The 109,605-nt window shown below is 70.0% G+C and carries 108 protein-coding genes, 1 tRNA gene and 3 pseudogenes; 55 read left to right on the top strand and 57 right to left on the bottom strand.

Going from position 1 to position 109,605, the window contains the following annotated elements; translation table 11 throughout:
• Nucleotides 1-434 (bottom strand): annotated as a pseudogene (locus VET29_RS34935) (hypothetical protein); the annotation flags it as partial.
• A 92-nt stretch (nucleotides 435-526) separates the two neighbouring features.
• A tRNA-Arg gene (locus VET29_RS34930) sits at nucleotides 527-599 on the bottom strand.
• A 57-nt stretch (nucleotides 600-656) separates the two neighbouring features.
• Here VET29_RS34930 and VET29_RS34925 point away from each other — a divergent pair.
• Nucleotides 657-2,312: an SDR family oxidoreductase gene (locus tag VET29_RS34925; RefSeq protein ID WP_324928836.1), complete on the top strand. Its 1,656-nt coding sequence runs from the start codon at nucleotides 657-659 to the stop codon at nucleotides 2,310-2,312.
• A 49-nt stretch (nucleotides 2,313-2,361) separates the two neighbouring features.
• Here the strand turns inward: VET29_RS34925 and VET29_RS34920 are convergent, their stop codons facing one another.
• The 4 genes from VET29_RS34920 to VET29_RS34905 all read right to left on the bottom strand — a co-directional run bounded on the left by VET29_RS34920 (nucleotide 2,362) and on the right by VET29_RS34905 (nucleotide 6,157).
• Nucleotides 2,362-3,804 carry an aldehyde dehydrogenase family protein gene (locus VET29_RS34920; RefSeq protein ID WP_324928833.1) on the bottom strand — a complete coding sequence of 481 codons (1,443 nt, stop codon included), beginning with the start codon at nucleotides 3,802-3,804 and terminating at the stop codon, nucleotides 2,362-2,364.
• 288 nt (nucleotides 3,805-4,092) lie between these two features.
• Entirely contained in the window at nucleotides 4,093-4,692 is a 600-nt protein-coding gene (locus VET29_RS34915; protein ID WP_324928831.1) for a hypothetical protein, read from the bottom strand.
• A gap of 27 nt (nucleotides 4,693-4,719) precedes the next feature.
• On the bottom strand, nucleotides 4,720-5,139 hold the full coding sequence (locus VET29_RS34910) for a YchJ family protein (RefSeq protein WP_324928828.1): 420 nt from the start codon (nucleotides 5,137-5,139) through the stop codon (nucleotides 4,720-4,722).
• Nucleotides 5,117-6,157, bottom strand: a complete 1,041-nt coding sequence (locus VET29_RS34905) for an NAD(P)/FAD-dependent oxidoreductase (RefSeq protein ID WP_324928826.1) — start codon at nucleotides 6,155-6,157, stop codon at nucleotides 5,117-5,119. The genes VET29_RS34910 and VET29_RS34905 overlap by 23 nt, the downstream gene beginning before the upstream one ends.
• 150 nt (nucleotides 6,158-6,307) lie before the next feature.
• Between VET29_RS34905 and VET29_RS34900 the strand changes: the two genes are divergently transcribed.
• From VET29_RS34900 to VET29_RS34885, 4 genes are all read left to right on the top strand, one after another.
• A complete protein-coding gene (locus VET29_RS34900; RefSeq protein ID WP_324928824.1) occupies nucleotides 6,308-6,448 on the top strand; it encodes a hypothetical protein in 141 nt (46 codons plus the stop codon).
• A 117-nt stretch (nucleotides 6,449-6,565) separates the two neighbouring features.
• Nucleotides 6,566-7,996 carry an NADP-dependent phosphogluconate dehydrogenase gene (gene gndA, locus VET29_RS34895; RefSeq protein WP_324928822.1) on the top strand — a complete coding sequence of 477 codons (1,431 nt, stop codon included), beginning with the start codon at nucleotides 6,566-6,568 and terminating at the stop codon, nucleotides 7,994-7,996.
• A complete protein-coding gene (locus VET29_RS34890; protein WP_324928820.1) occupies nucleotides 7,993-9,117 on the top strand; it encodes an AAA family ATPase in 1,125 nt (374 codons plus the stop codon). Before gndA ends, VET29_RS34890 begins: the two co-directional genes overlap by 4 nt.
• A 255-nt stretch (nucleotides 9,118-9,372) precedes the next feature.
• The gene (locus VET29_RS34885; RefSeq protein ID WP_324928818.1) at nucleotides 9,373-10,281 is read left to right on the top strand and encodes a cation diffusion facilitator family transporter; all 909 of its coding nucleotides are present in this window, start codon (nucleotides 9,373-9,375) and stop codon (nucleotides 10,279-10,281) included.
• A 1-nt stretch (nucleotide 10,282) separates the two neighbouring features.
• Here the strand turns inward: VET29_RS34885 and VET29_RS34880 are convergent, their stop codons facing one another.
• The 3 genes and pseudogenes from VET29_RS34880 to VET29_RS34870 all read right to left on the bottom strand — a co-directional run.
• On the bottom strand, nucleotides 10,283-10,918 hold the full coding sequence (locus tag VET29_RS34880; RefSeq protein WP_324928815.1) for a DUF305 domain-containing protein: 636 nt from the start codon (nucleotides 10,916-10,918) through the stop codon (nucleotides 10,283-10,285).
• 47 nt (nucleotides 10,919-10,965) lie between these two features.
• Nucleotides 10,966-11,865 carry a DUF3105 domain-containing protein gene (locus tag VET29_RS34875; protein WP_324928813.1) on the bottom strand — a complete coding sequence of 300 codons (900 nt, stop codon included), beginning with the start codon at nucleotides 11,863-11,865 and terminating at the stop codon, nucleotides 10,966-10,968.
• 87 nt (nucleotides 11,866-11,952) lie between these two features.
• Nucleotides 11,953-12,516: pseudogene (locus tag VET29_RS34870) on the bottom strand (DUF3105 domain-containing protein); the annotation flags it as partial.
• A 215-nt stretch (nucleotides 12,517-12,731) separates the two neighbouring features.
• Between VET29_RS34870 and argS the strand changes: the two are divergent.
• The 9 genes from argS (at nucleotide 12,732) to prmC (ending at nucleotide 24,211) form a co-directional block, all read left to right on the top strand.
• Nucleotides 12,732-14,402: an arginine--tRNA ligase gene (gene argS, locus VET29_RS34865; RefSeq protein ID WP_324928811.1), complete on the top strand. Its 1,671-nt coding sequence runs from the start codon at nucleotides 12,732-12,734 to the stop codon at nucleotides 14,400-14,402.
• 5 nt (nucleotides 14,403-14,407) lie between these two features.
• Complete coding sequence (gene lysA / locus VET29_RS34860) at nucleotides 14,408-15,847, top strand: diaminopimelate decarboxylase (protein ID WP_324928809.1); 1,440 nt, start codon at nucleotides 14,408-14,410, stop codon at nucleotides 15,845-15,847.
• Nucleotides 15,844-17,142: a homoserine dehydrogenase gene (locus tag VET29_RS34855; protein WP_324928807.1), complete on the top strand. Its 1,299-nt coding sequence runs from the start codon at nucleotides 15,844-15,846 to the stop codon at nucleotides 17,140-17,142. Before lysA ends, VET29_RS34855 begins: the two co-directional genes overlap by 4 nt.
• A 93-nt stretch (nucleotides 17,143-17,235) precedes the next feature.
• The gene (thrC, locus tag VET29_RS34850; RefSeq protein ID WP_324928805.1) at nucleotides 17,236-18,339 is read left to right on the top strand and encodes a threonine synthase; all 1,104 of its coding nucleotides are present in this window, start codon (nucleotides 17,236-17,238) and stop codon (nucleotides 18,337-18,339) included.
• Entirely contained in the window at nucleotides 18,336-19,220 is an 885-nt protein-coding gene (gene thrB, locus VET29_RS34845; protein ID WP_324928803.1) for a homoserine kinase, read from the top strand. Before thrC ends, thrB begins: the two co-directional genes overlap by 4 nt.
• A gap of 343 nt (nucleotides 19,221-19,563) precedes the next feature.
• Nucleotides 19,564-21,591, top strand: coding sequence for a transcription termination factor Rho (gene rho / locus VET29_RS34840; RefSeq protein ID WP_324928801.1), 2,028 nt, complete (start codon nucleotides 19,564-19,566; stop codon nucleotides 21,589-21,591).
• 229 nt (nucleotides 21,592-21,820) lie between these two features.
• Nucleotides 21,821-22,042, top strand: coding sequence for a 50S ribosomal protein L31 (rpmE, locus tag VET29_RS34835; protein WP_324928799.1), 222 nt, complete (start codon nucleotides 21,821-21,823; stop codon nucleotides 22,040-22,042).
• Nucleotides 22,043-22,105: 63 nt separating this feature from the next.
• On the top strand, nucleotides 22,106-23,182 hold the full coding sequence (gene prfA / locus VET29_RS34830; protein ID WP_324928796.1) for a peptide chain release factor 1: 1,077 nt from the start codon (nucleotides 22,106-22,108) through the stop codon (nucleotides 23,180-23,182).
• Nucleotides 23,183-23,365: 183 nt separating this feature from the next.
• Complete coding sequence (prmC, locus tag VET29_RS34825; protein ID WP_324928848.1) at nucleotides 23,366-24,211, top strand: peptide chain release factor N(5)-glutamine methyltransferase; 846 nt, start codon at nucleotides 23,366-23,368, stop codon at nucleotides 24,209-24,211.
• Nucleotides 24,212-24,231: 20 nt separating this feature from the next.
• On the opposite strand, the gene VET29_RS34820 is transcribed toward prmC, so the two are convergent.
• Together VET29_RS34820 and VET29_RS34815 are read right to left on the bottom strand one after the other, a co-directional pair.
• Nucleotides 24,232-24,879: an L-threonylcarbamoyladenylate synthase gene (locus tag VET29_RS34820; RefSeq protein WP_324928794.1), complete on the bottom strand. Its 648-nt coding sequence runs from the start codon at nucleotides 24,877-24,879 to the stop codon at nucleotides 24,232-24,234.
• Between the two features lie 75 nt (nucleotides 24,880-24,954).
• Entirely contained in the window at nucleotides 24,955-25,776 is an 822-nt protein-coding gene (locus VET29_RS34815) for a hypothetical protein (RefSeq protein WP_324928792.1), read from the bottom strand.
• A gap of 66 nt (nucleotides 25,777-25,842) precedes the next feature.
• Here VET29_RS34815 and VET29_RS34810 point away from each other — a divergent pair, with 66 nt between their 5' ends.
• On the top strand, nucleotides 25,843-26,460 hold the full coding sequence (locus VET29_RS34810; RefSeq protein ID WP_324928790.1) for a hypothetical protein: 618 nt from the start codon (nucleotides 25,843-25,845) through the stop codon (nucleotides 26,458-26,460).
• A gap of 7 nt (nucleotides 26,461-26,467) precedes the next feature.
• Here VET29_RS34810 and ppk2 read toward each other — a convergent pair whose 3' ends face one another.
• Nucleotides 26,468-27,250: a polyphosphate kinase 2 gene (gene ppk2 / locus VET29_RS34805; protein WP_324928788.1), complete on the bottom strand. Its 783-nt coding sequence runs from the start codon at nucleotides 27,248-27,250 to the stop codon at nucleotides 26,468-26,470.
• A 104-nt stretch (nucleotides 27,251-27,354) separates the two neighbouring features.
• Here ppk2 and glyA point away from each other — a divergent pair, with 104 nt between their 5' ends.
• From glyA to VET29_RS34745, 12 genes are all read left to right on the top strand, one after another.
• Nucleotides 27,355-28,614 carry a serine hydroxymethyltransferase gene (gene glyA / locus VET29_RS34800; protein ID WP_324928786.1) on the top strand — a complete coding sequence of 420 codons (1,260 nt, stop codon included), beginning with the start codon at nucleotides 27,355-27,357 and terminating at the stop codon, nucleotides 28,612-28,614.
• A 3-nt stretch (nucleotides 28,615-28,617) separates the two neighbouring features.
• Nucleotides 28,618-29,763: an MraY family glycosyltransferase gene (locus VET29_RS34795; RefSeq protein ID WP_324928784.1), complete on the top strand. Its 1,146-nt coding sequence runs from the start codon at nucleotides 28,618-28,620 to the stop codon at nucleotides 29,761-29,763.
• Between the two features lie 102 nt (nucleotides 29,764-29,865).
• Entirely contained in the window at nucleotides 29,866-30,273 is a 408-nt protein-coding gene (locus VET29_RS34790; RefSeq protein ID WP_324928782.1) for a hypothetical protein, read from the top strand.
• A gap of 208 nt (nucleotides 30,274-30,481) precedes the next feature.
• Nucleotides 30,482-31,264: a F0F1 ATP synthase subunit A gene (atpB, locus tag VET29_RS34785; RefSeq protein WP_324928780.1), complete on the top strand. Its 783-nt coding sequence runs from the start codon at nucleotides 30,482-30,484 to the stop codon at nucleotides 31,262-31,264.
• Between the two features lie 76 nt (nucleotides 31,265-31,340).
• The gene (locus VET29_RS34780) at nucleotides 31,341-31,586 is read left to right on the top strand and encodes an ATP F0F1 synthase subunit C (RefSeq protein WP_324928778.1); all 246 of its coding nucleotides are present in this window, start codon (nucleotides 31,341-31,343) and stop codon (nucleotides 31,584-31,586) included.
• Between the two features lie 31 nt (nucleotides 31,587-31,617).
• Nucleotides 31,618-32,163 (top strand): F0F1 ATP synthase subunit B, encoded by a 546-nt coding sequence (locus VET29_RS34775; RefSeq protein WP_324928776.1) that lies wholly within the window; start codon nucleotides 31,618-31,620, stop codon nucleotides 32,161-32,163.
• A 28-nt stretch (nucleotides 32,164-32,191) separates the two neighbouring features.
• Nucleotides 32,192-33,049 carry a F0F1 ATP synthase subunit delta gene (locus VET29_RS34770; protein WP_324928774.1) on the top strand — a complete coding sequence of 286 codons (858 nt, stop codon included), beginning with the start codon at nucleotides 32,192-32,194 and terminating at the stop codon, nucleotides 33,047-33,049.
• Between the two features lie 51 nt (nucleotides 33,050-33,100).
• On the top strand, nucleotides 33,101-34,744 hold the full coding sequence (gene atpA / locus VET29_RS34765) for a F0F1 ATP synthase subunit alpha (protein ID WP_324928772.1): 1,644 nt from the start codon (nucleotides 33,101-33,103) through the stop codon (nucleotides 34,742-34,744).
• Between the two features lie 11 nt (nucleotides 34,745-34,755).
• Nucleotides 34,756-35,709 (top strand): F0F1 ATP synthase subunit gamma, encoded by a 954-nt coding sequence (locus VET29_RS34760; RefSeq protein WP_324928770.1) that lies wholly within the window; start codon nucleotides 34,756-34,758, stop codon nucleotides 35,707-35,709.
• Entirely contained in the window at nucleotides 35,709-37,133 is a 1,425-nt protein-coding gene (atpD, locus tag VET29_RS34755) for a F0F1 ATP synthase subunit beta (protein WP_324928768.1), read from the top strand. Before VET29_RS34760 ends, atpD begins: the two co-directional genes overlap by 1 nt.
• A gap of 300 nt (nucleotides 37,134-37,433) precedes the next feature.
• Nucleotides 37,434-37,799, top strand: coding sequence for a F0F1 ATP synthase subunit epsilon (locus VET29_RS34750; RefSeq protein ID WP_324928766.1), 366 nt, complete (start codon nucleotides 37,434-37,436; stop codon nucleotides 37,797-37,799).
• Nucleotides 37,800-37,824: 25 nt separating this feature from the next.
• Nucleotides 37,825-38,262 (top strand): DUF2550 domain-containing protein, encoded by a 438-nt coding sequence (locus VET29_RS34745; protein ID WP_324928764.1) that lies wholly within the window; start codon nucleotides 37,825-37,827, stop codon nucleotides 38,260-38,262.
• On the opposite strand, the gene VET29_RS34740 is transcribed toward VET29_RS34745, so the two are convergent.
• The 11 genes from VET29_RS34740 to VET29_RS34690 all read right to left on the bottom strand — a co-directional run bounded on the left by VET29_RS34740 (nucleotide 38,259) and on the right by VET29_RS34690 (nucleotide 45,959).
• Entirely contained in the window at nucleotides 38,259-39,074 is an 816-nt protein-coding gene (locus VET29_RS34740; protein ID WP_324928762.1) for a DUF1206 domain-containing protein, read from the bottom strand. The genes VET29_RS34745 and VET29_RS34740 overlap by 4 nt on opposite strands.
• Before the next feature lie 53 nt (nucleotides 39,075-39,127).
• Entirely contained in the window at nucleotides 39,128-39,700 is a 573-nt protein-coding gene (locus tag VET29_RS34735) for a cob(I)yrinic acid a,c-diamide adenosyltransferase (protein ID WP_324928760.1), read from the bottom strand.
• Between the two features lie 10 nt (nucleotides 39,701-39,710).
• Entirely contained in the window at nucleotides 39,711-40,493 is a 783-nt protein-coding gene (locus VET29_RS34730) for an ESX secretion-associated protein EspG (RefSeq protein WP_324928758.1), read from the bottom strand.
• A 3-nt stretch (nucleotides 40,494-40,496) separates the two neighbouring features.
• Nucleotides 40,497-41,711 (bottom strand): PPE domain-containing protein, encoded by a 1,215-nt coding sequence (locus VET29_RS34725; RefSeq protein ID WP_324928756.1) that lies wholly within the window; start codon nucleotides 41,709-41,711, stop codon nucleotides 40,497-40,499.
• Nucleotides 41,712-41,736: 25 nt separating this feature from the next.
• Nucleotides 41,737-42,324, bottom strand: a complete 588-nt coding sequence (locus VET29_RS34720; protein ID WP_324928754.1) for a DUF3558 domain-containing protein — start codon at nucleotides 42,322-42,324, stop codon at nucleotides 41,737-41,739.
• Nucleotides 42,321-42,668 (bottom strand): PE domain-containing protein, encoded by a 348-nt coding sequence (locus tag VET29_RS34715; RefSeq protein ID WP_324928752.1) that lies wholly within the window; start codon nucleotides 42,666-42,668, stop codon nucleotides 42,321-42,323. Before VET29_RS34715 ends, VET29_RS34720 begins: the two co-directional genes overlap by 4 nt.
• 481 nt (nucleotides 42,669-43,149) lie before the next feature.
• On the bottom strand, nucleotides 43,150-43,323 hold the full coding sequence (locus tag VET29_RS34710; RefSeq protein WP_324928750.1) for a hypothetical protein: 174 nt from the start codon (nucleotides 43,321-43,323) through the stop codon (nucleotides 43,150-43,152).
• Between the two features lie 126 nt (nucleotides 43,324-43,449).
• Nucleotides 43,450-43,839, bottom strand: coding sequence for a hypothetical protein (locus tag VET29_RS34705; protein WP_324928748.1), 390 nt, complete (start codon nucleotides 43,837-43,839; stop codon nucleotides 43,450-43,452).
• A gap of 3 nt (nucleotides 43,840-43,842) precedes the next feature.
• Nucleotides 43,843-44,160: a hypothetical protein gene (locus VET29_RS34700; protein WP_324928746.1), complete on the bottom strand. Its 318-nt coding sequence runs from the start codon at nucleotides 44,158-44,160 to the stop codon at nucleotides 43,843-43,845.
• A 348-nt stretch (nucleotides 44,161-44,508) separates the two neighbouring features.
• Nucleotides 44,509-44,862 (bottom strand): transposase, encoded by a 354-nt coding sequence (locus tag VET29_RS34695; protein WP_324928744.1) that lies wholly within the window; start codon nucleotides 44,860-44,862, stop codon nucleotides 44,509-44,511.
• 770 nt (nucleotides 44,863-45,632) lie between these two features.
• On the bottom strand, nucleotides 45,633-45,959 hold the full coding sequence (locus VET29_RS34690; protein ID WP_324928742.1) for a transposase: 327 nt from the start codon (nucleotides 45,957-45,959) through the stop codon (nucleotides 45,633-45,635).
• Nucleotides 45,960-46,127: 168 nt separating this feature from the next.
• On the opposite strand from VET29_RS34690, the gene VET29_RS44225 reads away from it, so the two are divergent.
• On the top strand, nucleotides 46,128-46,430 hold the full coding sequence (locus VET29_RS44225; protein ID WP_414636695.1) for a transposase: 303 nt from the start codon (nucleotides 46,128-46,130) through the stop codon (nucleotides 46,428-46,430).
• Between the two features lie 154 nt (nucleotides 46,431-46,584).
• Here VET29_RS44225 and VET29_RS34685 read toward each other — a convergent pair whose 3' ends face one another.
• Nucleotides 46,585-47,265, bottom strand: coding sequence for a hypothetical protein (locus VET29_RS34685; protein WP_324928740.1), 681 nt, complete (start codon nucleotides 47,263-47,265; stop codon nucleotides 46,585-46,587).
• Nucleotides 47,266-47,367: 102 nt separating this feature from the next.
• Between VET29_RS34685 and murA the strand changes: the two genes are divergently transcribed.
• Nucleotides 47,368-48,642 carry a UDP-N-acetylglucosamine 1-carboxyvinyltransferase gene (murA, locus tag VET29_RS34680; protein ID WP_324928738.1) on the top strand — a complete coding sequence of 425 codons (1,275 nt, stop codon included), beginning with the start codon at nucleotides 47,368-47,370 and terminating at the stop codon, nucleotides 48,640-48,642.
• Between the two features lies 1 nt (nucleotide 48,643).
• Here the strand turns inward: murA and VET29_RS34675 are convergent, their stop codons facing one another.
• Complete coding sequence (locus VET29_RS34675; protein WP_324928736.1) at nucleotides 48,644-49,297, bottom strand: DedA family protein; 654 nt, start codon at nucleotides 49,295-49,297, stop codon at nucleotides 48,644-48,646.
• Nucleotides 49,298-49,456: 159 nt separating this feature from the next.
• Between VET29_RS34675 and VET29_RS34670 the strand changes: the two genes are divergently transcribed.
• The 3 genes from VET29_RS34670 to ggt all read left to right on the top strand — a co-directional run bounded on the left by VET29_RS34670 (nucleotide 49,457) and on the right by ggt (nucleotide 53,424).
• On the top strand, nucleotides 49,457-50,644 hold the full coding sequence (locus VET29_RS34670) for a sensor histidine kinase (protein WP_324928734.1): 1,188 nt from the start codon (nucleotides 49,457-49,459) through the stop codon (nucleotides 50,642-50,644).
• Between the two features lie 258 nt (nucleotides 50,645-50,902).
• Nucleotides 50,903-51,547, top strand: coding sequence for a response regulator transcription factor (locus tag VET29_RS34665; RefSeq protein WP_324928732.1), 645 nt, complete (start codon nucleotides 50,903-50,905; stop codon nucleotides 51,545-51,547).
• 59 nt (nucleotides 51,548-51,606) lie between these two features.
• Nucleotides 51,607-53,424, top strand: coding sequence for a gamma-glutamyltransferase (gene ggt / locus VET29_RS34660; RefSeq protein WP_324928730.1), 1,818 nt, complete (start codon nucleotides 51,607-51,609; stop codon nucleotides 53,422-53,424).
• 152 nt (nucleotides 53,425-53,576) lie between these two features.
• Here the strand turns inward: ggt and VET29_RS34655 are convergent, their stop codons facing one another.
• On the bottom strand, nucleotides 53,577-53,861 hold the full coding sequence (locus VET29_RS34655; protein WP_324928728.1) for a hypothetical protein: 285 nt from the start codon (nucleotides 53,859-53,861) through the stop codon (nucleotides 53,577-53,579).
• 131 nt (nucleotides 53,862-53,992) lie between these two features.
• Between VET29_RS34655 and VET29_RS34650 the strand changes: the two genes are divergently transcribed.
• Complete coding sequence (locus VET29_RS34650; protein WP_324928726.1) at nucleotides 53,993-56,014, top strand: protein meaA; 2,022 nt, start codon at nucleotides 53,993-53,995, stop codon at nucleotides 56,012-56,014.
• 88 nt (nucleotides 56,015-56,102) lie between these two features.
• Nucleotides 56,103-56,867 carry an enoyl-CoA hydratase-related protein gene (locus tag VET29_RS34645; protein WP_324928724.1) on the top strand — a complete coding sequence of 255 codons (765 nt, stop codon included), beginning with the start codon at nucleotides 56,103-56,105 and terminating at the stop codon, nucleotides 56,865-56,867.
• Here the strand turns inward: VET29_RS34645 and VET29_RS34640 are convergent.
• On the bottom strand, nucleotides 56,782-57,996 hold the full coding sequence (locus VET29_RS34640; protein WP_324928721.1) for an MFS transporter: 1,215 nt from the start codon (nucleotides 57,994-57,996) through the stop codon (nucleotides 56,782-56,784). The genes VET29_RS34645 and VET29_RS34640 overlap by 86 nt on opposite strands.
• A 14-nt stretch (nucleotides 57,997-58,010) precedes the next feature.
• The gene (locus VET29_RS34635) at nucleotides 58,011-58,217 is read right to left on the bottom strand and encodes a hypothetical protein (RefSeq protein ID WP_324928719.1); all 207 of its coding nucleotides are present in this window, start codon (nucleotides 58,215-58,217) and stop codon (nucleotides 58,011-58,013) included.
• 119 nt (nucleotides 58,218-58,336) lie between these two features.
• On the opposite strand from VET29_RS34635, the gene VET29_RS34630 reads away from it, so the two are divergent.
• From VET29_RS34630 to VET29_RS34610, 5 genes are all read left to right on the top strand, one after another.
• Entirely contained in the window at nucleotides 58,337-59,536 is a 1,200-nt protein-coding gene (locus tag VET29_RS34630) for a sensor histidine kinase (protein ID WP_324928717.1), read from the top strand.
• The gene (locus tag VET29_RS34625) at nucleotides 59,533-60,192 is read left to right on the top strand and encodes a response regulator transcription factor (RefSeq protein ID WP_324928715.1); all 660 of its coding nucleotides are present in this window, start codon (nucleotides 59,533-59,535) and stop codon (nucleotides 60,190-60,192) included. The genes VET29_RS34630 and VET29_RS34625 overlap by 4 nt, the downstream gene beginning before the upstream one ends.
• Before the next feature lie 78 nt (nucleotides 60,193-60,270).
• The gene (gene nucS / locus VET29_RS34620) at nucleotides 60,271-60,930 is read left to right on the top strand and encodes an endonuclease NucS (protein WP_324928713.1); all 660 of its coding nucleotides are present in this window, start codon (nucleotides 60,271-60,273) and stop codon (nucleotides 60,928-60,930) included.
• A 75-nt stretch (nucleotides 60,931-61,005) separates the two neighbouring features.
• Nucleotides 61,006-61,998 (top strand): DUF3558 family protein, encoded by a 993-nt coding sequence (locus VET29_RS34615; RefSeq protein ID WP_324928711.1) that lies wholly within the window; start codon nucleotides 61,006-61,008, stop codon nucleotides 61,996-61,998.
• 156 nt (nucleotides 61,999-62,154) lie between these two features.
• The gene (locus VET29_RS34610) at nucleotides 62,155-63,921 is read left to right on the top strand and encodes a 3-hydroxybutyryl-CoA dehydrogenase (RefSeq protein WP_324928709.1); all 1,767 of its coding nucleotides are present in this window, start codon (nucleotides 62,155-62,157) and stop codon (nucleotides 63,919-63,921) included.
• On the opposite strand, the gene VET29_RS34605 is transcribed toward VET29_RS34610, so the two are convergent.
• A complete protein-coding gene (locus VET29_RS34605; RefSeq protein WP_324928706.1) occupies nucleotides 63,918-64,130 on the bottom strand; it encodes a zinc ribbon domain-containing protein in 213 nt (70 codons plus the stop codon). The two genes, VET29_RS34610 and VET29_RS34605, sit on opposite strands and share 4 nt — an antisense overlap.
• A 35-nt stretch (nucleotides 64,131-64,165) precedes the next feature.
• Here VET29_RS34605 and VET29_RS34600 point away from each other — a divergent pair, with 35 nt between their 5' ends.
• Together VET29_RS34600 and VET29_RS34595 are read left to right on the top strand one after the other, a co-directional pair.
• Nucleotides 64,166-64,453: a hypothetical protein gene (locus VET29_RS34600; protein ID WP_324928704.1), complete on the top strand. Its 288-nt coding sequence runs from the start codon at nucleotides 64,166-64,168 to the stop codon at nucleotides 64,451-64,453.
• Between the two features lie 104 nt (nucleotides 64,454-64,557).
• Entirely contained in the window at nucleotides 64,558-64,824 is a 267-nt protein-coding gene (locus VET29_RS34595; protein WP_324928702.1) for a hypothetical protein, read from the top strand.
• Nucleotides 64,825-64,908: 84 nt separating this feature from the next.
• Here VET29_RS34595 and VET29_RS34590 read toward each other — a convergent pair whose 3' ends face one another.
• Genes VET29_RS34590 through VET29_RS34570 form a run of 5 tightly spaced genes read right to left on the bottom strand, consistent with a single transcriptional unit; the run spans nucleotide 64,909 to nucleotide 68,826 of the window.
• Nucleotides 64,909-65,955: a histidinol-phosphate transaminase gene (locus VET29_RS34590; protein WP_324928700.1), complete on the bottom strand. Its 1,047-nt coding sequence runs from the start codon at nucleotides 65,953-65,955 to the stop codon at nucleotides 64,909-64,911.
• Between the two features lie 12 nt (nucleotides 65,956-65,967).
• Nucleotides 65,968-66,498 carry a GNAT family N-acetyltransferase gene (locus tag VET29_RS34585; protein WP_324928698.1) on the bottom strand — a complete coding sequence of 177 codons (531 nt, stop codon included), beginning with the start codon at nucleotides 66,496-66,498 and terminating at the stop codon, nucleotides 65,968-65,970.
• A 29-nt stretch (nucleotides 66,499-66,527) separates the two neighbouring features.
• The gene (locus tag VET29_RS34580; protein ID WP_324928697.1) at nucleotides 66,528-67,262 is read right to left on the bottom strand and encodes an alpha/beta fold hydrolase; all 735 of its coding nucleotides are present in this window, start codon (nucleotides 67,260-67,262) and stop codon (nucleotides 66,528-66,530) included.
• Nucleotides 67,263-67,279: 17 nt separating this feature from the next.
• Complete coding sequence (locus tag VET29_RS34575; RefSeq protein ID WP_324928695.1) at nucleotides 67,280-68,377, bottom strand: adenylate/guanylate cyclase domain-containing protein; 1,098 nt, start codon at nucleotides 68,375-68,377, stop codon at nucleotides 67,280-67,282.
• Nucleotides 68,374-68,826, bottom strand: coding sequence for a universal stress protein (locus VET29_RS34570; protein ID WP_324928693.1), 453 nt, complete (start codon nucleotides 68,824-68,826; stop codon nucleotides 68,374-68,376). The genes VET29_RS34575 and VET29_RS34570 overlap by 4 nt, the downstream gene beginning before the upstream one ends.
• Before the next feature lie 117 nt (nucleotides 68,827-68,943).
• On the opposite strand from VET29_RS34570, the gene VET29_RS34565 reads away from it, so the two are divergent.
• Nucleotides 68,944-69,372 (top strand): DUF1203 domain-containing protein, encoded by a 429-nt coding sequence (locus tag VET29_RS34565; RefSeq protein WP_324928691.1) that lies wholly within the window; start codon nucleotides 68,944-68,946, stop codon nucleotides 69,370-69,372.
• 12 nt (nucleotides 69,373-69,384) lie between these two features.
• Here the strand turns inward: VET29_RS34565 and VET29_RS34560 are convergent, their stop codons facing one another.
• The 3 genes from VET29_RS34560 to ccrA form a co-directional block, all read right to left on the bottom strand.
• Nucleotides 69,385-69,810 carry a nucleoside deaminase gene (locus VET29_RS34560; protein ID WP_324928846.1) on the bottom strand — a complete coding sequence of 142 codons (426 nt, stop codon included), beginning with the start codon at nucleotides 69,808-69,810 and terminating at the stop codon, nucleotides 69,385-69,387.
• Between the two features lie 67 nt (nucleotides 69,811-69,877).
• A complete protein-coding gene (locus tag VET29_RS34555; protein WP_324928689.1) occupies nucleotides 69,878-70,900 on the bottom strand; it encodes a chromosome segregation protein in 1,023 nt (340 codons plus the stop codon).
• Between the two features lie 123 nt (nucleotides 70,901-71,023).
• Nucleotides 71,024-72,355 (bottom strand): crotonyl-CoA carboxylase/reductase, encoded by a 1,332-nt coding sequence (gene ccrA / locus VET29_RS34550; protein WP_414636694.1) that lies wholly within the window; start codon nucleotides 72,353-72,355, stop codon nucleotides 71,024-71,026.
• Between the two features lie 156 nt (nucleotides 72,356-72,511).
• On the opposite strand from ccrA, the gene VET29_RS34545 reads away from it, so the two are divergent.
• On the top strand, nucleotides 72,512-72,886 hold the full coding sequence (locus VET29_RS34545) for an SPW repeat protein (RefSeq protein WP_324928687.1): 375 nt from the start codon (nucleotides 72,512-72,514) through the stop codon (nucleotides 72,884-72,886).
• Nucleotides 72,887-72,967: 81 nt separating this feature from the next.
• A complete protein-coding gene (locus VET29_RS34540; RefSeq protein ID WP_324928842.1) occupies nucleotides 72,968-73,540 on the top strand; it encodes a TetR/AcrR family transcriptional regulator in 573 nt (190 codons plus the stop codon).
• A 62-nt stretch (nucleotides 73,541-73,602) separates the two neighbouring features.
• On the opposite strand, the gene mce is transcribed toward VET29_RS34540, so the two are convergent.
• Nucleotides 73,603-74,046: a methylmalonyl-CoA epimerase gene (gene mce / locus VET29_RS34535; RefSeq protein ID WP_324928685.1), complete on the bottom strand. Its 444-nt coding sequence runs from the start codon at nucleotides 74,044-74,046 to the stop codon at nucleotides 73,603-73,605.
• Between the two features lie 129 nt (nucleotides 74,047-74,175).
• On the opposite strand from mce, the gene VET29_RS34530 reads away from it, so the two are divergent.
• The 3 genes from VET29_RS34530 to VET29_RS34520 all read left to right on the top strand — a co-directional run bounded on the left by VET29_RS34530 (nucleotide 74,176) and on the right by VET29_RS34520 (nucleotide 77,560).
• Nucleotides 74,176-75,351 (top strand): acetyl-CoA C-acetyltransferase, encoded by a 1,176-nt coding sequence (locus tag VET29_RS34530; protein ID WP_324928683.1) that lies wholly within the window; start codon nucleotides 74,176-74,178, stop codon nucleotides 75,349-75,351.
• 11 nt (nucleotides 75,352-75,362) lie between these two features.
• On the top strand, nucleotides 75,363-76,310 hold the full coding sequence (gene meaB / locus VET29_RS34525; RefSeq protein ID WP_324928681.1) for a methylmalonyl Co-A mutase-associated GTPase MeaB: 948 nt from the start codon (nucleotides 75,363-75,365) through the stop codon (nucleotides 76,308-76,310).
• A 596-nt stretch (nucleotides 76,311-76,906) separates the two neighbouring features.
• On the top strand, nucleotides 76,907-77,560 hold the full coding sequence (locus tag VET29_RS34520; protein WP_324928679.1) for a hypothetical protein: 654 nt from the start codon (nucleotides 76,907-76,909) through the stop codon (nucleotides 77,558-77,560).
• Here VET29_RS34520 and VET29_RS34515 read toward each other — a convergent pair.
• The 3 genes and pseudogenes from VET29_RS34515 to VET29_RS34505 form a co-directional block, all read right to left on the bottom strand.
• On the bottom strand, nucleotides 77,553-78,539 hold the full coding sequence (locus VET29_RS34515) for a class I mannose-6-phosphate isomerase (protein ID WP_324928677.1): 987 nt from the start codon (nucleotides 78,537-78,539) through the stop codon (nucleotides 77,553-77,555). The genes VET29_RS34520 and VET29_RS34515 overlap by 8 nt on opposite strands.
• Nucleotides 78,536-79,492: a LacI family DNA-binding transcriptional regulator gene (locus VET29_RS34510; RefSeq protein ID WP_324928840.1), complete on the bottom strand. Its 957-nt coding sequence runs from the start codon at nucleotides 79,490-79,492 to the stop codon at nucleotides 78,536-78,538. Before VET29_RS34510 ends, VET29_RS34515 begins: the two co-directional genes overlap by 4 nt.
• A gap of 420 nt (nucleotides 79,493-79,912) precedes the next feature.
• Nucleotides 79,913-80,866: pseudogene (locus tag VET29_RS34505) on the bottom strand (SCO0930 family lipoprotein); the annotation flags it as partial.
• Nucleotides 80,867-81,033: 167 nt separating this feature from the next.
• On the opposite strand from VET29_RS34505, the gene VET29_RS34500 reads away from it, so the two are divergent.
• Both VET29_RS34500 and VET29_RS34495 read left to right on the top strand, forming a co-directional pair.
• Nucleotides 81,034-81,939: an ABC transporter ATP-binding protein gene (locus VET29_RS34500; protein ID WP_324928675.1), complete on the top strand. Its 906-nt coding sequence runs from the start codon at nucleotides 81,034-81,036 to the stop codon at nucleotides 81,937-81,939.
• 88 nt (nucleotides 81,940-82,027) lie between these two features.
• Nucleotides 82,028-83,074, top strand: a complete 1,047-nt coding sequence (locus tag VET29_RS34495) for an ABC transporter permease (RefSeq protein WP_324928674.1) — start codon at nucleotides 82,028-82,030, stop codon at nucleotides 83,072-83,074.
• Nucleotides 83,075-83,120: 46 nt separating this feature from the next.
• Here VET29_RS34495 and VET29_RS34490 read toward each other — a convergent pair whose 3' ends face one another.
• Nucleotides 83,121-83,624, bottom strand: coding sequence for a MarR family transcriptional regulator (locus VET29_RS34490; protein ID WP_324928672.1), 504 nt, complete (start codon nucleotides 83,622-83,624; stop codon nucleotides 83,121-83,123).
• A 70-nt stretch (nucleotides 83,625-83,694) separates the two neighbouring features.
• Here VET29_RS34490 and VET29_RS34485 point away from each other — a divergent pair, with 70 nt between their 5' ends.
• Together VET29_RS34485 and trxA are read left to right on the top strand one after the other, a co-directional pair.
• On the top strand, nucleotides 83,695-84,003 hold the full coding sequence (locus VET29_RS34485) for an MTH1187 family thiamine-binding protein (protein ID WP_324928670.1): 309 nt from the start codon (nucleotides 83,695-83,697) through the stop codon (nucleotides 84,001-84,003).
• Nucleotides 84,004-84,082: 79 nt separating this feature from the next.
• Complete coding sequence (trxA, locus tag VET29_RS34480; protein WP_324928668.1) at nucleotides 84,083-85,054, top strand: thioredoxin; 972 nt, start codon at nucleotides 84,083-84,085, stop codon at nucleotides 85,052-85,054.
• A gap of 51 nt (nucleotides 85,055-85,105) precedes the next feature.
• On the opposite strand, the gene VET29_RS34475 is transcribed toward trxA, so the two are convergent.
• The 9 genes from VET29_RS34475 to VET29_RS34435 all read right to left on the bottom strand — a co-directional run bounded on the left by VET29_RS34475 (nucleotide 85,106) and on the right by VET29_RS34435 (nucleotide 98,718).
• Nucleotides 85,106-86,584 (bottom strand): aminopeptidase, encoded by a 1,479-nt coding sequence (locus VET29_RS34475; protein ID WP_324928667.1) that lies wholly within the window; start codon nucleotides 86,582-86,584, stop codon nucleotides 85,106-85,108.
• 85 nt (nucleotides 86,585-86,669) lie between these two features.
• Nucleotides 86,670-88,061, bottom strand: coding sequence for a neutral zinc metallopeptidase (locus tag VET29_RS34470; RefSeq protein ID WP_324928665.1), 1,392 nt, complete (start codon nucleotides 88,059-88,061; stop codon nucleotides 86,670-86,672).
• 65 nt (nucleotides 88,062-88,126) lie between these two features.
• Nucleotides 88,127-89,284 (bottom strand): MFS transporter, encoded by a 1,158-nt coding sequence (locus VET29_RS34465; protein WP_324928663.1) that lies wholly within the window; start codon nucleotides 89,282-89,284, stop codon nucleotides 88,127-88,129.
• Between the two features lie 99 nt (nucleotides 89,285-89,383).
• Nucleotides 89,384-91,567 (bottom strand): 1,4-alpha-glucan branching protein GlgB, encoded by a 2,184-nt coding sequence (gene glgB, locus VET29_RS34460; RefSeq protein ID WP_324928661.1) that lies wholly within the window; start codon nucleotides 91,565-91,567, stop codon nucleotides 89,384-89,386.
• A gap of 34 nt (nucleotides 91,568-91,601) precedes the next feature.
• Nucleotides 91,602-92,036, bottom strand: a complete 435-nt coding sequence (locus VET29_RS34455) for a CBS domain-containing protein (RefSeq protein ID WP_324928659.1) — start codon at nucleotides 92,034-92,036, stop codon at nucleotides 91,602-91,604.
• A 117-nt stretch (nucleotides 92,037-92,153) separates the two neighbouring features.
• Nucleotides 92,154-93,515, bottom strand: a complete 1,362-nt coding sequence (locus tag VET29_RS34450; RefSeq protein ID WP_324928657.1) for a maltokinase N-terminal cap-like domain-containing protein — start codon at nucleotides 93,513-93,515, stop codon at nucleotides 92,154-92,156.
• Entirely contained in the window at nucleotides 93,512-95,341 is a 1,830-nt protein-coding gene (gene treS, locus VET29_RS34445; RefSeq protein ID WP_324928655.1) for a maltose alpha-D-glucosyltransferase, read from the bottom strand. Before treS ends, VET29_RS34450 begins: the two co-directional genes overlap by 4 nt.
• Before the next feature lie 171 nt (nucleotides 95,342-95,512).
• Complete coding sequence (locus tag VET29_RS34440; protein ID WP_324928653.1) at nucleotides 95,513-96,460, bottom strand: zinc metalloprotease; 948 nt, start codon at nucleotides 96,458-96,460, stop codon at nucleotides 95,513-95,515.
• A 290-nt stretch (nucleotides 96,461-96,750) separates the two neighbouring features.
• On the bottom strand, nucleotides 96,751-98,718 hold the full coding sequence (locus VET29_RS34435) for an alpha-1,4-glucan--maltose-1-phosphate maltosyltransferase (RefSeq protein WP_324928651.1): 1,968 nt from the start codon (nucleotides 98,716-98,718) through the stop codon (nucleotides 96,751-96,753).
• Nucleotides 98,719-98,841: 123 nt separating this feature from the next.
• Here VET29_RS34435 and glgP point away from each other — a divergent pair, with 123 nt between their 5' ends.
• Both glgP and VET29_RS34425 read left to right on the top strand, forming a co-directional pair.
• Entirely contained in the window at nucleotides 98,842-101,340 is a 2,499-nt protein-coding gene (gene glgP, locus VET29_RS34430; protein ID WP_324928649.1) for an alpha-glucan family phosphorylase, read from the top strand.
• Between the two features lie 315 nt (nucleotides 101,341-101,655).
• A complete protein-coding gene (locus VET29_RS34425; RefSeq protein WP_324928647.1) occupies nucleotides 101,656-102,750 on the top strand; it encodes a hypothetical protein in 1,095 nt (364 codons plus the stop codon).
• Between the two features lie 198 nt (nucleotides 102,751-102,948).
• Here the strand turns inward: VET29_RS34425 and VET29_RS34420 are convergent, their stop codons facing one another.
• The 6 genes from VET29_RS34420 to VET29_RS34395 form a co-directional block, all read right to left on the bottom strand.
• Nucleotides 102,949-103,341, bottom strand: coding sequence for a rhodanese-like domain-containing protein (locus VET29_RS34420; protein WP_324928645.1), 393 nt, complete (start codon nucleotides 103,339-103,341; stop codon nucleotides 102,949-102,951).
• Complete coding sequence (locus tag VET29_RS34415) at nucleotides 103,338-103,880, bottom strand: cysteine dioxygenase family protein (RefSeq protein WP_324928643.1); 543 nt, start codon at nucleotides 103,878-103,880, stop codon at nucleotides 103,338-103,340. Before VET29_RS34415 ends, VET29_RS34420 begins: the two co-directional genes overlap by 4 nt.
• Nucleotides 103,881-104,042: 162 nt before the next feature.
• Nucleotides 104,043-106,157, bottom strand: a complete 2,115-nt coding sequence (glgX, locus tag VET29_RS34410; RefSeq protein ID WP_324928641.1) for a glycogen debranching protein GlgX — start codon at nucleotides 106,155-106,157, stop codon at nucleotides 104,043-104,045.
• A 32-nt stretch (nucleotides 106,158-106,189) separates the two neighbouring features.
• Nucleotides 106,190-106,816, bottom strand: coding sequence for a hypothetical protein (locus VET29_RS34405; RefSeq protein WP_324928639.1), 627 nt, complete (start codon nucleotides 106,814-106,816; stop codon nucleotides 106,190-106,192).
• Nucleotides 106,813-108,039 (bottom strand): hypothetical protein, encoded by a 1,227-nt coding sequence (locus VET29_RS34400; protein WP_324928637.1) that lies wholly within the window; start codon nucleotides 108,037-108,039, stop codon nucleotides 106,813-106,815. Before VET29_RS34400 ends, VET29_RS34405 begins: the two co-directional genes overlap by 4 nt.
• Nucleotides 108,036-108,374 (bottom strand): hypothetical protein, encoded by a 339-nt coding sequence (locus VET29_RS34395; RefSeq protein ID WP_324928635.1) that lies wholly within the window; start codon nucleotides 108,372-108,374, stop codon nucleotides 108,036-108,038. Before VET29_RS34395 ends, VET29_RS34400 begins: the two co-directional genes overlap by 4 nt.
• A gap of 137 nt (nucleotides 108,375-108,511) precedes the next feature.
• Here VET29_RS34395 and VET29_RS34390 point away from each other — a divergent pair, with 137 nt between their 5' ends.
• Both VET29_RS34390 and VET29_RS34385 read left to right on the top strand, forming a co-directional pair.
• Nucleotides 108,512-109,285: an ABC transporter ATP-binding protein gene (locus tag VET29_RS34390; protein ID WP_324928838.1), complete on the top strand. Its 774-nt coding sequence runs from the start codon at nucleotides 108,512-108,514 to the stop codon at nucleotides 109,283-109,285.
• Nucleotides 109,286-109,317: 32 nt separating this feature from the next.
• On the top strand, nucleotides 109,318-109,605 hold a 288-nt coding region (locus VET29_RS34385), incomplete at its 3' end, for an enoyl-CoA hydratase-related protein (protein WP_324928633.1).

Raw genomic sequence — 109,605 nt, 5'->3', positions numbered from 1 at the left:
AGTTCGGCCTTGAACCTCTCGATCGTGTGCGTGGTGACCTCTGCCGCTGGCCCTGACCGGAACTGCGGTGCGATGTGCTTGCGCAGATTGGCGCGGTAGGAGTCCTTGCTGCTCTCCTCGAGTTCGGCGTGCGTGAGGTGCTCTTCGATGATCTGCACCAACGAGGCGGTGGTCCTGACGTGGCGTCCGGCCTGGACGTCCTCCGTCCAGCGCCGTTTCGCGTCCTCGGCCAGGTCCTGGGCGTGCGGTCCGGGCTTGATGACCTCGCCGACGTAGTACTCCTTGCCGGTCAGGACGTCCTTGCCGGCGTAGACACGCACCCGCAGCGAGCCGCTGGGCAGCGTGTCGATGCTTCCCCTGGGCCTCGCGCGAGTCTGCGCTTCCTGTGTGTGTGGACGCGAAGGCGCCCGATCCCCCGATCGTCTTCCCCCCATAGATCGAGAGTAACCCCGGTCCATGTCATGAACCATGTCACGCGATCCTTTCAAGATCGCTGACAGATGGCGTTTGACCAGATCAGGAGGGGCGCCCACGGCAGGATTTGAACCTGCGACACCTGCCTCCGGAGGGCAGTGCTCTATCCCCTGAGCTACGTGGGCTCGTGTGGCTGTGAGCTTAGCGCATGCGGTTTGGGGGCTGACGGCTACCGTGGGGTTATGGGTCGACGGTGGGTGGACGTGGGTGGGGTGCGGCTGGCGGTTTACGACGATGGGCCTGGTGACGGGGCTCCTGTGCTGCTTGTTCACGGGTATCCGGACAACGCGTCCGTTTGGGATGGGGTTGTTCGGGTGCTTCGGCGACGGTTCCGGGTTGTGCGGTACGACGTGCGAGGGTGTGGGGAGTCCTCCGCCCCCGATGGTCGGGAGGGGTATCGGGTCCCTGCGCTGGTGGAAGACCTTGTGGCCGTCGTGAGGAGTCTTGGGGGGCGGGCGGTGCATCTTGTTGGTCATGACTGGGGGTCTATTCAGGCTTGGGCCGCCGTGGCTGCTTATCCTGAGCTTTTTGTTTCTTTTACCTCGATCTCTGGGCCTGATCTTGGGCAGATCGGGGACTGGATGACGCATGCGCGGCGGCGGGACGTTGTTCGACAACTGTTTCGTTCCTGGTATATTGGGGCGTTTCAGGTGCCGGTTCTGCCTGAGCTTGTTTGGCGGGTTCCCTTGCTTTTGCGCAAATTCCAAGCCCTGTACCGAGATGCTCGGAATGGGGTTGAGCTTTATCGGGCCAATATGGTGGGGCAGCGGCCTGAGGCTCGGCGGGTTTCCGTTCCTGTTCAGCAGATCGCTCTTACTCGGGATCCGTTTGTTACTTCTGCACTTCTTTCCTCCGCCGACCCGTGGTGTGCGCGGCTTTGGCGGCGGCCGCTTGTTGGTGAGCACTGGGCTGTTCGGCATCAACCTGCGAATGTTGCTCGGTTTGTCCTTGAGTTCATCGATCATCTTGACGGGGAACCCGCTTCTCGGGAGTTGTCGCGGGCTCGGGTCGGCGACTCTTCTCTTCCCATGGGTGGGCGGCTCGCCCTCGTCACCGGTGCTGGCAGCGGGATTGGGCGGGCCACCGCCTTCGCCCTCGCTCGGCAGGGTGTTGAGGTGCTTTGTGTTGATGTCGACTTCGGCTCCGCTGAGCGGACGGCCGTCGAAATCGGCGGTAGTGCATTTCAGCTTGACGTTGCCGACGGCACCGACATGCAGCGGCTTGCGGATCATATCCTTGCCGTACACGGGGTGCCGGATCTTGTCATGGCCAACGCCGGGGTTGGTGTTGCCGGGTCCTTTCTCGACACCACCGAACGCGACTGGCGGCGTGTTATCGACGTCAATCTCTGGGGGGTTGTCAACACCCTTCGCGCGTTTGTTCCTTCGCTTGTCGCGCGTGGGGAGGGTGGGCACATTGTCGTGACCGCCTCCGCTGCTGGGTTTCTTCCACTCCCATCCCTGCCTGCCTACAGCACAACCAAGGCCGCCGTGCTCATGTTGGCTCAATGCCTCGCCGGTGAGCTTGCTCGTGACGGAATTGGGGTCAGTGCCGTCTGCCCGGGTTTTGTGCACACCAACATCACGGCCACCACTCGGTTTGCCGGGACGGCGCCGGATGAGGAACGGCCTCGGCGTGTGCGGGCGACCAAGCTGTACCGGCGGCGTGGGTTCGGGCCGGACAGGGTCGCCGCCGAGATCGTCGCGGCTGTTCGGGACGGGCGTGTGTTCGTGCCCGTTACCCCTGAGGCCAAGGCTGGGGCCATCGCGAATCGGCTGGCGCCGGGGGCTACCCGGGCGTTGCTCGGGTGGGTTGACGGGCTTGCCAACCGTCGATGAACGCCCGTGTGTGGTGGGTGATCCACCGCACACGGGCGTCCATGGGCAATCAGTATGGGAACTGTCGGCGGCCGCGGTGGACCGAGATCCACTTCAGCGTCGTGAACTCGTTCAGGCTCCACTCGCCGTTGAGGCGGCCGAAGCCGGAGTGCTTGTCACCGCCGAACGCGACGATCGGCTCGTCGTGGATTGTCGTGTCGTTGATGTGGATCATGCCGGTGTTGATGCGTTTCGCCAGTTCGACGCCGTGGTCGAGGTTCCTCGTGTGGACGGCGCCGCTCAGGCCGAAGGGGGTGTCGTTCGCGATCTCGACCGCCTCGTCCTCGGTGTCGAACGGCATCAGGCACACCACCGGGCCGAACAGTTCCTGCTGCGACACCGACATCGCCGTGGTCACGTCGGCCAGCACGGTCGGGTGGAACAGGGTGCCGTCGACCTCGCCGCGCAGCATCACGCGGGCGCCCTCGGTGATCCCCTCCTCCACCTGGGCGGCCAGCGTGTCGGCCTGCCGCTGGTTGATCAGCGGGCCCACGATCGTCTCCGGGTCGCGTGGGTCGCCGACCGGCAGGGACGCGGCCTTGGCCACGTACCGCTCCGCGAACTCGTCGTACACACCGCGGTGGATGAGCACCCGGTTGGCTGACATGCAGATTTGGCCCTGGTGGGTGAACCGCGAGAACACGGCCGCGTCCACCGCGAGGTCCAGGTCGGCGTCCTCGAGCACGATCAGCGCCGAGTTGCCGCCCAGTTCCAGGAGTGGCTTCTTGAAGTTGCGGGCGGCCACCGACGCGACGTGCCGGCCCACGGCGGCCGAGCCGGTGAACGCGATCACTCTCGGCACCGGGTGTTCCACGAACGCGTCCCCGATCGCGGAGATCTCGGTGACCACGACGTTCAGCAGGCCGGGTGGCAGCCCGGCCGCCTCGAAGATCTCGCCGAACAGGGTGCCGCCGGTGATGGGGGTGTCCTCGTGCGGCTTCAGCACCACGCCGTTGCCCGTGGCGATCGCGGGGGCGACGCACTTCATGCCGAGGAAGAACGGGAAGTTGAAGGGGCTGATCACCCCGACCACCCCGACCGGCTCCCGGTACAGCCGGTTCTCCTTGTCGTCGATGGGTGAGGGCAGGATGCGGCCCTCCATGCGCAGCGGGAAGGTCGCCGCTTCCTTCAGCATGTCCAGCACCAGGCCGATCTCGAAACCGGCCTTCAAGCGGGTGCCGCCGAGCTCATCGATAATGATCTCGGCGATGTCCGCCATGTGGTCTTCCACATAGCGAACCGCCCGCTCGAACACGGCTCGCTTGGCATAGGGGTTCACCCGATCCCATTCGAGCTTCGCGCGCTCCGCCGCCCGGTACGCGTCGTCGATGTCCGAGACGCTGGCGATATTGAACTCCGCGACGGTCGAACCGTCGTACGGGTTCTGGTCGACCAGTACCTTGTCCATCGAACCGTTACGCCACTCGCCGGCGATGAATTGCTTGCTGTGCATGGCCATCATGGTGACGTTAATGCCGTTCGATGTACATGCGTTCCGCGTGTTCGTAACCTACGAGAGGCGTTATCGAGCCGATATCGCTCTCGCCGACGGTTGTGCCGGGGATCAAAATGTAGTAGCGGCTTCCAGCAGGTCAGCGGCACCGGGGACTGGCAATTGCCAGCGAGGTGGCGCGATTGACGCTCGTCTCGACCAAATAGACGAAGTGTGCTGCTTTATCGATAGGGCTGGTTTCCATTTCCCGGGTGGACCCAGGCGTGGCAATTGCCGGGAGTGCGGGGTTTACCCCGGTTGGCTCGCCGGATGTTCGGTCAGCCAGCGGGTTCCCGCCCTTGCCGTGCGCCGCAGTGCCGCGCGTTCGCCCAGATAGTCGCCTGCCATTCCCACGATCGGCAGCATCCCCAGCACTCGGTGGTAGAAACGGCCCTTCGGCCGCTTCTCCAGCTCGTCCGACATCGCCATCAACAGCCTGCCCTGGCGCCACAGCCACCTCGCGGTCGGTTTCACGCCGACGCGGCGGGCGGGTGGCTCGGCCGGGTCGCTGGGTTCCGCCGGCGGGGCCACCTCGCGGTCGAACAGGACCGCGGCCAGCAGGCGGACCTTGGTGTCCACATCCGTCACGCCGTGGGCCTGGGCCACGGCGCACAGCAACAGGCCCTCGCCCGCGGCGCCCAGCGCGTCCTGTAGCGGCAACAGGTCGCCGACGGCCCCCGCCAGGCCCGTCACCGACGCCGCGAGTGCCGTCAGCCGGCCGGGGCGGTCCAGCCACCACCGCACGCGCTCCTCCGCGGCGCCTGGCCGGCTGGGGAGCACCGTGTTGCAGGCTCGGACGAAGGTACGCAGTACCGACGTCACACGTTCGTCCGTCAGGGAGGCCGCCATGCCTGCGGGGTACCCCGTTCGGGCCCGCTAACTCCCCCGCGTCGTGTCGCCGTCCAGGTACACCCAGTGGCCGTCCACGCGGGTGAAGCGGCTGTTCTCGTACAGGACGCCGTTGTGGCTGCTGTGCCGGTAGTGCGCACGGAACTCGACCGTGCCCTCGCGGTGCAGCAGCCCGCCGCCGGTGGTGGTCAGGATCTCCAGGCGCTCCCAGCGCTGTGCCGGGTCGAGCGTGAGCCTGCTCGGCCGGGTGTCGGGATGCCAGCTGCGCAGCAGGTACTCGGCGTCGCCGGTCGCGAAGGCGCTGTAGCGGGAACGCATCAGTGCCTCGGCCGTCGGGGCCGATGTGGCACCCGAGTGCACGCGACCACAGCATTCGTCGTAGGTGAGCGGTGTTCCGCACGGACAGGTTCGCACGGTCCCATTGTCACGCGACCGCCGGCTCCGCATCGAGCAGCCGCCGGATCTCGCGCACCGCCGTCCGGCCGGCCCGGTTCGCGCCCACCGTGCTCGCGGATGGCCCGTACCCCACCAGGTGCACCCGCGGCTGCGCCACGACCCGGGTGCCGTCCATCACGATCCCGCCGCCCGGACCTCGCAAACCCAGTGGCGCCAGGTGATCCAGGGCCGCGCGCCAGCCCGTGCACCACAGGATCACGTCCACGTCCAGTGTGGTGCCGTCCGCCCAGGCGACACCCGTCTCGACGAGACGGTCGAACATGGGACGGCGGGCCAGCAGTCCCTTCCGCCGGGCCTCGACGATCTCGGGTGTCAGCATCAACTCCGTTGCGCGAACCACACTTTCGGGTGGCAGTCCGGCGCGGACACGCTCGTCCACCCGCGCGATGATCTCGCGGCCGTACTCGTGGTCGAACGGTTCCGTCCGGAACACCGGCGGGCGACGGGTCACCCAGAACGTCTCCGCCACCTCGGCGATCTCCAGGTGCAGCTGGACCGCGGACGTGCCGCCGCCGACCACCAGCACCCGCTTGCCGGCGAACTCGGCGGGACCCTGGTAGTCGGCCGTGTGCAGCTGCCGTCCGGCGAAGCCGCCCGGGTAGTGCGGCCAGAACGGACGGGTCCACGTGCCGGTCGCGTTGATCACCGCTCGGGCGGCCAGGGTGCCGGCCGAGGTGTCCACCAGCAGCCGCGGCCCGGGGCGGACCGCCGAGACCTCGGTCGGCCGCCGTACGTCCAGGCCGAACTCCCGCTCGTACGCGGCGAAGTACGCCGGCACGGCCGTCGCGGCGGGCTCGTCGGGAGACGGTGGGGTGAACCTCATGCCTGGCAGGTCGAAGATGCCGTGCACGGTCGCCATCCGCAGGGTCGGCCAGCGGTGCTGCCACGCGCCGCCGGGACCCGGGTTCGCGTCCAGCACGGTGAAGTCGAGGTTCGCGCGGCTCAGGAAGTACGCGCTCGACAGTCCCGCCTGCCCGGCGCCGATCACCACCACGTCCGTCTCCTGCACGCTCCTTTACAACGATCGGGACGTCACGGGCATTTCACTCGTGTGGACCGTCACGCCAATCAGTGCGTCGCGACGGCGATCCCAGTTAGGATGCCCATGCCTGGGGGTGGGCCAGTCGCCGAACCAGCACAACGGAACGGGCCTCGAACAATGGTCGCCCTGACGATCACCATCGGCGGTGCGGTACTCGTCGTCCTCGTCATCGCCGCCGCGCGATCGCTCCGGCGGGCTTCCCACCGGATCGACGACATCCTCCGCGACGAGCTGGACAGGCCGGACGACGAGGACTGAATCGTCGGTCCGCGCAACGACATTGGCAAGCCGGGTGGTCATACCAGTGTAGGAGCTCACCGACCGGCGCGGGATCTGCTGAGTGCGCCGGGCGCGTTCCTCGGGCAGAGTGGGCACATGGCAAATCAGGCACAGATCGGTGTCACCGGGCTGGCGGTCATGGGCCGCAACCTTGCCCGTAACCTCGCGCGCAACGGCTTCTCCGTCGCACTGCACAACCGCACCTCGGCCCGCACCCGTTCCCTCGTCGAGGAGCACGGTGACGAGGGCGTGTTCGTGCCGACCGAGTCGATTGAGGACTTCGTCGTCGCCCTCGAGCGGCCGCGGCGGGTCGTGATCATGGTGAAGGCCGGCGCCCCCACTGACGCGGTGATCGAGGAGCTCGTCCCGCACCTGGACGAGGGTGACATCGTCATCGACTGCGGCAACGCGCACTTCGCCGACACCCGGCGGCGCGAGGCCGAGCTGCGTGAGCGCGGCCTGCACTTCGTCGGCGCCGGCGTCTCCGGCGGCGAGGAGGGCGCGCTGCTCGGGCCGAGCATCATGCCCGGCGGCTCCAAGGAGTCCTACGCGACGCTGGGCCCCATGTTCGAGAAGATCGCCGCCCAGGTCGACGGCACCCCGTGCTGCACGCACGTCGGCCCCGACGGCGCGGGCCACTTCGTCAAGATGGTCCACAACGGCATCGAGTACGCCGACATGCAGCTCATCGCCGAGGCGTACGACCTGCTGCGCGACGGGCTCGGCGCGTCGCCCAAGGAGCTGGCGGAGATCTTCGCCGAGTGGAACTCCGGTGACCTCGAGTCGTTCCTCATCGAGATCACCGCCGAGGTGCTCGGGCACGTCGACGCCGCCACCGGCAACGCCTTCGTGGACGTCGTGGTCGACCAGGCCGAGCAGAAGGGCACCGGCCGCTGGACCGTGCAGACCGCCCTCGACCTGGGCGTCCCGGTGACGGGCATCGCCGAGGCCACCTTCGCGCGGGCCCTGTCGGCACACCCCGAGCAGCGCGTCGCGGCCCAGCGGGCACTGCCGGGGCCGGGCACGGTGGCACCGGTCGACCGTGACACGTTCGTCGACGACGTGCGCAAGGCGCTGTACGCGTCCAAGGTCGTCGCCTACGCCCAGGGCTACGACCAGATGGCGGCCGCGAGCGCGGAGTACGGCTGGGACATCGACCTCGGCGCCATGGCCACCATCTGGCGCGGTGGCTGCATCATCCGCGCCCGGTTCCTCGACCGGATCAAGGAGTCCTACGCCACCGAGCGGCCCGCGTCGCTGTTGGTCGCGCCGTACTTCCGGGACGCCGTCGCGGACGGTCAGGAGTCGTGGCGGCGGATCGTGTCGCACGCGGCCCAGGCCGGCATCCCGACGCCCGCCTTCTCCTCGTCGCTCGCGTACTACGACGGCCTGCGCGCCGAGCGCCTGCCGGCCTCCCTCATCCAGGGCCTGCGGGACTTCTTCGGCGCGCACACCTACCGGCGGGTCGACCGCGACGGCACCTTCCACACCATGTGGGGCGACGACAGGCGCGAAGTCGAGGCGTGATCCAGACCCTCGCGGTCGAGAACTACCGCTCGCTGCGGAAACTCGTGCTGCCCCTGTCGCCGCTGACCGTGGTGACAGGGGCGAACGGCACGGGCAAGTCCAGCCTGTACCGCGCGTTGCGGCTGCTGGCGGACGCGTCCCGCAACGGCGCCATCGCCGCGCTGGCCAGGGAAGGCGGGGTCGGCTCGACGCTGTGGGCCGGTCCGGAGCATGGCGCGCGGAAGGGCCGGCCGGTGCAGGGCACCGTGCGCACCGGGCCGGTCGGGCTGCGGCTGGGTTTCGGCGGCGACGAGTACGGCTACGCGCTCGATCTCGGCCTGCCGCGGCCCGGCACGACGATGTTCAACCTGGATCCGGAGTTCAAGCGCGAGGCGCTGTGGAACGGGCCGGTGCTGCGGCCGGCGATGCTGGTGGCCGACCGTGCCGGGCACGTCGTCCGCGCGCGTAACGCCGACGGCGGGTGGGAGTCGGCCGACATCCGGCTCACCGACTCGATGCTGAGCGAGCTGGCCGAGCCCGAGATCCTGCTGCTGCGCGACCGGATCCGGTCGTGGCGGTTCTACGACCAGTTCCGCACCGACCGGGACGCGCCCGCGCGGCGGTCCCGCATCGGCACCCGCACACCCGTGCTCGACCACGACGGCGCCGACCTGCCCGCCGCACTGCAGACGATCCGCGAGGTCGGCGCCGCCGGCGAACTGGACGACGCGATCGCCGACGCCTTCCCCGGCTCCCGGATCGACGTCGTCAACCACGACGGCCGGTTCGGGCTGCGGTTCCACCAGCACGGCCTGTTGCGTGCGCTGGACGCGGCGGAGCTGTCCGACGGGACGCTGCGGTACCTGCTCTGGGTGGCGGCGCTGCTGACGCCACGGCCGCCTGAGCTGCTGGTGCTGAACGAGCCGGAGACCAGCCTGCATCCGGACCTGCTCGCGCCGCTCGGGCACCTGGTCACCGACGCGGCCGCCCGCAGCCAGGTCGTCGTGGTCACCCACTCGAAGACCCTGGTCGAGGCGCTAACAAAGGCCACCGTGCTGACGCTCGTGAAGGAGTCGAGCACGACGGTGCTCGACGGCCAGGGCCTGCTCGACCAGCCGTCGTGGCACTGGCCGGATCGCTAGTGTCCCGCGCCGGAAATCAGGCAACTAATTCGGCGGCCCAGCTTCCTGCTGGCGGCGTTGCCGGTTCGCCCAGGTACGACCCAGTACGAGGGCGAACCGGCGTCTTGCCAGCAGAAACCTGGATCCACCGACTTGATCACCGCATTTCCGGCGCGGGACACTAGCGCACGGTCGTGACATCCGTCGCGCATGAGCGCCGGTGGAGCCTTGCTCGTAGCTGTTGCACTCATGCGCATGTGACTATATGTTCGGGCCATGGGACACGGACACGGGCACGGCATTTCGCCCAGTGCCTCCGGGCGGCACGTCGGCCGCCTGGCCGCCGCCTTCGCCGTCACCGCGGTGTTCATGGTCGTGGAGATCGCCACGGGCCTGGCGACCCGCTCGCTGGCCCTGCTTTCCGACGGCGCCCACATGGTCACCGACGTCCTTGGCGTGGGCCTCGCGCTCGCCGCGATCCTCGCCGCCCGCCGGGCCCGGCGCCAGCCGGGGCGGACGTTCGGCCTCTACCGCGCCGAGGTCCTCGCGGCGCTGGCCAACGCGGTGCTGCTGTTCGGCGTGGCCGGCTATGTCCTGTACGAGGCGATCACCCGTTTCGCCGCGCCGCCGGACGTTCCCGGCCTGCCGGTCGTGGTCGTGTCGCTGCTCGGCCTCGGTGCGAACGTCGTCGCGTTCCTGCTGCTCCGGAGGGGCCAGTCCGAGAGCCTGAACCTGCGCGGCGCCTACCTGGAGGTCGTCGCCGACATGATCGGCTCGGTCGGCGTGCTGGTGTCCGGCCTGGTCACGCTGCTCTTCGGCTGGCGGTACGCGGACCCGGTCATCGGTGTCGCGATCGGGGTGTTCGTCCTGCCCAGGACGTGGACCCTGGCCAAACGCTCGCTGCGCATCCTGTTCCAGCACGCCCCGGAACGCGTCGACATCGCCGAGCTGACCGGTGCGCTGGGCAGGCTGCCGGGCGTCGGAGAGGTGCACGACGTGCACGTCTGGACCCTGACGTCGGGCATGGAGGTCGCGTCGGCCCATCTGACGGTCGGCCCGGACTGCGACCAGTCGGCCATCCTGGCCGCGGCCCAGCGGCTACTGGCGGCCGAGTACCAGCTGGATCACGCCACCCTGCAGGTCGAGTCCGGCAAGGCCGCCGCCTGCGAGGAGATGCACTGGTAGCTCAGGACGCGGGCAGGGGCTTCGCGCCGCGCTGGGCCAGGAGCGTCTTCATCTGGTTGCTCTCGTTCGTCTGGCTCGTGACGACCTTCTCCGCCAGGTTGCGGACGTAGCCCTTCCCAGCGTGCTCCGCCGCATACTCGGCCATCTCCTTGCCGCCCTCGTGGTGGCGCAGCATCAGCTGCAGGAAGTAGGTGTCCAGCTCGGCGCCGGACAGCTTCCGCAGCTTGTTCAGCTCGTCGGTCGACGCCATGCCGGGCATCCGCTGCACGGGCCCGGTCGTCCGGCCGCCCTCGCCGTTGCTGTGCGTGTGCGTCCCGCCCTCGCTCATCCACTTCATGTACCCGGCGCCTGCGGTGGGCAGGCTCGGCTGCTCCCAGACCGTCAGCCACCCGGACATCTCGCTGGCCTGTGACAGCTGAGTCGACTCGATGTCGAACGCGATGCCGCGCAGGGTCAGGTCCGACGTGCGGTCCCGCTCGATGCCGGCCATCGTCACGGCCTGCAGGTGGTGCACCCGCATGTCCTGCGCGAACCCGACGTCCACCGACTCCGCACTGGGCGCGTCGTCCGTCCCGGCGCCGGTGGCGGTGCTGATCAGCATCCCCACGGCCGCGCCGACCAGCAACATCGCCGCCATGGCGGCGAACATGACGGCCGTGCGGTTCGAGCGCCGGCTTGAGTCGGTCACTGGCTGGGCGGGGTGGACCCACCGGTGGCGGGCGGCGTGGAGGCACCGGTCGCCGGCGGGGTCTCCGTGCCGGTGGCCGGCGGGGTGGTGGTGCCCGACTGCATGCCGTTCTCGTCAGTGGCGGTCTTCGCGCCCTTGCCGTCCATCGTGACCGTGTTCGGGTCCTTCGGGTCCGGCTTGCCGCTCACGAACGGCGGCGGGTTGGTCACGTCGAACCCGGTTTCCTGGGAGTCGCAGCGGCCACCCGGCTCGGGGTTCTGGTACTGGTTCTCCCGCAGCGACTTGATGAACTCGTCGAGGCGCCCGTCGTCGGCGCTCGTGAGCTTCAGCTGGTGGCCCCAGGACTGCAGCGAGATCGGCTTGTCGAGCCCGGGGTAGGGCGACATCACCATGTACGGCTGGCCCTCGACCTTGGACTTCAGCGTGTTGAGCGCCTTGCCCTTGATCTTGTCGGGGTTGTACGCGATCCACACGGCGCCGTGCTCCAGCGTGTGCACCATGTTCTCGGTGCGCACGGCCTTCGGGTAGACCGTGCCGTTGCAGTCGGCCCAGGTCCCGTCGTGCGGGCCGCCGAAGGGCGGGCTCTGGTCGTAGGCCACGCGCTGGGTGGCCTCGACGTGCTGGGCGGACTCGTACTTCTTGTGGACGACGCCCTCGATGTTGTCCGACGGGTCCTGGTTGTCCGCGGAGACGACCCACTTCTCCTTGTCGTGAACGGTGACGAGCGCGTAGCCGATGACGCCGCCGGCGAGGGCGACGACCGCGACGACGGCCATGATCATGCCCCAGGGTTTAGGCTTGCGTGCGGTGCCTACTACCGAACGCCGGGCCTTGTTGACGCTGCCGCTCTTGCCCTTGGGGTTGCTCGGGCCCTTGCTCTTCGTTCCGCTGGCCATGCCGCTGCCGGTCCTCGTCTCACTACAGGGAGTCTCCGACCGCCCAGTGTAAGGACCCGATGTCAGATAGGCGTCAACGGATGCCGTTCACGGCCCGACGGGCGCCGCGTCGGGTCCGGGCGGCCCCGGTTCGAAGGGGGGCGGGTTGGTCGGGTCGAAGCCCGTGCCCTGGGAGTCGCAGCGGGCCCCGGGCTCCGGCGCGGTGTACTCGTTCTCCCGCAGGGCCTCGATGAACTGGTCGATCCGCCTGTCGTCCGGGTCGGTCAGCTTGAGCTGGTGGCCCCAGGACTGCAGCGAGACCGGCACGTCGAGGGCGGGGTAGGGCGACAGCATCATGTACGGGACGCCGTCGACCCGCTCGGCCAGCTTCGTGAGGTCGTCCACCTCGACCTTGTCGGGGTTGTACGCGATCCACACCGCGCCGTGCTCCAGCGCGTGCACCATGTGCTCGTTGCGGACCGGCATCGCGTAGACCACGCCGCCGCAGTCGGCCCAGACCGGGTCGTGCCGGCCACCGTCCGGTGGGGCCTTCGTGTACGCGACCCGCTGGCCGGGCAGGGCGTGGACCGCGCCGGTGTAGTCGGTGACGACGACGCCCTCGATGTCCTTCGACGGGTCCTCGTTGTCCTCGCCGGGGGCGAACTCCGCCGAGCCGCTGGTCGAGGTGGGCCGTGGCGTGCTGGACCCGCCATCGGCGTCCTGCCCGCGGGACACGGTGCAGCCCGCGAGCGCGGCCAGCAGGAGCAGGGAGGCGGCGAGCCGGCCAGCGTGGAATTCGATGGCGTCCTCCAGGTGGGGCAGGGACCCTCAGCAGTATGGCCGAGGCGACTCTATCGGGTGCACACCCGCTACCTAGACTTCCCGGGGTGACTCCCGCAGCACTTGCCGACCTGGTCCGCGCCGTCGCAGTCGACGTGCTGACCAGCCGAGACCTGGACACCTCCGCCCTGCCCCCGGCCGCGAGCATCGAGCGCCCGAGAAACCCCGAGCACGGCGACTACGCGACGAACCTCGCGCTGCAGGTCGCGAAGAAGGTCGGTGTGCCCCCGCGGGAGCTGGCCGGCTGGCTGGCGGAGGCACTGAGCACCCGGGACGGCATCGCGGCCGCGGAGATCGCCGGTCCCGGTTTCATCAACCTGCGGATCGCCGCGGACGCGCAGGGCGACATCGTCCGGCAGGTGCTCACCCAGGGTGAGTCCTACGGCCACGGCGACCTCATGGCCGGCCGCAAGATCAACCTGGAGTTCGTGTCCGCCAACCCGACCGGCCCGCTGCATCTGGGCGGCACCCGCTGGGCGGCGGTCGGCGACGCGTTGGGTCGCGTGCTGTCCGCGCAGGGCGGCGAGGTCACCCGGGAGTACTACTTCAACGACGCGGGCGCCCAGATCGACCGGTTCGTGCACTCGTTGATCGCCGCGGCGAAGGGGGAGCCGCCGCCCGAGGACGGCTACGCGGGCACCTACCTGTCGGACGTCGCCGCGGAGGTGCTGCGCCGGGAGCCGAGCGCGCTCTCGCTGCCGGACGACGAGCGCGCCGAGGTGTTCCGCAAGATCGGCGTCAACCTGATGTTCGACGAGATCAAGGCCGACCTGCACAACTTCCGCACCGACTTCGACGTGTACTTCCACGAGGACTCGCTGCACCGCTCGGGCGCGGTCGCGGAGCTGGTCGAGCAGCTCAAGGAGAAGGGCCACCTCTACTTCGCCGACCACGCGTGGTGGCTGCGCACCACCGAGTTCGGCGACGACAAGGACCGCGTGGTCATCAAGAGCGACGGCGCGCCCGCGTACGTCGCCGGTGACATCGCCTACTTCGCCGACAAGCGTGCCCGCGGCTTCGACCTGTGCATCTACATGCTCGGCGCGGACCACCACGGCTACATCGCCCGGCTCAAGGCAGCGGCCGCGGCGCTCGAGGACGACCCGGACACCGTCGAGGTCCTGATCGGGCAGATGGTCAACCTGGTACGGGACGGCAAGCCGCTCAGGATGAGCAAGCGCGCCGGCACGCTCGTGACGATGAACGACCTCGTCGACGCCGTGGGCGTGGACGCGGCCAGGTACGCGCTGTGCCGGTCCTCGGCGGACTCCACGATCGACATCGACCTCGATCTCTGGACCAGCCACACCAACGAGAACCCGGTGCACTACGTCCGGTACGCGCACGCCAGGGTGTCCTCGGTCGCGCGCAACGCCGTCGACCTGGGCCTGGCCATGCCGACCGGGGACAGCGAGGTCAACCTCGGCCTGCTGGTCCATCCGCGGGAGGGCGACCTCATCCGCACGATCGGCCAGTACCCGGAGGTCCTCACCAAGGCGGCCGAGCTGCGTGAGCCGCACCGGGTCGCGCGTTACCTGGAGGAGCTGGCCACCGCGTTCCACAAGTTCTACGACACCGACGAGTGCCGGGTGCTGCCGAAGGGCGACGAGGCGCCCACCGAGCTGACCACGGCCCGGCTCGCGCTGTGCGCGGCGACGCGCCGGCTGCTCGCCAACGGCCTCGCCATGCTCGCCGTCGACGCCCCGGAACGGATGTGAGCTGAGTGCGCGCGCATCCCGCCGGACCACGGCACGCGGAAGTCCTTCTACCGAACAACACCGCGGGCGCCCAACCGTCCACACCGGACGAGCTGGACCGGCTCGCGCCGGAGATCTGGCCCCGCAACGTCTCACGGGGAGAGGACGGCGTGGTCCGGCTCGCCGGCGTCGACGTCCGGGAGCTGGCCCGCGAGTTCGGCACGCCGCTGTTCGTGGTGGACGAGGACGACTTCCGGTCCCGCTGCCGCGACCACGCCCGCGCGTTCGGCGACCCGGCGCTCGTGCACTACGCGGCCAAGGCGTTCCTGTCCGTCCAGATCGCGAAGTGGGTGGCCGAGGAGGGCCTCTCGCTCGACGTGTGCAGTGGCGGCGAGCTGTCCATCGCGTTGCGTGCGGACTTTCCGCCGGAGCGGATCACGTTGCACGGCAACAACAAGTCCGTCGACGAGCTGACCGCGGCCGTCGAGGCCGGCGTCGGCGCGGTGGTGCTCGACTCGTTCTTCGAGATCAGCCGGCTCGACCGGATCGCCCGCGACCGCGGGGTCGTCCAGAACGTGCTGGTACGCGTGACGGTCGGCGTCGAGGCACACACGCACGAGTACATCGCGACCGCGCACGAGGACCAGAAGTTCGGCTTCTCACTGGCCGGCGGCGCCGCGGCCGAGGCGGTGCGCCGGGTGCTGCGCCTGCCGGGCCTGCGGCTGGTCGGCCTGCACAGCCACATCGGCTCGCAGATCTTCGACGCCAACGCGTTCGAGCTGTCCGCGCACCGGGTCATCGGGCTGCTCGCCGAGCTGCACAAGGAACACGGCGACGACGCCATGGCCACGGTGTCCACCGTGGACCTCGGTGGCGGCCTCGGCATCGCGTACACGGCCGACGACGACCCGCCGCCGCCCGCCTGGCTGGCCGAGCAGCTGCGGACCATCGTGGCCAAGGAGACCGAGCACGAGGGCCTGGCCATGCCGAAGATCGCGGTCGAGCCGGGCCGCGCGATCGTCGGTCCCGGCACGGTGACGCTGTACGAGGTGGGCACGACCAAGGACGTCGAGCTCGGCCACGGGCACTCGCGGCGGTACGTGAGCGTGGACGGCGGCATGAGCGACAACATCCGCACCGCGCTGTACGACGCGCTGTACGACTGCCGGCTCGTGTCGCGAGGCAGCGGCGAGGGGGAGCGGGGCACGGCGGCCACCCTGTCCAGGGTGGTCGGCAAGCACTGCGAGTCCGGCGACGTGGTCGTGCGGGACTGCTGGCTGCCGGAGAACCTGGGGCCGGGCGACCTCATCGCGGTCGCTGCCACGGGCGCCTACTGCTACGCGATGGCCAGCTCCTACAACAGGTTGGCGCGTCCGGCCGTCGTCGCGGTCCGCGACGGCGAGGCGCGGCTGTTGCTGCGCAGGGAGACCCTGGACGACCTGCTGCGGCTGGAGGTCTCATCGTGACCGGCGCGCCGGAGGGGCGAAAGCCTGTCCGGGTGGCCATGCTGGGCTGTGGAACCGTTGGCGCGCAAGTACTCCGGATCCTCGACGAGCAGGGCGGCGACCTGGCCGCACGCATCGGCGCGCCGATCGAGCTGGCCGGGGTCGCGGTCCGCCGGCCCCACCGCCACCCGGACGTCCCGCAGCACCTGCTGACCACCGACGCCGAGGCACTCGTGCGGTCCGACGTGGACATCGTGGTCGAGGTCGTCGGCGGCATCGAGCCCGTCCGGGGACTGCTGCTCACCGCGCTGCGCAACGGGAAGTCGGTCGTCTCGGCCAACAAGGCACTGCTCGCCGAGCACGCGGCCGACCTGTTCGCCGCCGCCGACTCCGCCGGTGCCGACCTCTACTTCGAGGCCGCCGTCGCCGGCGCCATCCCGCTGGTGCGCCCACTGCGGGAGTCGCTCGCCGGCGACCGCATCAACCGCGTGATGGGCATCGTCAACGGCACCACCAACTTCATCCTCTCCGCCATGGACTCGACCGGCGCGAGCTACGCGGAGACCCTCGACGAGGCGTCCCGGCTCGGCTACGCGGAGGCCGACCCGACGGCCGACGTGGACGGTTACGACGCCGCGTCCAAGGCCGCCATCCTCGCCTCGATCGCCTTCCACACCAGGGTCACCGCCGCCGACGTGTACCGCGAGGGCATCGCCGCGGTCACCCCCGCCGACGTCGCCGCCGCGAAAACCCTTGGCAGGACGATAAAGCTCCTCGCCATCTGCGAGCGCATCGACGGCAGCGTCGCGGTCCGCGTGCACCCGGCCATGATCCCGCGCGGCCACCCGCTGGCGAGTGTCGGCGGCGCGTACAACGCGGTGTTCGTCGAGGCCGACGCGGCCGGCTCGCTCATGTTCTACGGCCAGGGCGCCGGCGGCGCGCCGACCGCGAGCGCCGTACTCGGCGACCTCGTCGCCGTGGCACGCAACAAGCTCAGCGGCGGCCGCGGGCCGGGGGAGTCCTCCTACGCCGCGTTGCCCGTCGTGCCGATCGCGCAGGTGAACACCCGCTACCACGTCAGCCTCGACGTGGCCGACCGCGCGGGCGTCCTCTCGGCCGTCGCGGCGGTGTTCGCCGAGCACGACGTGAGCATCGCCGCCGTCCGCCAGTCCGGGCGCGGCACCGACGCGAGCCTGGTCATCGTCACGCACTACGCGCCGGACGAGGCGCTGAGGTCCACAGTGGAGAAGGTGGCCGGCCTACCGTCGGTCCGGGAGGTGGCCAGTGTGATGCGTGTCGAAGGAGAAGAGTCATGAGCTTGCCCGAGCCACGCGGTTCTCGACCGCACCCGGGGGAGCGGGACGCGACCCAGCCACCGGCGGACGCCGAACTGGAGGTGTTGACCCACCGTGACCACAAGGGTTGATTTAGGGGAGGCGGAGCCGTCGTCCCAGGCCCGGCCCGGCTGGCCCGGCGTCATCGCGGCCTACGCGGACCGGATCGAGCTGCCGCCCGGCGCGTCCCCGGTGACGCTGCACGAGGGCGGCACGCCGCTGGTCGAGGCGCCGCACCTGTCGGAGCTGTCGGGATGCCGCGTGTACCTCAAGGTCGAGGGCGCGAACCCGACCGGCTCGTTCAAGGACCGCGGCATGACCGTGGCCATGACCTACGCGCTCGCTTCCGGTGTCGCCGGGGTGATCTGCGCCTCCACCGGCAACACCTCCGCGTCGGCCGCCGCCTATGCCGCGCGGGCCGGCCTGAACTGCGCGGTGCTCATCCCGCGCGGCAAGATCGCCAAGGGCAAGCTGGCGCAGGCCGTCGTGTACGGCGCCAGGATCCTGCAGCTCGACGGCAACTTCGACGACTGCCTCGAGCTCGCCCGCAAGACCGCGGCGGAGTACCCCATCGAGCTGGTCAACTCGGTCAACCCGGTGCGTCTCGTCGGTCAGCAGAGCGCCGCGTGGGAGGTCTGCGACGTGCTCGGGCGCACGCCGGACATCCACTGCCTGCCGGTCGGCAACGCCGGCAACATCACCGCGTACTGGAGCGGCTACCGGGCGTACGCGCGGGACGGTGTCGTCGAGACGCTCCCCAGGATGTTCGGCTTCCAGGCCGCCGGCGCCGCGCCGCTCGTGCACGGCCGGCCGGTCAGCGAGCCGGACACGATCGCGACCGCCATCCGCATCGGCAACCCCGCGTCCTGGACCGGGGCGATCGCCGCCCGCGACGAGTCCGACGGTCTCATCGACGCGGTCACCGACGAGAAGATCCTGGCCGCCTACCACCTACTCGCCCGTAGGGAAGGCGTTTTCGTCGAGCCGGCGTCCGCGACGAGCGTCGCCGGTCTGCTCGCGACCGCCGCCGACGGCCGACTTCCGGCCGGCTCGCTCGTCGTGTGCACGGTCACCGGCCACGGCCTGAAGGACCCGGACACCGTGCTGGCCGAAATGCCCGAGGTCCAGGCCATCCCGGTCGAGCCGCACGCGGTCGCGGCCGCACTCGAACTGGCATGAGCCTGCTGGTACGGGTACCGGCGTCCACCGCCAACCTCGGGCCCGGCTTCGACGCGCTGGGCATGGCGCTGGGCCTGTACGACACCGTCGAGGTGGCCGTGACCGGCGGCGCGACGAAGGTGGAGGTCACCGGCGAGGGCGCGGACGCGGTGCCCACCGACGAGTCACACCTGGTGGTTCGCGCGTTGCGGACCGCGGCGGACGCCCTGGGACTCGAGCTGCCCGGTGTGGCGCTGAGCTGCCACAACGAGATCCCGCACGCCCGAGGGCTCGGCTCATCGGCCGCGGCGGTCGTCGCGGGCGTCGCCGCCGCCTACGGGCTCGCGGGCAAGGCACTCGACGACGACGCGTTGCAGCTCGCGGCCGAGTTCGAGGGCCACGCCGACAACGCGGCCGCCTCGCTGTACGGCGGCCTGGTCCTGGCCTGGTCGGAGGGACCTCGGTACCGCGCGGTACGCCTCGAACCGCACCCGGCCGTCACCCCTGTCGTGCTCGTGCCCGACGTCCGTTCGGCGACGTCGGTCACGCGTGGATTGCTTCCCGACAACATTCCGCACAAGGACGCCGCATTCGTCGCCGGTCGATGCGCGCTCGCGGTACACGCGCTCACCACCCGACCCGATCTGCTGCTGCCCGCGACCGAGGACCGGCTGCACCAGGACTACCGCGAGCGCGCCTGGCCGGACACCATGCGAATGGTGCGTGAACTTCGCGCGAACGGCGTCCCCGCAACGGTTTCCGGCGCCGGACCAACGGTTCTCACGCTCCCGCCGGACGGCGCTCTGCCGGCCGGGGTCGACACGGCCGGCTTCACCGTGCGGGTACTGCCGGTCGCCAGGACCGGCGTGATCATCGAGGCGAACGGAACAAACAGCAGGTAGTGAACGTTCTCGCGATTAGCCACGCCGACACCCCGGTTGTTGCACCCGGACAGGTGTGCGTCTACCCTCAGGGGCGTTCAGTCACCGCGCGTACGGGCGCCCGGTGTCGTTCCCGAGGTCTCTTGCCTCGGGTCGCATCTTCCGTTCAGTCGGCGGCTCGTCCTTTCCGAAGGTCGGAGTCGACGTTGTCGGATACCGAAAGCCGTCCGAACCCTGCGGGGAAAGAGAACTACTCCGCGTTGGCGAGGCCGCGGAGTACGCCGTCCCGGTAAGTCGACGAACGGCGGTCCGCTGGTTCACGGGTCCACCTCAGGAGGCGGGGACCTGGTCAGGAAGGACATGAGTGAGCAACACTGATCTGCTGGGCAGTGAAACTGCCAACGGCACGGTCGCCAACGCCAATGCGGCCGAAAGCACAGCGCGCGGGAGCGCGAACGGGGGAACCAAGCGACGCGCCGGTCTTACCGGCATGGTGTTGGCGGAGCTGCGGGAGCTCGCCGGCCAGCTCGGCATCACCGGCACGGCCGGGATGCGCAAGGGCGATCTCATCGCCGCTATCAAGGAGCGGCAGTCCGGAGGATCGGCCAAGTCCGCGAACACGGCCTCCGACACCCTGCCTCTCGGCATCGACGACGCGCCGGTGAAGAAGAAGGCCGGCTCGAGGGCTTCTTCGGACGCGGCCGCCACACCGGTCGCCGAGCCCAAGGCCGAACAGCCGGAGCAGTCCGACTCGTCGGACGAGGGCGGTCGCCGGGACAACAACCGTCGCCGCCGCAGTGCGAGCCGTGCGGCCGGGGCGCCGGAGCAGGAGGCCAAGCGCCCTGAGGAGCGTCCGGCCGCCGCTGCCGTCGAGGACAAGCCGCAGGCCGAGAAGCGCGAGGAGCGCACCGGTCGTGGCGGCAACGACCGCGCGAACGACCGAGCCAACGATCGGGGCGACCGGAGCGATCGCGGTGACCGCAACGACCGTGGTGACCGTGGCAACGACCGCGGCGACCGTGGCGACCGTGGCAACGACCGCCGCAACAGCCGTAACTCCGACCGCAACCAGGACAGCCGGGGCGACCGCAACACGGGTCGCGACAACATCGCCGCGTCGGACGATGACGACGACGAGGACGGCGGTCGCCGTCGCGGTCGCCGGTTCCGTGACCGTCGTCGCCGCACCGGCACCGGTGGCGGCGGTGGCGGCGGCCGTGGGGACAACCCGGACACCGAGGTGCGTGACGACGACGTCCTGCTGCCGGTCGCCGGCGTGCTGGACGTGCTGGAGAACTACGCGTTCGTGCGTACCTCCGGCTACCTCGCCGGCCCGAACGACGTGTACGTGTCGCTGTCGCTGGTCCGCAAGTACAACCTGCGGCGCGGTGACGCGATCACCGGCATGGTGCGCCAGCCACGCGAGGGCGAGCAGCAGCGGCAGAAGTTCAACCCGCTGGTGCGTGTCGAGACGATCAACGGGCTGGACCCGGACCAGGCCAAGAACCGGTCCGAGTTCACGAAGCTGACGCCGCTGTACCCGAACGAGCGGCTGCGCCTCGAGACCGAGTCGCACATCCTCACGACCCGCGTCATCGACCTGGTGATGCCGGTCGGCAAGGGTCAGCGTGCGCTGATCGTGTCGCCGCCGAAGGCTGGTAAGACGTCGGTCCTGCAGGCCATCGCGAACGCGATCACGACGAACAACCCCGAGTGCTACCTGATGGTCGTGCTCGTGGACGAGCGTCCGGAAGAGGTCACCGACATGCAGCGGTCGGTGAAGGGAGAGGTCATCGCCTCGACCTTCGACCGCCCGCCGGGCGACCACACCACGGTCGCCGAGCTGTCGATCGAGCGGGCCAAGCGCCTGGTCGAGATGGGCCACGACGTGGTCGTGCTGCTCGACTCGATCACCCGCCTCGGCCGCGCCTACAACCTGGCGGCCCCGGCGTCCGGCCGGATCCTGTCCGGTGGTGTCGACTCGACGGCCCTGTACCCGCCGAAGCGCTTCCTCGGCGCCGCGCGCAACATCGAGGACGGCGGCTCACTGACCATCTTCGCCACCGCGCTCGTCGAGACCGGTTCCGCGGGTGACACGGTGATCTTCGAGGAGTTCAAGGGCACGGGTAACGCCGAGCTCGTCCTCGACCGCAAGATCGCCGACAAGCGCACCTTCCCGGCGGTCAACGTGGACGCGTCCAGCACTCGTAAGGAAGAGCTGCTGCTCTCGCCGGACGAGCTGGCGGTCACGGTCAAGCTGCGCCGCGTGCTGCACGCGCTTGACAACCAGCAGGCCATCGACCTGCTGCTGACCCAGCTGCGCAAGACTCGGACGAACATCGAGTTCCTGATGCAGGTGGCGAAGAACACACCGTCGGTCAACGACGACTGAGATAGCTCGGCTGTTCCTGCCGGCACGGGCCACCGATGGTGACCGGTGCCGGCAGGCCACCCGGGAAGCGGTCGAGGCCCCGGTCCGGAGCCGGACGAGTCCGGAATACTCGCTGGCCGGGGCATGTTGAAGTGGCTGTCAGGCCATCTGGCAAACTGTTAGGTCGAGTCCGGCTCCGGTTCACCTCGTTCGCCGAGGACCCGGCGGCCAACGAGAAAGGGCAAGATCTGTGAAGACCGGTATCCACCCCGAGTACGTCACCACCGAGGTCCACTGCGGCTGCGGCAACACGTTCACCACGCGCAGCACCAAGAAGTCGGGCAGCATTCACGTTGAGGTCTGCTCGAACTGCCACCCGTTCTACACGGGCAAGCAGAAGATCCTCGACACCGGCGGCCGGGTCGCGCGCTTCGAGGCCCGCTACGGCAAGCGGGAGAAGAAGGCCAAGTAGCTTCGTTCACGGCGTCCATCCTCGTGGGTGGGCGCCGTTTTCATGTCTTCTGGAAGGACCACCTTGGACGCGTCATCGCTCGGCGAGCTGCTCGGTGAGTACGACGAGCTGGAGTCCTCGCTCGCCGACCCCGCCGTGCACGGTGACCAGGCCCGTGCGCGCAAGTTGGGCAGGCGCTACGCCGAGCTGACCCCGATCGTCCGCACGTTCCGTGAGCTGGAGAGCGCCCGCGAGGACCTCGCGGCCGCCCGTGAGCTGTCCGAGGACGCGTCCTTCGCCGAGGAGGCCGCGGCGCTGGAGGAGCGCATCCCGGCGATCGAGACCAAGCTGACCGAGCTGCTGCTGCCCCGCGACCCGCACGACGGCGACGACCTCATCATGGAGATCAAGTCCGGCGAGGGCGGCGACGAGTCGGCCCTGTTCGCCGGCGACCTGCTGACCATGTACCTGCGTTACGCGGAGAAGCACGGCTGGCAGGCGGAGGTCCTCGATGGCACGAAGACCGAGCTGGGTGGCTACAAGGACGCGACGGTCACGATCCGCTCGAAGACGCCGACGGCCGACGGCGTGTGGTCCCGACTGAAGTTCGAGGGCGGCGTGCACCGGGTGCAGCGGGTGCCGGCCACGGAGTCCCAGGGCCGCATCCACACGTCGGCGGCAGGCGTGCTGGTGTACCCGGACGTGCACGATTTGGTCGAGGACGTGGAGATCCCGGAGAAGGACCTGCGAATCGACGTGTTCCGGTCCTCGGGCAAGGGCGGGCAGAGCGTCAACACGACGGACTCGGCCGTGCGGATCACCCACCTGCCGACGGGCATCGTGGTGTCCTGCCAGAACGAGCGCAGCCAGTTGCAGAACAAGACCCGCGCGATGCAGGTGCTTCGCGCCCGCCTGGCGGCGCTGGCCGAGGAGGAGGCCGCGAAGCAGGCCGCGGACGCCCGCCGCAGCCAGGTGCGGACGGTGGACCGCTCGGAGCGGATCCGGACGTACAACTTCCCCGAGAACCGCATCTCCGACCACCGGGTGAACTACAAGTCGTACAACCTGGACCAGGTCCTGAACGGCGACCTGGACGGCGTCCTGGACGCCCTGGCCACCGCCGACCGGGACGAACGACTCGCCGCCCACCAGTCGGCGTGACAGGCTCCCTCGGGTGAGCAGAGCGAACGCCGTCGAGATCCCAGTCGCACGAATGGGACTTTCGTGCAGGGCGCGGGAGCAAGATGAGCGGTTCGCTCGTTGCCATGAAATGAGCGTCGGGCAGGGCGGGGACACAGGGCGGAACTCCTGCTCGCGGAACTCGTGCTCGTGGAAGACGCCCTGATGCTGCGCCAACCGCTCCGCCTGGCCATCACGGAGGCGACCCGCATCCTTGGCGAGGCCGGCGTGCCGTCCCCGCACGTCGACGCCGAGCTGATCGCCGCACACGTGCTGGACGTGCCGCGCGGGAAGCTGGTGCTGACGCCGCTGGTGGACCGCCAGGTGGTGGAGGCCATCGCACGGCTGGTGCGGGAACGGGCGAAGCGGGTGCCGCTGCAGCATCTCGTCGGCTGGGCGGCGCTGGGTCCGGTGACGGTGTCGGTCGGCCCGGGGGTGTTCGTGCCGCGGCCGGAGACGGAACTGCTGCTGGAATGGGGGCTGTCGGTCCTGGCCGATCGCGCCGCCCCGGTGGTGGTCGACCTGTGCACGGGGTCGGGGGCGCTGGCGCTGGCGGTGTCCGTGGCCCACCCGGACGCGGTGGTGCACGCGGTCGAGATGGACTCGACGGCGCTGGCGTGGGCGCGCAAGAACCTGGGCGACTCGGGCGTCCACCTGCACGCTGGGGACGTGACGGGCTCGTCGCTGCTCGCCGACCTGGACGGTCAGGCGGATCTGGTGCTGTGCAACCCGCCGTACGTGCCCGTGGGGACCGAGGTGCCGCCGGAGGTGAGCGAACACGACCCCGCCGAGGCGGTCTTCGCCGGTCCCGACGGCCTGGCGGTGATCCGGCACGTCGTCACCCTGGCGGCCCGCCTGCTCCGTCCGGGCGGCGCGGTGGGCATCGAACACGACGACACCCAGGGCGAGGCGGTTCCCGCGCTGCTGGCGGCCCGCACGGTGCTCACGAGGGTCGCGGACCACGACGACCTCGCCGGCCGGCCACGCTTCGCCACCGCGTACCGCACCTGAGCGCGGTTCGGCTCGGCGTCTCAGCTGCTGCGGACCTCTTCGCCAAGGGCCTCGGAGATCGCGGCCGTGGGGACCGCGCCTTCGCGGAGCACCACCGGCTCGTCGCCGGACAGGTCGACGATCGTCGAGGGGACCGGGTCGCCGGAGGGGCCGCCGTCCAGGTAGATCGAGACGGACTCGCCCAGCTGGTCTCGGGCGGCCTCGGCGGTGGACGCCGGCGGCTGGCCGGACACGTTGGCCGACGACACCGCCATCGGGCCCACCTCGCGGAGCAGCTCGATCGCGACCGGGTGCAGGGGCATGCGGAGCATGACCGTGCCGCTGGTGTTGCCGAGGTCCCAGGCCAGCGACGGCGCGTGCGGCAGGACGATCGACACGTCGCCCGGCCAGAAGGCCTCGATGAGCAGCCGAGCGGGCCGGGGCACGGACAGGACCAGGCCGTCGATCGTCGACCACGAGCCGACCAGGACGCCCACCGGCATGTCCGGGCCGCGGTTCTTCGCCGCCAGCAGGGCGCGTATCGCCGAGGACGAGAACGCGTCGGCGCCGATGCCGTAGACCGTGTCGGTCGGGAGCACCACCAGCCGCCCGGCTCGGACCGCACTCGCCGCGGCGGCGAGGCCGTCCTCACGGTCCTGGGGGCGTCCGCAGTCGTAGACCACACTCACGGGGCCGAACTCTAGCCAGTGGCGTGACCGGCCATGTTCACCGGCTTGCCCGTGCGGCCAGCCACGCGAAAGAAACTAGACACCCTGCTTGACGATGTGCGGGGCCATCTCCGTCGCTCTCCGGTACCAGGTCTGGCGGCGGAAGCGGTGGACGATGCCGTACAGCAGCGCCGCGCCGGCCGTCACGCCGATGAACACCAGGACGATGTTGTCCAGCAGGCCGCCCGCCACCACGGTGATCATGCCCAGCGCCACCGTCAGCACGGCGAGGCTCACGGCGATGCCCTCCGGTGACCAGGTCCAGCGGCGGCCGGCGTCCACCTCCGCCAGCAGCTGGGTCGCACCGCGATGGAGCTCTTCATCGCCGGTCTTCAGTGCCAGGATGCGGGTCGCCGCGTCGGCGCAGATCCGTAGCTGCGCCTCGCTGGTGATCACCAGCACGTCGTCGGCCGTGCGGGACCGGCACTGCTCGGCCGCCGAGAACCAGGCGCTCGCCAGGTAGTAGCGCAGGGTCTGGTCTTCGGGACGGTCCGCCACCAGCAGCTCCAGGTCGGCCACCGCGCCGGCCGCGTTGCCCTTGCCGATCTGGACCAGTGCCAGGCCGACCTGGGCCAGCAGTGCTCCCACTCCGCCACCGAGCAGTGCCACACGGTAGTTCTCCTCGGCCATGCGCCAGGCCCCGCGGGCGAGGAACACGTCACCCACCCCCACCCGGTTGAGGGGATCGGGGCGCATACTGGCGGCTGCCTCGAACTCGGCCAGGGCCTCGTCGAGCCGGCCGTCGACCAGGGCTGACCGGCCGCGATTCGTGTGCTGCAGGGCGTCTCGCGGGTCGATGGTCAGGTCGTCCGGCAGGAGTCGCCACTTGACGATCACGTCCTGCCACGTCCGAAGCATTGGATCACCTCGGCGGGCACGTTACTCTCAGTAGGCCCGTGTCGGGGGGTTACAGAGGTGAAACTGGTGGTGAGCATCCGGTCGCTCAGCTCACGCTGGGTCGCGTGGGCGTTCGCTGCTGCCTATCTGGCGGTGAGCGCCGTCGTCGGCACGGTGCTGCTCACGATGCCGAAAACGGACGTCACGGACGCGGGCCGCCAGACCTACCTCTCCGAGGACCAGCCGGAGATCCTGAACAGCCCCGCTCCCACCGGCTTCCAGTGGGTCCGCGGCCCCGCGGGGATGGAGACGGTCATCCCGTACGGGTGGCAGTCCGTGGCCGCCGGGCAGCCGGGCGCGATACGGGCCGTCGACCCGTCCGACCCCGGCCGGATCGTGGGCTTCGGCGGCGCCAGGGCGCTGTCGGACGACATCGTCGAGACCCACATCGCCTACGAGGAGAGCTTCGCCGGCCGCACCAGGGCCTACCACCGGGTCGACCTGAACAGCGCCACGTACGGCGGCCACGAGGCCGTCGAGTGGCAGTTCACGCACCAGGACGGGGGAGGGCTGCAGCGGGTGCGGGCCCTGTACTGGCTCGTCGACGGGGTCGAGTACTTCGTGTTCGTCTCGGGTCCCGACCAGCAGTGGTCCGCCCGGATGAAGCCCGTCTACGACGCCATGGTGGCCAACTCCAGGCCGTAGGGCGCGCTCAGAACCGGTCGGGGACGTAGCGCATCGAGTCCTTGGGCGGGCGCTGGTAGTCCGGGTCCGCCGGGTCGCGGGGTGGCAGCTTCAGCTGCGGTGGATCCACGTCCTCGTAAGGAATCCGCGACAGCAGGTGGGAGATGCAGTTCAGCCGCGCGCTCTTCTTCGAGTCCGCCTCCACCACCCACCACGGCGAGTCCTCGACGTCCGTGTGCGCGAACATCACGTCCTTGGCCTTGGAGTAGTCGAACCAGCGCTTGCGGGCCTCCACGTCCATCGGGGAGATCTTCCAGCGCTTCGTGCGGTCCTTCATGCGTTCCTGGAAGCGTTTCTCCTGCTCCTCGTCGGACACCGAGAACCAGTACTTCACCAGGACCAGCCCCGACCGGATCAGCATCCGCTCGAACTCCGGCGCCGAGCGCAGGAAGTCGTGGTACTCGAGGTCCGTGCAGAAGCCCATCACGTGCTCGACGCCGGCACGGTTGTACCAGGAGCGGTCGAACAGGACGATCTCCCCGGCGGCCGGCAGGTGCGCGACGTAACGCTGGAAGTACCACTGGGACTTCTCCCGCTCGGTCGGCGTGCCCAGCGCGGCGACCTTGCACACGCGGGGGTTGAGCGGTTCCGTGATCCGCTTGATCGCCCCGCCCTTGCCCGCCGCGTCGCGGCCCTCGAACAGCACGGCCACCCGCAGCCCTTTGGCCTTGACCCAGTCCTGCAGCTTCACCAGTTCGAGGTGCAGCTTGGCCAGCGCCGTCTCGTAGTCCGCCTTGTTCAGCTTGGTCACCACGGAACCGTAACGCCGGTCGCGGTAGCCTGGCGCGGCGTAGTTGTGGCAGTACCGACAAGCGAACACTACGAGGGATCCGCACAAAGAGGGATGCAGCAGGGGTGAACACGCCGTTCTGGGGCCCGGACTTCGATTCGCTGGCCAGCACGGATCCCGAGATCGCCGACGTGGTGCTCGGTGAGCTGGACCGCCTGCGCGGCGGTATCCAGCTGATCGCCAGCGAGAACCTCGCCAGCCCCGCGGTCCTGGCCGCGCTCGGCTCCACACTGTCCAACAAGTACGCCGAGGGCTATCCGGGCAGGCGCTACTACGGCGGCTGCGAGCAGGTCGACGTCGCCGAGGAGATCGCGATCGCGCGGGCGAAGGAGCTGTTCGGCGCCGAGCACGCCAACGTGCAGCCGCACTCCGGCGCGTCCGCCAACCTCGCCGCCTACGCGGCGTTCTGCGCGCCCGGCGACGTCGTCCTGGCGATGGACCTCAAACAGGGTGGCCACCTCACGCACGGTTCGCGCGTGAACTTCTCCGGCCGCTGGTTCTCCCCGGTCGGGTACGGCGTGCGGCAGGACACCGAGCTGATCGACTACGACCGGGTCCGCGACCTGGCGCTGGAGCACCGGCCCCGCATGATCATCGCCGGCGCGACGGCCTACCCGAGGCTGATCGACTTCGCCGCGTTCCGCGCCATCGCCGACGAGGTCGGCGCGATCCTGATGGTCGACGCCGCCCACTTCATCGGCCTGGTCGCGGGCAGGGTCATCCCGTCGCCGGTGCCGTTCGCCGACATCGTCACGTTCACCACGCACAAGGTCCTGCGCGGCCCGCGCGGCGGCATGATCGTGTGCCGCGCCGAGCACGCGAAGGCCGTCGACAAGGCCGTGTTCCCGTTCAGCCAGGGCGGCCCGCTCATGCACTCGGTCGCGGCGAAGGCCGTCGCGCTGAAGGAGGCCGCGACGCCGGAGTACCGCGACTACGCCGCCCAGGTCGTCGCCAACGCCGCCGCGCTCGCCATGGGCCTGGCGGCCGAGGGCATGCGGGTGGTCTCCGGCGGCACCGACACCCACCTCGCGCTGCTCGACGTCCGGCCGCTGAACGTCACCGGCGCCGAGGCCGAGGGCCGCTGCGACGCCGTGACCATCACGCTCAACAAGAACGCGATCCCGTTCGACCCGGCCCCGCCGGCCGTCGCGTCCGGGATCCGCATCGGCACACCGAGCGTGACGACGCAGGGCATGGCCGAGGCGGAGATGGCCGAGGTCGCCAGGTTGATCGGCCGCGCGGTCCGCGAACCGGACGACGCGGGCGAGATCACCGCGTCCGTGCGCCGGCTCACCGCCGCGAACCCCGCCTACGGCAGGGACTGACCCGTGGACCTGGCACAGAACTTCCAGCCCGCAGGCCTCCCGATCCGGGAGTACCTGCTGGTCGGGCTGACCACGGCGGTGCTGACGTTCCTGGCCACCGGCCTCGTGCGGCGGCTCGCGATCCGCTGGGGCGCGGTCGCCAACCCACGCGCACGCGACGTGCACACCGTGCCCATCCCGCGGATGGGCGGCATGGCGATGTACATCGGCGTGTGCGGCGGCATGCTGCTCGCCCACCAGCTGCCGGTCTTGCGCCGCGCGTTCGAGTACTCGCTGGACCCGGTCGCGATCCTGCTCGGCGGCGGTCTGATCATGGTCATCGGCATGCTCGACGACCGGTACGAGCTGGACTCGCTCACCAAGTTCGCGGGCCAGACCACGTGCGCCGGCATCCTGGTGCTGCTCGGTCTGCAGTGGATCATCGTGTGGGTGCCGTGGGGCGGCGACGGTTCCGGCGGGTCGTTCCTGATCCTCGACCAGAACCAGGGCGCGATCCTCACCGTGCTGCTCGTGGTCACGATGGTCAACGCGATGAACTTCGTCGACGGGCTCGACGGGCTCGCGTCCGGTGTCGGGTTCATCTCCGCAGTCGCGACCTGCGCGTTCTCGCTCCACCTGCTCGACCAGTCCGGTGGCGACGTCACCTTCTACCCGCCGGCGCTGATCGCCGCGACGCTCGCCGGCGCCTGTCTTGGCTTCCTGCCGCACAACTTCCAGCCGGCCAAGATCTTCATGGGCGACTCGGGCTCGATGCTGATCGGCCTGATGATGGCGGGCGCGAGCACCTCGGCGTCCGGCAAGGTGCAGAGCCCGAACGGTGCGGAGACCATCGCGTTGCTCTCGCCGCTGCTGGTGGTCGCCGCTGTGCTGTTCCTGCCGGTCCTCGACCTGCTGATGGCCGTGATCCGGCGCACCCGCAAGGGCCTCTCGCCGTTCCACGCGGACAAGATGCACCTGCACCACCGGCTGCTGGAGATCGGCCACTCCCAACGCAGGGCCGTGCTGCTGATCTACCTGTGGGCCGCGGTGCTGGCGTTCGGCACGGTCGCGTTGAGCCTGTTCGACGCGTTCGCGGTGGTGTGGGGGATCGGGATCGGCCTCCTGATCGCACTGGTTATCTCGGTCGTACCTAGACTGAGGGCACGATGACTTCTGAGCGCGGCGTGCGGAGCGATCATTTCTGAGAAGGCGGAGCCGACGGCAGCGGACCTCGGCATAAGGACGGATGCGCCGCGGACCCACGGCGAGGCCGTGACGCGGCTGGCGGACTCGATGCTCCGCCACGCGCTGTGGCCGGCGGTGGCCACGGCGGTGGCCGGGATCGTGCTCGCCAGTGTGCTGTTCGGGGTCCGGGGTGGCGTGTCCGCCCTGGTCGGCGCCGCCGTGGCGTTCGCGTCGTCGCTGGCCACGTGGTGGCTGATGCGCAGGACGGCCGCGCTGAACCCGGTGATGGTGATGGCGGGCGCGCTCGGCGGGTTCGTCGGCAAGATGATCCTGCTGCTGCTGGTGCTCATGGTCCTGCGCGAGATCTCGTGGTTCCACATCCGGTCGCTGGCCTACACCATGCTGGCGGTGGTGATCGTCTGGGCGGTCATGGACACCGTCGCGTTCCGTCGCACAAAGCTGCCGACCTTGATCATCAACACCGATGACCAGTAGATCTGTTCGCTAAGTAGTACGCGCGTCCTTCTTGCCCGAGAGCGGCTGATATGGTGCGCGCAGAGTACTTCAGGACTCTGGGGCACCCCTTCGGGAGCAAGGGGTGCCGATGCCAGGTGCCCAGGGTTGCTGATGTACGTTAAGTCCTGATCGTGACGATTCCCCCGGCGGTGCGTCTGCCGGACCGGGAGAACCGGAAGGAGCCCAGTTGCGGGCGCTGTGGCTAGCCGAAGGTGGCGAGTTCGTTCCGCCGACCGCGCGTGACTTCGACCTCGGACCCCTTTTCCTGGGCATCACCAAGCCGATGCTGCTGGTGGTGCTCTCTGTCGTCATCATCGCCGGGTTCTTCCTGATGGCGTCGCGGCGACTCTCGATAGTCCCGAGCAAGTTCACGTTCGTCGCCGAGTCGGTCTACGACTTCGGCCGGAACAACATCGCGCGTGAACTGATCGGTTCCAAGGAGTTCACGCCTTTCGTGCCGTTGATTGTCTCTCTGTTCACCTTCGTGCTGGTGAACAACATCTTCGGTCTCATTCCGCTCATCCAGTTCCCGACGATGGCCCACATCGGGTTCCCGTTGGCACTGTCCGTCCTCATCGTCTATCCCTTGTGGCACTACATCGGGATCCGCAAGTTCGGGTTCGCCGGGCACATCAAGCACCAGCTCGTGCCGCCGGGCGTGCCGAAGCCCGTGCTCGTGCTGCTCGTGCCGGTAGAGGCGTTCGTGAAGTTCTTCATGAACCCGATCACGCACGCGATCCGGGTCTTCGCCGCGATGTTCGCCGGGCACCTGATCCTGATCGTGTTCACCCTCGCCGGTGAATACCTGTTGCTCGAGGCGGGCGGGCTGCTGAAGCCGGTCTCGGTCGTCTCATGGCTCTTCGCCATCGCGATGACGTTCGTCGAGGCGTTGATCCAGGTTCTTCAGGCATACATCTTCGCGCTGCTCGCGGCGAACTACATCGCGGCCGCGATCAACGACGAACACTGAGTTTCAGATAACCGACAAGGCATGCACCCGATCCGCGAGAACCTTCGCGGACCGAGTTGGAAGGAAACGGAAGCAAGTGAGCGCTATTCAAATTGCCCAGGACGCCGTCAACCTGAACAAGGGCCTTTCGCTCATCGGTTACGGTCTTGGCGCGATCGGCCCGGGCGTCGGCGTGGGCCTGATCTTCGCGGCCGTCATCAACGGCACCGCCCGTCAGCCGGAGGCCCAGAGCAAGCTGATGGCCATCGCATGGCAGACCTTCGTGCTGGTCGAGGTGCTCGCCTTGATCGGCCTGGTGCTCTTCTTCATCGCCTCCGCCTGAGCAGGCCACACCCGTAGCTCCGGGAGACATCATGATGAACACCGCGATCGTGCTGGCGGCAGAAGACGCGCCGAACCCGATCATTCCGCACCCGTCGGAGATCATCCTCGGGCTCATCGCGTTCCTCCTGCTGCTGTGGGTACTGCAGAAGTACGCGTTCCCCCGGTTCGAGGCGCTCTACAAGGAGCGCAGCGAGAAGATCGAGGGCGGCATCCAGAAGGCCGAGGAGGCACAGGCCAAGGCCCAGGAGGCGCTGGAGACCTACCAGGCGCAGCTGGCCGAGGCCCGTGCCGAGTCCGCGCGCATCCGCGACGACGCCCGGCTGGAGGCGGAGCGGATCAAGGCGGAGCTGCGCACCCAGGCCCAGGAGGAAGCCGCACGTATCGTGGCTCAGGGGCGCGCGCAGCTGGAGGCCCAGCGTGCCCAGATCGTCGCGGAGCTGCGGGCCGACCTCGGTCGCACCGCGGTCGAGCTGGCGAGCCGGGTCGTCGGCGAGTCCCTCGAGGACGAGGCGCGTCGCCGGGGCACCGTGGACCGGTTCCTCGACGACCTCGACTCCGTCTCGGCGCGGAACTAAGGCCCCCTGCGAACAGAGGACCCAGTAGATGACGCAATTCCACGCCGCCAGCCGTGACGCGCTCGCCGCGTCCGAGCAGAAGCTGCTCGACGTGGTCGGCGGTGCCGCCAAGCCGGCCGTCCGGGGCAAGGCCGCCGCCGGCCCCTCGGCGCGCGAGCTCGGCGCGGAGCTGTTCTCCGTGGTGCGGCTGCTCGACCAGGAGCCCGGCCTGCGGCGCACCCTCGGCGACTCGTCGGCGGAGCCCTCGCGCCGGGCGGACCTGCTCACCCGGCTGCTTTCCGGCAAGGTCTCCGACCAGGCGCTCCAGGTGCTGGTCGCGGCCGTCGGCGACCGGTGGTCGACGCCACGTGAGCTGGTCGACGGGCTCGACGAGCTCGGCCGCACCGCGCTGCTCGTGCACGCGGAGCGGGAGAACCGGCTGGACGCGGTGGAGGACGAGCTGTTCCGGTTCGGCCGGATCGTCGCCGCCGACAGCGAGCTGGAGCGGGCGCTGACCGACCGGACCGCGCCCGCCGACGCCAAGCGCTCGCTGCTCCAGACCCTGCTCGGGGACAAAGTCGACGCCGTGACCGTTGAACTGGTCGAACAGCTGGTGACCACGCCACGCGGCCGGTCGGTCATCAGCGGGCTCGACGAGCTGGCCGCGGCGGCGGCCCAGCGGCGTGAGCGGTCGGTGGCCTACGTGGTCGCCCCGGTGCCGCTGACCGACCAGCAGGAGGAGCGGCTGGCGGACACGCTGACGCGCATCTACTCGCGGCCCATCGCGCTGCACGTCGAGGTTGACCCCGACGTGCAGGGCGGCCTGGTGATCAAGGTGGGCGACGAGGTCATCGACGGCAGCGTCACCGGCCGGCTCGACGAGCTGCGCCGACGCCTCGCGGGCTGACCCCGCGGAACTTCGAGAAGACTTATCAAGACGGTAGGAGCGGGAAACGACATGGCGGAGCTGACGATCTCGTCGGACGAGATTCGCAGTGCGATCGACAACTACGTGTCCAGTTACTCGCCTGACGTCAACCGGGAGGAGGTCGGCCTCGTCGTCGACACCGGTGACGGCGTGGCGCATGTCGAGGGCCTGCCCTCGACCATGGCCAACGAGCTGCTGGAGTTCCCTGGCGGGATCCTCGGGGTCGCGCAGAACCTGGAGCCGCGCCAGATCGGTGTGGTCATCCTGGGCAACTACGAGCAGATCGAGGAGGGCCAGGAGGTCAAGCGGACCGGCCGCATCCTCTCGGTCCCGGTCGGCGACGCGTTCCTCGGCCGCGTCATCGACCCGCTCGGCAAGCCGCTCGACGGCCTCGGCGACATCGACGCCGACCAGACCCGCGCCCTGGAGCTGCAGGCCGCGTCCGTGGTGCAGCGCCAGCCGGTCAAGGAGCCCCTCCAGACCGGCATCACCGCCATCGACGCGATGACCCCGATCGGCCGCGGCCAGCGCCAGCTGATCATCGGCGACCGCAAGACCGGCAAGACCGCGGTCATCGTGGACACGATCCTCAACCAGCGTGCGAACTGGGAGTCCGGCGACCCGGCGAAGCAGGTCCGCTGCATCTACGTCGCGGTCGGCCAGAAGGGCTCCACGATCGCCGCGGTGCGCCAGGCGCTGGAGGAGCGCGGCGCGCTGGAGTACACCACGATCGTCGCCGCCCCGGCCTCCGACTCCGCCGGCTTCAAGTGGCTGGCCCCCTACACCGGCTCGGCACTCGGCCAGCACTGGATGTACCAGGGCAAGCACGTCCTGATCGCGTTCGACGACCTGACCAAGCAGGCCGAGGCCTACCGCGCGATCTCCCTGCTGCTGCGCCGCCCGCCGGGCCGCGAGGCCTTCCCCGGCGACGTCTTCTACCTGCACTCCCGCCTGCTGGAGCGCTGCGCGAAGCTGAACGACGAGCTGGGCGCCGGCTCGCTGACCGGTCTGCCGGTCATCGAGACCAAGGCCAACGACATCTCGGCGTACATCCCGACGAACGTCATCTCGATCACCGACGGGCAGTGCTTCTTCCAGTCCGACCTGTTCAACTCGGGCCAGCGCCCGGCGGTCGACGTGACCACCTCGGTGTCCCGGGTCGGCGGTGACGCGCAGATCAAGGCGATGAAGACGGTCTCCGGCTCGCTGCGCATCGACCTGTCGCAGTACGAGGAGCTCAAGTCGTTCGCGGCGTTCGCGTCCGACCTCGACGCGACCTCCCGAGCCCAGCTGGACCGCGGCGCCCGCCTGTACGAGCTGCTCAAGCAGCCGCAGTACTCGCCGGTGCCGGTCGAGCAGCAGGTCGTCACCGTCTACCTCGGCACCAACGGCGCCTACGACGAGGTGCCGGTCGAGGACGTGGGCCGGTTCAACAAGGAGTTCCAGGAGAACCTGCGCCACAAGCACGAGGGCATCCTCGCCGAGATCCGGGACAGCGGTAAGTGGTCCGACGATCTCGCCGAGCGCGTCGTCAACGCGGTGAACGAGTTCAAGAAGGGCTTCACGACCTCCGAGGGCAAGCCGCTCAACGAGGCCGAGGCAGAGGCCATGAACGAGGACGAGGTCGGGCAGGAGACCGTGAAGGTCAACCGGCCCGCCCCCTCGACGAGCTGACGGGGACGTAGATGGCCGCACAACTTCGCGAGCTCCGGTCCAAGATCCGGGCGACCAAGTCCATCGGCAAGATCACCAAGGCGATGGAGCTCATCGCCACGTCCCGCATCAGCAAGGCGCAGGCCCGGGTGGACGCGTCCCGGCCGTACTCGGAGGAGATCACCAAGGTCCTCTCCGCGCTGGCCACGGCGGCGTCCACGCTGGACGTGCCGCTGCTGTCCCTGCGGCCGAACCCGAAGCGGGTCGGCGTGCTGGTGATCACCAGTGACAAGGGCCTGTCCGGCGCCTACAACAGCAACGCGCTGCGTGCGGCGGAGGAGCTGTTCTCGCTGCTGCGTGACCAGGGCAAGAACCCGGTGCTGTACGTCATCGGCGCCAAGGGCGTCGGGTACTACAACTTCCGCGGCCGCAAGGTGGTCGACAGCTGGACCGGGTTCTCGCAGGTGCCCCGGTACGAGAACGCGCAGGTGGTCGGCCGGACCCTGGTCGAGGCGTTCAACTCGGGCGCCGACGATGACGGCGACGAGCCGGGCGCCGACGGCATCCTCGGCGTCGACGAGCTGCACATCGTGTACACGGAGTTCCGTTCGATGCTGTCGCAGGTGCCCGTCGCCAAGCGCATCGCGCCGCTGGAGGTCGAGTACGCCTCGGCCGACGAGCCCGCCGCGCCGAAGAGCGACGTCATCCCGTCGGCGTACTCGTTCGAGCCCAGTGCCGACGTGCTGCTCGAGGCGCTGCTGCCGAAGTACGTCAACACCCGGATCTACGCCGCGCTGCTCGAGTCGGCGGCGTCGCAGCTGGCCGCCCAGCGCAACGCGATGAAGTCGGCGTCGGACAACGCCAGTGACCTGGTGAAGACGTACACCCGGTTGGCCAACCAGGCGCGTCAGGCCCAGATCACCCAGGAGATCTCAGAAATCGTCGGCGGTGCGGACGCACTGGCCGCGGTAGGAAGTGAAGACTGATGACGACAACCGAGAACGCCGCCAAGGGCCGCATCGTGCGGGTGACCGGTCCTGTGGTCGACGTCGAGTTCCCCCGCGACGCTGTGCCGGACCTGTACAACGCGCTCAAGGTCGAGATCGACTTCGAGGAGCTGAAGAAGACGGTGACCCTCGAGGTCGCCCAGCACCTCGGCGACAACATCGTCCGCACCATCTCCCTCCAGCCGCAGGACGGCCTGGTTCGTGGCTCCACGGTGTACGACACCGGCGCCGCGATCTCCGTGCCCGTCGGTGACGCGGTCAAGGGCCACGTCTACAACGCCCTCGGCGAGTGCCTCGACGAGCCGGGCTACGGCGCGGACCTCGAGCGCTGGGAGATCCACCGCAAGCCGCCGCCGTTCGACCAGCTCGAGGGCCGCACCCAGATGCTGGAGACCGGCCTCAAGGTCATCGACCTGCTGACCCCGTACGTGACCGGTGGCAAGATCGGCCTGTTCGGTGGCGCCGGCGTGGGCAAGACGGTGCTCATCAAGGAGATGATCACCCGTGTGGCCCGCAACTTCGGTGGCACCTCGGTGTTCGCCGGTGTCGGCGAGCGCACCCGTGAGGGCACCGACCTGTTCCTGGAGATGAGCGAGGACGGCGTCATCAACGACACCGCGCTCGTGTTCGGTCAGATGGACGAGCCGCCGGGTACCCGTATGCGGGTCGCCCTGTCGGCGTTGACCATGGCGGAGTACTTCCGCGACGTCCAGAACCAGGACGTGCTGCTGTTCATCGACAACATCTTCCGGTTCACCCAGGCGGGTTCCGAGGTGTCGACCCTGCTCGGCCGGATGCCCTCCGCCGTGGGCTACCAGCCGACGCTGGCCGACGAGATGGGCGAGCTGCAGGAGCGGATCACCTCGACCAAGGGCCGTTCGATCACCTCGATGCAGGCGATCTACGTGCCGGCGGACGACTACACCGACCCGGCCCCGGCCACGACGTTCGCACACCTGGACGCGACCACCGAGCTCTCCCGTGGCGTGTTCCAGAAGGGCATCTTCCCGGCGGTGGACCCGCTGGCGTCGACGTCGACGATCCTCGACCCGGCCATCGTGGGCGACAAGCACTACGCGGTCGCGTCCGAGGTCATCCGGATCCTGCAGAAGTACAAGGAGCTGCAGGACATCATCGCGATCCTCGGTATGGACGAGCTGTCCGAAGAGGACAAGCTGACGGTGAACCGGGCCCGCCGCATCGAGCGTTACCTGTCGCAGAACATGCTGGTCGCCGAGCAGTTCACCGGCCAGCCGGGCTCGACGGTGCCGCGCGACGAGACGGTCGAGGCCTTCGACAAGATCACCAAGGGCGACTTCGACCACTACCCGGAGCAGGCGTTCCTGGGCATCGGTGGCCTCGAGGACCTGGAGAAGAAGTACAAGGAGATCACCAGCCGGTAGGTCTTTCTTCGCGAACGCCGCGCCACCCGTTCCCCGGGAGGCGCGGCGTTCGCCGTTTCCTGGGCCTTCATCGACGATCCGTTGCGCTGGCCCCGGTCGGGTGGACTCTGGCGCGTGGTCCGGCAGCACCTCGGCCACCCTGCGTGGCCGGCGGTTCGCACGTCGGCGAACCAGACCTCGCCCGGCGGCCCCGGACGGTCGGTGATCCGTCTCACCCCAACGGACACCCGGCCTGGCTGGGGAGGTTTGGAAGGGACCAACTAGACTTTGAGGTGAACACCCAAATCAGGGAGGTACCGCGTGGCCGAGATGTCCGTCCAGCTGGTCGCCGTGGAACGACGCCTGTGGTCGGGTACCGGCACGTTCGTCTCCGCACAGACCACCGAGGGTGAGATCGGCATTCTGCCAGGTCACGAGCCCGTGCTCGGCCAGCTGGTCGAGGGTGGCGTGGTCAAGATCCGCACGACCGACGGTGACACGGTGACCGCCGCCGTCCAGGGCGGGTTCCTGTCGGTGACGGGTGACGCGGTGAGCATCCTCGCCGAGTCCGCCGACCTCGCGGGCGAGATCGACGTAGAGGCGGCCAGGTCCGACCTCACCTCGGAGGACCCGGAGGCGCGGGTCAGAGCACAGGGCCGACTCCGCGCCGCTGGCCAGCGGGACTGAGGCCGGGCGAAACGGGGGCGGGGCCGTGGACATCACAGTGGTGGTCGGAGCGGTCCTCCTGCTGGTGGCAGCGGTCCTGGTGTGGCTGGCGGTACGCCGGCTGCGAGCCCTGCGTTCCGGCGGTGTCCATGCGGCCCTACGTACCCGGCTGGACGACTCGGGCAAGGGCTGGCATCTCGGGGTGGGCAGGTACCAGGGCGACGAGTTCGTCTGGTTCCGCGTACTGAGCCTCCGGCCCGGCCCCGACCGGATCATCAGCCGGAGCGCGCTGGAGATAGCCGACCGGCGCGACCCGTCCAGCCCGGAGCTGTACACCATGCCCCCGTCGTCGCGGGTACTCCGCTTCCGCGGTTCGGGGCCCGACGAGGCCGAGATCGAGATCGCGATGAGCCCGGACACGCTGACCGGGTTCCTCTCGTGGCTGGAGTCCGCCCCGCCGGGCCGGCTGCCCTGGGCTTCCTAGGACTTGTGCGCCCGAGCGGCGGCGAAGCAGTAGACGCCGAACGCGGCCAGCCCAACGGCGACGAGCACGAGGGCGATGGTCCCGAACGGTTGCGCGGCAAGGGTCTTGAGCGCCCGGTCAAGCCCACCAGCCTCCTTCGCATCGGACTGGAAGGCCGCGATCCCCAGCAGGATCCCGACAATCCCGAGCACGACGCCCTTGGCGATGTACCCGAAGAACCCGAGACGCCGGACCCACCGCTGCGTGCCGGCGGGCAGCTCGTCGAGGTTCAGGTCCTGCAGGAACGACCGCTTGACGCCACGCACGATCTCGCCAACGGCGACCCCGATCACGATCGCCGCGACGATCGCGACGAGGACGCGCCCGGCGGGCAGGGAGAGCAGCTTCCCCGTCCACTCCTGCTGCCCCTGGTTGCCGGACTGCCCGCCCCCGCTCCCGGTCACGAGGCGGACGGCGTAGACCCCGAGCGAGATGCCGATGATCCCCCGCGCGACGGACCCGATCCGCTTCCGCGTGCGCTTGCCCTTCTTCTGCACCCACTGGAAGCCGATGGCGGCCATCATGAACTGCCACAGGCCGTAGGCGAAGAGACCGATGGCCAGCACCCAGAGCACGATGGCCCCGAACGAGGTCGCGCCGACCTCCTGGAGTGCCCCCTTCTGGTCGGCCTGCTCGCCGGAGTCTCCGAAGGCGACCCGAAGCGCCAGGTAGGCGACGATGAGGTGGACGACTCCGTAGCAACCCATGCCAATACGACCGAGAACCTGCACGGCTCCGTTGTTCTTGGCACGCTGAGCGGATATGGCAACCATGCCGCGGGGGCTACCCACTGTAGGGGTAGCTCGAACGTGCCACGGGGAGTAATTCAGCGCCCGCCACCGGGCTGCCACAGAACGTCACCATCGGGGTTGGCGACGCGCGAGAGCACGAACAGCAGGTCGGAAAGCCGGTTGAGGTACTTGGCGGCGAGGACGTTGGTCCGCTCGGCATCGACCTCGACGAGCCGCCAGGCCCCCCGCTCGGCCCGCCGGGTGACGGTCCGCGCGACGTGCAGCAAGGCGGCGCCGGCGGTGCCGCCGGGCAGGATGAACGAGTTGAGCCTCGTCAGGCGCCCGTTGAACTCGTCGCACCACGTCTCCAGCCGCTCGATGTACGGCTCGGTGATCCGCAGGGGCGGGTACTTGGGATCGGGCACCACGGGCGCACAGAGGTCGGCGCCGACATCGAAGAGATCGTTCTGGACGGCCTGCAGGACGCCGGCCACCTCGGCAGCCAACCCACCCATGGCCACCGCGACCCCGATGGCGGAGTTGGCCTCGTCGACGTCCGCGTAGGCGGCGAGGCGAGGGTCGGTCTTGGGCACGCGCTGCCCGTCCCCGAGCGCGGTGGTGCCGTCGTCGCCGACCCTGGTGTAAACCCGGGTAATGTGAACCGCCATGCCCCGCACACTACCGGCGGACCCGCGCGAGTCCGTCCAGTAGCTCCTCGACCTGCCTGGTGATGGCGGCCGGGCTGCCCGGGCTGAGCGTCACCCAGACCGCGCCCCCGCTGGGCCGGCGGGTGAAGAGGTACCTGCCCTGGGGGTTGTCGTAGAAGCTGACGACATGATCGGCCCTCCGGCGGTCGCCGTGCCGAGGGGTGTACGCCGCGCCGATGTGCCCGAACCGGACGACCTGGCCGGTGACCTCCACGATCTTGCGCGCCTCATCCTTGCCGAGCCCGGCGGACACCAGAGCGCGCCGAAGCGCGTCCGGGTCGCTGCCGGCCCGCGCCGCACACCTGTCGAGCGTCTCGGCCGGCAGCGTGATCGACATCCCGGTCCCCGCCGGATGGTCCGGCAGCCGGGCGACGATGGCCCGCGCGAGCCCGGTGGCAGCGGTCGGCCACACGGTGAGGTGGTCGGCATCCAGGACCCCGACGGCGGCCCTAGCGCCGTGCGAGCAGATGAGAACCGAGGTCCGCCGCCCGTCCGACGACAGGTGAAGGCGGCCGTCGACCTCCCACTCAGGCCGGGCGAGCACCCGCAGGCAGGCCCTCAGCTTGGGGTCGACGTTGCCGGGGTTGCCCAATCCCTTGCAGGCCAACGACTTCCACGCCGCGGCACGCAGCTCGTCCCGCTCCTCGAAGGTACGGCCGTGGGAGTTGACATCCAGGATGGGCGGACGCCGACCAAGCTCGAGGTGCTCCCACAGGAAGTCGTACTCGAGCCAGGACAGCGTGAATCTGCCCATCGGTCAGTGGTCGTCTTCCTCGTCACCGATCACCGAGGGCGCGACCGGCGGGCTGTCGTCCCAGAACTCGTCGTGGAAGTCGACCAGGTACCCCGCGGACTTGTGCTCCTTGTCCTCGTCGCCCTCGGCACGATTTCCCGCCGACGCCATACCCATGCCGTTGGTTCCTCGAGCGCCGGCCGCACCGCCACGCCCGACGAGCGTTTCCCCGCCCAGTACGCCGCCGCCCGGAGCGGCGCCGCGCAGACCACCAGGCCCCCGCTCGGTGACGCCCCCACCACCGGCAAGACCGCGCCCACCGAAGGGTCCACGTTCCGTGCTTCCCCCGCCAGGCCCACCGCTCGGGCCGAAGCCCGCGAACGGAACCGCCGGCGAACCGGCCCGGATCGAGTCAGAGCCGAGGCCCGTGGTGACCGGGTTACCAGGAGACGACACCGACGACGAGGGATCCGTAGTGCCGAAACTCGGGGTGGTGGCGCCGGAAGGTGCGCTCCCGGGCGGAGCAGACCAACCCCCGGGAGGTGGGGTCGAGCCCGGACCACGGGTGTCGCCGGGCGACCGGGTGCCATCGTCGATCGTCTGGCCGTGCCGTGGCTCACTGGCCCCGACCAGAATGACATCCCCACCTCGCGGCTGGGTCGGCGCCACATCCACGGTGACGGACGGCGGCGGCACGAACTGCCCGACATTGGCCTGCGCGGCGTTGGACTCGCTCTCGTAGCCGGACATGATCCGGACCGCCTCGGATTTGGCCTCCTGCTCCGTGGCCTCCTGCTTGTCCTGGTCGGTCTGCCCACCGAACAGATGCGTGAACCCCGCGGGAATGCCACCCAAGTCGCTGTTGGCGGTCGAGGTGACTGGTACCGGCTCGGGCATCTTGTTCTTCGCCGCAGAGTAGGAGTTGACGTGGGCATCCACGCTGCCCTGGCTCGCAGTACTGGCAGTGTGTGCGTCGTCGGCCCACTGAGCGAGCGGCGTAATGCCGGATCGCATCGCGTTGGCGGCGTCGCCCTCCCACACCGCGCCCGCCCTGGCAAGCGCTGTCTCGGTCCGTTCACGGGCGCTCGCCATCAGCGATGCCAGCCTGCCCCATCCCACCTGCCCATTGGTCGCTCCGGAGGCTCCTGCGCCATCCGGAAGGAACAATCCACCCTTCCCGTGAATTCGATCGTACAACTCCTGGTGGGAGTAGCCGTCCCAGTTGTGGCGAGAGTTCATCGCCCTCTCCTGTGCCTCACGATGGTCATGATGCCACCAACGTCTTCATCGCCGACTCCGCCAGCTGGTATGCGAGATCGCATTTCTCTGGCTTGCTCGGGTCGTTAGGATTTGGTGTCGCTGTGGTCAGAAGATATTGGCCGTCTGCCACGTCCACTGCCGTGAAACAGGCCCGCCCTCCAGCCTCGTTTGTCATGGTTATCGTGGGGAATCCCTCGATGGGTTTGGTGTCCTCGACCTTGAGGTTCCGATTTCCTTCGGTCCATGCCTCAATGCCCTCAGTCATGACAAGCGTGACATTCCCTACGTCGGAGTAGTAGCACTGAGGTGACTTCAAGGTGGGTTCCTCGGATTGTTCACCGCGTCCTTTGATATCAAGCTTCGGCCAGTCGGCCTCCGGAATCAGTCCGCACGGATCCTTGTCGTCCAGAGTGATCTCCCGAGGTCTGTCACTGGACGATTCAGTGCTTGTTGTCTTGGTGTTGTCTGGTTCGCCGCCGGTGGTCACGGCGTCGTTGGGCATGGGTGTGCCGGGGGATGTATGCGTGCAGCCAGGCAGTGTCAGCATCGCTGACAGGGCGGCGGCGAGACGCAACCAACGGATCGGGGTCACTGGACGCCCTGTCGAAAGGTCTGCGTGTTGCTGTCCTCGACGAGGTTGTATGTCTTGGCTGCTTGGTCGAGTGCAGCTAGCACGGCCTTGAGTTCGTCCAGATAACCATATGCGGCATCGAACGCCGTCGAAGCGTTCTCGTTGAATGCGGTGGCGGTCTCGCGACTCACAGGATCGGCGCCGAGCGGGCGCACCCCCCATGCGAGTTCATTTGCTAACAGAAATTGTTCGACCTCGTCGTGAACGGGTTGGAGTTCAGCTTTGAGCTGGAGTACCCGGGCGGGGTCGACCCGCAGGGTGCTTGTGCTCGAGCCGGTGTCCGTTCCGTCCTTCCAGAATGGCATCGCGGCTCCTCCTCTCGGCGCCCCCCAAACGGCGCGCTCACCCACCACGCAGCATATCGGCCGGCGGCGACAGAGGGTGTTGAACCGGTTACATCACTCGGTTGGATGAATGACGGTCTCCCGCCAGTTCGGTTGCTGGTCGTCGAGGTGGTCAAACAGGTTCTTGGCGATCTGCCGGGCGATCGGGCAGACCTTACGCAGTGACGAACCGAGGTCGGACTCGGTCGACTCACCGATCGCGGGGATCGATCCGGTACACCGTCACGGACACGGTGGCGGGGAGGACTCGTAGAGTGTCAGCCAGCAGCCCTTGCCCGGGTCGAACTCGAGGATGCGTTTGATCACGTAGTGCCGTCGACACGGAGTCACGCGAGGTGGGCGAGGGGATCGGATCCGCCGTACGCCATGGCGAGGTGTGACTCGATCTCCTTGGCCATCGACTCGGGCAGTGCGCCGAGTCCAGACCGAGGTCGAGCCCCCGTCAGACGCACTCGTCACTCGACACAGGCGCCACGGCGCCGGCCGGAGCGACCAAGTCAGCCGGCACGTTGGTGCACGCGTCCGTGCCGGTGAGGGGGAACGGTTCGGCGGCGGACAGTTCGGTGACCGGAATCGCCACGATCACCTTGATGCCGGGGGCCAGGTCGGCGCCCATCGGGTAGTCCGGGTCGACGGTGCCCAACTTTGTGCGGGCGGCGGGATGACTGGCGGCGCCATGCCGCCCGCCAGGGCGGACGGGGCGGCAATCGGTGCGGTGAGACTATTGCGAGACAAGGATTTTCTACTCGAAGCTGGCGACGATCTCGGTGAGGGCACTGGTGAGCCGGCGCAGTTGGTCGTCGCGGTAGATGATGAAGATTTCGTCGCCGGGCAGGATTAGGTACAGCTCCATGGGTGGCGACGGGTCGGTGCTTGCCTGGTACGGGTGCAGACCGAATAGTCGCCGGCCGTAGGTGGCGTGCTCGACCGGGACCGCGCAGGCGGTGCGGGAGTTCGCGGTGTCGGCGAGCATGCGTATGCCGGAGGCCGCGACGGTGACCGCGTAGATGTCCACTGTGGCCGGATAGGCGATGACGTACCGGTAGTCGTGCTGCAGGTCGAAGATGGTGGTCGCCCTGTCGCCGTTGGGTTTGGTGCCCTGTACGGCCCACCGGCGCAGGTAGGGGAGCACCGGTTACCCCGCCTTGGCCAGTTGTGTGCGTGGCTCCAGGTTCGCGACGGTTTCGGCCGTGATCGCCAGGCGTTCCTCGGCCAGGTCGGGCCGTCGCGCCGACAGCGGAACGCACGGGCCGGGGTCCTCGCCTCGCGCGAAGGCCGCGCTCCGCCGGCACGAGTAGGCCATGCTCTCGGTCCATTCGGCCGCGAGGTACCGTTTGACGCGGTCGGTGGCCAGTTCGCCGGCCCGTCGTGCGAGCCGCCACTCGTAGAAGTCGGCCCACTCCTCGTATGCCGCTGCGCGTTCGGCCGGGTCGAGGCGGTCCTCGGTGCGCAAGAAAGTCAGATAGTCGCCGTCAACCGTACCGGTCGGGTTGTCTATGTGCAGGAACCGCCGAATACGCGGCCATTGGCTCGTGAATTGTGCACTCATATTTCATGTCTTTCACGTTTGCGTGTATGGGCTTTGCGATTGCTGCCCCTGCTGTATGTCGAGCACATTGACATGTCCCTTCTTCGGCGGCAATGCACAATCGGGTGATTCCCGTCGCGACTCGCTTTAGGTTGCGTCGCTGGTGCACAAATTGTGCGTAACGTGGTCAGGAAAGCGAAACAACTCGGCGGGGTTCCAGAGAATCGCGAGGGCCTGAGCTTGACTCTGTCGGTGATCTTGCTCGCGTCGAAATCAGCTGCTGACGGCGCGCCAGGACTTCAGTCGAGGAATCTCGTGTTGGTCCAGGAAATCCTGGAAGGCGGTTGGTGGTTGGGCCGGGATGGTCTCGCCGGATGGTGGTAGGCCGCTGAGGCGTTCGATGTTCACGGCGATCGCGGTGAAGACATGTTGCAGATGAGCCTTGGGTTGTCCCCGGTAGCGGCATCGACGCATGCCGTGTCCGTGGGCGAACTCGTTCACGGTGCCCTCCACTCTGGAACGGACCGCATACCGGGCTGCCAGTCGGGGGTCTGTTGCTCGGCGCGGACGCGGAGTTGCAGGTCGCGGAGTTCTCGCGGGGGGAGCCCACGTTCCGGGCGCCGTCACGAGAAGTGGTGCACTGGCTGCGGGCCGGACAGGGCTGGCACTGGCTTTTGGTGAATCGCGCGACGATCAGCGGGGCGGCGGTGGGTGAGGAGGTTGGGTAGGGGCCGTGCCAGCCCTTGCTGACTTGTCCTTGGGGGCAGGTGACTTGCTGGCGGTCGAAGTCGATGTGGAAGTCGATGTGGAAGTCGTCTCGGTCGAAGCCTTCGTTGCGGCGGTGCTGGCGGGTGGTCTGTCCCCGGCGTGCGTAGCGGGCGGTGGGGTCGTAGGGAGAGACGATCGCGCGGGATGAGGGCGGTAGTCCGCCCTCGTCGTCGGTGCGCCAGCGCAGGCGGCCCGCCGCGTCGCGGTAGTAGTTCTGCACGACTATCTGCCGCAGCGTCTGGACACGAGGCCCGAACGCGTGGCCCGTTCCGTGTGTGTGGAGATGTTCCAGTAGCCGGAAGGCGTCCTCGCCGGCAGTGTTGATCCTGGTCTTGGGCTTGGTGGGGTTGCGGCCCAGCCGGACCGGCCGGCCGTAGCGGCGTCCCCACTGTTCAGCCACCAGACCGGCCAGCAGATGCGGGGCGGCGGTTGCGATCTCTTCCAACGCAGCGCGCATCGCTTCGGTGATCAGTTCCAGCCGGGTCAGATCGCGCACCGCGGCCAGCACATGGGTGGACTCGGTGCGCTGGGTGCCGCGTTCGCGCACCAGCCCTGCCTCTTTGAGGCGGACCAGTGCGAGGTCAAGTAGGCGGTCAGCGCGATCCCCCTGGACGAGACGGTCACGGAAGTCAGTCAGGACACTGTGATGGAAGCCCTGGATCGTCCAGGTCCATCGCCAGGGCGTACTTGAAATCGATGCGGCAGCGCACCGTCTCGGCGGCCTGCCGGTCGGACAGGTCGAGCAGAAACTGCAACACGCAGACAGTGGCCAGCAGGGCGGGCGAAAGACCAGGACGCCCATCACGCGGATACCAACCGAGGAAGTCCTCGTCGCTCCATAGCCCGTTGAGCCGGTCCTTGACCCACATCGCAGTCGTGCCGCCCGGATTGCTCGCCCGCGCGACCCGCGCGGTCAGGGACGGGACTTGCTCGGCGGAACGGGGATGGACGGACAACAGGCACCTCGGCAGCAGCATCGACCTTGAACAAGATTGATCATGCTACTGATCAGGCGCCACGCCGTGGAACCAAGATCACCGACAGAGTCAAGCTGAGAGCGTGTTTGAGATCTTGGTCGGGGTGTCTGGCCGATCTTGCTGGATGGTTGGGTCAAGGTGTGGTGGATGAGTCGTGTGCAGCGGGGTTCGCCGGCAGCTCGTCGACTGGGCCCACGCGCTGCTCAAGACCACGATCGAGATCGTGCGCAAACCAGCAAACCAGAAGGGCTCGCGGTGATCCCTAGACGGTGGGCGGTCGAGCGAACGTTGGCGTGGCTGGCCAGCTACCGACGACTGGCCCGCGACTATGAACGCCCCATCACCTCAGAAGCCATCATCCGCTGGGCAGCCATCACCACTATGACCGGCCGCATCGCACGCAGAAAGCCAGCAAACCGACCCGGACCACTCCAATTCACCACGGCATGAAGGTCTCAAACACGTTCCGAGAGAGCTGCGGGCGCTCATGAGCTTCGCTCGACGCCATGACCTGCGCTGGGACACCGATCCTGAAAGCTCCACGCTCGGTAGCGCCACGAGGGGATCGGGGATGGCAGGTCTCGACCACTGTCGAGGGTCAGGGTCACGCGTTCGGCGGTGGTTGTGCCCGTCCGGTGGCGTCACTCACCTCGAAGGTCAGAGCGTCGAGGCCGCCCTCGTCGCCCGCCTCCTGGGATCTGGCTGCGCGCAGTCGGTCGCCGAACAGGCCGAGGGTTCCGCTCGTGACTGTGATCAGCGCGAGCAGTACGACCATTAACCAGAACCCGACCTCTGTGTGCGTCAGCTTGTCTGCGGCGTCCGTGAATCGCTGCATGTCGTCGTCCTTGGCCACGCCGGAGTGGGTCACCGCGTCGAGCATCGCGGACTCGATGTTCGACTGGGCGACCGCCATGGTGACCACGGTCACGACCAGCGTGCCGGCAGCCGCCACCGCCCTACCGAGGAGTCGTGCCTTGAGCTGCGGAACCAGGAGCGTCAGCACGCCGGCCGCCGCGAGCACCGCCAGCACGATGGCGAGCACCTGCACGCCCGGCTCCGGTGGCTCCACCAGTTCTACGGGTGTCTCCGGGTCGCGGGCGAGCTCCCGTAGCTCGGCCGGCACCGCCGGGCTGGCGCCGCTCACTAGGTGACTGCCCGTGTAGCTGACACCGGCGTCGCCGTAGCCCGGTACGTCACACGACACCGAGACGAACGGGAACAGGAAGAACAGCAGCAGCACCAGCACGAACCCGGCCGGGCTCGCGACGCGGGACAGGACCTTCAACGGGGCGACCCCTTGCTAGACAACCGGGTGGCGGCAGGGTAGCCGACCGTGACAGCCGGGTGGCGCACGTGGGTCGCCGCCTCTCGGGCATGATGGGCGCTCGTGACGGAGCATTTCCAGGTACACGGCGGCGCGCGGCTGGCCGGTGAGGTCGACGTGGTCGGCGCCAAGAACAGCGTGTTGAAGCTGATGGCGGCCGCGCTCCTGGCCGAGGGCACGACGACGCTCACGAACTGCCCGCAGATCCTGGACGTGCCGCTGATGGCCGAGGTCCTGCGCAGCCTCGGCTGCACGGTGGACATCGAGGCCGACACGGTCACGATCACCACTCCCGCGGACCTCAACCACCGGGCCGACTCGCCCGCGATGGGCAAGCTCCGTGCCTCGGTCTGCGTGCTCGGCCCGCTGGTCGGCCGGTGCAAGCGGGCCGTCGTCGCGCTGCCAGGTGGCGACGCGATCGGCTCGCGGCCGCTCGACATGCACCAGAACGGCCTGCGTCAGCTGGGCGCCCACAGCGAGATCGAGCACGGCTGCGTCGTCGCCGAGGCCGAGGGCCTGCACGGCGCGCAGATCTGGCTGGACTTCCCGAGCGTCGGCGCCACCGAGAACATCCTCATGGCGGCCGTGCTCGCGAACGGCACCACGGTGATCGACAACGCCGCGCGGGAGCCCGAGATCATCGACCTCTGCACCATGCTCCAGCAGATGGGCGGCAAGATCGAGGGCGCGGGCACCTCGACCCTGACCGTGCACGGCGTGGACGCCCTCCAGCCGACCGAGCACCGCGTGATCGGTGACCGCATCGTCGGCGCCACCTGGGCCTTCGCCGCGGCGATGACCCGGGGTGACGTCACCGTGCGTGGCGTCGACCCCCACCACCTCGACCTGGTGCTCGAGAAGCTGCGCACGGCCGGCGCCGAGGTGACGATCATCGATGGCCAGTCCTTCCGCGTCGTGCAGCACGACCGGCCGACGGCGGTCGACTTCGTGACGCTGCCGTACCCGGGCTTCGCCACCGACCTGCAACCGTTCGCCATCGCGCTGACCTCGATCGCCGACGGCACCTCGATGATCACCGAGAACCTGTTCGAGGCCAGGTTCCGCTTCATCGAGGAGATGGTCCGGCTCGGCGCGGACGCCCGCACCGACGGCCACCACGCCGTGGTCCGCGGCGTCGAACGACTGTCGAGCGCCCCGGTGTGGGCGTCCGACATCCGTGCCGGCGTCGGCCTGGTTCTCGCCGGTCTGTGCTCCGAGGGCGTGACCGAGGTCTGGGACGTCTTCCACATCGACCGCGGCTACCCGGGCCTGGTGGAGAACCTGGTCAAGCTGGGCGCGGACGTCCGGCGTGTGGCCGGCGAGCCGGAACGGAACTGAGCTACCGCGCATCGCTCTCACTCCTGTCCTTCCGTCGTTCTCGCAGGCGCACGATCACGAACACCACGATCGCGGTGGCCACGATCCCGATGACGACGTTCTGGAGGATGCCGGCGTAGTCATCGACGACCTGCCAGTTGGCACCCAGCAGGTAGCCCGCGACGACGAAGCCGCTGTTCCAGACGAGGCTGCCGAGCGTGGTCAGGGCCAGGAACCGCCAGATCGGCATCCGCTCGACGCCAGCGGGTAACGAGATCAGGCTGCGGAACAGGGGCACCATCCGGCCGAACAACACGGCCTTCGTGCCATGCCTCAGGAACCAGCGCTCCGTGCGGTCGAAGTCCGACGCCTTCATCAGGGGCACACGGATGATCAGCGCACGGACCCGGTCGCGGCCGAGCCACGCCCCTAACCAGTACGTGAGCAGGGCGCCTGCCACCGAACCGAACGTGGTCCAGAAAAGTGCCATGAACAGGCTCATCGTGCCCTGGCTCGCGGCGAACCCGGCCAGTGGCAGCACCAACTCGCTCGGGATGGGCGGGAAGATGTTGTCGAGGCCGACCAGTAGTGCCGCGCCGGGCCCGCCCAGGTTCTCCATGAGGTCCACCGCCAGGCCGGCGAGACCCTCTGGCGTTTCAGCGGCCGTCACGATCATCTACTGCTCCTTCGGTTACGAGGTGGATGTCAACCACGCTAGGGAGGCGGCGGAGGGGCGGGTATGCGGTAAACCGCACAAAAAGACTGCGGTGTACCGCAGTACGAAACTGCGGTACACCGCAGTCCGCCTGTCCCGAACCCTCGCTAACCTGGCCATATGTCCACGAACACGAACCTCACCCGCCGCGCCGTGCTCGGCATGGTGAGCCTTGTGCTGGGCTGCCTGGCCGCTGTCGTGGACTTCGTCTTCGCCTGGGTCTGCACGCCCGCGCACGTCATTCCTGCGGCCCGGCCCGGCATCGAGGCGCTCGGCAGGCACATCGTCGCGTTCCACCGGTGGCGGCTGGTCAGGTTCCTGAGCTACGACGACCACCTGTATGCGGTTCCCGGCTGGCGACGCATGCGGATGTACGTGCTCTACCGCGCCCTGGTGGGCGTCCTCGGCCTGCTGATTCTCACGATCATCGCCCTGGGAGCCACCTCTGCCGGGATCATGGCGTGGCAGGTGGTGCGCGGCGAGCCGCTGGGCGGGTCGGCAGGGGACGTGTCCCCCACCGGCAATCCCTGGTACGAGGTTCTGGTCGCCGTCGGCCTCGGCGCCATCCTGCTGTTCGTGGCGGTGTGGGGGCTCATCGGCGTCGCGGTGCTCGAACGCTTCTATGCCGACCGGTTTCTCGTGCCGTCCGAGGCGGAGCTGCTGCTGCGTCGCGTGACGGAGCTGGCGGACACGCGCGCGGCCATGGTGGAGGCGGTCAACGACGAGCGCCGCAGGATCGAGCGTGACCTGCACGACGGGGTGCAACAACGGCTCGTGGCGCTGGGCATGTTACTCGGCCGCGCGTTGCGGACGAACGAGCCGGAGCGCGCGACGACGCTGCTGGAGCAGGCGCACGGGGAGTCCCAGCAGGCACTGAACGACCTCCGTGAGGTGACCTGGCGGGTGTACCCGACCGCGCTCGACAAGTACGGGCTGCATGCGGCGTTGGAGGGCGTGGCGGACAGGGCGAGTGTTCCGGTGGAGTTGCGTTACGAGCTGCTCGAACGGCCGGATCTGGCGACCGAGACCGTGGCGTACTTCGTGGCATCGGAGGCGGTTACCAATGCGCTGAAGCATGGTGGGGCGAGCGTTATCGCGATCGTCGTGACCCGGGAGGGGGACGGCGTGCTGGTGACGGTTCGTGATGACGGGCGTGGTGGGGCCGATGTGAACGGGTCCGGGCTGTCTGGGTTGGCCAGTCGGGTGGCGGCGGCCGATGGTCGCTTCCGGGTGTCCAGTCCGGTTGGTGGGCCGACGGTGGTCATGGCTTGGTTACCGGTGTTTTCGGAGTCGCTGGTTCGCGTCTGAGATGGCCTCGGGCGGGTACCGGGCGGGGGAGGGATGGGCAGGTGAGACGGGTTGACCCAGGTCGGCATACGCGGCCGAGCGGGCAGAGGGGCCGACCGTGCCGACCGGGCGGAGCGGGCCGACCGGGCGGAGCGGGCGGAGCGGGCAGAGGGGCCGACCGGGCAGGCCGGGCGGAGCGGGTGGAGTGGGCCGAGTGAGCCGCGCATGCTGAGGGGGTGGATGGTGCCGCCGAGTCGGTGTCTCTGGGAGGTGAGTTGAGTGCGGGTGATCCTTGCTGAGGATTCGACTCTGCTGCGGGAAGGGTTGGTGCGGTTGTTGGCTGAGGAGGGGCACGAAGTCGTTGCCGCCGTGGGGGATGCCGCGGCGCTTCTTGCCTACACTCGGCGGGAGCTGCCCGATGTGGTCGTCACCGATGTGCGGATGCCGCCTACCAATACCGATGAGGGCATGCTTGCCGCGCTGGAGATACGGCGACAGTGGCCGTCGATCGGGGTGTTGGTGCTGTCGCAGTATGTCGAGAAGCGTTATGCGGCTCAGCTTGTCGAAGGCGAGGGGGAGCGGGTCGGGTATCTCCTCAAGGACCGGGTTGCCCAGGTCGGTGAGTTTCTCGATGCTCTTGCCCGGGTTGGTGATGGTGGCGTCGCGTTCGACCCGGAGGTCGTTCGGCAGCTGGTCCAGCGCACCTCGCGTGCTGACCCGCTGACCACGCTCACCCACCGGGAACGGGAGGTCCTGGACAAGATGGCCGAGGGCCACACCAACCCCAGCATCGCCAAGCGGCTCCACATCTCGGTCTCAGCGGTCGAGAAGAACGGGAACTCGATCTTCGACAAGCTCGGCATCGTCGACGACACGGCCTACAACCGTCGAGTGCTGGCGATACTCCGATACCTCAACTCATGACGTTGTGTTTGTCGGTGGCTACGGGTATGAAACATCACGGCCCTTCGAAAGGAGCTGGCATGCGTCCTCGCCGTCTCGGTCTCCCACTCGCACTCCTGCTCACCGTCGGCCTCACGGCCGCGCCGGTGGCCGGGGCTGATCCCGGGAAAGTACCCGTGGCCAGCGGATACGGTGGCGCGGTCGTCTCGGACACCATCGAGTCGACGCGGGCCGGGATCGACGTCCTGAAGCGAGGTGGCACCGCGGCCGACGCCGCGGTCGCGGTCGCGGCGACCCTCGGGGTCACCGACCCGTACGTCGCGGGGCTCGGTGGTGGTGGGTACCTCGTCCACTACGACGCTCGCACCGGCCAGGTCTCGACCATCGACGGTCGCGAGACCACGCCGCGAGCGGGCACCGAGACGATGTTCATCGACCCGGCGACCGGGCAGGCCTATGCCTTCCCGAAGGCCGTGACCAGCGGGTTGAGCGTCGGCGTGCCGGGCATGCTCGCCACGTGGCAGCGGGCGCTCGACCGGTGGGGCCGCTTCTCGCTGCGCGACAACCTGAGGCCGGCGATCGCCGTCGCCGAGCGGGGGTTCACCGTCGACGCGACGTTCCGCGAGCAGACGCGCCAGAACCAGTCCCGCTTCGCGCAGTTCGGGTCCACGGCCGAGCTGTACCTGCCCGGCGGCCAGCTGCCGGTGGTCGGCTCGACCCTGCGGAACCCGGATCTGGCCGCCACCTACCGGCAGATCTCCCGGGAGGGCATCCGCTCGCTGTACGGCGGCCCGGTCGGCCGGGACATCGTCGCGACCGTCCAGCACCCGCCGGTCGCACCCGGTGCGACGATCGACCCGCCGCGTGGGCTGATGACCATCGGCGACCTCAAGGGCTACCGCGCCGTCGACCGCCGGCCGACGCACGTCGGCTACCGCGGGTACGACGTGTACGGCATGGCGCCGTCGTCGAGCGGCGGCATCACGGTCGGGGAGTCGCTGAACATCCTGGAGCAGTACCGGCTGTCCGGAATGGACGAGGTGCAGGCGTTGCACCACTACCTGGAGGCCAGCCGCCTCGCGTTCGCGGACCGTGGGCGCTACATCGGCGACTCGGACTACGTGGACGTGCCGCAGCGGACGCTCCTGTCCGACCGGTTCGCCAGGCAGCGGGCCTGCGAGATCGACCCGACGACCGCCGCGCCGGGCGCGGTCGCGCCCGGGGACCTCAACGGGTCCGGCGAATGCACGCCGGCCGGCCGGGCCGCGCCGGGCGGCAACGACGGCGACCACACGAACCACTTCGTGGTGAGCGACCGGTGGGGCAACGTCGTGTCGTACACGAACACGATCGAACAGCTCGGCGGCAGCGGGATCGTGGTGCCGGGTCGTGGCTTCCTACTGAACAACGAGCTGACCGACTTCAACTTCACGCCGACGCAGGGGTCCGCGCCCGACCCGAACCTCCCGGCGCCGGGCAAGCGGCCGCGGTCGAGCATGTCGCCGACGATCGTGCTCAAGCACGGCAAGCCGTTCATCGCGGTGGGTTCGCCGGGCGGTGCCACGATCATCACGACGGTGCTGCAGATCCTCGTGAACCGGATCGATCTGGGGATGTCGTTGCCGGACGCCATCGCGGCGCCTCGGGCCTCGCAGCGCAACTCCGCGCAGACCCAGGTGGAGCCGGCGTTCCTGCAGTCGCCCGTGGCGTCCGGGTTGCTGGCGCTGCACCACCAGTTCGTGATCCGGGACACCAGTGGGCTCGATCCGTCGATCAAGATCAGCCCGGACATCGGGGTGGCTTCCGGGCTCGAGTTCGGTGCGCACGGGAAGGTGCTCGCGGCTGGTGAGCCGGTGCGGCGGGGTGGGAGTGCCGCTGCCGTGGTTCGTCCGGGCTGAGGTCGTCCGGGCTGAGGTCGGGCGCTCGGTCCTCGGGCTGGGTGCAACGGGCCGGTTCGGGTGTTGGTGGCCCGAGCCGGCGGGGCAGGGTGGCGGGTTCCGCGCCTTGGTGGGACCTGACGTGCTCAGTCCGCCAGTCGGACCTGACGTGCTCAGTCCGCCAGGAGGGTGCGGATGGCTGTCGCCTGGTCGGCGGGAAAGACCAGGATGCGTAGGCCGTTGCCCTCCGGGTCGGGGACCGTCGTGGCGCGGACGCCGACGTCCTGGAGCCGCTCCTCGACCATCCTCGCCGCTGTCGACGAGGGAACCCTGGCCACCTCTTTCAGCAGGCCGTAGTCCTTGCGGTGGGCCTTGTCCGTGTCCAGGTTCGACGCCCACCTCAGCACAACGGCGAGCAGTGCCATGACGCTGAGGCCGATCAGCGGGACCAGGAGCACCGACACTCCTTCATTCTCGCGCCGCGGTCCGGGGAAGGCCAGGTGTGATGGCGACATTCACCACACACGAGCTGCCGGGGAGGTTACTGGCCAGTACGCTCAGATGATCCCCGGCTACGGAGGTGGTTTCGATGGCGTACCCAACCGACGCCGAGCGGGATCGGCCCTGGGTCATGCGTACCTACGCCGGGCACTCCTCCGCCGCCGCCTCCAACCGGCTCTACCGCCGCAACCTGGAGAAGGGGCAGACCGGGCTCTCCGTCGCCTTCGACCTGCCCACCCAGACCGGGTACGACCCCGATCACGAGCTTGCCCGGGGTGAGGTGGGCAAGGTTGGCGTGCCCGTCAGTCACATCGGGGACATGCGCCAGCTCTTCGACGGCATCCCGCTCGCGGGAGCCAACACCTCGATGACCATCAACGCCACCGCCATGTGGTTGTTCGCCCTCTACGTCGAGCTTGCCAAGGAGCAGGCCGAGCGCGACGGCAGCGACTGGCACGAGGTCGTCGGGAAGCTCGCCGGGACCACCCAGAACGACATCATCAAGGAGTACCTCTCCCGCGGCACGTACGTCTTTCCGCCCGGCCCCAGCCTGCGCCTCATCACGGACATGGTCGCCTGGACCGTCGCCAACGTCCCGAAGTGGAACCCCACCAACATCTGCAGCTATCACCTGCAGGAGGCGGGCGCGACCCCGGTCCAGGAGGTCGCCTACGCCATGTGCACGGCCATCGCCGTCCTCGACGCCGTGCGGGACTCGGGGCAGGTGCCGCGGGACAAGATGGGGGACGTCGTCGCGCGCATCTCCTTCTTCGTCAACGCCGGGGTGCGGTTCGTCGAGGAGATGTGCAAGATGCGGGCCTTCGCCCAGCTCTGGGACGAGGTCACGCGCGACCGGTACGGCGTCGAGAACCCCAAGCACCGGCGGTTCCGGTACGGCGTGCAGGTCAACTCGCTCGGGCTCACCGAGGCACAGCCCGAGAACAACGTGCAACGCATCGTGCTCGAGATGCTGGCTGTCACCCTTTCGCGGGACGCTCGGGCGCGGGCCATCCAGCTGCCCGCGTGGAACGAGGCACTCGGCTTGCCCCGACCCTGGGACCAGCAGTGGGCGTTGAGGATGCAGCAGGTCCTCGCCTACGAGACGGATCTCCTCGAGTACGAGGACATCTTCGCCGGGTCGCCCGTCATCCAGTCCAAGGTGGACGAGATCGTCAGTGGCGCCAAGGAGGAGATCGCGCGCGTTCAGGACATGGGCGGTGCGGTCGCGGCCGTCGAGAGTGGCTACATGAAGACCCGGCTCGTCGGCTCACTCGCCGAGCGCCGCCGGCGCATCGAGGCCGGCGAGGAGATCGTCGTCGGCGTGAACCGGTTCGACACCACCGAGTCCAGCCCGCTCGAGGGTGAGGGCGTGATCGAGACGATCAAGCCTGAGGTCGAGCAGGAGGCCGTCGAGGCGGTCAGGTGGTGGCGTGGGCAGCGCGACCAGTCCGAAGTGGACAAGGTGCTGGAGGCCCTCACCTCCGCCGCGCGCACCGACGCGAACCTCATGGAGGCCACGCTGGAATGTGCCCGTGCCGGCGTGACCACCGGTGAGTGGGCCGGGGCGCTCAGGGAGGTCTTCGGCGAGTACCGCGCGCCCACCGGTGTCTCCGGTGCGTCCGCCGCCGGTGAGCCCAAGGCCGAGCTCTCCGTCGTGCGTGAGCGGGTCCGCGAAACCGGCGCCGAGCTCGGTGGGCGGCTGCGCATGCTGGTCGGGAAACCCGGGCTCGACGGGCATTCCAACGGTGCCGAGCAGATTGCCGTGCGGGCCAGGGATGTCGGGTTCGAGGTTGTGTACCAAGGGATTCGCCTCACCCCGGCGGAGATCGTGGCCGCCGCCGTGCAGGAAGGCGTGCACGTGGTCGGGCTGTCCATCCTGTCCGGGTCGCACCTGGAGGTCGTCCCGGACGTGGTCGAGGGGCTGAGGGAAGCGGGCGCCGAGGACATCCCGGTCGTCGTGGGTGGCATCGTCCCGCCTGCCGACGCGCAGATCCTGCTGCGCCGCGGGGTCGCCAGGGTGTTCACGCCCAAGGACTACGAGCTCAACGAGATCATGAACGAGATCGTCGACGTGGTCCGGGAGGCGAACGGGATCCACACCCCGGTGTGACCGCGTGGGCTCGCGGCGCCGGCGTGGATCGCACGAAAGTGTTCTCGTGCTCGATCAGCGGCGAGCCCTGAGCGTATGTTCGGGAGTCATGGCACACATCTTCGTCAAGGAAGACGGTGACACGGTCCGGATCACGATGAACCGGCCTGCCAGGCGGAACTCGCTGTCCCACGAGCACCTGGCCGAACTGCTGGCCGCGTTCGAGGAGGCCGGCGAGTCCGCGGCGACGGGCATCGTGCTGGCGGGGGAGGGGCCGGTGTTCTCCGCCGGCCACGACTTCGGTGACGTGGCGGCGCGGGACCTCAGCGGCGTCCGGGAGCTGCTGAGACTGTGCACCGCGCTGATGAACGTGATCCAGTCGGTGCCGCAGGTGGTCATCGCGCGGGTGCACGGGCTCGCGACCGCCGCCGGGTGCCAGCTGGTCGCGTCGTGTGACCTGGCGGTGGCGGCCTCCTCGGCCGGGTTCGCCCTGCCCGGCGGCAAGGGCGGCTGGTTCTGCCACACGCCCGCGGTGCCGGTGGCCAGGTCGATCGGGCGCAAGCGGCTGATGGAGATGGCGCTGACCGGCGATGTGGTCGACGCCGAGACCGCGCTGGAGTGGGGCCTGGTGAACAAGGTCGTGCCGGACGACCAGCTGGACCAGGCCGTCGACCACCTGCTCATGCGGGCCACGCGGGGTAGCCGGGCGAGCAAGGCGCTCGGCAAGCAGACGATCTACGCGCAGCTCGACCGGCCGGAGGTGGATGCCTACACGGTCGCGCTGGAGGTCATGGCTTCGGCGTCACAGCTTCCCGGTGCCCGGGAGGGGATGGCGGCGTTCCTGGAGAAGCGTCCTCCGGTGTGGCCGGACTGAGCATGCCCGCGCTGGCCACCGCGACCCCGCAGAACACCACCACCAGGAGGAACGTGAGGTTCAGCGGCATGAGGCGGGTCAGCGGGCCGATGATCGCCGGGCCGGCGAGGATGCCCAGGTAGCCGAGACCGGCCACGCGTGACACGTTGGCGCCCGCGTTGTCGCGGTCCATGTGACCGGCCGCGCTGAACAGCTGCGGCACCGTGCCGGACAGGCCGATGCCGAACAGCGTCCAGCCCGCGATCGCCACCGGCGCCACCGGGGCCAGCGCGGCGGTGAGCACACCGACCGCCGCGATCGCCGAGCCCCAGCGGACCACCGCGACCGGGCCCACCCGGGCCACCACGGGGTCGGTCAGCAGCCGGCCGATAGTCATCGCCGCGGCGAACGAGCCGAACGCGAACGCGGCCACACCGGGTGGCGCGTCGAGAATCGTCTGCAGGTGCAGCACGCTCCAGTCGTTCGCGACGCCCTCGGACAGCATCAGCAGTGCCGCGATCCCGGCCATCACCCAGATGCGGGCCGGCGACCGCTTCTTGCGTGCGCGCGGCACGGCCCCGTGCTCGACCGGCTGCCGGCGCAGCAACAGCGGGGTGGCCGCCGCCCCGATCGACAGCGCGATGACGGTCGCGATCGTCAGTGTCGTCGCCGGGGACCAGCCCCAGCTCAGCGTGCGGGCGCCGACCAGCGCGGCGACGAAGCCGCCGACCGACCAGATGGCGTGGAACGCGGACATGATCGGCCGGCCGTACCGGTGCTCCACCTCGACGGCATGCGCGTTCATGCTCACGTCGAGCGTCCCGTTGCCGATACCGAGCGTCACCAGCGCCGCGCCGAGCGCCGGCGCGCTGGTCGCGATGCCCGGCAGGATCAGCGCCAGCGAGCACAGCACGGCGGAGACCGGCACCACCCGGTGCGGGCCGAACCGGTCGGCCAGCGGCCCGGCGACCTGCATGCCGACGAACGCGCCGCCGCCGAGCAGCAGCAGGAGCAGCCCCAGCGTCGCGTGGCTGACGCCCGTCCGGTGCTCGGCCGCCGGGATGTGGACCAGCCACATGCCCACGACGAACCCGTTGAGGGCGAAGAAGGCGAAGGTGCCCGCCCTGGCACGCCGCAAACGTTTGTCCACACCCAGCACGGTACTTACGCGTCCCGCCTCCCACGTGAGTTCGCAAGCAATATCACGGCGCCGGCCAGTGCGATGACGACCGCGACCGGCACCTGTGCGCCCTCCGGCAGCACGTACCGCACCAGGAACCAGCCACGTCCGCTGTCCCGGAGAGCGCTCAACGCGCCGCCGACCCCCTGGACACACAGGATGATCCCGATCGACTCGATGACCCACCTCAAGGGAATCCCCTTTCCTCGGCACTCACGGTGGCGGGTGGGACGGCCCGCCGTCTTCGGCAGGCCGGACCACGCCGGGTCATCACTTCGACTGATCCGGGCCCGGCCACCGATGTGCTGGGATGGGGACCGTGAACGGGGTGATCGAGCGGGTGCGCGGGTGGGCGGGGCCGCGCGTGCCGGTGTTGCAGGCCGTCGTGCTGTTCGCCCTCGGCAACGTCGTCCTCGCGTCGGGGCTGCCGGTGCTCGCGTCGCTGCGCGGCGACGTGCTGCCGACGACCCACCTTGTCCGGCTCGTCGCCCTCGCGGTCCTGTGTGCCGCGGAGCTGTTGCGTCAGCGTGCGCCTGGCGTGGCGCTGACCGTCGCGCTCGTGATCGCCGGTGCCGAGCTGTCCTACGGCGTGTCTCTCGCCACCGTCATCGTGCTCACCGACCTGTTGTTCTCGGCCACGGTCTTCGGCTCGCGGCGCACCAACCAGGTCGTGGTGCGGGCGTCCGGCGCGGTGGTGCTCGGGCTGGTGGTCGTGTCGGTCATGTCGGCGCACGGGCTGCGGGACGTCGTGGTCATGCTGCTGCAGCTGTGCAGCCTGCCGCTGATTCCCGTGTGGTGGGGGATGAACGTGCGCCACCACCGCGAGACGGCCGCGGCCGAGCGGGCGCGGGCCGACCAGCTCGCCAGGATCGCCGAGCTGGACCGGAACGCGGCGGTGCAGGCCGAGCGGTCCCGGATGGCTCGCGACCTGCACGACGTCATCGCCGGGCACCTGTCCGCGATCGCTATCCAGTCCGCGGCCGTGCTGTCCATGGTGGACGGTGACCCGGCGGCCGTGCGGCGGGTGCTGAGGTCCGTGCGGGAGAACAGTGTCCAGTCGCTGACCGAGATGCGGGCGATGATCCACCTGTTGCACTCCGAAGGGTCCACTGTGGAGCACACGGCGCCGGCGCGGCTGCGGGACATCGCGCAGCTGCTGGAGTCCGCGCGGGCCGCCGGACTGGACGTCGACGCGCGCACGGACGTCGGCGGGGAGCTGCCGGCGGCGGTGGACCTGTCGGCGTACCGGATCGTGCAGGAGGCCCTGACCAACGTGGTGAAGCACGCGCCGGGCGCGCGGGCGTCCGTGCTGGTGGGGCGGGAGGACTCGACGCTCGTCGTCGAGGTGCGCAACGAACGCACGCGGTCCACCGTGGCACAGGTGTCGGGCCGGGGTCTGCTGAACATGCGGGAGCGTGCGCAGGCCGTCGACGGGGTGCTGGTGGCCGGCCCGTGTGCACGTGAGTGGCGGGTGCGGGCCGAGCTGCCCGCGGACGGGGAGCGCTCGTGAGCAGCGCGAACGGTCGGCGAATCCGCGTGCTGGTCGCGGACGACCACGCGGCGATCCGGGCCGGACTGACCATGATCCTCGACGGCGCGCCGGACGTCGAGGTGGTCGCGGAGGCCTCGGACGGCGCCGCGGCCGTGCGGAAGGCGGCGGCGCTGCGGCCGGACGTGGTGCTCATGGACGTCCGGATGCCCGGCACGGACGGGCTGGCGGCGACCCGGCAGGTGATCGAGGCGGGCAGCGCGCAGGTGATCGTGCTGACGACGTTCGACATGGACGAGTACGTGTACGGGGCCATGCGCGCGGGCGCCGCCGGTTTCCTGCTGAAGTCCGTGGACGCGGCACGCCTGGTCGAGTCGATCCGTCTGGTCGCTGCCGGCGACGGCGTGATCGAGCCCAGCGTCACCAGAAGGCTCATGTCGGCGTTCGCCTCCGCGCCGGCGCCGGTCGCCCCGCCGGAGCTGTCCGCGTTGACACAGCGGGAGCGCGACGTGCTGGTGTGCATGGGGGAGGGGCTGTCGAACCAGCAGATCGCGCGCAGGCTCGGCGTCGGCGAGGCGACGGTGAAGACCCACGTGTCGCGGGTGCTCACCAAGCTCGACCTGCGGTCCCGCGTGCAGGCGGCGGTGCTCGCGAAGGACGCCGGGCTGGTCGGCTAGCCTGCTTCGCGTGAGCGGAGCAGGCGGAGCGAACCATCAGCACTCAGGCCGGCGCCACGGCGCGGGGGAGGGGGCGGCGTGCGTCTCGTGATCGCGCGCTGCCAGGTCGACTACGCAGGCCGGCTCACCGCCCACCTGCCCATGGCCACCCGGTTGCTGCTGGTCAAGGCGGACGGCTCGCTGTCCGTCCACTCGGACGACCGCGCGTACAAGCCGCTGAACTGGATGAGCCCGCCGTGCTGGCTGACCGAGGAGCCCGGCACGTGGACCGTGGCGAACAAGGCGGGGGAGAAGCTGGTCATCACGCTCGAGGAGGTCATGCACGACTCCGCGCACGAGCTGGGCGCCGAGCCGGGGCTGGTCAAGGACGGTGTGGAGGCCCACCTGCAGGAGCTGCTCGCCGAGCACATCACCACCCTCGGTGACGGCTACTCACTCATCCGGCGCGAGTACATGACCGCGATCGGGCCGGTCGACATCCTGTGCCGCAACGCCGCCGGCGCGACGGTGGCGGTCGAGATCAAGCGCCGGGGTGAGATCGACGGGGTCGAGCAGCTGACCAGGTACCTGGAGCTGCTGAACCGCGACCCGCTGCTGGCGCCGGTGCACGGCGTGTTCGCCGCCCAGCTGATCAAACCCCAGGCCCGCACGCTCGCGGAGGACCGCGGCATCCGGTGTGTGACCCTCGACTACAACGCCCTGCGCGGCATCGAGTCGGACGAGTTCCGCCTGTTCTGAGCGGAGCTTGCGGAGCGAGCATTGTTTTCGACGGTTCGGTGCACGGGTGTGACGAGCACTCGTTACGGTGCACGTGTGAGGCGCTCCTTCGTCCTACTGACACTGTCCGTGGTGGCCGCCGTCGTGCTCGCCGGGTGCGGCGACACCGTCGACACGGCGAAGGTGACGTTCACGCGCAGCACCGTGCCCGCCAACAAGGCCGGCACGGAGACCGGCGGCACCGGCAAGCCCAAGTCGAACGACCCCGCGTTCACGAACGAGAGACTGCGCGCGCTCGACGCCTGCGGCCTGCTCAGCAAGGACATCCTGTCGGCGGTCGGCGTACCGGCCGACAACAGCGCCGAGGACTTCAGCGAGTGCTCGAACTACATGAAGGACAAGGACGGCAAGGACCTCAGCATCACGCTGTACGTGGGCGAGACGATCAACGGGGCCGAGGACGCCGAGGAGAACATCGGCGGGCTGCCCGCGCTGACCAGCAAGCTCGACGACAGCAGCGCGTGCTTCGTCAGCGTCGTCACCTCGACCAACCCGAACTTCGGCGTCCGGGTGCAGATCGGCGGGGACGGCAAGGACCTGTGCGCGACCGGGCGGACCGTGCTCGCCAGCGTCGTCGACCTGATCCGCAACGACCCCCCGAAGCGCGACGACAGGACCGGGTCGATCGCCAACTCCGACCCGTGCACGCTGCTCGACCCCGCGGCGTTGAAGACCGCCGTGGGCGGGGTCGAGACCACCCCGTCGCCGTACACGCTGCACTGGTGCAACTGGGTCGGCGACGCCATCTCCGTCGGCGTCTGGTTCCGGACGGGATACGACCCGAAGGACAGTTCCGTCGACAAGGGCACGCCGGTCGACCTGGGCAACGGGGTCACCGTGTACCAGAGCGCGCAGTCCGGCGCCGCCTCGTGCCGGCTTGAGTGGCGGCACCGCTCCACGGGCCAGGACGGCGCCGACGAGATCATCGAGGTCGACGTCGACAACTCGTCGCCGCCGGCGGGCGACAACGGCTGTCCCACGGCGACCGAGGTGGCGAAGCTGCTAGTCCCGGCGCTGCCGAAGCCCTGACCGTACGTGCCGACCGGCTCGGCAGGCCGTTCCCGGCGCACTTGGTCGATCCAGTCGGCGCAGGCCCGTGAGGTGGGCCACGGCTGGGCTGCCACCTAAGTTACTGGCGGGTACCGTCCGAGGTCAGCCTTCTGGACGGGACTGCGGAGGTACACGGTGGCACGTGAGATCCACAGCGTCGGGGTCGTCGGCCTCGGCACCATGGGGGCCGGGATCGCCGAGGTCGTGGCCAGGACCGGGCGGACCGTGGTCGGGGTCGAGGTCGACGATCTCTGCGTCGCGCGGGCTCGGGAGCACCTCGAGCACTCCACCGAGCGGGCGGTCGCCGGCGGGAAGCTGGACGCCGGGGAGCGGGACGCGCTGCTGAGCAGGATCAGTTTCACCACCGATCTCCATGACCTGGCCGGCGTCGATCTCGTCGTCGAGGCCATTCCGGAAAGCCTGGAGCTCAAGGCCGGTGTCTTCACCGAGCTGGAGCAGGTCTGCCGGCCCGACGTCATTCTCGCCTCCAACACGTCCTCGCTCTCCGTCACGGAGATCGGGGTGCACACCGGGCGGCCCGGCAAGGTCGTCGGGCTGCACTTCTTCAACCCGGCGCCGGTGCTCAAGCTCGTCGAGATCGTGCGGACGGTGGTCACGGAACCCGAGGTCGTCGCCGACGTCGAGGCGTTCGCCCGGTCGCTCGGCAAGGAGCCCGTCGTCATCGGGGACCGGGCCGGGTTCATCGCCAACGCGTTGCTGTTCGGCTATCTCAACCACGCCGTCTCGATGTACGAGTCGCGGTACGCCAGCCGTGAGGACCTCGACGCCGCCATGCGGCACGGCTGCGGATATCCCATGGGGCCCTTGGCACTGCTCGACCTCATCGGGCTCGACACCGCCTACGAGATTCTCGAGACGATGTACCGCCAGTCGCGCGACCGCCTGCACGCGCCGGCGCCGCTGCTCAAGCAGATGATCACCGCGGGCCTGCTCGGGCGGAAGTCCGGGCGCGGCTTCTACACCTACGACGGCGTCGACTCGCCGACCGTCGTGTCCGATGTGGACACTCCGGCGGTGATTTCCGGGCCCACGCGCGACATCGGCCGGATCGGGGTCGTCGGGACCGGGACCATGGCCACCGGCATCGCGGAGGTCCTCGCCAGGAAGGGGTTCGACGTAGTGCTCCGCGCACGCGGCAGGGACCGGGCCGATCGCGCGCTGGCGAAACTCCGCGGGTCCCTCGACCGCCAGGTGACCAGGGGGCGGCTCGCCGAGGAGCAACGCGACGCCATCGTGGGGCGCGTGCAGGGCGTCATCGAGCTCGACGAGCTCGCCGACTGCGACCTCGTCATCGAGGCCGTCGCCGAGGAGCTCACGATCAAGCGCGAGGTGTTCGCCGCGCTGGACAAGGTGCTCAAACCCGGCGCGATCCTCGCCACGACCACGTCGTCGTTGCCGGTGATCGAGTGCGCGGCGGCCACGTCACGGCCGGGGGACGTCGTCGGCCTGCACTTCTTCAACCCGGCGCCGGTGATGAAACTCGTCGAGGTCGTGCGCACGATCGCCACCGCCGAGGACGTGGTCGCCACGGCCGACGCGCTGTGCCGGGCGGTCGGCAAGCACCCCGTCCACTGCACGGACCGGGCCGGGTTCATCGTCAACGCGCTGCTGTTCCCGTACCTGAACGACGCGGTCAAGATGCTCGAGGCCCACTACGCCGACGCGGACGCCATCGACACCGCCATGAAGGTCGGCTGCGGCCTGCCGATGGGCCCGTTCGAGCTGCTGGACGTCGTCGGGCTCGACGTCTCGCTCGCGATCGAGCGGTCGCTGTACTACGAGTTCCGCGACGCCGGGTTCGCCCCGGCCCCGCTACTGGAGCACCTGGTCACGGCCGGTCGGCTGGGGCGCAAGACCGGCAAGGGCTTCCGGGACTACTAGCCGCAGCCGCAGGCGCCGCCACAGCACCCGCCGCCTCCGGCCGGCGCCGCGGCACCGTCGCCGCCACGGCTCAGGGCCACCATCGACAGCAGCTTGACCGTGTCCTCGTGCCCGTCGGGGCAGGCCGCGGGGGCCGATGACTCACTCATCGCGCGGCGCACCTCGAAGGTGGTCGCGCACTCCTTGCAGCGGTACTCGTACGTCGGCACACGTCAATTGTGCCCTGCCGCTACCGTGGTTCGGTGTGCCCCGTCGTAACCGTGACCGCCGCGAGCCGGCCCGCGAGCTGAGCAGCGCGGGCTGGCAGCGGACCGAGTCCGCGACCGACGGCGAGTGGCTCGTCCGCAACGTCAGCGCCACGGCCACGACCAAGACCTACCGCTGCCCCGGCTGCGACCACGAGATCCGCCCCGGCACCGCGCACGTCGTGGTGTGGCCGGCCGACGAGCTGGGCACGGTCGCGGACCGCCGGCACTGGCATCTCGGCTGCTGGCAGGCCCGCGGGCATCGGCGGCCCACCCGCAGGCGATAAGCGCGAAATAACGCTACGAAAACTTCCTGAAAGGTGTCGAACCGACGCTTACTCCTACGACGTGTCTGTGAAAAGCAACCGGACAGACCAGCTAGGAGACAGTGATGTCGCACCCACTCGGCGCCCTCGCGGACAACATGACCGCCTACGCCATCTACGCCACCGCCCAGTCCGAGATGCGTCGTGCCTACGCCCTGATCGACGCCGGTGAGCTCGACGCCGCCGCGGCCGAGGTCGAGTCCGCCGCGCACGCCGCCGAGGTGCTGGCCCGTGCGTCCAGGGAGCTGGACCGCGTCGCGCACTGGCGCAAGGTCGCCACCGCCCGCCAACGATTCGTCGACCAACTGCGGAGCGAGCCGGTGGCGGCCTGAGTTGCCCCGGCCACCGCCAGGCCCGGTGCCTCGAAGGACCTCCTCAGGACATTGATCGTCCCGAGGTAACCCTTCCGGGCATGGTCAGCCCGCGAACGTACGGGCCGCCGCCAGGAACGCGTCGTTCTCGGCCGGTAGGCCGATCGTCGCGCGCGCGCCTTCGCCCGCGAACGCGCGGATGATGACCTTCTGGTCCATGCAGTGCTCGTTGAACGCCGCCGTGCGGTCGCCCAGCGGCAGCCACACGAAGTTCGCCTGTGTCTCTGGGACGTCGTAGCCCATCTCCAGCAACGCGTCCCGGACCCTCGGCCGCTCCTCGATCACCTCGCGGCACCGGGCCATCAGCTCGGGCTGCGCCGACATGGCCGCGATGCCCGCCGCCTGCGCGATCCGGTTCACCGAGAACGGGATGCCGACCTTGCGCACCCCGGCCGCGATGTCGGCGTCCGCGACCAGGTACCCGAGCCGGATCCCGGCCAGCGCGTACGCCTTCGAGAACGTCCGCAGCACGGCCACGTTCTGCCGGTCCAGGAACGAGAAGCCGTCCGGCACGTCCGGGTCGGTCACGAACTCCCGGTACGCCTCGTCCAGCACCACCAGCACGTCCGGGGGCACCCGGTCCAGGAACGACGTCAGCTCCGCGGTCCGCAGCGCGGTCCCGGTCGGGTTGTTCGGGTTCGCCACGAACAGCACCCTGGTCCGGTCGGTGATGGCCGCGAGGATGCCCTCCAGGTCGAGCGCGTGGTCGACCAGCGGCACCTTGACCCCGCGAGCCATCGCGATCTGCGTGACGATCGGGTACGCCTCGAACGACCGCCAGGCGAACACGACCTCGTCGCCCTCACCGCACAGCGCCTGCACGATCTGCTGGCACAGGCTCACCGACCCGCAACCCACCGCGAGCCGCGGCCGGTCGACGCCGAAGTGCTCCGCCGTGCGGTCGAGCAGGTCGTCGCAACCCATCGCGGGATACCGGTTGACGTCCGCGGCGGCCTCGGCGATGGCCGCGAGCACGGACTGCGGCGCGGGGCCGGACAGCTCGTTGCTCGACAGGATCACGGCGCCGGGCACCTTGCGGCCGGCGATGTAGTCGGGAAGCGACGCGAGGTCGGCTCTGACCGTTACAGGCATGCTCGCATCATGTCATCCCGGGAGGTGGTAGAAGCAAGACAGCGCGCCCTGGAAGGGCGCCTCCCGCACCTTCACGAAGCCGAGCTTGTCCGCCACCCTGCGGGCCGGGTCGTTGCTGGTGGGCGTGATGATGACGATCGGCAGGCCGGGGTGGGTGTGCCGGCCCCACTCGACGGCCGCTGTGACCATCTCAGGTGCGTAGCCCTGGCCCCAGAAGCCGGGGAAGAGGCGGTAGAACACGTTGAGGTACGGGCCGTCGTCGCCGTAGGCCAGCTGCAGGCCGCCGAACCCGGCCAGCTCACCCGTGGCGGCCAGTTCGATGGCCCAGTAGCCGTAGCCGAACTCGGTCCAGTGGTCGAGCCACGACGCGAAGAGGCGGCGCGAGTCCGCCGGCGGGCTCGCGCCCTCCGGCCGGTGCCGGGTGGCGTCCGGGTCCGCGTGCAGGGCGATCATCGCGTCGACGTCCCCCGGCGCGACTCTCCTGAGCACCAGCCGTGCGGTGGCGAGCCGCTCGGGTCTGGCGCCCTCCGAAACCTGTGTCACTTCTCGATGCTAACCACGAGCACCGACGGTCACTCGAGCCAGCGCGCGACCGCGCCGGTGAGCTCCTCGGGCGCTTCCAGCGGCGGCAGGTGCCCGGCGCCGGCCAGCGTCACGACCTCCGCCTTCGGCATCAGCGCGGCGAGCGCGTCCGCCTCCCCGACCGGGATGAGCGTGTCCTGCTCGCCCCGCACGACCAGCGTCGGCACCTCCGTGTCCCGCAGCAGCGCCGACGAGTCGGGCCGCGCGCCCATGGCCCGCTGCGCCCACGCGATGGCGGCGCCGTCCTGCTCGGCCACGAGCGCGCGCACGGTCGCCACGACATCCGGGCGGCGCTCGTGGGTCTCCGCGCCGACCAGGTTCGGCAGCATGGCGTCGGCCACGAAGCCCGGACCCTCGTCCTCGACGCGTGCGGCCATGGCGTGCCGGTTCGCCCGGGCCGCCTCGGTGTCCGCGGTCGCCCGGCCGGAGATCAGCACGAGTCCCGCGACCAGCTCGGGTGCGGCACGCAGGACGGCCATGGCCACGTAGGTGCCCATCGAGCAGCCGCCGACGAGCGCGCGGCGCCCGGCGAGCCGGTCGATGACGTCGTCGGCGGCCCTGGCCAGGTCCGGCTCGTCGGCGCCGAGCGGGACGCCGCCGAAGCCACGCTGGTCCGGGGTGATCAGCTCGGCGTGCTCTTCGAGGCCGGCGCGTACCCCGTCCCACATCCGGCGGTCCAGCGGGAACGCGTGGAGCAGCACGAGCGGTGTGTCGGGAAAGCGCATCTCCCCATCCAAGCAGCTCAGCGTCGTCGACGTCGTCGTGGCGTGGTGCGTTCGTCGTCGGGTTCGAGCGGAACGTGCGGGGCGTCCTCGGTCGCGGCGGCCAGGCCCAGCAGCTCGGCGGTGAAGTCGGCGAGGCTGGCCGGCTGTTCCTCGCCCGCTCGCCGCAGGACCGCCGAACGCAGGCGGGAGTAGCCGCGGACCGACACGGGACGGCGTGCGTGCACGGCGTACGCCGGGTCGTCCCGCAGCGCCTCGGTCAGCTCCAGGTCCACCAGGACCGTGCCGGGGCGGGCCACCGAGGTCAGGCGGCTCGCGATGTTGACCACCGGGCCGTAGACGTCGCCGAAGCGGTTCAGCACCCGGCCGTAGGCGAGCCCCGCCCGCAGTGACGGCACACCGTCCTCCTGTTCGGCGCGGGCGATCAGCGTCAGCGCGATCTCGGCGCCGTCGGCGGGGGAGTCCGCGACGAACAGCACCTCGTCACCGAGCATCTTGACGATCCGGCCGTGGTTCTCGGCCACGACGTCGCCGGACAGCGCGTCGAACCGCTCGACGACGTCGACCAGCTCCTGCTCGGTCGCGCGGCGGGTCAGCGACGTGAACCCGACCATGTCCGCGAAGCCGACGGCCAGCCGGCGCTCGTCGACCTCCTCGTCCGGGGCGGCGAGCAGCCGGCCCGCGAACGCGGCGAGATGGCGGCGCCAGACGAAGTCCTGCAGCGCCTCCAGCTCGGGCGTGAGGTGCTCGACGAGCCGGCCCAGCTGGCGCTCGTCCGCGGCCAGCTCCGGGTTGGCGGCCAGGATGTCACGCAGCATGTGGACCTGTGACTCGGCCAGGCGGGACATGTGCTGGCCGATCATGCGTGCGGTCGAGGTGGCGAGCGAGGGGTCGAGGATGCCGTTCTGGATCAGCTGGTCGGTGCGGCGCAACGCCTGGACGTCGCCCTCGGTGAACACGGCCGCGTCGTCGTCCTGGGTGGCGAAGCCGAGCGCACGCCACAGCGCGCTGGCGCGTTCGACCGACACGCCGGACAGGTCGGCGACCTGGGCACGCGTGTACTGCCTACCGCCGCCGAGCAGGATGCTCTCGATCGCCTCCTCGCCGGCGCCGCTCACGTCGTGTGGACGATGAGCACGTCGACCTTCGACTTGCGGGCGGCCTCCGACGGGACCGAGCCCAGGAAGCGGCCGGCGAGCGTGTTGAGGCCCCGGTTGCCGACGACCAGCAGGTCGGCGGCACGTTCCTCCACCACCCTGGTGAGGGTGGGGACCGGCTCGCCGTCCACGACCACGGTGTCGATCTTGGTGGCGCCCTGCCGCCTGGCGCGTTCCGACGCCGTGCGGACGGAGTCCTCGGCCGGGCTGGAGCCGACCACCTGGTAGGCGACGTCCGAGCCCAGCTCGTCGGTCGCCCTGCTGACCTCCTCGGGCCGCGCCGGGTGGTAGGCGCAGGCGATGACCAGCGTCGCGCCGGTGTCGGCGGCGATCCGCGCGGCGCGCTCGACCGCGAGGTAGGACGAGTCGGAGCCGTCCGTGCCGACGACCACTGTCTGGTAAGCCGTCATGTGTCCTCCAGTTAACTACTCGCGAGTAAACCTACCGTGGGTGTCGTGTCCTCCGCACGGATGCGCCAGGTCGTTTTTCCGCCAGCTCCCGGGTGCCCGGCGCGGGAGGCTTGGGTCATGAGCGACTACCTGATCCACCCACTGAACGAGCGCGGCACCGGCGGGGTTGCGGTCACCGCGGGCGGCGGCGAGCCGCTGCGGTGCTGCCTGCGCTACGCGACCGCCGGCGAGGAGATGGCGCTGTTCAACTACGAGCAGCCACTACCGGGCGACGGGCCCTACCAGCAGAAGGGGGCGGTGTTCACGCATGCCGAGGACTGCGCCGGCCCGGCCTCGGTGACCGCGTACCCGCGGGAGTGGGTCGGCCGGCCGCAGGCGCTGCGCGCCTACGACGCACGCGGTTGGATCCACCCGTCGACCCACGTCCACGACGGCGCCGACCCGGACGCGGCCATCGCGTCGGTGCTGGCGCATCCGGAGGTGGTCGAGGCACACAGCCACAACCTGGGCTACGGCTGCTACATGTTCCGGGTCACGCGGCGGTGAGACCGCTCGCGGCTACTCGCCGATGTCCTCGAACCAGAGGTCCGGCCGCTCGGCGATGAACGCCCGCATGAGGCCGATGCAGGTCTCGTCCTCGACGACCTCGATCCGCACGCCGTGCTCGGCCAGCCACCCGTGGCCGCCGGTGAACGTCGTCGACTCCCCGACGACCACGCGCGGGATGCCGAACTGGCGGACCAGGCCGCTGCAGTACCAGCACGGCGACAGGGTCGTCACCATGATCGTGTCGCGGTAGTGCCTTCTGCGGCCCGCGTCGCGGAACGCCGCGGTCTCCGCGTGCATGGACGGGTCGCCGTCCTGCACGCGGCGGTTGTGGCCGCGGCCCAGCAGCTCGCCGCCGGACGTGAACAGGGCCGCGCCGATCGGGATGCCGCCCTCCGCCAGGCCGAGCCGCGCCTCGTCGACGGCCACGGCCAGCAGGTCGGTCACCGGCTCACCCCGCGTCGCCCGGTCGGTCGGCGGCCACGGTTCGTTCCGTGGACGCCGCTCACCTGGAGATGCGCTTCGTCGTCTGGTCCGCCACGGACTTGGGGATCGGCACCTCGTCCGGGGCGCCCGCGGTCTCCCACTTCTCCTTCGCCGGGCCGGGCAGCGGGTTGCGGTCGCGTGGCGCGGGGGTGGGCTTGGCGCCCGCGTCCGCGGCGTCGGCCAGCTCCTCCGGCAGCGGCTCGAACGCCGGGACGGCGTTCTCCAGGTAGGCGTGCGCGTCGATGACCATCTCGCGTGCGGACGTCAGCTGCTCGGCGACCCGGGCACGCAGCTTGCGCAGGGCCGCGACGCGCTGGGCGGCGTGGTTGATCCGGCGGTTGGCCTCGTCGGTGGCATCGCGGACCCGCCGCTCCGCCTCGGTCGTCGCCTCCTGCAGGCGCGCGGTCGACTCGGTCATCGCCTCGTGCCGGCGGCGGTTGGCCTCCTCGGTCGCCTCGCGGACGCGGCGCTCGGCCTCGGACTTGGACGTGGCCTCCTGCTCGGCCAGTGCCCGCATGGACTCCGTGCGGCGGGAGGCCATCGCGATGTCGAAGTCCTCCTCGACCTGCTGGCGCCGGGCGTTGGCGGCGATCTCGGCGGCCTCGGCCTCCGACTTGGCCTTCGAGAGCAGCTCCTCGGCATCGCGGCGCGCGATCTCCAGCGCGCCGGCGTGCTCCTGCTCCATCTCGATGCGGCGCTCGTCCAGCTCGCGGATCTTGGCCTCGTACTTGCTCTTGACCTCGTCGGCCTCGGCCTGGGCCTTCGCGCGGGTGTGGTCGGCCTCGGCGGTGGCCTTGGCCCGCATCTCCTCGCACTCCTCCTGCGTGAGGCGCAGCATGCGCTGCAGGCGCTCGGAGAGGCCCTCGAGGGTCGTCGGCGGTTGTGCGAGTCGCTCGACCTGCTTGTTGAGGTCGTCGATCGTGGTACGAGCGAGTTCCAGCTGTGAGGTCAGCTCGGCAGCCTGCGCCGCCGCCGCGTTCCGGTCGGCGGCGAGGATCTTCAGCTGGCTGTCCAGCTGCTCGAGGTGCTCCTCGACCTGCATTCGACTGTAACCACGTTTGGTGATGTCGAAGCCGGCTCCCAGCGGTACAAGATCACGTTCTTCGCCCAGCGCCATGGCCCCACGCTACCTTGCCCGGTCCGCGCGGACTTGTCATGTGCTGGTTCAGACCCCGCGAAACCGGTTGATCGCCGAAAGATGTTGCGCTCGCAACTCGTTGTCCCGCACGCCGAGACCCTCTTCCGGGGCGAGGCACAGCACGCCGACCTTGCCCTGGTGCTTGTTCTTGTGGACCTCGTAGGCGGCCTGCCCGGTGTCCTCCAGTGAGTACACACCGGACAGTGTGGGATGGATCTTTCCCCTGGCGATCAACCGGTTCGCCTCCCAGGCCTCGCGGTAGTTGGCGAAGTGCGAGCCGATGATCCGCTTGAGGTTCATCCAGAGGTACCGGTTGTCGTACTGGTGCAGGAACCCACTGGTCGACGCGCACGTGACCACGGTGCCGCCACGCTTGGCCACGAACACGCTGGCGCCGAAGGTCTCCTTGCCGGGGTGCTCGAACACGATGTCGGGGTCGTCCCCGCCGGTGAGCTCACGAATCCGCGCGCCGAAACGCTTCCATTCCTTGGGGTCCTGGTTGTGCTCGTCCTTCCAGAACCGGTAGCCCTCCGCGCTGCGGTCGATGATCAGCTCGGCGCCCATCTTCCGGCAGATCTCGGCTTTCTGCGGGCTGGAGACGACACAGACGGGTGTCGCGCCGCCGTTGACGGCGAACTGCGTGGCATACGAGCCGAGCCCACCGGAGGCACCCCAGATGAGCACCGTGTCGCCCTGTTTCATCCCGGCACCGTTGCGGGAGACGAGCTGCCGGTAGGCGGTGGAGTTGACGAGGCCGGGGCAGGCGGCCTCCTCCCAGCTGAGGTGCGCCGGCTTGGGCATCAGCTGGTTCGACTTGACCAGCGCCAGCTCGGCGAGCCCGCCGAAGTTCGTCTCGAAGCCCCAGATCCGCTGCTCGGGGTCGAGCATCGTGTCGTTGTGCCCGTCCGGGTGCTCGAGCTCGACGTTGAGGCAGTGCGCGACGACCTCGTCGCCGGGCTGCCAGGCGTTGACGCCGGGGCCGGTGCGCAGGACGACGCCGGCGAGGTCGGAGCCGACGACGTGGTAGGGCTGGTCGTGCCGCTTGGCGAGGGGAGAGGTCCGCCCGTAGCGGCGCAGGAAGCCGAACGTGTCCATCGGCTCGAAGATCGAGGTCCAGACGGTGTTGTAGTTGATGGCGCTGGCCATCACGGCGACGAGCGCCTCGCCGGGACCGAGCTCCGGCGTGGGCACCTCGTCGACATGCAGTGCCTCGCGGGGGTCCTTGTCGGTGTGCTCGCGGCCCGCGAACATCTCGACCTCGTCGGCGTGCACGGTCACGCCGCGGTAGCTCTCCGGCACCGGCAGCGCGCCCAGCTCGGCGTGGTCACCTGCGAGGATCGCGTCGAGAATCTTCTGCATGCCCGCCAACGCTACCGGCCAGTAACGTTTCAGAAGAACCCAGGCGAGACCCGGGTCACTCGATGTGGTGGCGACCACCACAGAAAGTTTGACCGGCCGGCCAATCAAGCGCATGATTTGAGAAGAGGCACTCACCAACACGAAGAGGTGGTCTCGATGGCAGAAACAGCGGTTCGGCCGTGGACCCGGCCGTACGACTGGGCCGAGGTCGTCCTCGGCGTCGTCGCGCTCCTGTCCTTCCTCTGGACGGATACGAGTGATGCCGCGATGTGGACGATGATCGTGCTCGGCGCGCTCGTCGCGCTGGACGGCCTGGCCTCGCTGGCCTCGCCGGGCATGGTCTACGGCGAGGGGATCCAGGTGGTCCTCGGCGTGCTCATGTTCATCTCGCCATGGGTGATCGGGTACACCGAGCTCAACGGCATCTCCTGGTCGTCCTGGATCATCGGCGCGCTCACGGCGATCGTCGGCGCGGCGGCGTTCCCGGCGGCCCAGTCGGCACATCGGTCCGGCATCGCCGGCCAGCACTGACAGAATCGGCCACACGGCGCGCGGTCCACGGGTTACGTTCGTGGGCCGCGCGCTTTCGCGCCGGAAGGGAGTCGGACCGTGATGCGCAGAACCGGCAAGAAGGACGACCCGTCCGCGCGGGAGCGCATCCTGGTCGCCGCGGAGGAGCTGTTCGCCGAGTCGGGTTTCGAGGCCACGCCGACCTCACGGATCGCGGCGCTCGCGAAGGTGCCGAAGGGCCTGGTGCACTACTACTTCCAGAAGAAGCAGGACCTGCTGGCCGCACTCGTCGAGCGGCTGCCCGACGAGCACATCGAACCGGCGCACGTCGTCGTGCCCGGTGACGTGGCCGCGTCGCTGCGCCGGCTGGTCGCGGAGCTGGACGCACGCAACCGCGCGTCGACGCTGCTGTCCCACCTGCTCTGGCGGGAGGCCGACACGCACCCGTCGGTCAAGGAGGCACTGCAGTCGCGCTTCGTCACGGTCGTCGACCAGGTGCGGGCGGTCATCCAGGCGGCGAGCACCGCGGCACTGCCGCTGACGAGAGTCGAGACGGCGGCGGAGCTGCTCGCCCTGGCCGTCAGCTACCGCCACTCGGTTGCGCGCTACGCCGACACCGACGAGACCATGGACCGCGAGGTCGACTTCATCGCCGCCGCGCTCTGCGCCCGGTGACCTGTCTCGAACCTGTCTCGCGGGCTCCGCTCAGTGTTCGTGGTTCGCTCCGCGGGCTCCGCTCAGTGCCCCTGTGCCGGCTCCACCAGCTCGATGAGCACGCCGCCCGCGTCCTTCGGGTGCACGAAGTTCACCCTGCTGTTGGACGTGCCCTGCGCCGGCTTCTCGTACAGCACGCGAACTCCCTTGTCCCGCAACGCCTCCATCGCGGCCTCGATGTCGGTCACCCGGTAGGCGAGCTGCTGGAGGCCGGGACCCTTGCGGCCGATGAACTTGCCGATCGTGGTGTCCGGGCCGAGCGGCGCGAGCAGCTGGAGCGCCGCGCCCGTGCCGTCGTCGCCGGGCGCGCGCATCATCGCCTCGTGCGTGCCCTGGGTCTCGTTCACCTCGTCGTGAACCAGCTCGAGACCGAGAGTGTCGCGGTAGAACGCGATCGCCGCGTCCAGGTCCGGCACGGCGACACCCACATGGTCGATGGCGGTCACGAACGGTTTAAGTGCGTCCATTTCACTGACGATACGGCGTTCAATCGACACCGCGACCAGCGGTTGTGCGACCGCTCACACGTTAGGGGACCCCTGTTTCTACCAACGGGTAACGTAGGGGTTCTAGCCGGAGTTCTTTGGAGGCAGGCTGTGTCTGGATCCGTCATCGTCGCCGGGGCACGCACCCCGATCGGCCGGTTGCTCGGCGCCCTGAAGGACTTCTCCGGGGCACAGCTGGGCGGCGTCGCCATCAGGGCCGCGCTGGAACGGGCCGGGGTCGCGCCGGAGCAGGTGCAGTACACGATCATGGGTCAGGTCCTGACCGCGGGCGCCGGCCAGATCCCCGCGCGCCAGGCCGCGGTCGCGGCGGGCATCCCAATGGACGTGCCCGCGCTGACCATCAACAAGGTCTGCCTCTCCGGCCTCGACGCGATCGCGCTGGCCGACCAGCTCATCCGCGCCGGCGAGTTCGAGATCATCGTCGCGGGCGGCCAGGAGTCGATGACACAGGCGCCGCACCTGCTGCCCAAGTCGCGTGCCGGCTTCAAGTACGGCGACGTGACCATGCTCGACCACATGGCCTACGACGGCCTGTTCTGCGCGTTCGACCAGGTCGCGATGGGTGCGTCGACCGAGAAGCACAACGCGCGCTACGGCGTGACCCGCGAGGAGCAGGACGCGTTCTCCGCCCGCTCGCACCGGTTGGCCGCCGCGGCCATCGAGAAGGGCGTGTTCGCCGAGGAGATCGTGCCGGTGACGATTCCCCAGCGCAAGGGCGACCCGGTCGTCTTCGACACCGACGAGGGCGTGCGGGCCGACACCACGGCCGAGTCACTGGCCAAGCTGCGCCCGGCGTTCGCGACCGACGGGACGATCACCGCGGGCTCGTCGTCGCAGATCTCCGACGGCGCCGCGGCGGTCGTGGTGATGAGCAGGGCCAAGGCCGAGGAACTGGGTCTGGAGTGGCTCGCGGAGATCGGCGCGCACGGCGTCGTCGCCGGACCGGACGCGAGCCTGCACGAGCAGCCGTCGAACGCGATCAGGGCGGCCCTCGCGAAGGCCGGTCTCTCGGCGTCCGACCTGTCTCTCGTCGAGATCAACGAGGCGTTCGCGGCCGTCGGTGTGGTGTCCACGAAGCAGTTGGGCATCAGCGAGGACATCGTGAACGTCAACGGCGGTGCGATCGCGCTGGGGCACCCGATCGGGGCGTCCGGGGCGCGGCTGGCCGTGCACCTGGCCTACGAACTTCGCCGGCGTGGTGGCGGTCTCGGTGCGGCCGCGCTGTGCGGCGGCGGCCAGGGCGACGCGCTTCTGCTGCGTGTCTAGCGTTTCGCGCTGTGTCCGACGTTTCCACGCTCGTCGAGCAGGCCCGTGCCGGACAGGCGCGGGCCGTCGCCCGGCTGATCTCGCTGGTCGAGGACGACAGTCCGGAGCTGCGGTCGGTGGCGGGCCTGCTGGCGCCGCTGGCCGGCCGGGCCAGGGTGCTGGGCCTGACCGGACCGCCGGGGGTCGGGAAGTCGACGTCCACGTCGATGCTGGTGTCGGCGTTCCGGGCACGGGACCTGCGGGTGGGTGTACTGGCGATCGACCCGTCGTCGCCGTTCTCCGGCGGGGCACTGCTCGGCGACCGGATCCGGATGCACAGCCACACCGTGGACGCCGGCGTGTTCATCCGCTCGATGGCGACCCGCGGCGCGCTGGGCGGCCTGGCGACGGCGACCCCGCAGGCGGTGCGGGTACTGGACGCGGCGGGGTTCGACGTGGTGCTGGTGGAGACCGTCGGGGTTGGACAGTCCGAAGTGGACATCGTGGCGCTGGCGGACACCACGGTCGTGCTGCTGGCGCCCGGGATGGGCGACGGCATCCAGGCGGCGAAGGCCGGGATCCTGGAGGTCGCGGACGTGTTCGTGGTGAACAAGGCCGACCGGGACGGCGCCGACCAGACCGTGCGGGACCTGCGCCACGCGCTTTCGCTGGGCCGCCGCGAGTCGGGTCCGTCATGGCGCCCACCCATCGTGCGGACGGTGGCGACGACCGGTGCGGGCGCGGACGATCTGTTGACCGCGCTGGATGGACACCACGAGTGGCTCGCGACGCACGGTGAGCTGGAGGCCAGGCGAATCCGGCGGGCGGCGAGCGAGATCGAGGCGATCGCGGTGGCGTCGCTGCGGGCGCGTTTGGGTGGGGTGAACGGCGGGGAAGCGTTGGCGGGACTGGCGAAGCGGGTGGCGGCGGGGGAGACGGACCCGTACACGGCGGCCGATCAGCTGACCGGCGGGGTATGACGTACCGATCGTCGTGACCTGAGGAGATTCACGGTCCGCTGTGGGCCGGCGGGGCTAGCATCCCGCGCGTGACGATGCCGCCAGGGGGACCGACCTACCAGCCGTACGGGCCACCGCCCGGCTATCCGCGGGGCTACGGCCAGCCGGGTGCCGCGCCGGCGTTCGGTGGGACGAGTGGCTATGACCCGGCGCCTGCGGCCGGCTATGCCGGGCCGGCGGCCGGTCATCCCGGCGGGCACGGCGCGGGTTACCCGGCCCCGCCCGGCTTCGGCGGGCCTCCGGGGATGCCGCCTGTTTGGATCGACGCCGGGACGGCCGGATATGGCGTGCCTCCTGGCCCGCCGGCAGTTGGCTACGGCCAGCCGGTCGGCTCGGCGGGCCATGCCGCGACGGCGCGCCCGGTGCCCGGATATCCCCCTGCCATCGGCTATGGCCAGCCCGCGGCTCCGGCCGCGTTTGCCGTGCCGGTTTCGGGCCCTTCAACCGGATATCCACCAGTCGCCGGTCATGGCGGGCCGGGGTCGCCTTCGGGGGCCTATGCGCCGCCGGGCCGTCCCCACAACGGTGCTGTCCCTTCCGCGTTCCTGCCCGCGGGGGTGCCCGGGTTCGGGCCGCCCGGTGTCGCGGGCCCGTCCGTCGTCATCGACGTCGGGAGGACCAACGCGCGCAAGGCGGTCATCGGGGCCAGCGTGGCAGGCGTGATCGGGTTGGTCGTGGTCGGCTCCGGAGTCACCGCGGCGGTCGACGGTGGCGCCGCCGCCGGCATCATCGGCGTGGTCATCGGGTTGCTGTTCCTCGTGCTGCCGGTCGGGCTGGTTGTTCGGCGGGACAAGGTCTTCCGCCCCCAGCACCTCGTCTTCGACGCCGTCGGGCTGCGTTGGGACGACCCGCGTGGCGCCCCCTGGATGGTCCCGTGGACCGAGCTCGCCGCCGTCTCGATCTCCAAGCACAGTCCCAAACAGGTCGGGCCGGAGTCCATTCAGGACAAGATCGTCGGCGCCGCCTCGGACAAGATCGCGGGCGAGCGTGCCCACGTCCGCGTCGACTTCCACCCCGTCGACCCCGCGTTCGCCGGTCGCCATCCGGAGATCGGGCACCTCTGGGAGCGCCAGGGCGTCCGGCACGGCTACCGCCTCCCGCTCGGCAGCAACGTCAAGTTCATCCCGCTCATCGCACAGGCCATGGGCCGCTTCGCCCCGCACCTCTACCGCGGGGTCAACGCCACCGAAGGGTTCTACGGCCTCAGCTGACCGGTGGCAGGCAACGGATCACGACCACGTCACCGTCCACCGTGGACTCGCCGGCGGCGTGCGGCAGGACGAACGTGGCACCCTTGGTCAGCGCGACGTCGCCTGCCTTCTCGGTGCGCAGCGTGCCCGTGCCGGACAGCACCACCAGCACGCCGAACGACGCGTCCAGCCGGGCGCCGGCCGTCAGTCGTTCCGCGCGGAAGAACTCCGGGCGCCCGAACAGCTCGCCCTGAGCCGAGTGGTGAACCAGCTCGTCCAGGCGGTCCGCCCAGCTCCGCCGGTCCACGCAGCCGAGCGCCGTCTCGAAGCCGACGCCGAGGTGGCCGCCTGCCTCGTCGTCGAGGAAGCCCTGCCACTCCAGCGTGACCGACAGGTCCGTCGGCTGCTGCAGCTCCACGATGAAGATCCCCGCGTCGATCGCGTGCGGCACCCCGGCCGGCACGAACACCGCATCGCCCGGCCGTACCGTGACGGGGTTCAGTGCGGCCAGCATGGCCGCGGTGTCCTGCCGGGCGACCCAGACGGCCACCGTCTCCGGCGACGGCTCCTCGCGGAATCCGATGTGGACACCCGCGCCCTCCGCCGCGCCGACCACGATCCACGCCTCGGTCTTGCCGTAGCGGGAACCGAAGTGCCGCGCGGCGAACTCGTTGGACGGGTGACAGTGCACCGGCAGGCGCTGGCCCGCGTCGAGCAGCTTCACCAGCAGCGCCGGTTCCGGGCCGAACGCCCGCACATGTTCCTCACCCAGCCAGTTCGCCGGGTGCGCGGTCACCGCGTCGCGCAGCAGGGTGCCGTCGGGGAGCGTGGTGAGGCCGTCCGACTGCTCGCCGTGCAGCGTGGTGCACGAGGCGACCCAGTCCTCGGGCCCGAACTCCTTCGGCTCGTCACCGCGCAGCGCCGCGATGGCGGCGCCGCCCCGGTAGAAGCGGGGTGGCTGGTTGGCGGGCAGCCGGACCGGTCGCAGGCCGTCGTTCATCTCTCTCCTGATCCGCGGGGAATGAGGCGTGCGGGCAGCACGATCCGGCGAGGTGGTTCGCGGTCGCCGTCCAGGCGGGCGAACAGCAGCTCGGCCGCCGCCTTGCCCAGCTCGGCGGGGTCGAGGGCGACCACGGTGACCGGCGGGTCGAGCAGGTCGGCCAGCTCGAAGTCGTCGAAGCCGACGAGCGCGGGACGGTGCCCCGTCCCGGCGAAGGTGCGCAGGACCTGCACGGTGATCCGGTTGTTGCCGGTGACGACGGCGGTGGCGTGCCGCAGCGTGTCCGTGATGGTCCGTGTGGTGTGCGGGCCCATGGCGACGAGCCCCTCGTCGAACGGGACGCCGGCCCGCGCGCAGCCCTCGCGGAAGCCGGCGAGCCGCTGCGCGGCGGTGAAGACCCCGGGGCCGTGGCCCAGGAAGGCGATCCTGGTGTGCCCGTGTGTGGCGAGGTGCGTGACGGCCTGTGCGGCGGCGGCGACGTTGTCGACCAGCACGGTGTCGGCGTGGACGTCACCGGCCGGGCGGTCGACGAACACGACCGGCGTGCCGGAGGCGATCTCGGGCAGGAGGTAGGCGTGCTGGCGACCGGCGGGGATGATGATCAGGCCGTCGACCCGGCGGGCGCAGAACTCGAGGGCCAGCTCCCGCTCGCGGCCGGCGTCCTCGTCGGAGGAGCCGGTCAGCACCTGCCGGCCGAAGCGGCGGGCCACCTCCTCGGCGGCGCGGGTGAGCCCGGAGTAGAAGGGGTTGGCGACGTCTTCGAGGACGAGGCCGATGGTGCCGGTCGAGGAGCCGCGACGGAGGTTGAGCGCGCCGACGTTGCGGCGGAACCCGAGCCGCTCGATGGCGGCCAGGACGCGCTCGGCGGTCTCGGCGTGCACCCCGGGCTCGGCGTTGACGACCCGGGAGACGGTCTTGATGCTGACGCCGGCGAGCCGGGCGACATCGCTCATGGTCGCCCGCCGAGGTAGCCGGCCGCGGGAGTTCGACAACGTTGTCATGGCCTGGACATTCGACCCCGTGTCACGGGTCGCTGTCAACTCGACAAGGTTGTCAGGGCGGTACAAGAACGGCGGACGCCTCCAGGGGATGGATGGAGGCGTCCGCCGTCCCACCAGCCGCCGCGTTCCGAGGACGGCGGCTGGTGATGGGTGAGCGGGGAGACCGTTCCCGCCCACCCAGGGCAGGTGGTTCGGCGGACGGCGGCCCGGGGGATCCTGCCGCCGCCCGCCAGAGGAAAGCTTCGTGGTGGCCTGGTGCGCGCCCGCCGCGGGTAGCCGGCGCGCACCAGGTTTTTCTCCACCGGCCGGATTCGCTGCCTCACCCTGGGCGGCGGGAGCATCGGGCAACGTCCGGTCGGGCCCTTCCCCGGGTCAGTAGCCTGTGTTGCCGTCCGCCTCCCCGGACGACGAGCTCCTCCGCACTGGTGCGGAGGACTTGCAACCCTCCTTCTCGACGGCGAACCACACGCCGTCGACGCCGTGTCCGTTCACCTCGCCCGGCTTCCTGTCGCCGGTGAACAGGTAGACCGGCCACCCGCCCACGGTGACCTGCATCGACCCGTCGTCCCGGGGCACCATGCCGACCAGGTCCCAGTCGACACCCTTGACGTTGATGTCCTTGCCCGCGGCGGTCAGCAGCGGCGGCCACTTCTTGGCGCAGGCACCGCCGCACGTCGACCTGGGCGGGTTCTTGCTGTCCTTCGTGAACAGGTAGAGCGTCATCCCGTCCTGGTTCGTCAGCGCGGCGCCGAAACCGGGGATGTCCTTCGCGATCACCGAGGCCGGGGCGACCGCGTTCCCGGGGTTGGCCGGGGCCGCCGGCGCGGCGGGCGCCGCCGGGACGCCGGTCCGCGTGCCGAGCGGGGTCACGGCGAACCACGCGTTCTGGATGCCCTGCCCGGTGGCCTGGCCGGGCGTGGTGTCCCCCGCGTAGGTGTAGACCGGCTGCTTCGCGATCGTCACCTGCTTGGTGCCCTCCGGCCTGGTCATCGTGCCCAGCAACGTCGAGTCGACCCCTTTTCCGCGCAGGTCGTCGGTCGCCAGCAGCGGCGGCCACGACTCGGCGCACTGTGCCAGGCACTTCGTCGTGGGCGGGTTCGTGCTGTCCTGGGTGTACACGTAGAGCGTCTTGCCGGTCTGGTCGGTGAGCACCGATCCGATCCCGGCCACGTCGGCCGCGTTCACCGACACCGGTTGGGCCTGCGACTGCCGCGCGCCGGCCGCCGCGGGGTCGATCAGTGACGGCTCGTCCGGCGCGGCGTTGCCACACCCTGCGAGCAGGGCCAGAGCGGCGAACACCGGGACCACCAGATGCTTACGCACGGCTGGGCTTCCTTTCTCGGCGGAGCGAACCTCGTTTCCTGGCGCGGTTTGTGCGGTGAGCGTCGTGCTGTCCGAAGTGGCCGGCGCGCGGGTCGCGCCGGCCGTGCCATGGACACGGATCTACCTCGATTTCGGTTCACGGATGCCGGTGACCAGCTAGATTCCCCGGCGTGACCCAAACCGCGATCACCGTCGACGACGTGCGGAAGTCCTATGGCGACCTCAAGGCCGTCGACGGCGTCTCGTTCTCGGTCGACGAGGGGGAGTTCTTCGGCATCCTCGGACCGAACGGGGCAGGTAAGACCACGACGCTCGAGATCATCGAGGGCCTGCGCCAACCGGACGGCGGCACCGTGCGTCTGCTCGGTCAGGAGCCGTGGCCACGCAACACCGCCCTGCTGCCGCGCATCGGCGTGCAGCTGCAGGCGACCGCCTTCTTCGACAAGTTGTCCGCCCGCGAGCAGCTCGTGACGTTCGCCAGCCTGTACGGGGTGAGCGCCGCCCGCGCCGACGAGATGCTCGAGCTGGTCGGGCTCACCGACAAGGCCGGCACGCGCGAGGACAGGCTCTCCGGCGGGCAGCGGCAGCGGCTGTCGATCGCGTGCGCGCTCATCCACGACCCGGACATCGTGTTCCTGGACGAGCCGACCGCCGCGCTCGACCCGCAGGCCCGTCGCAACCTGTGGGACGTCCTGCGCGCCATCCAGGAACGCGGCAAGACGATCCTGTACACCACGCACTACCTGGACGAGGCCGAGATCCTCTGCGACCGGGTCGCGATCATGGACCGCGGCCGGATCCTCGCGCTCGACCCGCCGGCCACGCTGGTCCGCGGCCTCGACGCGCCCACCCGCGTGATCCTCGAACGCGGCTCGCTGACCGAGGCCGACGCGAAGGCCCTGCCGGGTGCCGACGAGGTCGCCGAGGACGACGTGTCGCTGACCATCGCGACCCGCGAGCCGGCGGACCTGCTGTCGGCGCTGGCCGAACGCCGCGCGCTGGCCGGTCTACAGGTGCGCACGGCCACGCTGGAGGACGTCTTCCTGGAGCTGACCGGACGGGAGTACCGGGCGTGACGCGAGCCGGCCACGAGCACGTGACCAGACAGCACCATTCGGATCCCGGCGCGACCGGTACCTCGAGCCACGGAGAGGCGGACCAGTCGTGACCGCGTTCAAGAGCCTCGCCACGGCGATGGTGAAGATCTTCTACCGGGACAAGGCGACGCTGTTCTTCACGTTCGTCTTCCCGCTGATGTTCCTGGTCGTGTTCGGGTTGCTGTTCCGCGACGCCGGCACGTCCAGGACCGAGATCGCCGTCGTCGGCGACGGCCCGGTGATCACCGGGCTACGGCAGACCGGCGCGCTGGAGCTGACCCGGTTCGGCACCGTCGACGAGGCGGAGCGGCAGGTCAGGAACGGCGACCTGCCCGCGATGGTCGCGGAGGACGGCGACCGGATCACCTACCGCTTCGCGCAGAGCGACCAGACACAGGCCAGCGTGGTCTCGGGGATCGTGCAGGGCGTGATCAGCCACGTGAACCAGCAGGCCACGGGACAGCCGGAGCGGTACACGCTCGACGCGCGCAACGTCGAGGACTCGTCGCTCAAGCCGATCCAGTACATCACCCCCGGCATCATGTCCTGGGGTGTCGCGGTGTCCGCCGTGTTCGGGGCGGCGCTGACGCTGGTGAGCTGGCGGCGCAAACAGGTGCTGCGGCGGATCCGGCTGGCGCCGGTGGCCGTGCCGACGGTGCTGACCGCGCGGGTCGTGGTGACGGTCGGCATCGCGATCGCGCAGGCACTGGTGTTCATCGGGGTCGCGCTGCTGCCGGTGTTCGGCTTGCGGCTGACCGGGACGTGGTACCTGGCGATTCCGGTGTTCCTGCTGGGCATCCTGGCGTTCTTCGCGATCGGCATGCTCGTCGGCGCGTTCTGCAAGACCGAGGAGGCGGCGACCGGCGCGGCGAACATCGTGGTGCTGCCGATGGCCTTCCTCTCGGGGACCTTCTTCCCGATCGACCAGGCCCCGCCGTGGATGCGGACGATCTCGGAGATCTTCCCGCTGCGCCACATGAACGACGGGATGATGGACTTCCTGGTGCGTGGCAAGGACGCGGGTGCGCTGGTGGTGCCGTGCCTGGTGCTGACCGGGTTCATCCTGGTGGTCGGTGTGATCGCGGCAAGGGTCTTCCAGTGGGAGGACGCATGACGGCCCTCCCCGGGATGGTCGGGCGCGCACCAGGATTCGGAACGACCTAGTCCTCGAAGTCGCCGACCGCCTTGCGGACCTTGGCCAGTAACTCCGTGAGCTGAAGGGTCTGGCGCTCGGTGAGGCCGCGCAGGCCGAAGTCGATCTCGGTGACGGCTACGGTCGCGGCCTCGCGTCGGTCGCGGCCGGCCTCGGTGATCTCGGCGAGGGTGGTGCGCCGGTCGGTCGGGTGGGGGATGCGCTTGACCAGGCCGTCCGCCTCGAGGCGGTCGACGATGTTGGTGACGCTCGTCGGGTGCAGCTGCAGCCGCTCGCCCATCACCCGCATCGGCAGGCTGCCGCGCTTGGCGAAGGTCAGCAGGACCAGTGCCTCGTAGCGGGCGAAGGTCAGGCCGTGTGGGCGCAGCGCGGCGTCCACCGCGGACTGGAGCACCTGCTGGACCCGCATGATGCTGGTCACCGCGGCCATCGTCGTCGACGGGCCGACCCGGTCCTCCCAGAGTTCCGCGGCGCGGGCGATCGGATCGAACGGCAAGGCGCGGTGGCTCATGAAGCTTGAAGTTACCAGCCGGTACCGGCAGGGTCCCGTTCGCACAGTATCGAGAGCGGGAGGAGTCGTCGTGTTAGTGGCGTTCAGCGTGGCCCCGGCGGGTGGCGAGTCGGACAGTGTGAGCGCGGCCGTGGCCGCCGCGGTGCGAGTGGTCCGCGAGAGTGGGTTGCCGTGTGAGACGAACTCGATGTTCACCAACATCGAGGGCGAGTGGGACGAGGTGATGGCCGTCGTCAAGCAGGCCGTCGACGTCGTCGCGGCCTCCGCGCCGCGGGTGTCGCTGGTGCTCAAGGCGGACATCCGGCCCGGTCACACGGGCCAGCTGACGGCCAAGGTGGAGCGGGTCGAGCAGCATCTGGCCGAGTGGAGCGGGCATTGACACGCGGCGGAACCGGCGGAGCGGGCGTTGATGTGGAGTAGCCCGACACGCCGGTGGGGAGGCGTGCCAGGATGGATGTGTGACAAGGCCAGACCCACGTCAAACCGCAGCACTGTCAGCCGCCCTGTCCGGGGCGGTGGACCTGTCGGGCCTGAAGGCCCGCGCCGAGGCAGCCACCAAGGCGACGACGGCACCCGCCGCCGCGCCCTCCGGTGACGGCGCGGCGCCGACCGGCTCGTTCATCATCGAAGTCACCGAGGAGACCTTCCAGGCGGAAGTCGTCGAGCGGTCACTGCAGGTGCCGGTGATCGTCGACCTGTGGGCCGAATGGTGCGGGCCCTGCAAGCAGCTTTCGCCTGTGCTGGAACGCCTCGCCCAGGCCGCCAACGGCGCGTGGATCCTCGCGAAGGTGGACGTCGACGCCAACCCGCGCATCGCGCAGCTGTTCGGGGTCCAGTCGATCCCGACGGTCGTGGCCATCGCCGGCGGGCAGCCGGTCGAGGCGTTCGCCGGCGCCCAGCCGGAGCCGCAGATCAAGCAGTGGCTGTCGGCCCTGCTCGACGCGCTGCGGGACCGGCTGCCGGGGATCCGCGCGGCCGAGGAGGGCGTCGACGCCGAGGAGGAGCCCCTGCCCGAACCGGAGGACCCGCGGTTCGTGGCCGCGGAGGACGCGTTCGAGGCAGGCGACTACGACGCGGCCATCGCGGCGTACCAGAAGATCCTGGACGAGGAGCCGGCGAACGAGGAGGCCAGGGCGGCACTCGCGCAGGTGCGGTTCCAGGCGCGGGCGGAGGCCGCCGACCCGTCGGTGGTCGGCCGCGCGGACACGTCGCCGGAGGACGTCGACGCCCAGCTACAGGCGGCGGACGTCGAGCTCGCCAACCAGCGCATCGAGCAGGCCTTCAAACGGTTGTTGGACCTGATCCGGCGGACCGCCGGGCCGGACAGGGACCGGGCCCGGACGCATCTCGTCGAGCTGTTCGGGCTGTTCCCGGCCGAGGACCCGGTGGTCGCCAAGGCCCGCCGGGACCTGGCGAGCGCACTGTACTGAGAAACGCCGCTGCCTCCCCTCGCTCGTCGAGGGGAGGCAGCGGCGTACCGGTCAGGCGAAGTCGTTCGTGCAGTCGGACGAGTCGTCCTGATAGCCGCGGCGGAAGGCCTCCACCCGGGCGAAACCGGACTCGACCTGCTTGCCGTTGATGTCGGCCGCGATGAGGCTGTCGTCCTGCAGCAGCTCGGCCATCGCCTCGTCCAGGTCGCCAACGGCGAGGTGGAGCTTGCCGTCCTGGGTGTTGGGGTCCTTGTCGACCGTGAACTTGGCCCAGGCGCCCGTCAGGCACGCGGTCCGCAGGCCCGCGTTCTCGTCGTCGAGGCTGCCGCCCATCTGTTTCTGGATCGCCATCGAGTAGCGGGACGCGATCTCGGCGAACGCCGCGAAGTCGCCGATGCCGGCGCCCTTCGCGCCGGGTTCCGTGCCCTCGGCCGGCGGCTTGGCGATCGCCTGGAGCTTCTTGACGTCGATGCCCACGATGTTCTCGTCCGGGCAGTAGGTGGCGGGCGAGGTGGACTCGCCCTTCTCGCACTTCGAGCCGTTCTCGGTGATCTTCGGCTGCTCGGCGTTGTTGTCCTTGAACGCCTCGTCGAGGCTTTCCTGCAGCAGGCCGAGGATGTCCTTGTTGCCCGGGTCGACCTGGCCGCCGACCTTCTCGTCGGCCTTGGACCGCTCCTTCTCCTCGATGCGGCCGTCGATCTCTTCCTCGGTCATGTCGGCGCAGCGCTTCGGGTCATACCGGAAGCCCTCCTGGAACGCGTACACGCGGTCGAACGCCAGGCCGTGCGCGCCCTGGGTCTTCGAGTCGAGGCCCGCGGGGTCGCGGATGAAGAACACCGTCGCGAGGATGTCGTTCAGGCCCTTGCCGGTGTTGAGCTGGAAGTGCTTGGCCTTGTCCCTGGCCACCCAGCGCATGAAGTTGCCCATGTAGCAGTCGGCCTGCTGCTCACGCACGATCGTCGGCGTCGACTGGCTCATGTGGCTCTTCTCCCCGAGCCGGAACTGCACCGCGTGGCCCATCTCGTGTGCCAGCACGCCGACCACCGACATCGGGCCGAACTGCTTGGTCAGACCGGGCAGCAGCACGCCGCGGTCCCACGCGATCGCGTCCTCGCCGTTGCCGCCGCAGTAGAAGGCGTTGACGAAACCGGCCGTGGACTCACCGCAGATCGACACGCCCGCGCCCTTGGAGTCGTAGGACACCAGGCGCTGGATGTGCGTGAACTTCTCGTCGAAGAGGCCGGGCAGCTGTGCGTCCCAGTAGTCGTACAGGTCCGCGACCGCGTTGGTCGCGAGCCTGTCCTCCGCGCTGCCGGTCGTGCCCTCGACCCTGAGGTCGGCGTCCGGCACGCCCTCGCGCGGGCCGGTCGGCCCGTTGTTGACCGGGACACCGCCGGCGTCGCCCGTGTCGATGTTGCTCATGGCGGCGGGACTGCCGGCGACCGCCTTCGGAGTACATCCGCCGGTCTGCGCCACCATCACCGCTACGGCGGCGAGGGTGAGGCCCACGCGCACCCAATGCACACGCACAGCTGCTCCCCGTTCGAAAAACGTTGTGGTTGTTGGGCACACTACTGGGCCGATCGGGTGCACGTACGCCGAACCGGTGAGCTGTTTACAGGCCACACGCCTTGACGCCCTGCAGTGTCCCCTGGCGGAACAGGGACACGCGGTCGAAGCCCGTCGCCACGGCCTTGCCGGCCAGGTCGCGGCCCGCGTAGTCGTAGCGCAGCAGCACCTGGATCGCCTCGTCGAGGTCGCCGGGGGACAGCGTGAAGCCCGTCCGCCTGGTGAGCAGCGTGCCCGTGTACGCGCCGGTCAGGCACAGCACCGCGCGCTGGGCGTCCTCGCCCTCCAGCTGCTTCCCGAGCTGTTTGAGCGCGGCCATGCTGTACCGCGACGCCACCAGGGTGCCGGTCGCGAAGTCGCCGATGTCGCGGTGGATGTCCGGCAGCTCGCCCTCGGTGGCGACGTCGATCTGGCCGGTGTCGGCGCAGTACGCGATGGGGCCCTGGTCCGCCTTCGTGCAGTCCGGTGTCCTGGTGGACGTGCGCACGGTCGGCGCGGTCCACGGCTTGCCGAGGCCGGTCATGATCGTGTTGTAGGACGGGCCGAGGTCCTCGGTGATGGTCGTCAGCAGCGGCTCGAAGTCCAGGTTGCCGCCACGCTCGGCGTCGTCCTGGGACAGGAAGCCGCGCTGGGTGAACGTGCGGTTCTTCACGCTCATGTCCTTGCACAGGCCGACGCCCTGGTCGTAACCGTCCTGGAAGGCGGACACGCGGTCGAACGCGTCGCCGTGGGCGCCGTCGTCGGACTGCTCGGTGCCGACCGGGTCCCGGAACATGACCAGCGCCTCCATGGCGTTGTCGAGCCGGTCCTTGGAGATCTTGAGGTGGGCGGCCTTGCCCTCGGACACCCAGCGCACGAACGAGCCCGCGTAGCAGTCGGCCTGCGACTCGATGAGGATCGTCGGGTACTCGTCCGGGTCGGACTGCTGCTTCGCGACGGTAAGACCAGTGCGGCGCTGCACCGCGTGCCCCATCTCGTGTGCCAGCACGAACATGACCGCGGCCTCGCCGAACTTCTCCTTCAGCACGGGCAGGAGCGCGGCCCGGTCCCAGGCGATGATGTCCGCGGTGGGGCAGTAGAAGGCGTTGCCCTCGACGTCCGAGGCGCGGCGGGCACACGGCGGCGCCTTCGCGGTCGCGCTGGAGGTGTCGACCGAGTAGAAGCCGCCCTCGAGGTTGGTCCACTGCTTGTCGAACGCGGTCGGGAACGTCTCGGTCCAGAACTGCTGCACGTCGGTGACCACGGTCGCGGCGAGCCGGTCGATGTCGCCGCCGTCGGAGTTGTGGACGAAGGACGGGTCGACGCCACCCTTGCCGTTGCCGTGTTCGCCCGACACCACGGAGTCACCGTTGGTCGGCGTGCCGGCGATCGTGGTCGTGCAGGCCGCGAGCGCGAGCAGCAGCGGCACGAGCATGACGAGGACGGGTCGCGTGCGCACGAGTCCAGTGTGCCGGTCTTCGGGTGTTCGTGTTGTGAGGACGGCGCAATCCATGGTGGACGGCCTCACCGCGCTCGGCGGCCCAGGCGCAGCGCGACGAGCGCCACCAGTGCCTGCGCGGCGGTGGCGGCGAGGAGCGCACCGGCCGCCCGGCCGTCGCCGACGAGCCGGCCGGCGACCGTGGTGCCGATGCCGAAGCCCGCCCACATCACGCTGAACACCCAGGCGAAGGCCTCGATGCGCTGGCCTTCGGGCGTGAGGTCGCCGACGAGGAGCTGCTGAAGCGTCTCGACGGGCCCGTTGACCAGTCCGTACGCGGCGTAGGCGACGAGGACCACGATGGCGGCGCCGGTGAGCCCGGCGGTGGCCAGCACGGCGGCGCCGCCGAGGTGGAGCGTGGCGAGCTGCGCGCGGGGGCTGCCGGGCCAGGTGCGGGTGCCGTAACCGATGCCGCTGACCACCGCGCCGGCGGACAGCGCGCTGGTGAAGAACCCGGCGGCGCCGCTGCCCGAGGCCGTGGCGACGGCCGCGACCTCGAGGCACCCGAAGGCGAACGTGTCGACGGCGATCATGCCGAGAAGGAGCCGGACGCGGGGGTGTGCGAGGGGGCCGAGCAAGCCGCCGTGCCGTGGCTTGCCGCGCAACGCCCGAAGCGGTGGGGAGAGCGCGACGAGGAGGTCGCCGGCGAGCTTGACCACGCCGGTGCCGGCGACGACGGTCTGCGCGGGCATGGCGAGGAGAAGCCCGCCGGCGATCATGGGCCCGGCGATGAAGGTGGTGGTGTTCAGGGCGGCGTCGAACGCGTAGGCGGTGGTCAGCCGGTCTTCGGGGATGAGGTTGGGCCACAGGCCGCGGACGGCGGGGCCGGCGGGCGGGATGGTGGCACCGAGCCCGGCGGCGGTGAGGCAGAGGACGACGACCGGGGCGTCGGTGAGGAGCGCGGTGACGAGGGCGACCCACGCGACCGTGTGCGCGGCGACGAGCCAGAGCAGGACCCGGCGTGGACCGCGCCGGTCGGCCTGCCGGCCCCGGACCGGGCCGGCGACGGCGTTGACCACCGCGAAGATCATGACGAGCAGGCCGGCGCTGGCATAGCCGTGGCGCTGCGTGATGGCGACGAGCAGGGCCAGGTTGAGCATCGCCGTGGCGACCCGCCCGAGCAGCACCGCCGCCGTCAGCTTGCCGACCCCCGGGATACGCAGTAGTTCGCGATATCGGCGCACACGGCGGAGGTTACGTGATCGGCTACCGTCCGTGACCCGGGTTAACCCATGAACGCACCATGCGTAGGACGCCTGAACGCTGGACGTGGCGAAGCGTGATCAGGCCTCCGGGACCAGCCACAGGACGCCCTGCGGGGGCAGTTGCAGCAGTGCCGACGCCGGCTGGCCGTGCCACGGGTGGCCGTCCGCCTCCACCTCGCCCATGTTCCCCCAGCCCGAACCGCCGTAGGACGCGGCGTCGGTGTTCAGCAGCTCGCGCCAACGCCCGGCGCGCGGCAGCCCCACGCGGTAGTCCTGGTGCGGATGCCCGGCGAAGTTCGCGACGCACGCCACCACCGCCTCCGGCGCCATCGGGTCGAGGCGCAGGAAGCTCGCCACGTTGTTCGACGAGTCGTTCGCGTCGATCCAGTGGAAGCCCTCCGGGCGGTTGTCCGCCGCGAACAGCGCCGAGTGGTCGCGATAGACCCGGTTCAGGTCCGCCACCAGCCGCCGGACGCCGTCGTGCAGGGGCTCGTCGAGCAGGTGCCAGTCCAGCGACCGGCTCTCCGACCACTCCGCGGGCTGACCGAACTCCCCACCCATGAACAGCAGCTGCTTGCCGGGATGCGCCCACATGAACGCCAGCAGCGCCCGCAGCCCCGCCGCCTTGTTCCAGTCGTCGCCGGGCATGCGGGTCCACAGTGAGCCCTTGCCGTGGACCACCTCGTCGTGGGACAGCGGCAGCACGAAGTTCTCGCTCCACGCGTACATCAGCGAGAACGTCACCTCGTTGTGGTGGTACGACCGGTGCACCGGATCGTGGCCGAGGTAGCTCAGGGTGTCGTGCATCCACCCCATGTTCCACTTGAAACCAAAGCCCAGCCCACCCAGATGGGTCGGCCGCGTCACTCCCGGCCACGCCGTGGACTCCTCGGCGATCATGACGGCGCCGGGGTGGTGCTTGTAGACGGTCGCGTTCAGCTCCTGCAGGAACCGCACCGCGTCCAGGTTCTCCCGGCCGCCGTGGATGTTCGGCAGCCACTCGCCTTCCTTGCGCGAGTAGTCCAGGTACAGCATCGACGCCACGGCGTCCACCCGCAGGCCGTCGATGTGGAACTCCTCCAGCCAGTACAGGGCGTTGGCCACCAGGAAGTTCCGCACCTCCGTGCGGCCGAAGTCGAAGACGTAGGTGCCCCAGTCCGGCTGCTCGCCCCGCCGCGGGTCCGCGTGCTCGTACAGCGGCGTGCCGTCGAACCGGGCCAGTGCCCAGGAGTCACGCGGGAAGTGCGCAGGCACCCAGTCCATGATCACGCCGATGCCCCGCTCGTGCAGGGCGTTCACGAGCGCGCGGAAGTCGTCCGGGCTCCCGAAGCGTGCGGTCGGCGCGTAGTACGACGTGACCTGGTAGCCCCACGACCCGCCGAACGGGTGCTCGGCCACCGGCAGCAGCTCCACGTGCGTGAAACCGTTGTCCTGCACGTAGTCGGCCAGCTGGGTGGCCAGCTCGCGGTACCCGAGGCCGGGTCGCCACGAGCCCAGGTGCACCTCGTAGGCGCTCATCGGCGCGGACACCCACTGCGTCGCGTCCCGCCGCGCGATCCAGTCCTCGTCGGACCAGACGTGGGCCGACAACGTGACACGCGACGCGGTCGCCGGCGGCACCTCCGTCGAGAAGGCCATGGGGTCGGCCTTCTCGTGCCAGCTGCCGTCCGGGCCGAGGATGCGGAACTTGTAGCACGTGCCCGGCGGCAGGTTGGGCACGAACAGCTCCCACACCCCCGACGACCCCAGCGAGCGCATCGGGTTGGCGCGCCCGTCCCAGCCGTCGAAGTCGCCACACACCCGCACGCCGTGCGCGTTCGGCGCCCACACGGCGAACGACGTGCCCTCGATCACGCCGTCCGGGGTCTCGTACGACCGCACGTGCGCGCCCAGCACGTCCCACAGCCGCTCGTGGCGGCCCTCGCCGAACAGGTGCAGGTCCAGCTCGCCGAGCGTGGGCAGCCAGCGGTAGGGGTCGTCGACGACGAGCGGCTCGCCGTTGTAGCTGACCTCCAGGCGGTACACGCCGGGGTTCTCCGCCAGCTCGCCGGCGAAGAAGCCGTCGGCCACCTCGTCCAGCTCGGTGCGCGTCTCGCCGGCCAGCACCGCCACGGCCTTGGCGCCGGGGCGGTACGCGCGTGCGACCGCCGTACCGGCGTGGTCGGAATGCACACCCAGCACCGAGTGCGGGTCGTGGTGGGCGCCGGCCAGCAACCGGCGCAGGTCATCGTCGGAAGGCAGGCCCGGAGTCACGCTGCTCATTCTGCCGGTGCGGACCCGGACCTGCTCAACGGGCTTACGAACCCTGGGCTATGTAGGACTCCAGCTGCTCGCGGTCCGACTCGAGCTGCTCGATGCGGCTCTTCACGATGTCGCCGATGCTGACGATCCCGACGAGCCGGCCGTCCTCGAGCACCGGCATGTGCCGCATGCGCCGCTCGGTCATGGTCTGGGCGAGCCCGTCGATGCCGTCGCCCGGCTCGCACGTGACCACCGGTGAGGTCATGATCTCCGACACCGGGACGGTGAGCAGCTCCGCGCCCCGCTCGTCGAGGCGGCGCACGACGTCCCGCTCGGACACGATGCCGACCAGCGTGCCCTTCTCGTCGACGACGACCAGCGCGCCGACGTTGTACCGGGCGAGGTCTTCGAGCAGCCCGGTCACCGACACCTGCGGCGGCACGGAGGCCACCTCGGAACCCTTCGTACGCAACACATCCGCGACCCGCATCTGGGTGACACCCCGTTCGTCTCGTCCGGCGTGCGGCCCTCGGCCTCGAGAGCCCTCCGATCCAGGCTAATCAGACTCGCGGGTACCCGCTAGACGAGCGGCGCCCACGCGGGCGGCTCAGGAGCGTCGCCGGATCGCGGCCAGCGGGATCGCGGCCCAGTCCGGGCGGTTGTGGTGTTCGTAGCGGACCTCGTAGACCGCCTTGTCCAGTTCCAGGGCACGCAGCAGCACCGCCTGCTCTCGCGGGTCGACCCCGACCTCCGCGTATCCCGCGCAGAACGCGGCCCGGTTGCGGTCGGACCACTCCGTCGCCCTGGCCGCGCGCTGGCGGTCGTCGTCGCGGTCGTCGCTGCCCGGGAGCAGGTGGAACGCCGCGTAGTCGAACGAACGGAGCATGCCGGCCACGTCCCGCAGCGGCGAGCGCGGCATCGCTCGCTGCTCCGGCGTCGCGCCCGGCTCGCCCTCGAAGTCGATCAGGACCCAGCCCGTCGTCGTGCGTAGCACCTGGCCGAGGTGCAGGTCGCCGTGGATCTGGTGGATCGGGACCGGCGCGGGCAGGGTGCGGACGCCCTCGAACGCGGCCCGCAGCAGCGGCTCCTCGGCCACCAGCGCCGGCACCTCGGACAGCACCACGTCGAGCCGGGCGTGCATGGCGTCGACCTCCGCCGCCAGGTCCGCGGGCCCGAGCGTCCGCGTGCCCGTCGCCGCCGCCAGTGCCGTGTGGACCTCCGCGACGGCCGCGCCGAGGCGGCCCGCCTCGCCGGCGAAGTCGCCGCCGACCTCGTCCGCGTGCAGGTCGCCCTCGGCCAGCAGGTCCCGCACGCTGGCGGTGGCCGTCGCCCAGCCCTCGACCGCGTCGGGCAGGAACCGCTGCATGAAGCCGACCACGGTCGGGGCCGGCCCACGCTCGTCCGTCAGCACCCCGAGGGGCGTGGCGATGTGCGGGTTGCCGGCCAGCGCGCGGTGGATCTCGACGTCACGGTTGCGGCCCGGCTCCGGCTGCCGGTACAGCTTCAGCACGCCGGGCCCGTACACCAGCGACGTGTTGCTCTGCTCGACTCCCATCAGGCGCGGCCGCACGCCGGGCCGGACCGGCTCGTCCGTCTCGAACCGCAGGCCGGCGAGGTCGCCGTGGTCCTTCCCGCGAGCCAGCAGCAGGTCGAGGAACGTGGTCATCAGGTCCTGGTCGGCGGGCGCGTCGTACACGGTGCGCCCGTCCCGCTCGCCGATCACCGCGTGTGCCAGGTGGCCCGGCACGCCCTCCCGAACGCCGAACAGCAGCTGGTACGGGTCGCCGCCGTCGAACGACACCATCGCGTGCACCAGCGCCGGGTCGCCCTCGACCAGGACGGACGACCGTACCGTCCGGAGCGTGGCCGGCGCCCTTCCCTTGGTGCGGAAGAAGCGCTGGCCGATGATCCAACGCAGCAGCGTGTCCCCGAGGTCCTCGGCCAGCTCGGCAGGTCGGATGACGGTCAATGCGTCTCGCCTTCGTCGGGGTCCGAGGTGATCTGGAACCAGTAGAAGCCGTGGCCGGGCAGGGTGAGCAGGTACGGCAGCTCGCCGATCGCCGGGAAACGCACGCCGCCGGTCAGCTCCACCGGGACGCGTCCGGCGAACTCGGACAGGTTCAGCTCCACCGGCTGCGGGAAGCGGGACAGGTTGTTCACGCAGATGACGAGGTCCTCGGACACCCCGTCGGACTCCGGGAGGAGCCGCAGGTACGCGAGCACGCTCGGGTTCGACGAGCCGAGCTCGTTGAAGTCGCCGAGGCCGAAGGCCGGGTGTTCGCGGCGCACCTGCAGCATCCGCCGCGTCCAGTGCAGCAGTGACGATGAGTTGTTGAGCTGCGCCTCGACGTTCACCGCCTGGTAGCCGTACACCGGGTCGGCGATCACGGGGAGGTACAGGCGGCCGGGGTCGCAGCGGGAGAAGCCGGCGTTCCGGTCGGGTGACCACTGCATGGGTGTACGCACCGCGTCGCGGTCACCAAGCCAGATGTTGTCACCCATGCCGATCTCATCACCGTAGTACAGAACCGGCGATCCGGGCAGGGACAGCAGCAGTGCCGTGAACAGCTCCATCTGGTTGTCGTCGTTGTCCAGCAGGGGCGCGAGCCGTCGGCGGATGCCGATGTTCGCCTTCATGCGCGGGTCCTTGGCGTACTCCGCGTACATGTAGTCGCGTTCCTCGTCGGTCACCATCTCGAGCGTCAGCTCGTCGTGGTTGCGCAGGAAGATGCCCCACTGGCAGCCGGACGGGATCGGCGGCGTCTGCGCCAGGATCTCCGAGATCGGGAACCGCGACTCGCGGCGCACCGCCATGAAGATGCGCGGCATCAACGGGAAGTGGAACGCCATGTGGCACTCGTCGCCGCCGGAGTCCGGGTCGCCGAAGTACTGCACCACGTCCGCGGGCCACTGGTTGGCCTCGGCGAGCAGGATCCGGCCGGGGTACTCGTCGTCGACCACCTTGCGGCACTTGGTGAGGAACTCGTGCGTCCGCGGCAGGTTCTCGCAGTTGGTGCCCTCCTGCTCGAACAGGTAGGGGACCGCGTCGAGGCGGAAGCCGTCGATGCCCAGGTCCAGCCAGAACCGCAGGACGTCGATCATCGCGTCCTGGACCTCGGGGTTCTCGTAGTTGAGGTCGGGCTGGTGGGAGAAGAACCGGTGCCAGTAGAACTGACCGCGCACCGGGTCGTAGGTCCAGTTCGAGGACTCCGTGTCCACGAAGATGATTCGCGCGTCCGAGTACGCCTCGTCAGTGTCCGACCACACGTAGTAGTCGCCGTAGGGGCCGTCGCGGTGCTGGCGCGACTCCTGGAACCACGGATGGGCGTCGCTCGTGTGGTTGAGCACCAGGTCGGTGATCACCCGCAGCCCGCGCCGGTGTGCCTGGTCGAGCAGGTAGACGAAGTCCTCGACGGTGCCGAACTCCGGCAGCACCGCGCGGAAGTCGGAGATGTCGTACCCGCCGTCACGCAACGGCGAGGCGTAGAACGGCGGCAGCCACAGGCAGTCCACGCCGAGCCACTGCAGGTAGTCGAGCTTGTCGGCGAGGCCCCGGAGGTCTCCGGTGCCGTCGTTGGTGAAGTCGTTGAACGCGCGGACGAGCACCTCGTAGAAGACGGCCGTCTTGAACCAGTCCTGCTGTTTCGGTGCTGATCTCGCGTGCCGGAAGTCATCGGCGTTCGGTTCGACGAGATGGCCGTCGGCCGTGACCGACTCTCCCGTGTGTGGCACCCCATCGAGCCCCAGTGCGGCATCCGGACGACTGTCCAGTGCTGCTTCCGGCGTATCGGTCATTCCCGCAACCCTTACCTGTTCAGCTTTCCCCGCAACAGCCTTTGTCGGGGGAGTGGTGATCATGGTGCCAGGTCCACCACCGCCCCCACTCCATGGTCACCGCTCTTTCCGCTTCGTGCACGACAACGCGGGCGCCGCCGGAACCCCGACGACGCCCGCGTTGTCGATCCGTCACGCTCGATATGCGGCCCACTGGTTCTTCATACGGGTCTTCTGGCCCGCGGTGAACTGGTTGTAGCAGCTGTCGTAGCTGTAGTCCATGTAGTTGTGGATCGGGTCGACGCCGGCGGCCGGACAGGTGTCCTTGCTGGCCGGGCAGCCGCTGGTCGAGGTCCGCTCGGCCGGCGTGTCGGAGACCTGGTCGTTGCCGGCGCCGCAGCCACCCTCGAAGGTGTGGTACAGGCCGAGCCAGTGCCCGGACTCGTGCGTCGCGGTCTTGCCCAGGTTGAAGTTCGTGATCGGACCGCCCGGCAGGGAGCCGTACTGGATCACGATGCCGTCGAGCTGCGGGTCGCCCGCGTACCACTCCGGGAACGTCGCGTAGCCGAGGTAGCCGGTGTTGGTGGACCAGATGTTGAGGGTCCGCTTGTCACCGGTGCGGGTGGCTGTCTTGAGCGCCCGCTCGCCCGCGGCGCTGTCCGGGTCGTTGAACCAGCTGTTGTTCGACCAGTGCTTGATCGACTGGAGAGTGAACTGGAACTCGGTGTTCGAGGCCTGCGACGACTCGCCCCCCGCGTAGTCCTGGTTCATCTCGGCGATCTGCTGGTTGATCTGGGTGTCCGTCACGTTGCCGGTGCCGTTGGTGGCGGTGACGACGTGGAAGACGACCGGGATCGTCACGACGGCCTGGATCCCCAGGTCGGTACCGGCGGCCCGCTTCGACTGCAGGCGCGACTGGAAGTCCTTCTCCGCCGCCGCGACCTGTTCGGCGGACATCTCGTTACGCTCGTGCGCCCCCGAGCCCGGCTTGACCCTCGCGGCCGCGTCCGAGTCGCACAGGACACCGGAGACGTCCGAGTGCGTCGGCGCCGCGACCACCGAGGCCGCCGGCAACACGGCGAACGCGGACGCGGACAACGCGAACGCCGCCACCGCGACGGCGCTTCTTCGCATAGACATTCACGTACCTCTCAGCAGGGGGCGTGACTCACGTCATGTCACACCATGCATCGGACCGTACGTGCTGAGTCGCTACGGAGACACCCCCCGTTACCCAACCAGCCATCCTGACAGTTACCGTTCACACCCGCAAACCCGCGAGTCCCGCGTTCAAACACCGCGAGTCGCGCGTTCGCACACACCGAGTCGCGGTTTCGTGCAGATCCTCGCCTGGGCCTTGTGCACGAAACCGCAACTCACTGTGTCTGGACGCGCGACTCGCTATGTCTGAACGCGCGACTCGCGAGGGTTCAGCGGGTGACGGTCAGGATGTGGGCTACTGCCTGGACGGGGTCCAGGCGGACGTAGTTGGACTGGCCCCACTCCCAGGTGCCGCCGGTGACCTCGTCGTGGACGACCAGGCGGTCCTGCCAGTCGTGGCCGATGGCCGGCAGGTCCAGCCAGACCATGCCCTCCCGGGGGTGGTCGGCGTCCAGCGTGACCACCACGATGACCACCTCGCCCGTGCCGGGGTCGGTCTTCGAGTACGCCAGCAGCCCGTCGTTGTCGGTGTGGTGGAAGTGCAGGGTGCGTAGCTGCTGCAGGGCCGGGTGGGCGGCGCGGATCGCGTTCAGCCTGGTCAGCCACGGTTCCAGCGACCGGCCCTCGGCCAGCGCCCGCTCGAAGTCGCGCGGTCGCAGCTGGTACTTCTCCGAGTCGAGGTACTCCTCGGACCCCTCGCGCACGGCCTGGTGCTCGTACAGCTCGTAGCCCGAGTACACGCCCCAGCTCGGCGAGTACGTGGCCGCCAGCACGGCCCGGATCGCGAACATCGCCGGGCCGCCGACCTGTAACGACGCGTGCAGGATGTCCGGGGTGTTCACGAACAGGTTCGGCCGCGCCTCGTCCGCGTGCTCGACGATCTCCTGGCCGAACTCGACCAGCTCGTCCTTGAACGTCCGCCAGGTGAAGTAGGTGTAGGACTGGGTGAAGCCCAGCTTCGCGAGCCCGTACAGCCGGGCCCGCCGGGTGAACGCCTCGGACAGGAACAGCACGTCCGGCTCGAGGGCCTTGACCTGGTGGATCAGCCAGTGCCAGAAGTTCGGCGGCTTGGTGTGCGGGTTGTCCACGCGGAAGATCCGCACCCCGTGGCTCACCCAGTGCATGACGACCCGCAGCACCTCGGCGTAGATGCCCTCGGGGTCGTTGTCGAAGTTCAGCGGGTAGATGTCCTGGTACTTCTTCGGCGGGTTCTCCGCGTAGGCGACCGTCCCGTCCGGCCGGGTGGTGAACCACTCCGGGTGCGAGGTCACCCACGGGTGGTCCGGCGCGCACTGCAACGCCAGGTCCAGCGCGACCTCCATGCCCAGCTCGTGACACCGCGCGACGAACCGGTCGAAGTCCTCGAAGGTGCCGAGCTCCGGGTGGATGGCGTCGTGGCCGCCCTCGGCGGAGCCGATGGCCCACGTCGAGCCGACGTCCTCCGGCACGGAGATGACGCTGTTGTTGGGGCCTTTGCGGTTCGCTCGGCCGATCGGGTGAACCGGCGGCAGGTACACGACGTCGAAGCCCATCCGAGCGACGCGGTCCAGCTCCTTGACCGCGCTGTCGAACGTGCCGTGTACCGGCTTGCCCGACTCGTCGACGCCGCCGGTCGAGCGGGGGAAGAGCTCGTACCAGGACCCGTACAGCGCCTTCGACCTGTCCACCCACATCTGGTACTTGCGGCCACGGGTCACCAGGTCACGCAACGGGTTGGCCCACATGTAGTCCTGGATCGGCTTGTCCATCGCCTCGGCGATACGACCGGGCAGCGGCCGGTTCGTGTCACGCAGCGCGGCGGCCGCGGACACGAGCATCGCGCGCTCGCCGTTGTGCGGGAACCGCCGCGCGGCCCGGTCCAGCAGCTGCGCGCCGGACTCGAGGTCGTTGGCCAGCTCCTCGGCCGTCTGCGCGGCGGCGACCTTGACCTCGACCGCGTGCCGCCAGGTCGACCACGGGTCGCTCCAGGCGTCGATGCGGAACGTCCACATGCCCGTCGCGTCCGGGTGGATGTCCGCGACCCAGGTGTCGGCGAACTCGTCGTCGACGTCCATTCTGGTCAGGCGCTCGCTCTTGTCGTTCGGCCCACGCCACACGACCGTCGCGGCGACCGCGTCATGACCCTCGCGCCACACGGTGGCGCGTACCGGGATGTGCTCGCCCACCACCGCCTTCGACGGGTAGCGACCGCAGCTGATCAGTGGGGAAACGTCGTCGATACCAAGGCGGCCACTCACCGGGCAAGCCCCTCCCGCGTGCGCTCAAAAGTTGATACCCGAAGTGTGCCCCGTCCACTCCGAAGCCACACGTCCGCCCCGCAGGTGAAGTCGGCTCGGCGGTGCCCGCTAGGGTCGATCGACGTGAAAGCTGTACGCCGCTTTACCGTGCGCGCCGGTCTGCCCGAGGAACTGGCCGAGCTGGAGACGCTCGCGACCAACCTCAGGTGGACCTGGCATCCGCATTCGCAGGATCTGTTCGCCGCCATCGACGCGGGCATCTGGGAGCGGCTCGGCGACCCGCTCCGCCTGCTCGCCGAGGTGCCCGCGAGCAGGCTGGAGGAGCTCGCGGGCGACGACGGGTTCCGTGCCAGGCTGGCGGAGCTTTCCGACGACCTGCGCCGCTACCTGACCGAGGCACGCTGGTACCAGCAGCGCCGCGCCGAGCTGTCGGCCGGCCGCATGGCTGAATCGATCGCGTACTTCTCGATGGAGTTCGGGGTCACCGAGGCGCTGCCGAACTACTCCGGCGGCCTCGGCGTGCTGGCCGGCGACCACCTGAAGGCGGCGTCCGACCTCGGCGTGCCGATCATCGCCGTGGGCCTGCTGTACCGGTCCGGCTACTTCCGGCAGTCGCTGTCGCTCGACGGCTGGCAGATCGAGCACTACCCGGTGCTCGACCCCAACGCGCTGCCGCTGTCGCCGCTGGTCGAGCCGTCCGGTGCGCCGATCCTCGTGCACGTCGCGATGCCCGGCGGCCGGGTGCTGCGGGCCCGCATCTGGAAGGCGCAGGTCGGCCGTGTGCCGCTGCTGCTGCTGGACTCCGATGTGGACGGCAACGACGAGGACCTGCGCGGCGTGACCGACCGGCTCTACGGCGGCGACCAGAACCACCGCATCCGGCAGGAGATCCTGGCCGGCATCGGCGGCGTGCGTGCCGTGCGCACCTACTGCGAGCTGACCGGTCACCCCCAGCCCGAGGTGTTCCACACGAACGAGGGACACGCCGGGTTCCTGGGACTGGAGCGGCTGCGTGAGCTGATGTCGGCGCACCAGCTGACCTTCGACGAGGCGCTGTCGGCGGTGCGTTCCGGCACGGTGTTCACCACCCACACGCCGGTCCCGGCGGGTATCGACCGGTTCCCGGTGGACCTCGTGCAGCACTACTTCGGCGACGGCGCGCTGCTGCCGGACGTCGAGCTGGTGCGGATCCTGGCGCTGGGGGCCGAGGACAACCCCGGCATGTTCAACATGGCGCACATGGGGCTGCGGCTCGCCCAGCGGGCGAACGGCGTGTCCCAGCTGCACGGCGAGGTCAGCCGCGAGATGTTCGGCGGCCTCTGGTCCGGGTTCGACACGTCGGAGGTGCCGATCACGTCGGTGACCAACGGCGTGCACGGGCCGACGTGGACGGCGCGGGAGATGGCTTCGGTCGGCACCGAGCTGGACGACCACGGGCTGTGGAGCCTGCGGTGCCAGCTGCGCAAGCGGCTGGTGATCGAGGTCCGGCGGCGGGTGCGGGAGGCGTGGCTGCAGCGCGGGGCGTCGCCGCTGGAGCTGGCCTGGACGGACACCGTGTTCGACCCGGACGTGCTGACGGTCGGCTTCGCGCGCCGCGTGCCGACGTACAAGCGGCTGACGCTGATGCTGCGTGACCACGACCGGCTCCGTGCGCTGCTGCTGGACCCGTCCCGCCCGGTGCAGCTGGTGGTGGCCGGCAAGTCACACCCCGCCGACGACGGCGGCAAGGCGCTGATCCAGCAGATCGTGCGGTTCGCCGACGAGAACGACGTGCGGCACCGGATCGTGTTCCTGCCCGACTACGACATGTCCATGGCCCGGTACCTGTACTGGGGTTGTGACGTGTGGCTGAACAACCCGACGCGGCCGCTGGAGGCATGCGGCACGTCCGGCATGAAGGCTGCGCTGAACGGCGGCCTGAACCTGTCCATCCGGGACGGTTGGTGGGACGAGTTCTACGACGGCTCCAACGGCTGGGCGATCCCGACGGCGGACGGGATCTCGGACCCGCTGCGGCGCGACGACCTGGAGGCGGCGGCGCTGTACGAGCTGCTGGGCGGCCAGGTGGCGCCGCTGTTCTACGAGCGGTCGGACGGGGTGCCCCGCCAGTGGCTGGCGATGGTGCGGCACACGCTGTCGTCGCTCGGCCCGCAGGTCCAGGCGTCCCGGATGGTCGAGGAGTACGTCGACAAGCAGTACACCCCGGCGGCGACGGCCGTCGAGCTGGCGGACGCGGAGGGTTACCGGATGGCCCGGGAGCTGGCGTCCTACCGGCAGCGGCTGTCCGGGGCGTGGCCGCACATCCGGGTGACGTCGTGCGACCTGTCGCTGAACGGCTCGGACACCCCGGTGCTGGGTGAGCGGGTGTCGGTCCGCGCGTCCGTCGACCTGGCGGGCCTGTCTTCCACGGACGTCCAGGTCCAGGCCGTCATCGGCCGCGTCGGCGACACCGACGACCTGTACGACGTGCTGACGGTCCCGATGACACCCGACGACGCGGGCCACTACACGGCGGAGTTTTCCCTCCCCCACGCCGGCTCACTGGGCGTAACAGCCCGAGTCCTGCCAAACCACGCCCTCCTGGCAAGCCCAGTAGAACTGGGCCGAGTCGTCCTAGCCTGACCACACCCAGTCCCGCGTTCGCGAGTCCCGCGTTCACCCATAGCGAGTCCCGCGTTCGTGCATACCGAGTTGCGGTTTGGTGCTGATCTTGGCCCGGGCCGTGCGCACGAAACCGCAACTCGGTGTGGCTGAACGCGGGACTCGCAGTGCTTGAACGCGGGACTCGCGGTGTTCAACGCGGGACTCGCGGAGGCGTTGCCCTTTTGGCTGTCCGGTCGGCGGGTGGGGTAGTGGCGGGTGGGCACGTAGGGTCTGGTGTTTGTGCGGGTCCTTCGCCTTCTGCTGAAGCCCGGGTTCTTCGTGACCCTGGCGACCGTGGCCACCATCGTGGTGGTGCAGCGGTCGGTGCCGGCCGCGGTCGCCGGGTTGTTCGGTGCGCTGGTGGGTGGCCTCTCGGCGGTGGTGGCGAGCCAGTTCGGCCTGCTGGCCAGCGTGGTCGTGGCCGGGGTGACGGTGCAGCGGCTCGTCGTGGGGGTAGGTCCCCGGGTGGCCGAGTGGTCGACCCCGCACCGGATCGTGGCGCTCCGGGCCGTGCCGATCATGCTGTCCGTGTCCGTGCGGGCCGCGCGGTCACCCGTGCGGGTGAGAATTTGGGTGGCCGCACTGTGCGCGCTCGCGTTCGAGGTGGCACTGGCCGTGACCATGGTCCTGGTCGCGAGCGGACCGTTCACCTTCGGCTTCGCGGCGGCGACCGTGGCCTCGCTGGTGCTGTCGCTCATCCCCAAGCAGACGGCGACCACGACCTCCACCGGCTGGTTGCTGTTCCGCCTCCCCTGGACCGGCGACGACATCGCCAGGCAGATGGAGGCGGCCCCCGTGATCGGCAAGGCGGTCGAGGCCGCGCAGGCCGGTGACCTGGCCACGGCCGAGCGGCTGGCCGCCCACCTGCGGGAGAGCTACCCCGACCTGCGGCCGGCCATCGCCGCGCGGATCTCCGTGCTGGAGGCGCAGGGCCGGTACGCGGAGGCGATGATCCTGGCGGTCAAGCTGACGTCGGACGCGACGAGCGATCCCCAGCAGGCCGCCAGCTCGTTCGCGGCGTTGGCCGGACTGGCGTGTGCGACGGTCGAGGCCGGCCAGTTGGAGGCCGAGCTGGGCCTGTCGACGGCGAGCCAGGCCATCGAGAACGCGACGGCCCTCGGCTACCCGAAACACAAGCTGAACGGCGCCCGCGCCATGGTCGAACTCCTCCGCGGCAACCTCAAGGAGGCGATCGCCCTGGCCCGCCAGGCCGCCGGCGCCGGCGACGACCTCCTGGCCAGAGCCGACGACCTGGCCACCCTGGCCAGAGCCCACATGGCCGCCGGCGACAACCGCACCGCCCGTGAGGTCATCGGCGAGGCCGAGAAGCTCGCCAAGTGGTGGCCCCGCGTCGCGAACACCCGCACCCGCCTGGAAGTCGCCGGCTAGCCTCGCGAGTCCCGCGTTCGAACACCGCGAGTCCCGCGTTCCAACACCGCGAGTCCCGCGTTCGCGCACACTCAACCGCGGTTTCGTGCACCTCCACCTCTCGCCTGCACGAAACCGCAATTCGGTATGCACGAACGCGGGACTCGGTATGCACGAACGCGCGACTCGCTATGGGTGGACGCGGGACTCGCGAGGGGGTCAGGTGATGGGTGGGGTGCCGCCGGTTTGTATCGGGAGGCCGGCGTCGCGGTAGGCGTGGAAGCCGCCTACCAGGTCGGTTGCGTTGGGGAGGCCGACATCCTGCAGGTCACGCGCCGCGAGGCTTGACGAGTAGCCCTCGTTGCAGAAGACGACCACTGTCGTGTCGGCTGTGAAGTCGGGTAGGCGGTGTGAGCCCTCCGGGTCCAGGCGCCACTCCAGCACTATCCGCTCGATCGGCACCGCGCCCGGGATCTCGCCGTCCGCCACCCGGTCGTGCAGCGGGCGGATGTCCACCAGCAGGTGGTCCTCGGGTAGCGCGGACAACGACGCCGGCTCCACCCGTGACAGCCGGGCACGCGCCCGTGCCAGCACCTCGTCCACGCGGCTCACGGCTCCACCGGCTCCCTCGCCAGCTCCTCGAGCGTCCGGTACGGCGGCAGCGGCGGGATCGACGCCGGGATGTCCCACAGCGACGCGTACTCCCGCGTCGGCACCAGCGGCGGTGAGTACGCGTGCACGGTCGCCGCCTTCTCCCGGGAGGTGTTCCACACCTGGTGCGCCCGCCCGGCGCCGAAGCCGAGCGACGAACCGAGCAAGTGGGTGCGCTGCCGCACGTCCCCACCCGGGTACCGGTAGGTCTCGGACAGTGAGCCCAGCACCACCGAGAACGCCCCGGACGCCCCACCGTGGTCGTGTGGCTCGGTGCGCTGGCCCGGCAGCCACGACAGCAGCCACACCTCCACCTCCTCGGTCAGCGCCAGCCGCGACCACCAGCGCTGCGGGCTGGCGAAGCGGACCTGGGCGAGCAGTTCCTCGCCATGCCGGACACCGATCGTGGACACCAGTTCGTGCAGCTCGGTGGGGGTCCACAGCGGACCGCGCGGGCGGACGAGGGCAGACAGGGATGGCGGGGCGAGCGCGGTGGTCATGAGATGTGCTCCAGGTGCGACGGGAAGGGAAGCGCGAACTCACCCGTCGGTACAGCCGCACGAGGCGACCAGCAGCAGGTCAACCGTGCGGTCTCGCCAGCTCATCAGCGACCGGAACACATCGCTGATGTTGGCACGCCCAACCCGCACTGACCAGCCGTCTCACGCAGTGGTACGTGGCGTGCGGAACACCAGCAACGTTCGAGCGGGCACCGTTACGGGCTTCCCCGCCTTGATCGGCCTCGTGTCCAGCGGCTCGCCACGCGGTGTCCCAGTATCCAGGACGGGCACGAACACGTCGCCGAAGCCGGCGCCGGGCAGCGTGAACTCGACCTCCGACCCCCCGGCATGCAGCAGCACCAGCCAGCTGTCGTCCGGGATCACCTCGCCGGAGCGGTCCCTGGACAGGCTGGTCGACCCGTCGATCCACATCCCGAGCGTGCGCCGCCGCTCGTCGAACCAGTCGGCGTCGTTCATCGGTTCGCCGGCGGGGGAGAACCACACCAGGTCCGGCGTGCCGGAGCGGTTCAGCCGGCCGTCGAAGAACTGCGGCTGCCGCAGCGCGGGCGATCTCAGGCGCAACGCGATCACCTTGCGGGTGAACGCGAGCAGGTCCTCCGCCTGCGGTGTCGGGTCCCACGACACCCACGAGACCTCGTTGTCCAGGCAGTACGGGTTGTTGTTGCCGCCCTGCGTCCGCCACCTCTCGTCGCCGGCGGTGATCATGGGGGTGCCGGTCGACAGCAGCAGTGTCGCCAGCAGGTTGCGTGCCTGCCGGTCCCGTAACGCCATCACCAGCGGATCCGTGGTGTGACCCTCGACGCCGCAGTTCCACGACCGGTTGAAGTCCGCGCCGTCGCGGCCGCCCTCGCCGTTCTCCTCGTTGTGCTTCTCGTTGTAGGACACCAGGTCCCGCAGGGTGAAGCCGTCGTGCGCGGTGATGAAGTTGATCGACGCCCACGGCCGGCGGGTGTTCGCCGCGTACAGGTCCTCCGAGCCGGACAGCCGGTACGCGAGATCCCGCACGTTCACCGCGCTGCGCCAGAAGTCCCTTACCCCGTCACGGAAGCGGTCGTTCCATTCCGTCCACTGTGGAGCGAACCCGCCGACGCGGTAGCCGTCGGCGGTGGCGTCCCACGGCTCCGCGATCAGCTTGCAGCGTGCCAGCCCGGGATCCACGGAGATGGCCGTCATCAGTGCCGAGTCGGGGTCGAACCAGCCGCCGCGCGGGCGGCCCAGCGCGCTCGCCAGGTCGAACCGGAAGCCGTCTACGCCGAGCTCGTTCGCGAAGTACCGCAACGAGTCCGTCACCAGCCGGACCACCGGGAGCGAGCCGGGGTTCAGCGTGTTGCCGCAGCCCGTCAGGTCCACAGTGGACCCGTGGCGGTCGTGCAGGTAGTACGCCGGCGCGTCGAAACCCCGCAGCGACAACGTCGGCCCGCTGACCGACCCCTCGCACGTGTGGTTGAACACCACGTCGAGGATCACCTCGATGCCCGCGGCGTGCATCGCCGCGACCATCGTGCGGAACTCCGCGACCTCCTGGCCGGGTTCGCTCGCGTACGCCTCGTGCGGGGCGTGGAAGCCGAGCGTCGAGTAGCCCCAGTAGTTGCGCATGCCACGCCTGCGCAGCGACGGCTCGTCGGCGATCGTGTGCACCGGCAGCAGCTCGACCGCGGTCACCCCGAGCCGCACCAGGTAGTCGGTCACCGCCGGGTGGGCGAGGCCGAGGTAGGTCCCGCGCTGGTGCGGCGGCACCTCCGGGTGCAGCTTGGTGAAGCCCTTCACGTGCAGCTCGTAGACCACCGTCTCCTCGAACGGCGTCTCCGGCTTGGTGCCGGTGTGCACGCCGCCCGGTGACGTGACGACCGACAGCGGCACGTGCCCCAGCGAGTCGACCGGTGACGGCCCGCCGGTCATCGGGTCGCCCTCGTAGCCGAGGACGGCCCGGGGGTTGCCGACCGTGCCCGAGATCCGCCGCGCGTACGGGTCCACGAGCAGCTTGTTCGGGTTGCAGCGCAGCGCGCGCCCCGGGTCGTACGGCCCGTGCACGCGGTAGCCGTACCGCTGACCCGGCGTGACGGCCGGCACGTGGCCGTGCCAGATGCCGAAGGTGTGTTCGGTGAGCTCGACGCGCCGCTCGCTGCCGTCCTCGCCGATCAGGCACAGTTCGACGGCCTCCGCGACCGACGACGCGACCGCGAACCGCACCCCGCCGGCTTCCGGATGAGCCCCCAGCGGGAACGGGTGTCCGGGCAGCACGTGGACGTCGGGCATTCAACCATTTTGCCCGGCGAGAGGTCGGATGATCAGAGCCGATAGGTGTGATTCTCGTAGGAGTCCTCGTCCTCGGGTGCCGGCAGCGCCCGGATCGACCGCACGACCTGGCAGAACAGCAGCTGGTGGGCCGCCCAACCGTGTGCGGAACCACAGGCGAGGGTGAGCAGCAGTTGGACGCCGGCTGGCACGAACGCCTGGAGCTGCAGCGCGAGCGGCCGCCCCGCGCGGGCCTGCTCGGCACCCGGCACCCGCTGCGCGATGACCGCCGGGCCCAGGTCGGTGTCCACGACGAGCGTCTCACGGACATCCGGCCCGCCCACGTTCTCGACCGAGTCCCGCAACGCCTCGGGGTAGCACGAAACCGCAGTTCGCACTGTCTGAACGCGGGACTCGGTGTGTTTGAACGCGGGACTCGCGAAGGGTAGGGGTACTGCGGTCAGGATGGCGGGGGCGGCGTCGGGTGGGGTGACCACGGCTAGTAGCAGGGCGTTTGCGTTGAGGGCGGTTTCCACGGCTTCGGTGGCGGCGGCATGCAGGTCGGCGTAGGTGGCGGTGCCGGTACGTAGGTGGTCGGCGATCGCCGCGTACTCCTGGATGGCGGCGGTGGGGTTCTCCAGGGGGAGGCGGTGGACGGTGGCGGGGAGGTCGATGATCACTTCAGTGCGTCCTTGGCCAGGTCCTCGACGGCCTTGTCCAGCTGCTTGGGCGTCGGGTTGATGCCCTGCTGCAGGAGCTTCAGCTCGGCCTTCTGCTCGGGTGTCAGGTCGACGCCCGCCTTCTCCGCGATCGACGTGCCCTTGTCGACGAGGTTCGCGTACGCCTCCTGCTGCTTGGCCGCCAGCCCGAGGCGTTGCAGCTCCGCCTTGCGGTCGGCCAGGTTCGCGGGGAGGTCGACGCCTTCGCGCCTGGCCACCTCGCGGCCCGCGGCGGTCAGGTCGCGGGACACCTTGCCCTCGAGGCCGTGTGCGCGGATCCTGGCGGCGTTGTTGACGATCCCCGGCACCCCGCCGCCGGTCGCCGCGGCCGTGATGTCCTTGCGGGCCGCGCGGACCGCCGCCCTGGAACCCCGCCGGAGTGCCACCCGGCCGCCGGACCGGACCGCCGCGGCCGCCGTGCCGCCGCCGGGGACGACGCTGGTGCCCAGGCCGAGGACCACCGACGTCCAGCCCGGCGCGTGCCGGGACCCGGCGAGCTGCTGACCCAGCGCGGCCAGCGAGCCCACCGCGCCCGCGCCGCTGGACGCCACCTCCAGCGCGGCCGCCGGCACCACACCCACCCCCGTCGCCGCCAGCCCGGCGGCGAGGGTCCCGGTGGCGAGCGACACGCCGTCCGACGCGACCGCGATGCCGTCGACGGCCTGGACGTACCAGGCGTCGTTCTCCGGCTCGAACGGGTCGCCGTCCTTGCCGCCGCGGACGGCGTCCGCGGCGGCGTTCGCCGCCCGCAGGTGGCGGGCCTCTAGCCGGCGCGCGTCGTCGACGACCCGGCCGAGCCGGGCGCTGACGGCCGTGGACTCCGGGGTACACGTGTCGAACGTGGCCAGCCGGGCCCTGAGCTTCCTGGCCGCCGCCTCCAGGACCTCGGCCCGCGCCTGGTTGGCCACCAGCGTGCCGTACCAGGTGGACAGAGCACTCGCGACCGCGCCGATCGCCTCGCCGCCCTTGCCCAGGCCCCGCGGCAGGTCGTCGCCGTGGTCGGAGAACTCCTCGGCCGCGCTGCCGCCCCACTCGGCGTCGTCGGTGATCTTCGCGGCCTCCTCGAGGCGCGGCAGGGTCGCGTCGATCAGCTCGCCGGCCGTGGCCAGCTGGAGCAGCAGCGTCTGGACCGCGTCGGCCTCGCCGGGCGCCGGGTCGAAGCCGAGGGCGGGGAAGCTCCTCATGGCCGCGCCCCCCGCAGGGTCTCGAACACCGCGTCGCGGACCGTGCCCTCGGCCAGTGCCCGCATGCGGTCGTAGCCGCCCTGCTCGACCACCTCGTAGTTGGCGACCGCGCCGCGGACGTTGCCCGCGATCGTCTCGATCTTGCCGCGCATGTCGTCGAGGTTGTCCCGCCACTCGCCCGCCACGTCGGCCACCGCGGCGGCGAGGTCGCCGGGTCCGAGGTCGCCGCCGGTGAGGTCGAGCGCGCCGACGATGGCGCCCACCTGGTCGGCGACGGCGGACAGCTCGCCGACCCGGATGGCGAGGCTGGCGGTGTTGACGGTGTAGCCGGTCATGGTGACAGCGAAGCCGAGAATCCCCTTCGGAACCACCGCCGGTGCGCACGGAGGCAAACCGAGAGCACGGGCCGGCAAACGCTCCTGTTGAATAGGACACCGTGACGGGATCCGACCTTGACGACCTTGTCGTGCACATGTCCGGCGTTGGCGTCCGCCGCGGGAACAAGCACCTGCTCGCGGACGTGGACTGGAGCGTCGAGCTTGACGAGCGCTGGGTCATCCTCGGTCCCAACGGGGCCGGCAAGACGACCCTGCTCAGGCTCGCCGCCGCCGAGCTGCATCCGAGCACCGGCGAGGTGCACGTCCTCGGCGAGAAGCTCGGCCGGGTGGACGTGTTCGAGCTGCGGCCGCGTATCGGCTTCTGCTCCGCCGCGGTGATCACCCGCGTGCCGCCGCAGGAGAAGGTCATCGACGTGGTGGTCAGCGCCGGTTACGCGGTGCTCGGCCGCTGGCGGGAGGCCTACGACCAGCTGGACACCGGCCGCGCGCTCGACCTGTGCGAGAGCCTGGGCATCGGCGACCTCACCGAGCGCGAGTTCGGCACGCTGTCCGAGGGGGAGCGCAAGCGCACGATCATCGCCCGCGCGTTGATGACCGACCCGGAGATGCTGCTGCTCGACGAGCCGGCCGCCGGCCTGGACCTGGGTGGCCGCGAGGACCTGGTCGCGCGGCTGTCCGAGCTGGCCCGCGACCCCGACGCGCCGGCGTCGATCCTGGTCACCCACCACGTCGAGGAGATCCCGCCGGGCTTCACGCACCTGCTCCTGGTCGCCGACGGCGGCATCGTCGCGCAGGGACTCATCGAGGACGTCCTGACCAGCGAGAACCTGTCCAAGACGTTCGGCCAGGAGCTGGAGCTGGACAGGCTCGGCGACCGGTACTTCGCGCGGCGCCGCGCGTCCGACTAGGTTGAAGCTACTCGACAGTAGGGAGACTGCCCGTGGGTGAGTTCGTCAGGTTAGAGGTCGACAGCGGCGTCGGCACGATCCGGTTGGACCGGCCGCCGATGAACGCGCTCAACCGGCAGGTGCAGGAGGAGATCCGGGCCGCGGCCCAGGAGGCGGCCCGCCGCGACGACGTCCGCGCGGTGATCGTCTACGGCGGCGAGAAGGTGTTCGCGGCCGGCGCGGACATCAAGGAGATGGCCGAGCTGTCCTACGTGGACATGGCCGCCCGCGCCGGTGAGCTGTCGTCGTCGTTCACGGCGGTCGCCGAGATCCCGAAGCCG

The organism is Actinophytocola sp. (genome assembly GCF_035634895.1).
Taxonomy (GTDB): domain Bacteria; phylum Actinomycetota; class Actinomycetes; order Mycobacteriales; family Pseudonocardiaceae; genus Actinophytocola.
This window is presented reverse-complemented; position numbering and strand designations above follow the sequence as displayed.

What these genes read in the sequence shown, in the direction of transcription:
- VET29_RS34925 (WP_324928836.1), top strand. Translation starts at nt 657, where the DNA reads ATGGGTCGACGGTGGGTGGACGTGGGTGGGGTGCGGCTGGCGGTTTAC.
- VET29_RS34920 (WP_324928833.1), bottom strand. Translation starts at nt 3,804, where the DNA reads ATGCACAGCAAGCAATTCATCGCCGGCGAGTGGCGTAACGGTTCGATG.
- VET29_RS34915 (WP_324928831.1), bottom strand. Translation starts at nt 4,692, where the DNA reads ATGGCGGCCTCCCTGACGGACGAACGTGTGACGTCGGTACTGCGTACC.
- VET29_RS34910 (WP_324928828.1), bottom strand. Translation starts at nt 5,139, where the DNA reads ATGCGGAGCCGGCGGTCGCGTGACAATGGGACCGTGCGAACCTGTCCG.
- VET29_RS34900 (WP_324928824.1), top strand. Translation starts at nt 6,308, where the DNA reads ATGGTCGCCCTGACGATCACCATCGGCGGTGCGGTACTCGTCGTCCTC.
- gndA (WP_324928822.1), top strand. Translation starts at nt 6,566, where the DNA reads ATGGCAAATCAGGCACAGATCGGTGTCACCGGGCTGGCGGTCATGGGC.
- VET29_RS34885 (WP_324928818.1), top strand. Translation starts at nt 9,373, where the DNA reads ATGGGACACGGACACGGGCACGGCATTTCGCCCAGTGCCTCCGGGCGG.
- VET29_RS34880 (WP_324928815.1), bottom strand. Translation starts at nt 10,918, where the DNA reads ATGGCGGCGATGTTGCTGGTCGGCGCGGCCGTGGGGATGCTGATCAGC.
- VET29_RS34875 (WP_324928813.1), bottom strand. Translation starts at nt 11,865, where the DNA reads ATGGCCAGCGGAACGAAGAGCAAGGGCCCGAGCAACCCCAAGGGCAAG.
- thrB (WP_324928803.1), top strand. Translation starts at nt 18,336, where the DNA reads ATGAGCCTGCTGGTACGGGTACCGGCGTCCACCGCCAACCTCGGGCCC.
- prmC (WP_324928848.1), top strand. Translation starts at nt 23,366, where the DNA reads ATGCTGCGCCAACCGCTCCGCCTGGCCATCACGGAGGCGACCCGCATC.
- VET29_RS34815 (WP_324928792.1), bottom strand. Translation starts at nt 25,776, where the DNA reads ATGCTTCGGACGTGGCAGGACGTGATCGTCAAGTGGCGACTCCTGCCG.
- VET29_RS34775 (WP_324928776.1), top strand. Translation starts at nt 31,618, where the DNA reads ATGATGAACACCGCGATCGTGCTGGCGGCAGAAGACGCGCCGAACCCG.
- VET29_RS34770 (WP_324928774.1), top strand. Translation starts at nt 32,192, where the DNA reads ATGACGCAATTCCACGCCGCCAGCCGTGACGCGCTCGCCGCGTCCGAG.
- atpA (WP_324928772.1), top strand. Translation starts at nt 33,101, where the DNA reads ATGGCGGAGCTGACGATCTCGTCGGACGAGATTCGCAGTGCGATCGAC.
- VET29_RS34760 (WP_324928770.1), top strand. Translation starts at nt 34,756, where the DNA reads ATGGCCGCACAACTTCGCGAGCTCCGGTCCAAGATCCGGGCGACCAAG.
- atpD (WP_324928768.1), top strand. Translation starts at nt 35,709, where the DNA reads ATGACGACAACCGAGAACGCCGCCAAGGGCCGCATCGTGCGGGTGACC.
- VET29_RS34740 (WP_324928762.1), bottom strand. Translation starts at nt 39,074, where the DNA reads ATGGTTGCCATATCCGCTCAGCGTGCCAAGAACAACGGAGCCGTGCAG.
- VET29_RS34735 (WP_324928760.1), bottom strand. Translation starts at nt 39,700, where the DNA reads ATGGCGGTTCACATTACCCGGGTTTACACCAGGGTCGGCGACGACGGC.
- VET29_RS34730 (WP_324928758.1), bottom strand. Translation starts at nt 40,493, where the DNA reads ATGGGCAGATTCACGCTGTCCTGGCTCGAGTACGACTTCCTGTGGGAG.
- VET29_RS34725 (WP_324928756.1), bottom strand. Translation starts at nt 41,711, where the DNA reads ATGAACTCTCGCCACAACTGGGACGGCTACTCCCACCAGGAGTTGTAC.
- VET29_RS34715 (WP_324928752.1), bottom strand. Translation starts at nt 42,668, where the DNA reads ATGCCATTCTGGAAGGACGGAACGGACACCGGCTCGAGCACAAGCACC.
- VET29_RS34710 (WP_324928750.1), bottom strand. Translation starts at nt 43,323, where the DNA reads ATGGGCGCCGACCTGGCCCCCGGCATCAAGGTGATCGTGGCGATTCCG.
- VET29_RS44225 (WP_414636695.1), top strand. Translation starts at nt 46,128, where the DNA reads ATGAGTCGTGTGCAGCGGGGTTCGCCGGCAGCTCGTCGACTGGGCCCA.
- VET29_RS34675 (WP_324928736.1), bottom strand. Translation starts at nt 49,297, where the DNA reads ATGATCGTGACGGCCGCTGAAACGCCAGAGGGTCTCGCCGGCCTGGCG.
- VET29_RS34670 (WP_324928734.1), top strand. Translation starts at nt 49,457, where the DNA reads ATGTCCACGAACACGAACCTCACCCGCCGCGCCGTGCTCGGCATGGTG.
- ggt (WP_324928730.1), top strand. Translation starts at nt 51,607, where the DNA reads ATGCGTCCTCGCCGTCTCGGTCTCCCACTCGCACTCCTGCTCACCGTC.
- VET29_RS34650 (WP_324928726.1), top strand. Translation starts at nt 53,993, where the DNA reads ATGGCGTACCCAACCGACGCCGAGCGGGATCGGCCCTGGGTCATGCGT.
- VET29_RS34645 (WP_324928724.1), top strand. Translation starts at nt 56,103, where the DNA reads ATGGCACACATCTTCGTCAAGGAAGACGGTGACACGGTCCGGATCACG.
- VET29_RS34630 (WP_324928717.1), top strand. Translation starts at nt 58,337, where the DNA reads ATGGGGACCGTGAACGGGGTGATCGAGCGGGTGCGCGGGTGGGCGGGG.
- VET29_RS34595 (WP_324928702.1), top strand. Translation starts at nt 64,558, where the DNA reads ATGTCGCACCCACTCGGCGCCCTCGCGGACAACATGACCGCCTACGCC.
- VET29_RS34590 (WP_324928700.1), bottom strand. Translation starts at nt 65,955, where the DNA reads ATGCCTGTAACGGTCAGAGCCGACCTCGCGTCGCTTCCCGACTACATC.
- VET29_RS34580 (WP_324928697.1), bottom strand. Translation starts at nt 67,262, where the DNA reads ATGCGCTTTCCCGACACACCGCTCGTGCTGCTCCACGCGTTCCCGCTG.
- VET29_RS34570 (WP_324928693.1), bottom strand. Translation starts at nt 68,826, where the DNA reads ATGACGGCTTACCAGACAGTGGTCGTCGGCACGGACGGCTCCGACTCG.
- VET29_RS34565 (WP_324928691.1), top strand. Translation starts at nt 68,944, where the DNA reads ATGAGCGACTACCTGATCCACCCACTGAACGAGCGCGGCACCGGCGGG.
- VET29_RS34555 (WP_324928689.1), bottom strand. Translation starts at nt 70,900, where the DNA reads ATGCAGGTCGAGGAGCACCTCGAGCAGCTGGACAGCCAGCTGAAGATC.
- ccrA (WP_414636694.1), bottom strand. Translation starts at nt 72,355, where the DNA reads ATGCAGAAGATTCTCGACGCGATCCTCGCAGGTGACCACGCCGAGCTG.
- VET29_RS34545 (WP_324928687.1), top strand. Translation starts at nt 72,512, where the DNA reads ATGGCAGAAACAGCGGTTCGGCCGTGGACCCGGCCGTACGACTGGGCC.
- VET29_RS34540 (WP_324928842.1), top strand. Translation starts at nt 72,968, where the DNA reads ATGCGCAGAACCGGCAAGAAGGACGACCCGTCCGCGCGGGAGCGCATC.
- mce (WP_324928685.1), bottom strand. Translation starts at nt 74,046, where the DNA reads ATGGACGCACTTAAACCGTTCGTGACCGCCATCGACCATGTGGGTGTC.
- VET29_RS34515 (WP_324928677.1), bottom strand. Translation starts at nt 78,539, where the DNA reads ATGAACGACGGCCTGCGACCGGTCCGGCTGCCCGCCAACCAGCCACCC.
- VET29_RS34510 (WP_324928840.1), bottom strand. Translation starts at nt 79,492, where the DNA reads ATGAGCGATGTCGCCCGGCTCGCCGGCGTCAGCATCAAGACCGTCTCC.
- VET29_RS34490 (WP_324928672.1), bottom strand. Translation starts at nt 83,624, where the DNA reads ATGAGCCACCGCGCCTTGCCGTTCGATCCGATCGCCCGCGCCGCGGAA.
- glgB (WP_324928661.1), bottom strand. Translation starts at nt 91,567, where the DNA reads ATGAGCAGCGTGACTCCGGGCCTGCCTTCCGACGATGACCTGCGCCGG.
- VET29_RS34455 (WP_324928659.1), bottom strand. Translation starts at nt 92,036, where the DNA reads ATGCGGGTCGCGGATGTGTTGCGTACGAAGGGTTCCGAGGTGGCCTCC.
- treS (WP_324928655.1), bottom strand. Translation starts at nt 95,341, where the DNA reads ATGACCGATACGCCGGAAGCAGCACTGGACAGTCGTCCGGATGCCGCA.
- VET29_RS34440 (WP_324928653.1), bottom strand. Translation starts at nt 96,460, where the DNA reads ATGTCTATGCGAAGAAGCGCCGTCGCGGTGGCGGCGTTCGCGTTGTCC.
- VET29_RS34415 (WP_324928643.1), bottom strand. Translation starts at nt 103,880, where the DNA reads ATGACCACCGCGCTCGCCCCGCCATCCCTGTCTGCCCTCGTCCGCCCG.
- glgX (WP_324928641.1), bottom strand. Translation starts at nt 106,157, where the DNA reads ATGCCCGACGTCCACGTGCTGCCCGGACACCCGTTCCCGCTGGGGGCT.
- VET29_RS34400 (WP_324928637.1), bottom strand. Translation starts at nt 108,039, where the DNA reads ATGAGGAGCTTCCCCGCCCTCGGCTTCGACCCGGCGCCCGGCGAGGCC.
- VET29_RS34395 (WP_324928635.1), bottom strand. Translation starts at nt 108,374, where the DNA reads ATGACCGGCTACACCGTCAACACCGCCAGCCTCGCCATCCGGGTCGGC.
- VET29_RS34390 (WP_324928838.1), top strand. Translation starts at nt 108,512, where the DNA reads ATGTCCGGCGTTGGCGTCCGCCGCGGGAACAAGCACCTGCTCGCGGAC.